110 protein-coding genes, 3 tRNA genes and 3 pseudogenes are annotated in these 112,589 nt (G+C 69.5%); 70 read left to right on the forward strand and 46 right to left on the reverse strand.

Annotation, left to right across the window (positions count from 1 at the left end; translation table 11 throughout):
• Positions 1-1,068, reverse strand: a pseudogene (locus tag QE412_RS00005) (RNA degradosome polyphosphate kinase); the annotation flags it as partial.
• A 55-nt stretch (positions 1,069-1,123) separates the two neighbouring features.
• The gene (locus QE412_RS00010; protein WP_307478558.1) at positions 1,124-1,816 is read right to left on the reverse strand and encodes a winged helix-turn-helix domain-containing protein; all 693 of its coding nucleotides are present in this window, start codon (positions 1,814-1,816) and stop codon (positions 1,124-1,126) included.
• Positions 1,817-1,931: 115 nt separating this feature from the next.
• Here QE412_RS00010 and QE412_RS00015 point away from each other — a divergent pair, with 115 nt between their 5' ends.
• The 4 genes from QE412_RS00015 to QE412_RS00030 all read left to right on the forward strand — a co-directional run bounded on the left by QE412_RS00015 (position 1,932) and on the right by QE412_RS00030 (position 5,187).
• Complete coding sequence (locus QE412_RS00015) at positions 1,932-2,222, forward strand: hypothetical protein (RefSeq protein ID WP_307478561.1); 291 nt, start codon at positions 1,932-1,934, stop codon at positions 2,220-2,222.
• Between the two features lie 168 nt (positions 2,223-2,390).
• Positions 2,391-2,990, forward strand: a complete 600-nt coding sequence (locus tag QE412_RS00020; RefSeq protein ID WP_307478564.1) for an FABP family protein — start codon at positions 2,391-2,393, stop codon at positions 2,988-2,990.
• 2 nt (positions 2,991-2,992) lie between these two features.
• Entirely contained in the window at positions 2,993-4,081 is a 1,089-nt protein-coding gene (gene ygfZ / locus QE412_RS00025) for a CAF17-like 4Fe-4S cluster assembly/insertion protein YgfZ (protein WP_307478566.1), read from the forward strand.
• Positions 4,078-5,187, forward strand: coding sequence for an FUSC family protein (locus QE412_RS00030; protein WP_307478570.1), 1,110 nt, complete (start codon positions 4,078-4,080; stop codon positions 5,185-5,187). The genes ygfZ and QE412_RS00030 overlap by 4 nt, the downstream gene beginning before the upstream one ends.
• A gap of 2 nt (positions 5,188-5,189) precedes the next feature.
• Here the strand turns inward: QE412_RS00030 and QE412_RS00035 are convergent, their stop codons facing one another.
• Positions 5,190-6,020 carry a class I SAM-dependent methyltransferase gene (locus tag QE412_RS00035; protein ID WP_307478573.1) on the reverse strand — a complete coding sequence of 277 codons (831 nt, stop codon included), beginning with the start codon at positions 6,018-6,020 and terminating at the stop codon, positions 5,190-5,192.
• On the opposite strand from QE412_RS00035, the gene QE412_RS00040 reads away from it, so the two are divergent.
• Complete coding sequence (locus QE412_RS00040) at positions 6,019-6,771, forward strand: phosphoglyceromutase (RefSeq protein ID WP_307478576.1); 753 nt, start codon at positions 6,019-6,021, stop codon at positions 6,769-6,771. The genes QE412_RS00035 and QE412_RS00040 overlap by 2 nt on opposite strands.
• 60 nt (positions 6,772-6,831) lie before the next feature.
• On the opposite strand, the gene phoU is transcribed toward QE412_RS00040, so the two are convergent.
• Positions 6,832-7,515, reverse strand: coding sequence for a phosphate signaling complex protein PhoU (gene phoU / locus QE412_RS00045; protein WP_307478579.1), 684 nt, complete (start codon positions 7,513-7,515; stop codon positions 6,832-6,834).
• A gap of 171 nt (positions 7,516-7,686) precedes the next feature.
• On the opposite strand from phoU, the gene QE412_RS00050 reads away from it, so the two are divergent.
• Both QE412_RS00050 and QE412_RS00055 read left to right on the forward strand, forming a co-directional pair.
• The gene (locus QE412_RS00050; protein ID WP_307478581.1) at positions 7,687-8,901 is read left to right on the forward strand and encodes a sensor histidine kinase; all 1,215 of its coding nucleotides are present in this window, start codon (positions 7,687-7,689) and stop codon (positions 8,899-8,901) included.
• Positions 8,898-9,581 carry a response regulator transcription factor gene (locus tag QE412_RS00055; protein ID WP_307478585.1) on the forward strand — a complete coding sequence of 228 codons (684 nt, stop codon included), beginning with the start codon at positions 8,898-8,900 and terminating at the stop codon, positions 9,579-9,581. Before QE412_RS00050 ends, QE412_RS00055 begins: the two co-directional genes overlap by 4 nt.
• A 58-nt stretch (positions 9,582-9,639) precedes the next feature.
• Here QE412_RS00055 and QE412_RS00060 read toward each other — a convergent pair whose 3' ends face one another.
• Positions 9,640-10,200 (reverse strand): DNA modification methylase, encoded by a 561-nt coding sequence (locus QE412_RS00060; protein ID WP_307478587.1) that lies wholly within the window; start codon positions 10,198-10,200, stop codon positions 9,640-9,642.
• Positions 10,201-10,358: 158 nt separating this feature from the next.
• Between QE412_RS00060 and QE412_RS00065 the strand changes: the two genes are divergently transcribed.
• Positions 10,359-10,841 carry a CarD family transcriptional regulator gene (locus QE412_RS00065; protein ID WP_013585821.1) on the forward strand — a complete coding sequence of 161 codons (483 nt, stop codon included), beginning with the start codon at positions 10,359-10,361 and terminating at the stop codon, positions 10,839-10,841.
• A 36-nt stretch (positions 10,842-10,877) separates the two neighbouring features.
• Complete coding sequence (gene ispD, locus QE412_RS00070; RefSeq protein ID WP_307478589.1) at positions 10,878-12,077, forward strand: 2-C-methyl-D-erythritol 4-phosphate cytidylyltransferase; 1,200 nt, start codon at positions 10,878-10,880, stop codon at positions 12,075-12,077.
• On the opposite strand, the gene QE412_RS00075 is transcribed toward ispD, so the two are convergent.
• The gene (locus QE412_RS00075; protein WP_307478591.1) at positions 12,074-12,535 is read right to left on the reverse strand and encodes a GNAT family N-acetyltransferase; all 462 of its coding nucleotides are present in this window, start codon (positions 12,533-12,535) and stop codon (positions 12,074-12,076) included. The two genes, ispD and QE412_RS00075, sit on opposite strands and share 4 nt — an antisense overlap.
• 68 nt (positions 12,536-12,603) lie before the next feature.
• Here QE412_RS00075 and cysS point away from each other — a divergent pair, with 68 nt between their 5' ends.
• The 3 genes from cysS to QE412_RS00090 are packed head-to-tail and all read left to right on the forward strand — an operon-like array spanning position 12,604 to position 15,649.
• The gene (cysS, locus tag QE412_RS00080; RefSeq protein WP_307478594.1) at positions 12,604-13,998 is read left to right on the forward strand and encodes a cysteine--tRNA ligase; all 1,395 of its coding nucleotides are present in this window, start codon (positions 12,604-12,606) and stop codon (positions 13,996-13,998) included.
• Positions 13,991-14,989 (forward strand): 23S rRNA (guanosine(2251)-2'-O)-methyltransferase RlmB, encoded by a 999-nt coding sequence (rlmB, locus tag QE412_RS00085; RefSeq protein ID WP_307478597.1) that lies wholly within the window; start codon positions 13,991-13,993, stop codon positions 14,987-14,989. Before cysS ends, rlmB begins: the two co-directional genes overlap by 8 nt.
• A gap of 18 nt (positions 14,990-15,007) precedes the next feature.
• On the forward strand, positions 15,008-15,649 hold the full coding sequence (locus QE412_RS00090; protein ID WP_307478599.1) for an NAD(P)-dependent oxidoreductase: 642 nt from the start codon (positions 15,008-15,010) through the stop codon (positions 15,647-15,649).
• 82 nt (positions 15,650-15,731) lie between these two features.
• Here QE412_RS00090 and QE412_RS00095 read toward each other — a convergent pair.
• Positions 15,732-17,055, reverse strand: a pseudogene (locus QE412_RS00095) (DUF4032 domain-containing protein).
• 81 nt (positions 17,056-17,136) lie between these two features.
• A complete protein-coding gene (locus QE412_RS00100; protein WP_307478602.1) occupies positions 17,137-18,240 on the reverse strand; it encodes an ABC transporter ATP-binding protein in 1,104 nt (367 codons plus the stop codon).
• Between the two features lie 209 nt (positions 18,241-18,449).
• Here QE412_RS00100 and QE412_RS00105 point away from each other — a divergent pair, with 209 nt between their 5' ends.
• The 5 genes from QE412_RS00105 to QE412_RS00125 all read left to right on the forward strand — a co-directional run bounded on the left by QE412_RS00105 (position 18,450) and on the right by QE412_RS00125 (position 22,589).
• Positions 18,450-19,403, forward strand: a complete 954-nt coding sequence (locus QE412_RS00105; protein ID WP_307478603.1) for a DsbA family protein — start codon at positions 18,450-18,452, stop codon at positions 19,401-19,403.
• A gap of 45 nt (positions 19,404-19,448) precedes the next feature.
• Positions 19,449-19,823: a hypothetical protein gene (locus QE412_RS00110; RefSeq protein ID WP_307478605.1), complete on the forward strand. Its 375-nt coding sequence runs from the start codon at positions 19,449-19,451 to the stop codon at positions 19,821-19,823.
• Between the two features lie 56 nt (positions 19,824-19,879).
• A tRNA-Thr gene (locus tag QE412_RS00115) sits at positions 19,880-19,952 on the forward strand.
• Between the two features lie 171 nt (positions 19,953-20,123).
• Positions 20,124-21,203, forward strand: coding sequence for an acyltransferase family protein (locus QE412_RS00120; protein ID WP_307478606.1), 1,080 nt, complete (start codon positions 20,124-20,126; stop codon positions 21,201-21,203).
• 144 nt (positions 21,204-21,347) lie between these two features.
• Positions 21,348-22,589, forward strand: a complete 1,242-nt coding sequence (locus QE412_RS00125; protein ID WP_307478609.1) for a hypothetical protein — start codon at positions 21,348-21,350, stop codon at positions 22,587-22,589.
• An 8-nt stretch (positions 22,590-22,597) separates the two neighbouring features.
• Here QE412_RS00125 and QE412_RS00130 read toward each other — a convergent pair whose 3' ends face one another.
• A complete protein-coding gene (locus tag QE412_RS00130; protein WP_373426511.1) occupies positions 22,598-24,487 on the reverse strand; it encodes an amylosucrase in 1,890 nt (629 codons plus the stop codon).
• A gap of 122 nt (positions 24,488-24,609) precedes the next feature.
• On the opposite strand from QE412_RS00130, the gene QE412_RS00135 reads away from it, so the two are divergent.
• The 3 genes from QE412_RS00135 (at position 24,610) to QE412_RS00145 (ending at position 27,114) form a co-directional block, all read left to right on the forward strand.
• Positions 24,610-25,623 carry a hypothetical protein gene (locus tag QE412_RS00135; RefSeq protein WP_307478611.1) on the forward strand — a complete coding sequence of 338 codons (1,014 nt, stop codon included), beginning with the start codon at positions 24,610-24,612 and terminating at the stop codon, positions 25,621-25,623.
• The gene (locus QE412_RS00140) at positions 25,620-25,991 is read left to right on the forward strand and encodes a GntR family transcriptional regulator (protein ID WP_307478614.1); all 372 of its coding nucleotides are present in this window, start codon (positions 25,620-25,622) and stop codon (positions 25,989-25,991) included. The genes QE412_RS00135 and QE412_RS00140 overlap by 4 nt, the downstream gene beginning before the upstream one ends.
• A 79-nt stretch (positions 25,992-26,070) precedes the next feature.
• Positions 26,071-27,114: a DMT family transporter gene (locus tag QE412_RS00145; RefSeq protein WP_307478616.1), complete on the forward strand. Its 1,044-nt coding sequence runs from the start codon at positions 26,071-26,073 to the stop codon at positions 27,112-27,114.
• Here QE412_RS00145 and QE412_RS00150 read toward each other — a convergent pair.
• Both QE412_RS00150 and msrB read right to left on the reverse strand, forming a co-directional pair.
• Positions 27,096-27,647 (reverse strand): nitroreductase family protein, encoded by a 552-nt coding sequence (locus tag QE412_RS00150; RefSeq protein ID WP_307486934.1) that lies wholly within the window; start codon positions 27,645-27,647, stop codon positions 27,096-27,098. The genes QE412_RS00145 and QE412_RS00150 overlap by 19 nt on opposite strands.
• Positions 27,648-27,661: 14 nt before the next feature.
• A complete protein-coding gene (gene msrB, locus QE412_RS00155) occupies positions 27,662-28,069 on the reverse strand; it encodes a peptide-methionine (R)-S-oxide reductase MsrB (RefSeq protein ID WP_307478619.1) in 408 nt (135 codons plus the stop codon).
• Positions 28,070-28,143: 74 nt separating this feature from the next.
• Between msrB and QE412_RS00160 the strand changes: the two genes are divergently transcribed.
• The 5 genes from QE412_RS00160 to groL all read left to right on the forward strand — a co-directional run bounded on the left by QE412_RS00160 (position 28,144) and on the right by groL (position 32,158).
• A complete protein-coding gene (locus tag QE412_RS00160) occupies positions 28,144-29,121 on the forward strand; it encodes a DUF2332 domain-containing protein (protein ID WP_307478621.1) in 978 nt (325 codons plus the stop codon).
• Between the two features lie 21 nt (positions 29,122-29,142).
• Complete coding sequence (locus QE412_RS00165; protein ID WP_307478623.1) at positions 29,143-29,397, forward strand: DUF3263 domain-containing protein; 255 nt, start codon at positions 29,143-29,145, stop codon at positions 29,395-29,397.
• Positions 29,398-29,432: 35 nt separating this feature from the next.
• Positions 29,433-30,035, forward strand: coding sequence for a LytR C-terminal domain-containing protein (locus QE412_RS00170; RefSeq protein ID WP_307478625.1), 603 nt, complete (start codon positions 29,433-29,435; stop codon positions 30,033-30,035).
• A gap of 131 nt (positions 30,036-30,166) precedes the next feature.
• On the forward strand, positions 30,167-30,367 hold the full coding sequence (locus QE412_RS00175; protein ID WP_307328759.1) for a cold-shock protein: 201 nt from the start codon (positions 30,167-30,169) through the stop codon (positions 30,365-30,367).
• 171 nt (positions 30,368-30,538) lie between these two features.
• A complete protein-coding gene (groL, locus tag QE412_RS00180; RefSeq protein ID WP_307478628.1) occupies positions 30,539-32,158 on the forward strand; it encodes a chaperonin GroEL in 1,620 nt (539 codons plus the stop codon).
• 235 nt (positions 32,159-32,393) lie between these two features.
• On the opposite strand, the gene QE412_RS17645 is transcribed toward groL, so the two are convergent.
• From QE412_RS17645 to QE412_RS00205, 6 genes are all read right to left on the reverse strand, one after another.
• Positions 32,394-32,846 (reverse strand): sensor histidine kinase, encoded by a 453-nt coding sequence (locus QE412_RS17645; protein WP_373426512.1) that lies wholly within the window; start codon positions 32,844-32,846, stop codon positions 32,394-32,396.
• The gene (locus tag QE412_RS00185; protein ID WP_373426513.1) at positions 32,833-34,137 is read right to left on the reverse strand and encodes a histidine kinase dimerization/phospho-acceptor domain-containing protein; all 1,305 of its coding nucleotides are present in this window, start codon (positions 34,135-34,137) and stop codon (positions 32,833-32,835) included. The genes QE412_RS17645 and QE412_RS00185 overlap by 14 nt, the downstream gene beginning before the upstream one ends.
• Positions 34,138-34,219: 82 nt before the next feature.
• Positions 34,220-34,912 (reverse strand): response regulator transcription factor, encoded by a 693-nt coding sequence (locus QE412_RS00190; RefSeq protein WP_307478632.1) that lies wholly within the window; start codon positions 34,910-34,912, stop codon positions 34,220-34,222.
• A 69-nt stretch (positions 34,913-34,981) separates the two neighbouring features.
• Entirely contained in the window at positions 34,982-36,631 is a 1,650-nt protein-coding gene (locus QE412_RS00195) for a DNA repair helicase XPB (protein ID WP_307478635.1), read from the reverse strand.
• Between the two features lie 46 nt (positions 36,632-36,677).
• Positions 36,678-38,402: a helicase-associated domain-containing protein gene (locus QE412_RS00200; RefSeq protein ID WP_307478637.1), complete on the reverse strand. Its 1,725-nt coding sequence runs from the start codon at positions 38,400-38,402 to the stop codon at positions 36,678-36,680.
• Between the two features lies 1 nt (position 38,403).
• Positions 38,404-38,685, reverse strand: coding sequence for a multidrug ABC transporter ATPase (locus QE412_RS00205; RefSeq protein ID WP_307478640.1), 282 nt, complete (start codon positions 38,683-38,685; stop codon positions 38,404-38,406).
• A 105-nt stretch (positions 38,686-38,790) separates the two neighbouring features.
• Here QE412_RS00205 and QE412_RS00210 point away from each other — a divergent pair, with 105 nt between their 5' ends.
• A complete protein-coding gene (locus tag QE412_RS00210; protein ID WP_307478643.1) occupies positions 38,791-39,174 on the forward strand; it encodes a cold-shock protein in 384 nt (127 codons plus the stop codon).
• A complete protein-coding gene (locus QE412_RS00215; protein WP_307478646.1) occupies positions 39,158-39,736 on the forward strand; it encodes a DUF3027 domain-containing protein in 579 nt (192 codons plus the stop codon). Before QE412_RS00210 ends, QE412_RS00215 begins: the two co-directional genes overlap by 17 nt.
• Before the next feature lie 75 nt (positions 39,737-39,811).
• On the opposite strand, the gene serC is transcribed toward QE412_RS00215, so the two are convergent.
• Positions 39,812-40,933, reverse strand: a complete 1,122-nt coding sequence (gene serC / locus QE412_RS00220; RefSeq protein WP_307478649.1) for a phosphoserine transaminase — start codon at positions 40,931-40,933, stop codon at positions 39,812-39,814.
• A gap of 98 nt (positions 40,934-41,031) precedes the next feature.
• Here serC and QE412_RS00225 point away from each other — a divergent pair, with 98 nt between their 5' ends.
• The 4 genes from QE412_RS00225 to QE412_RS00240 all read left to right on the forward strand — a co-directional run bounded on the left by QE412_RS00225 (position 41,032) and on the right by QE412_RS00240 (position 45,030).
• Positions 41,032-41,730, forward strand: a complete 699-nt coding sequence (locus tag QE412_RS00225; RefSeq protein WP_307478652.1) for a metal-dependent transcriptional regulator — start codon at positions 41,032-41,034, stop codon at positions 41,728-41,730.
• Positions 41,731-42,172: 442 nt separating this feature from the next.
• Entirely contained in the window at positions 42,173-42,868 is a 696-nt protein-coding gene (locus QE412_RS00230; protein WP_307478655.1) for a M23 family metallopeptidase, read from the forward strand.
• A gap of 340 nt (positions 42,869-43,208) precedes the next feature.
• A complete protein-coding gene (locus QE412_RS00235) occupies positions 43,209-43,706 on the forward strand; it encodes an HNH endonuclease (protein ID WP_307478658.1) in 498 nt (165 codons plus the stop codon).
• A 166-nt stretch (positions 43,707-43,872) separates the two neighbouring features.
• Positions 43,873-45,030 (forward strand): SpoIIE family protein phosphatase, encoded by a 1,158-nt coding sequence (locus QE412_RS00240; protein ID WP_307478660.1) that lies wholly within the window; start codon positions 43,873-43,875, stop codon positions 45,028-45,030.
• Positions 45,031-45,084: 54 nt separating this feature from the next.
• On the opposite strand, the gene opgC is transcribed toward QE412_RS00240, so the two are convergent.
• The 4 genes from opgC to QE412_RS00260 are packed head-to-tail and all read right to left on the reverse strand — an operon-like array spanning position 45,085 to position 50,317.
• Complete coding sequence (gene opgC / locus QE412_RS00245) at positions 45,085-47,571, reverse strand: OpgC domain-containing protein (protein ID WP_307478663.1); 2,487 nt, start codon at positions 47,569-47,571, stop codon at positions 45,085-45,087.
• Positions 47,568-47,984, reverse strand: a complete 417-nt coding sequence (locus tag QE412_RS00250) for an ATP-binding protein (RefSeq protein ID WP_307478666.1) — start codon at positions 47,982-47,984, stop codon at positions 47,568-47,570. The genes opgC and QE412_RS00250 overlap by 4 nt, the downstream gene beginning before the upstream one ends.
• The gene (locus QE412_RS00255) at positions 47,977-48,312 is read right to left on the reverse strand and encodes an STAS domain-containing protein (RefSeq protein ID WP_307478669.1); all 336 of its coding nucleotides are present in this window, start codon (positions 48,310-48,312) and stop codon (positions 47,977-47,979) included. The genes QE412_RS00250 and QE412_RS00255 overlap by 8 nt, the downstream gene beginning before the upstream one ends.
• 1 nt (position 48,313) lies before the next feature.
• A complete protein-coding gene (locus QE412_RS00260; protein ID WP_307478672.1) occupies positions 48,314-50,317 on the reverse strand; it encodes a glycosyltransferase family 2 protein in 2,004 nt (667 codons plus the stop codon).
• Positions 50,318-50,544: 227 nt separating this feature from the next.
• Here QE412_RS00260 and QE412_RS00265 point away from each other — a divergent pair, with 227 nt between their 5' ends.
• From QE412_RS00265 to QE412_RS00285, 5 genes are all read left to right on the forward strand, one after another.
• Positions 50,545-51,273, forward strand: coding sequence for a hypothetical protein (locus QE412_RS00265; protein WP_373426514.1), 729 nt, complete (start codon positions 50,545-50,547; stop codon positions 51,271-51,273).
• Positions 51,273-52,817 (forward strand): DNA polymerase Y family protein, encoded by a 1,545-nt coding sequence (locus QE412_RS00270; protein ID WP_307478675.1) that lies wholly within the window; start codon positions 51,273-51,275, stop codon positions 52,815-52,817. Before QE412_RS00265 ends, QE412_RS00270 begins: the two co-directional genes overlap by 1 nt.
• A gap of 87 nt (positions 52,818-52,904) precedes the next feature.
• Positions 52,905-56,363: an error-prone DNA polymerase gene (locus QE412_RS00275; protein WP_307478678.1), complete on the forward strand. Its 3,459-nt coding sequence runs from the start codon at positions 52,905-52,907 to the stop codon at positions 56,361-56,363.
• A gap of 69 nt (positions 56,364-56,432) precedes the next feature.
• Positions 56,433-57,440, forward strand: a complete 1,008-nt coding sequence (locus tag QE412_RS00280) for a DUF2510 domain-containing protein (RefSeq protein WP_307478682.1) — start codon at positions 56,433-56,435, stop codon at positions 57,438-57,440.
• Positions 57,441-57,581: 141 nt separating this feature from the next.
• Positions 57,582-58,247, forward strand: a complete 666-nt coding sequence (locus tag QE412_RS00285; RefSeq protein WP_307478687.1) for a peroxiredoxin-like family protein — start codon at positions 57,582-57,584, stop codon at positions 58,245-58,247.
• Between the two features lie 54 nt (positions 58,248-58,301).
• Here the strand turns inward: QE412_RS00285 and coaBC are convergent, their stop codons facing one another.
• Positions 58,302-59,510 carry a bifunctional phosphopantothenoylcysteine decarboxylase/phosphopantothenate--cysteine ligase CoaBC gene (coaBC, locus tag QE412_RS00290; RefSeq protein WP_307478689.1) on the reverse strand — a complete coding sequence of 403 codons (1,209 nt, stop codon included), beginning with the start codon at positions 59,508-59,510 and terminating at the stop codon, positions 58,302-58,304.
• Here coaBC and QE412_RS00295 point away from each other — a divergent pair.
• Positions 59,479-60,396, forward strand: a complete 918-nt coding sequence (locus tag QE412_RS00295) for an NRDE family protein (protein WP_307478692.1) — start codon at positions 59,479-59,481, stop codon at positions 60,394-60,396. The two genes, coaBC and QE412_RS00295, sit on opposite strands and share 32 nt — an antisense overlap.
• A gap of 14 nt (positions 60,397-60,410) precedes the next feature.
• Positions 60,411-60,483 (forward strand) — tRNA-Arg (locus tag QE412_RS00300).
• 128 nt (positions 60,484-60,611) lie between these two features.
• Here QE412_RS00300 and QE412_RS00305 read toward each other — a convergent pair.
• Positions 60,612-61,265 (reverse strand): DUF998 domain-containing protein, encoded by a 654-nt coding sequence (locus tag QE412_RS00305; protein ID WP_307478695.1) that lies wholly within the window; start codon positions 61,263-61,265, stop codon positions 60,612-60,614.
• 421 nt (positions 61,266-61,686) lie between these two features.
• Here QE412_RS00305 and QE412_RS00310 point away from each other — a divergent pair, with 421 nt between their 5' ends.
• From QE412_RS00310 to QE412_RS00355, 10 genes are all read left to right on the forward strand, one after another.
• The gene (locus QE412_RS00310) at positions 61,687-62,430 is read left to right on the forward strand and encodes a hypothetical protein (RefSeq protein WP_307478699.1); all 744 of its coding nucleotides are present in this window, start codon (positions 61,687-61,689) and stop codon (positions 62,428-62,430) included.
• A gap of 102 nt (positions 62,431-62,532) precedes the next feature.
• Entirely contained in the window at positions 62,533-62,952 is a 420-nt protein-coding gene (locus QE412_RS00315; RefSeq protein WP_307478702.1) for a hypothetical protein, read from the forward strand.
• A 172-nt stretch (positions 62,953-63,124) separates the two neighbouring features.
• Positions 63,125-63,943: an ABC transporter ATP-binding protein gene (locus tag QE412_RS00320; protein WP_307478705.1), complete on the forward strand. Its 819-nt coding sequence runs from the start codon at positions 63,125-63,127 to the stop codon at positions 63,941-63,943.
• Positions 63,944-63,951: 8 nt separating this feature from the next.
• Positions 63,952-64,818, forward strand: coding sequence for an ABC transporter permease (locus QE412_RS00325; protein ID WP_307478707.1), 867 nt, complete (start codon positions 63,952-63,954; stop codon positions 64,816-64,818).
• A gap of 100 nt (positions 64,819-64,918) precedes the next feature.
• Positions 64,919-66,037 carry an ABC transporter substrate-binding protein gene (locus QE412_RS00330; RefSeq protein ID WP_307478709.1) on the forward strand — a complete coding sequence of 373 codons (1,119 nt, stop codon included), beginning with the start codon at positions 64,919-64,921 and terminating at the stop codon, positions 66,035-66,037.
• A 67-nt stretch (positions 66,038-66,104) separates the two neighbouring features.
• On the forward strand, positions 66,105-67,166 hold the full coding sequence (locus tag QE412_RS00335; protein WP_307478711.1) for an LLM class flavin-dependent oxidoreductase: 1,062 nt from the start codon (positions 66,105-66,107) through the stop codon (positions 67,164-67,166).
• Positions 67,163-67,819, forward strand: coding sequence for a cysteine hydrolase family protein (locus QE412_RS00340; RefSeq protein WP_307478713.1), 657 nt, complete (start codon positions 67,163-67,165; stop codon positions 67,817-67,819). The genes QE412_RS00335 and QE412_RS00340 overlap by 4 nt, the downstream gene beginning before the upstream one ends.
• A 5-nt stretch (positions 67,820-67,824) precedes the next feature.
• On the forward strand, positions 67,825-69,150 hold the full coding sequence (locus QE412_RS00345) for an NtaA/DmoA family FMN-dependent monooxygenase (RefSeq protein ID WP_307486939.1): 1,326 nt from the start codon (positions 67,825-67,827) through the stop codon (positions 69,148-69,150).
• A gap of 1 nt (position 69,151) precedes the next feature.
• Positions 69,152-70,921, forward strand: a complete 1,770-nt coding sequence (locus tag QE412_RS00350; RefSeq protein WP_307478715.1) for an MDR family MFS transporter — start codon at positions 69,152-69,154, stop codon at positions 70,919-70,921.
• Positions 70,922-70,955: 34 nt separating this feature from the next.
• The gene (locus QE412_RS00355) at positions 70,956-71,471 is read left to right on the forward strand and encodes a flavin reductase family protein (protein ID WP_307478717.1); all 516 of its coding nucleotides are present in this window, start codon (positions 70,956-70,958) and stop codon (positions 71,469-71,471) included.
• Between the two features lie 63 nt (positions 71,472-71,534).
• Here the strand turns inward: QE412_RS00355 and QE412_RS00360 are convergent, their stop codons facing one another.
• On the reverse strand, positions 71,535-71,819 hold the full coding sequence (locus tag QE412_RS00360) for a Fe-S cluster assembly protein HesB (RefSeq protein ID WP_307478719.1): 285 nt from the start codon (positions 71,817-71,819) through the stop codon (positions 71,535-71,537).
• Positions 71,820-71,942: 123 nt separating this feature from the next.
• Positions 71,943-72,794, reverse strand: coding sequence for a helix-turn-helix transcriptional regulator (locus QE412_RS00365; protein ID WP_307478722.1), 852 nt, complete (start codon positions 72,792-72,794; stop codon positions 71,943-71,945).
• Between the two features lie 138 nt (positions 72,795-72,932).
• Between QE412_RS00365 and QE412_RS00370 the strand changes: the two genes are divergently transcribed.
• Complete coding sequence (locus tag QE412_RS00370) at positions 72,933-73,286, forward strand: DUF485 domain-containing protein (protein WP_307478725.1); 354 nt, start codon at positions 72,933-72,935, stop codon at positions 73,284-73,286.
• Positions 73,283-74,899: a solute symporter family protein gene (locus QE412_RS00375; RefSeq protein WP_307478728.1), complete on the forward strand. Its 1,617-nt coding sequence runs from the start codon at positions 73,283-73,285 to the stop codon at positions 74,897-74,899. Before QE412_RS00370 ends, QE412_RS00375 begins: the two co-directional genes overlap by 4 nt.
• 62 nt (positions 74,900-74,961) lie before the next feature.
• Here the strand turns inward: QE412_RS00375 and QE412_RS00380 are convergent, their stop codons facing one another.
• The gene (locus tag QE412_RS00380; RefSeq protein WP_307478730.1) at positions 74,962-75,495 is read right to left on the reverse strand and encodes a methylated-DNA--[protein]-cysteine S-methyltransferase; all 534 of its coding nucleotides are present in this window, start codon (positions 75,493-75,495) and stop codon (positions 74,962-74,964) included.
• A gap of 199 nt (positions 75,496-75,694) precedes the next feature.
• On the opposite strand from QE412_RS00380, the gene QE412_RS00385 reads away from it, so the two are divergent.
• Both QE412_RS00385 and QE412_RS00390 read left to right on the forward strand, forming a co-directional pair.
• Positions 75,695-79,399 (forward strand): AAA family ATPase, encoded by a 3,705-nt coding sequence (locus tag QE412_RS00385; protein WP_307478732.1) that lies wholly within the window; start codon positions 75,695-75,697, stop codon positions 79,397-79,399.
• A gap of 6 nt (positions 79,400-79,405) precedes the next feature.
• Positions 79,406-79,672: a hypothetical protein gene (locus QE412_RS00390; protein ID WP_307478735.1), complete on the forward strand. Its 267-nt coding sequence runs from the start codon at positions 79,406-79,408 to the stop codon at positions 79,670-79,672.
• Between the two features lie 69 nt (positions 79,673-79,741).
• Here the strand turns inward: QE412_RS00390 and mscL are convergent, their stop codons facing one another.
• The 3 genes and pseudogenes from mscL to QE412_RS00405 form a co-directional block, all read right to left on the reverse strand.
• Positions 79,742-80,164 carry a large conductance mechanosensitive channel protein MscL gene (gene mscL / locus QE412_RS00395; protein WP_307478738.1) on the reverse strand — a complete coding sequence of 141 codons (423 nt, stop codon included), beginning with the start codon at positions 80,162-80,164 and terminating at the stop codon, positions 79,742-79,744.
• A 34-nt stretch (positions 80,165-80,198) separates the two neighbouring features.
• Positions 80,199-80,480: an FmdB family zinc ribbon protein gene (locus QE412_RS00400; RefSeq protein ID WP_307478741.1), complete on the reverse strand. Its 282-nt coding sequence runs from the start codon at positions 80,478-80,480 to the stop codon at positions 80,199-80,201.
• A 19-nt stretch (positions 80,481-80,499) separates the two neighbouring features.
• Positions 80,500-81,097, reverse strand: a pseudogene (locus QE412_RS00405) (5-formyltetrahydrofolate cyclo-ligase).
• 59 nt (positions 81,098-81,156) lie between these two features.
• On the opposite strand from QE412_RS00405, the gene galU reads away from it, so the two are divergent.
• The 4 genes from galU to QE412_RS00425 all read left to right on the forward strand — a co-directional run bounded on the left by galU (position 81,157) and on the right by QE412_RS00425 (position 83,999).
• The gene (gene galU, locus QE412_RS00410) at positions 81,157-82,047 is read left to right on the forward strand and encodes a UTP--glucose-1-phosphate uridylyltransferase GalU (protein ID WP_307478744.1); all 891 of its coding nucleotides are present in this window, start codon (positions 81,157-81,159) and stop codon (positions 82,045-82,047) included.
• A 14-nt stretch (positions 82,048-82,061) separates the two neighbouring features.
• Complete coding sequence (locus QE412_RS00415) at positions 82,062-82,685, forward strand: GNAT family N-acetyltransferase (RefSeq protein WP_307486941.1); 624 nt, start codon at positions 82,062-82,064, stop codon at positions 82,683-82,685.
• A gap of 77 nt (positions 82,686-82,762) precedes the next feature.
• Positions 82,763-83,833 carry a large exoprotein gene (locus QE412_RS00420; protein ID WP_307478746.1) on the forward strand — a complete coding sequence of 357 codons (1,071 nt, stop codon included), beginning with the start codon at positions 82,763-82,765 and terminating at the stop codon, positions 83,831-83,833.
• A gap of 93 nt (positions 83,834-83,926) precedes the next feature.
• Positions 83,927-83,999 (forward strand) — tRNA-Ala (locus QE412_RS00425).
• A 193-nt stretch (positions 84,000-84,192) separates the two neighbouring features.
• Here the strand turns inward: QE412_RS00425 and QE412_RS00430 are convergent.
• The gene (locus tag QE412_RS00430) at positions 84,193-84,522 is read right to left on the reverse strand and encodes a hypothetical protein (protein ID WP_307478748.1); all 330 of its coding nucleotides are present in this window, start codon (positions 84,520-84,522) and stop codon (positions 84,193-84,195) included.
• 433 nt (positions 84,523-84,955) lie between these two features.
• Between QE412_RS00430 and QE412_RS00435 the strand changes: the two genes are divergently transcribed.
• The 8 genes from QE412_RS00435 (at position 84,956) to QE412_RS00470 (ending at position 93,360) form a co-directional block, all read left to right on the forward strand.
• Entirely contained in the window at positions 84,956-86,518 is a 1,563-nt protein-coding gene (locus QE412_RS00435; RefSeq protein ID WP_307478750.1) for an ABC transporter substrate-binding protein, read from the forward strand.
• A 26-nt stretch (positions 86,519-86,544) separates the two neighbouring features.
• The gene (locus QE412_RS00440) at positions 86,545-87,450 is read left to right on the forward strand and encodes an ABC transporter permease (protein ID WP_307478753.1); all 906 of its coding nucleotides are present in this window, start codon (positions 86,545-86,547) and stop codon (positions 87,448-87,450) included.
• Positions 87,450-88,337, forward strand: coding sequence for an ABC transporter permease (locus QE412_RS00445; RefSeq protein ID WP_307486943.1), 888 nt, complete (start codon positions 87,450-87,452; stop codon positions 88,335-88,337). Before QE412_RS00440 ends, QE412_RS00445 begins: the two co-directional genes overlap by 1 nt.
• A complete protein-coding gene (locus QE412_RS00450) occupies positions 88,334-89,194 on the forward strand; it encodes an ABC transporter ATP-binding protein (RefSeq protein WP_307478755.1) in 861 nt (286 codons plus the stop codon). The genes QE412_RS00445 and QE412_RS00450 overlap by 4 nt, the downstream gene beginning before the upstream one ends.
• Positions 89,191-89,982 carry an ABC transporter ATP-binding protein gene (locus QE412_RS00455; RefSeq protein WP_307478758.1) on the forward strand — a complete coding sequence of 264 codons (792 nt, stop codon included), beginning with the start codon at positions 89,191-89,193 and terminating at the stop codon, positions 89,980-89,982. Before QE412_RS00450 ends, QE412_RS00455 begins: the two co-directional genes overlap by 4 nt.
• Positions 89,979-91,787, forward strand: a complete 1,809-nt coding sequence (locus tag QE412_RS00460; RefSeq protein WP_307478761.1) for a CocE/NonD family hydrolase — start codon at positions 89,979-89,981, stop codon at positions 91,785-91,787. The genes QE412_RS00455 and QE412_RS00460 overlap by 4 nt, the downstream gene beginning before the upstream one ends.
• 1 nt (position 91,788) lies before the next feature.
• Complete coding sequence (locus QE412_RS00465) at positions 91,789-92,499, forward strand: TetR/AcrR family transcriptional regulator C-terminal domain-containing protein (RefSeq protein ID WP_307478764.1); 711 nt, start codon at positions 91,789-91,791, stop codon at positions 92,497-92,499.
• A gap of 105 nt (positions 92,500-92,604) precedes the next feature.
• The gene (locus tag QE412_RS00470; RefSeq protein WP_307478769.1) at positions 92,605-93,360 is read left to right on the forward strand and encodes an alpha/beta fold hydrolase; all 756 of its coding nucleotides are present in this window, start codon (positions 92,605-92,607) and stop codon (positions 93,358-93,360) included.
• A 77-nt stretch (positions 93,361-93,437) separates the two neighbouring features.
• Here the strand turns inward: QE412_RS00470 and QE412_RS00475 are convergent, their stop codons facing one another.
• From QE412_RS00475 to QE412_RS00490, 4 genes are all read right to left on the reverse strand, one after another.
• Positions 93,438-93,641 (reverse strand): hypothetical protein, encoded by a 204-nt coding sequence (locus QE412_RS00475; protein WP_307478773.1) that lies wholly within the window; start codon positions 93,639-93,641, stop codon positions 93,438-93,440.
• Positions 93,642-93,694: 53 nt separating this feature from the next.
• Positions 93,695-94,300 (reverse strand): nucleoside deaminase, encoded by a 606-nt coding sequence (locus tag QE412_RS00480; RefSeq protein WP_307478775.1) that lies wholly within the window; start codon positions 94,298-94,300, stop codon positions 93,695-93,697.
• A gap of 135 nt (positions 94,301-94,435) precedes the next feature.
• A complete protein-coding gene (locus tag QE412_RS00485; protein WP_307478777.1) occupies positions 94,436-94,972 on the reverse strand; it encodes a helix-turn-helix domain-containing protein in 537 nt (178 codons plus the stop codon).
• Complete coding sequence (locus QE412_RS00490) at positions 94,969-95,529, reverse strand: XRE family transcriptional regulator (RefSeq protein ID WP_307478779.1); 561 nt, start codon at positions 95,527-95,529, stop codon at positions 94,969-94,971. Before QE412_RS00490 ends, QE412_RS00485 begins: the two co-directional genes overlap by 4 nt.
• Positions 95,530-95,635: 106 nt before the next feature.
• Here QE412_RS00490 and QE412_RS00495 point away from each other — a divergent pair, with 106 nt between their 5' ends.
• On the forward strand, positions 95,636-97,006 hold the full coding sequence (locus QE412_RS00495; protein ID WP_307478781.1) for an NtaA/DmoA family FMN-dependent monooxygenase: 1,371 nt from the start codon (positions 95,636-95,638) through the stop codon (positions 97,004-97,006).
• A 16-nt stretch (positions 97,007-97,022) separates the two neighbouring features.
• Here QE412_RS00495 and QE412_RS00500 read toward each other — a convergent pair whose 3' ends face one another.
• From QE412_RS00500 to QE412_RS00525, 6 genes are all read right to left on the reverse strand, one after another.
• Positions 97,023-98,609: a hypothetical protein gene (locus tag QE412_RS00500; RefSeq protein ID WP_307478784.1), complete on the reverse strand. Its 1,587-nt coding sequence runs from the start codon at positions 98,607-98,609 to the stop codon at positions 97,023-97,025.
• Positions 98,591-99,334, reverse strand: a complete 744-nt coding sequence (locus tag QE412_RS00505; RefSeq protein ID WP_307486946.1) for an ABC transporter ATP-binding protein — start codon at positions 99,332-99,334, stop codon at positions 98,591-98,593. Before QE412_RS00505 ends, QE412_RS00500 begins: the two co-directional genes overlap by 19 nt.
• Positions 99,335-99,544: 210 nt before the next feature.
• The gene (locus QE412_RS00510) at positions 99,545-100,837 is read right to left on the reverse strand and encodes an ABC transporter permease (RefSeq protein WP_307478786.1); all 1,293 of its coding nucleotides are present in this window, start codon (positions 100,835-100,837) and stop codon (positions 99,545-99,547) included.
• Complete coding sequence (locus QE412_RS00515) at positions 100,837-101,625, reverse strand: ABC transporter ATP-binding protein (protein ID WP_307478790.1); 789 nt, start codon at positions 101,623-101,625, stop codon at positions 100,837-100,839. The genes QE412_RS00510 and QE412_RS00515 overlap by 1 nt, the downstream gene beginning before the upstream one ends.
• Positions 101,622-102,524, reverse strand: coding sequence for a hypothetical protein (locus tag QE412_RS00520; protein ID WP_307478792.1), 903 nt, complete (start codon positions 102,522-102,524; stop codon positions 101,622-101,624). The genes QE412_RS00515 and QE412_RS00520 overlap by 4 nt, the downstream gene beginning before the upstream one ends.
• A gap of 313 nt (positions 102,525-102,837) precedes the next feature.
• Positions 102,838-104,322, reverse strand: coding sequence for an amino acid permease (locus QE412_RS00525; protein WP_307478795.1), 1,485 nt, complete (start codon positions 104,320-104,322; stop codon positions 102,838-102,840).
• A 202-nt stretch (positions 104,323-104,524) separates the two neighbouring features.
• Here QE412_RS00525 and QE412_RS00530 point away from each other — a divergent pair, with 202 nt between their 5' ends.
• The 3 genes from QE412_RS00530 to QE412_RS00540 all read left to right on the forward strand — a co-directional run bounded on the left by QE412_RS00530 (position 104,525) and on the right by QE412_RS00540 (position 106,051).
• Positions 104,525-104,872, forward strand: coding sequence for a histone-like nucleoid-structuring protein Lsr2 (locus QE412_RS00530; protein ID WP_307478798.1), 348 nt, complete (start codon positions 104,525-104,527; stop codon positions 104,870-104,872).
• Between the two features lie 25 nt (positions 104,873-104,897).
• The gene (locus tag QE412_RS00535) at positions 104,898-105,638 is read left to right on the forward strand and encodes an acetolactate decarboxylase (RefSeq protein WP_307478801.1); all 741 of its coding nucleotides are present in this window, start codon (positions 104,898-104,900) and stop codon (positions 105,636-105,638) included.
• 74 nt (positions 105,639-105,712) lie between these two features.
• The gene (locus tag QE412_RS00540) at positions 105,713-106,051 is read left to right on the forward strand and encodes a histone-like nucleoid-structuring protein Lsr2 (RefSeq protein WP_307478803.1); all 339 of its coding nucleotides are present in this window, start codon (positions 105,713-105,715) and stop codon (positions 106,049-106,051) included.
• 57 nt (positions 106,052-106,108) lie between these two features.
• Here the strand turns inward: QE412_RS00540 and QE412_RS00545 are convergent, their stop codons facing one another.
• On the reverse strand, positions 106,109-107,182 hold the full coding sequence (locus tag QE412_RS00545) for a Glu/Leu/Phe/Val dehydrogenase family protein (RefSeq protein ID WP_307478805.1): 1,074 nt from the start codon (positions 107,180-107,182) through the stop codon (positions 106,109-106,111).
• 258 nt (positions 107,183-107,440) lie between these two features.
• Here QE412_RS00545 and QE412_RS00550 point away from each other — a divergent pair, with 258 nt between their 5' ends.
• A complete protein-coding gene (locus QE412_RS00550) occupies positions 107,441-107,917 on the forward strand; it encodes a YbaK/EbsC family protein (RefSeq protein WP_307478808.1) in 477 nt (158 codons plus the stop codon).
• 134 nt (positions 107,918-108,051) lie between these two features.
• On the opposite strand, the gene QE412_RS00555 is transcribed toward QE412_RS00550, so the two are convergent.
• Positions 108,052-109,158 (reverse strand): baeRF11 domain-containing protein, encoded by a 1,107-nt coding sequence (locus QE412_RS00555; RefSeq protein ID WP_307478810.1) that lies wholly within the window; start codon positions 109,156-109,158, stop codon positions 108,052-108,054.
• 112 nt (positions 109,159-109,270) lie between these two features.
• Positions 109,271-110,047: an IclR family transcriptional regulator gene (locus QE412_RS00560; protein WP_307478813.1), complete on the reverse strand. Its 777-nt coding sequence runs from the start codon at positions 110,045-110,047 to the stop codon at positions 109,271-109,273.
• Between the two features lie 61 nt (positions 110,048-110,108).
• On the opposite strand from QE412_RS00560, the gene hutH reads away from it, so the two are divergent.
• Positions 110,109-111,641: a histidine ammonia-lyase gene (hutH, locus tag QE412_RS00565; protein ID WP_307478816.1), complete on the forward strand. Its 1,533-nt coding sequence runs from the start codon at positions 110,109-110,111 to the stop codon at positions 111,639-111,641.
• A 24-nt stretch (positions 111,642-111,665) separates the two neighbouring features.
• Here hutH and QE412_RS00570 read toward each other — a convergent pair whose 3' ends face one another.
• Both QE412_RS00570 and QE412_RS00575 read right to left on the reverse strand, forming a co-directional pair.
• Positions 111,666-112,130 (reverse strand): SixA phosphatase family protein, encoded by a 465-nt coding sequence (locus tag QE412_RS00570; RefSeq protein ID WP_307478818.1) that lies wholly within the window; start codon positions 112,128-112,130, stop codon positions 111,666-111,668.
• 76 nt (positions 112,131-112,206) lie between these two features.
• Entirely contained in the window at positions 112,207-112,557 is a 351-nt protein-coding gene (locus tag QE412_RS00575; RefSeq protein WP_307478820.1) for a gamma-glutamylcyclotransferase family protein, read from the reverse strand.
• Positions 112,558-112,589 lie beyond the last annotated feature (32 nt).

Consider the following 112,589-nt stretch of genomic DNA (forward strand, 5'->3'; position numbering starts at 1 on the left):
CCCGTTCTGCTCCGCCGGCTGGAACGCCACCGCGGTCTTGGGCACGTGCGGGGGGTAGTGCAGGTCGGGGCGGTCGATGCGCGAGAGGTCGAACAGGCCGCGCAGGTCGAGGGCGCCCGGCAGGCGGTAGACCTCTTGCTCGGTGATGTCGAGCTCGCTCAGCAGCAGCGACCGCGTGAGGTCGTCCATGTCCTCGGTGATCTCGAGGCGGATGGGCGGGCCGAAACGGCGACGCAGCAGCTCGGCCTCGAGCGCCTGGATGAGGTTCTCGGTCTCATCCTCTTCGATCGTCATGTCTTCGTTGCGGGTCAGCCGGAACGCGTGGTGGTCGAGCACCTCCATCCCCGGGAAGAGGTCGTCGAGGTGGTTGGAGATGAGCTCCTCGAGGGGCAGGTATCGCACGCCGGGCGCCTCGCCGGGCACCTCGACGAAGCGCGGCAGCATCGGGGGCACCTTGAGACGGGCGAACTCCTGCCGACCGGTGCGGGCGTTGCGGATGCGGATCGCCAGGTTGAGCGAAAGGCCGGAGATGTAGGGGAACGGGTGCGCCGGATCGACGGCGAGGGGCATCAGCACGGGGAAGACGTTGCGCTGGAAGTACTCGGTGAGGCGAGCTGCGGTGTCGTCGTCGAGCGAATCCCACGTGACGACCTCGATGCCTGCGTCGGCTAGGGCCGGACGCACCTTGTCGGTCCACGCCGCGGCATGACGGAGCTGCAGGCGGTGGGCTTCGGCCGAGATATCGGCGAGCACGTCGAGCGGTGCGCGTCCGACGTTGGTGGGAACGGCGAGGCCGGTGACGATGCGGCGCTTGAGACCCGCCACGCGCACCATGAAGAACTCGTCGAGGTTGCTCGCGAAGATCGCGAGGAAGTTGGCGCGCTCCAGCACCGGGACCGTCGGGTCTTCGGCGAGCTCGAGCACCCGCTGGTTGAACGCGAGCCAGCTGAGCTCGCGATCGAGGTACCGGTGGTCGGGAAGCTGATCGTCGATCGCTTCGACGGCTTCGTCGAAGTCGTCGTCGTCGGCGTCGCCGAGGCCCGCATCCAGCGCGTCGTGTTCCATCATTCCCTCATCATTGCAGGGGACGGTGACGCGCACGTGAACACGCCCTTCGTGCGATTCAGGATCCGGTTGCCGCTACGGACGCCTGGTCGTCTTCGTAGACGTTGAATCGATAGCCGACGTTGCGCACGGTACCGATCAGCTGCTCGAGATCGCCCAGCTTGGCCCGGAGTCGGCGCACGTGCACGTCGACGGTGCGCGTGCCGCCGAAGTAGTCGTAACCCCACACCTCGCTGAGCAACTGCTCGCGGGTGAAGACCCGCGAGGGGTGCGTGGCGAAGAAGTGCAGGAGCTGGAACTCCTTGTACGTGAGGTCGAGCGGTTTGCCGTGGACCTTCGCCGAGTACGACGACTCGTCGATCGAGATGCCGGATGTCTGGATGCGCGTCGTCACCTGATCCGCGGCGCGCCGGCCCATCGCCAGGCGGATGCGCGCGTCGATCTCGGCGGGACCGGCGCCGACGAGCACGACGTCGTCGATGCCCCAGTCGGTCGAGACGGCCGTGAGGCCTCCCTCGGTCACGATCAGCACGAGGGGGGCCTCGCTGCCGGTGGTGGAGAGGATCTTGCACAGCGACTTGGCGCCGACGAGATCGAGACGTGCGTCGATGAAGACCACGTCGGCGCTGGGGGCGTTCACCAGTTGCGCGGGCTCGGCCGGGATCTGACGAACGCGGTGGCTGAGCAGTTCGAGCGCAGGCAGAGCAGCGCCGCCGCCGGGTGCGGAGCTGAGAACCAAGAGCTGTGCCAAACGGACCTCCCGCGCGGCCTGCCGCGCACCCGCCCATCTTAGGGTCAGGCAGGGCCGACCGACGTCATCGGCATCGTGCTCGCGTCGGAGGCCGGTCCTGCGCGATGATGGGCACATGTCCACACCCGACCTCGCACCGCGCCGAACCTTCGGCGGTGTCGTCGCGGTCTGGGCGCTCGCGGTGGTCGCGGGAGTGCTCATCGGCGTGTTCGCGCCGGCGGGCTGGCGGGCGGAGTGGATCACGGTCTCCCTCGGCGTCTGCGTGATCGTCGCGTTCGCCATTCAGCTCTGGTACGGCCGCTCGCAGGCATTCATCCAGCGCATGGCCCTCAGCTCATTGGGCGCGCTTCTCGTGCTGGGACTCATCACCGGGGGCTTCGCCCTGGCAGCTCTCGTCGGCGCGTGAGCGTGCGATCCGACCTGGTCGCCGTCGTCGCCCGGTAGAGTTGGCCCATGGACCTCCTCGCGCTCGAACTGTTCTTCGTGGGACTGCTCGGTCTCGCCTCCCTCGCCATCGCGTTCGTCTCCGGAACGGTCATCTGGAACCTCTACCGCGGCCAGCGCTGAGCGCGTCGTGATCGAGATTCCGACCGACCTCCCCGCCGACCTCGTCCCGCTGTCGTGGCTCATCGGCGTGTGGGAGGGGACCGGCGTCATCGACTACGACGCAGACGGCCGTACGTTCTCGGGCGAGTTCAGCCATCGCGTCAGCTTCAGTCATGACGGGGGCGCATTCCTGAACTACTCGGCCGAGGCATGGCTCCTCGACGCAGACGAGCGGCGTCCGCTCGTCTCCGAGATCGGGTACTGGCGGCTGGCGCGCCCGGTCGGCGACGCGGATGCCGGTCCGGCGCTCCTGCCGGCGACGGCCCCGCCCGTGGTGCGCACGGCCGACGACGTCGAGGCTCTGCGCAACGCCGACGGTGGGTTCGACGTCGAGGTGAGCCTCGCCCACGCCGACGGCATCCTCGAGCTGTACATCGGGCAGGTGAAGGGTCCCCGCATCGACCTCGCGACGGATGCCGTGGTGCGCACCGCCGGCGCCAAGCCCTATGCCGCTGCGACGCGCCTGTACGGCCTCGTCGACAATCACCTTCTGTGGGCGTGGGATATCGCCGCGTTCGGCCGTGAGCTCGGTTCGCACGCGTCGGCGCGTCTCGCCCGGGCGGAGTGACCGTGGCTGCGCTGTCGGACGTCCCCGGTGCCGTCGTCGACGACGCGGGCCTGCGTCACGTCGGGTCGCCGGTGGCGGAGCAGCGCCGGCTGGCGTCGGGCTCGGCCCTGGCTCCGCTGGGCGAGCGGCGGGTCATCACGGTGTCGGGCGAAGATCGCCGCAGCTGGCTCGACTCCCTGTCATCGCAGGCGCTGACGCATCTGGCGCCGGGGGTATCGACCGAGCTGCTGATCCTCGACCCGCAGGGGCGCGTCGAGCACGCCGCGTCGGTCGTCGACGACGGTGAGACCACCTGGCTGATCGTGGATGCCACCGATGCCGAGGCCCTCGCGTCGTGGCTGACTCGCATGCGCTTTCGTTTGCGGGTCGAGGTCCGCGACCGTTCGGATGAGGTCTCGGTGGTCGGCGGCACGCGCGCTGCGGTCGCTGCTCTGCGCACCGTCGCGCCGGTGTGGGTCGACCCGTGGCCCGATGTCGCTCCGGGAGGGTGGGCGTACGCCCGCGTCGAACCCCACCCCGGTGTGGACCGTGACTGGGCGGAGGCGATCGTGGATGCCGTCGAGCTCGACCGTCTGATCGCGGCGGCCGTCGCGGGAGAGGTCGCCTTCGCCGGTCGCGAGGCGGTCGAAGCCCTCCGCGTGGCTGCGTGGCGCCCTCGTGTGGGCGTCGATGCCGACGAGCGCCTGCTCCCGCACGAGATGGACTGGCTGCGCACGGCCGTGCACCTGTCGAAGGGCTGCTACCGCGGCCAGGAGACGGTCGCGAAGGTGCACAACCTGGGCCATCCGCCGCGGCGCGTCGTAGCGCTGCAGCTCGATGGCAGCGACAGCGTTCTTCCGGTGCGCGGCGATGTCGTGCGCGCCGGCGACACGGTCATCGGTGCGGTCACCTCGGTGGCCGTGCACCACGAAGAAGGCCCCATCGCCCTCGCGCTCGTGAAGCGCACCGCGCCCGAGGGGGTTCCCCTCGTCGTCGACACCGCCGACGGGGCGATCGCTGCAGCCGCCGAGACGATCGTGCCGGCCGATGCCGGGGCGACCGCCGCGGTCCCGCGGCTGCCGCGTCTGGGTCGCCGCCGCGCCGCGGAATGAGCACCGAGGAGTCCTCGACGACGGTCGGGGTGGTCATCCCGCAATCGCGGTTGCGCACCACCCTCGGGCGCCGTGTCGTCCGCGTGCGCGAGTCGCTGCCGGCGATCCTGCAGATCGTCGTGGCGGCCACGGCGGCGTACTCGTTCGCCCACTTCGTGCTCGGGCACTCGGTGCCGTTGTTGGCGGCGACCGTGACGGTCTCCAGCCTCGGACTCGTGCGCGATGCGCGCCCCTGGCGGGTTGCCGAGACCGTCATAGGCATGCTCGTGGGCATCCTGATCGCCGAGGTCGTGCTGGTCGTGGCGGGCAGTGGATGGTGGCAGATCGCGGTGGCGATGTCGGCCACGCTCGTGGTGGCCCGCTTTCTCTCGCCGCAGCCGGGGTTCGCCCTGGCGGCCGTGGTGCAGTCGCTGATCGCCCTGGTGCTGATCTCGGGCGTGCCGTTCCTGCGCCTGATCGACGGTGCGATCGGCGGTGTCGCAGCCCTGATCGTGACGGCTCTCATCCCGCGCACCCTGCGGCGCACCGAGCTGCGCGACGCCGACGAGTTGTTCGATGCGATGGACACGGCGATGGAGACGATCGTGCGGGCCCTGCGCAGGGGTGATCGCGCCCGAGCCGAACGCGGCCTCGAGCGCGCACGCTCACTGCAGACCTACGTCGACGCGTGGAGCGGCTCGCTGGAGTCCGGACGCGAAGTGGCGCGGATCTCGCCCTTCCTCAGGCGTCAGCGTGCCGAACTGCTCCGGCACGCCCGCGTGCGGGAAGCGCTCGACCTCGCCACCCGCAATCTGCGCGTGGTGGCCCGCCGTGCCGCCTATCTGTGCGCCGACGGCGAGGCGCGCCCGGTGCCGGCCGACCTGCTCGCCGAGCTCGCTCGCGCGGCGGGGCTGCTCCGCGACAGCCTCGACGACGTCTCGCTCGAGCCCGCCGCCCGCGCCGCGGTCGTGGCCATCACGGTGCGGCTGGACCCGGTCGCTCTCCTTCCGGGCGGCGGCGTCGGCGAGCTGAACCTCCTCGCCGCGATGCGGCCGCTCGCGGTCGACCTGCTCGTGGCGACGGGAATGTCCTCGGCCGAGGCGCGGGCTCTGCTGCCGCGCATCTGAGCTCAGCCCGGGGCGACGGCCTCCCACGCGACACCCACTTCGCCCAATCGCCACCGCTCGCGGCGCAGCAGTGGCCAGCCGGCGTCGGTGAGGGCGAGCAGGGCCGTGCGCCACCGATGAACGGGGCCGAACGGGGCCACGGCGGCGGCGCGCGTCCACTCGCGATCGAGGGATGCCACGAACTCGTGCACGCGTTCCCCCGCGACGTTGCGATGGATCAGGGCCTTCGGCAGACGCTCGGCCGCGACGGCGGGGGAGTCCAGCCCCGCCAGGCGCAGCGAGATCGTGAGGCTTCGAGGCACGGCATCCGCCCCGATCTCTGCCCACGTGACGATGCGCCCGATCTCGTCGCACGTGCCTTCGACCAGGATGCCGTCCGGCTGCAGTCGTGCACACATGAGCGCCCATGCATCGGCGACATCGCTCTCGTCGTACTGGCGCAGCACGTTCATCGCCCGGATGACGGCCGGTCGCCTGCCTCCGGGCAGCGGAACCTCGAAACCGCCGCGGGCGAAGCTGACGCCCGCGACGCCCTCGGCCTGCGCCCGGGCCCGGGCGACCCGGTCGGGATCGATCTCGAGGCCCACGACGACGCTGTCCGGTCGCTGCGAGGTCAGGCGCGCGTGCAGTTCGAGGGGCGTCACGGCGCTCGCGCCGAAGCCGAGGTCGACGACGAGGGGATCATCGGTGCGGCGCAGCACCGGGTGTCGGGCGATCCACCGGTCCACCCGCCGAAGGCGGTTCACGCCGGTCGTCCCGCGCGTGGGGCGGCCGACGGGGGAGGGGGTCACCGGAACATGATCCCACCGCGCGCCTCGATAACATGGAGGCATGACCGCGCCTCACACGCTGATCCTCCTCCGCCACGGGCAGAGCGAGTGGAACAAGACCAACCAGTTCACCGGCTGGGTCGACGTCCGACTCACCGACCAGGGCAAGGCCGAGGCCCAGCGCGGCGGCGAGCTGCTCAAGGAGTCCGGGGTCCTGCCCGACGTGCTGCACACCTCGGTGCTCAGCCGCGCCATCCAGACGGCCAACATCGCACTCGATGCGGCCGACCGCCTGTGGATCCCCGTCAAGCGGTCGTGGCGTCTGAACGAGCGTCACTACGGCGCCCTGCAGGGCAAAGACAAGGCGCAGACGCTCGAGGAGTTCGGCAACGAGCAGTTCATGCTGTGGCGCCGCTCGTTCGATGTGCCGCCGCCGCCGCTGCCCGCCGACGACCAGTACAGCCAGGTCGGCGACCCCCGCTACGTCGGCATCGACGGCGAGGTGCCCGACACCGAGTCGCTGAAGATCGTCATCGACCGCATGCTGCCCTATTGGCACAGCGACATCGTCCCCGACCTGCAGGCGGGCAAGACCGTGCTCGTCACCGCGCACGGCAACTCGCTGCGCGGTCTGGTCAAGCACCTCGAGGGCATCAGCGACGCGGACATCGCCGAGCTGAACATCCCCACCGGTATTCCGCTGGTCTACCGCCTCGACGCCGACCTGAAGCCTCTGGGCCCGGGCGAGTACCTCGACCCCGAGGCTGCGGCCGCCGGTGCCGCCGCCGTCGCCGCGCAGGGCAACAAGCACTGACCTCACGCACGAGAAGAGGGTGGATGCCGATCGGCAGCCACCCTCTTTCGCGTCTCGCGCTCAGATCGTCGGGACGTGCTCGTGCTCGGTCTCGTCGTCGGCTCCGGCCCAGTCGCCGGTGGCGAGGTAGACGACCTTCTTCGCCACCGAGACCGCGTGGTCGGCGAAGCGCTCGTGGTAACGGCTGGCGAGCGTGGCGTCGACGGTCGCGGTGGCCTCGCCCTTCCAGGTGTCGCCCAGGACCTTCTCGAAGACGCTGACGTGCAGCTCGTCGATGTCGTCGTCGGCGTTGCGGATCTGGTCGGCGATACGCAGGTCCTGCGTGCGCAGAAGCTCGGCGAGGCGACGCGACACTTCGACGTCGAGCTCGCCCATGCGGGTGAACGTGGTCTTGAGCCCGCGCGGGACGGCGCGCTCGGGGAAGCGCGAGCGCGCGAGCTGAGCGATGTGCTCCGCCATGTCGCCCATGCGCTCGAGCGAGGCGCTCACGCGCAGCGCCGTGACGACGATGCGCAGATCGCGGGCGACCGGCTGCTGGCGGGCGAGGATCTCGATCGCCAGCTCGTCGAGCTCGAACGCCTTCTCGTCGATGATCGCGTCGGCCTCGATGACCTCTTCGGCCAGGGCGACATCGCTCGTTCCGAACGCGCGTGTCGCGCGGTCGATCGCGATCGTGACGAGGTCGGCGATCTCGACCAAGCGGCTTTGGACGTCCTCGAGGGACTGATGGAATACTTCGCGCATCGCGGTACCTTCCTCGTCGGCGGCACGGCACACATACGTCCCGCGACCTTCGGGAATTCTTCCGAGCGAAGGTTAACGAGTGGTGCAGTGACAGTGAATAGTAGCCGTTGACGGGAGTCCGCCGGGGGTGAACGGCGGGTGACGTCACATCGGCGGCTTTACGCTGGAGCCATGCAACACACGCAGCTCTCGCTGCTCGCGCTCCTCGTCGGGCTCGTCGTCGGAGCCTCTGTGGTCGGTCTGCTCGTGCTTGCTCTCCGGGCTCGCAACCGCTCGATGTCGCAGACGTCGGTCGACGTCCCCGAGGGCATCGCGTCGATGCTGGGGGCCATGGACGATCCGGCGATCGTCTGCGACATGTCGTCGACGGTGCTGGCCCTTTCGCCCCCGGCCGAGGTGTTCGGTCTGCAGGCCGGCGAGGTCATCAAGAGCGACGACCTCCGCCGCGTGGCCCGGGTCGCACGCGACACCGGGGCCGGTATCAGCGAGAACCTGAGGCTGCGTCGAGGCGCCGCACCCGCCGAACCTCGACTCGTCGCCGTGCGCGCGACGCCGATCTCGGGCCGGCTGGCCCTGCTGGTGCTGCGCGACATCACCGAGCGCGAGCGCGTCGAAGAGATGCGTCGGGACTTCGTCGCCAACACCAGTCATGAGCTCAAGACCCCTGTGGGGGCGGTGAGCCTGCTGGCCGAGGCCATCGAGTCGGCGGCCGACGACCCGGCGCAGGTGCGGCACTTCGCCAGCCGCCTGCAGGCCGAGGTGACGCGTCTCGGCGGCCTCGTCAACCGCATCCTCAACCTGTCGCGTCTGCAAGCGTCCGACGAGTTGCGAGACGTCCGCGACGTGTCGATCGACGAGGTCGTCACCTCGGCCGTCGAAGCGCATACCGTCCAGGCAGATCAGGCTCAGGTGACCGTGGTGCGCGGGGGCACCAAGGGGCTGTGGGTGCGGGGAGAGCCCCAGATCCTCACCGAGGCGGTCGGCAACCTCGTCGCCAACGCCATCGCGTACTCCCCGCAGGGGTCGAAGGTGGGCATCGGCGTGAAGCTCGACGACGCCGTCGTCGAGATCGCGGTGACGGATCGGGGGATCGGCATTCCCGAGGCCGATCAGGCGCGGGTGTTCGAGCGTTTCTACCGCGCCGATCAGGCCCGGTCGCGGCGCACGGGCGGCACCGGACTGGGACTCTCCATCGTCAAGCACGCCGTGCAGCGTCACGGGGGCGAGGTGCGGCTGTGGTCGCGGCCCGACCGCGGATCGACCTTCACGATCCGCCTGCCGTTGTCGGAGGCGCCCGACGTCGACACCACTCGTACGAAGCCGCGTCGCAAGGGCCGCAAGGCCGCCGGCGCGCAGAACCCACCCGTGAAGGGAGACACCGCATGACCCGCGTTCTGATCGTCGAGGACGAGCCCGACCTCGCCGACCCTCTGGCCTATCTGCTGCGCCGAGAGGGCTACGAGGTCGAGATCGCCGAGGATGGATCCCTCGCCCTGGCCGCCTTCCGCGAACGCGGCGCCGACCTCCTGCTGCTCGACCTGATGCTGCCGGGGATGCCGGGCACCGAGGTGTGCCGGCAGCTGCGGCTGACCTCGCAGGTGCCGATCATCATGCTGACCGCCAAGGACTCGGAGGTCGACATCGTCGTGGGGCTCGAGCTGGGGGCCGACGACTACGTCACCAAGCCGTACTCGACTCGCGAGCTGCTGGCGAGGATGCGGGCGGTCCTGCGTCGCCGTACGCCCGATGAGGACGACCTCGACGACCGGGTCCTCAGTGGCGGGCGGGTCGTGCTCGACATCGATCGGCACACCGTCGCCGTCGACGGCGGCGAGATCAACATCCCGCTCAAGGAGTTCGAGCTGCTCGAGGTGCTCATGCGCAACGCCGGTCGCGTGCTCACCCGCGGTCAGCTGATCGACCGGGTGTGGGGCACCGACTACTTCGGCGACACCAAGACCCTCGACGTGCACATCAAGCGCATCCGTTCGCGGATCGAGCAGAATCCGAGCGAGCCCACCATGCTCGTGACCGTGCGAGGACTGGGGTACCGCTTCGAGGCCTGATCCGCCCGCGAACGACGAAGGCGCCGACGATGTGATCGTCGGCGCCTTCGTCGTTCGTTCAGGACGAGGGGGTCGCGCTGGGTGTCGGCGTGGGCGTCGCCGTCGGTACGGTCGTCAGTGACGGCGACGGCGTGGCCGTCGGCGCGAGCGGCGACAGGTACGCGAGGGCGCCGTCGAGGACGGGTACTTGCATGAGCGCGCCCTCGCCGTCACCGGACTGGAAGTACACCGGCACGGTGGAGCCGGGGACCGCCTCGATGCCGTCCAGGCGCAGCGGCTCGACACCGTCGGTGTAGTCGCCGAGGCTGAGGGTGCGTCCGGCCGCGACGTTCACCGACGAACGGACCGCCGACGAACCCTGGCCGACCTCGATGCGCAGCGTCTGCGCGTCGGTGGTGTCGTTGACGATGGCGGCGACGAAGTTGCCCACGGTGCCGTCTTCGTTGGCCACGATCAGCGCGTTGCGCACGGCGAGCGGCCCGGACTGCGCGGGGACGTTGATCCCGTCGGACGCGGAGTAGTCGATGGTGGTCGCCTGCGGGGCGAGGATGTTGCATCCAGTCGTGCCCAGCACGACGGCGGCACCCACGGCGATGGACGCGATCAGGCGCGTTTTCACGGATCCTCCAGAATCGACAGACGACATCGTCTTCATCCTACGGGTTCGGCGGTGGAGCCTCGCCCTCGCACGCGCGGAGGGAGCAGTGCCGGGGTGGGCGGAACCTTAGCGCATCCTGGCCTGTGGTATCCTGGATGTTGCCGAAAGGACATAACTCCATGCTTTTTGAGGTTGGCGAGACCGTCGTTTACCCGCACCATGGCGCGGCCACGATCATCGAGGTCAAAGAACGCGTCATCAAGGGCGAGACGAAGAAGTACTTGAAGCTCAACGTCACGCAGGGAGACCTCGTCATCGAGGTCCCGGCCGACAATGTCGACCTGGTCGGCGTTCGCGACGTGATCGGCAAGGAAGGTCTCGACCGCGTCTTCGACGTGCTGCGTGCGCCCTTCACCGAGGAACCCACCAACTGGTCGCGTCGTTACAAGGCGAACCTCGAGAAGCTCGCATCGGGCGACGTCATCAAGGTCAGCGAGGTCGTGCGCGACCTGTGGCGCCGCGATCAGGACCGCGGCCTGTCCGCCGGCGAGAAGCGCATGCTCGCCAAGGCGCGTCAGATCCTCGTGTCGGAGCTCGCTCTCGCCGAGAAGACCGACGAAGACCGCGCGAGTGTCGTGCTCGACGAGGTCCTCGCTTCCTGACGTCGTGGTCGCCGTCGACCGCGCTAGCGTGAACGGGTGATTCCCACCCCTGCATCGCGTCTCGCTGTCGTCGTCGTCGCCGCCGGCTCGGGCACTCGTCTGAACGGCGGCGCGCCGAAAGCCTTCGTTCCGCTCGGCGAGCACAGCATTCTGCACCACGCCCTTCGGGGTGTCTTCGCCGGTCCGTCGGCGCAGGTCGTCATCGTCGTCCCCGCCGGGTACGAGAACGCGGCGCGCGCCGCGGTGGCGACGGCGGGTGGTCATGATGTCACGGTGTCCGTGGTGACCGGAGGCGCGTCGCGCCAGGGGTCGGTCGCCGCCGGTCTCGCCGCCCTCGACGACGGTGTCGACATCGTGCTCGTGCATGACGCGGCTCGCGCTCTCACCCCTCCCGTCGTCTTCGAGCGAGTCTTCGATGCCGTCGCCGCCGGTGCCGCTGCGGCCATCCCCACCGTGCCCGTCGTCGACACCATCAAGCGCGTCGACGTTGCGGGGCACGTCGTCGGGGGCGTCGACCGTTCCGAGCTCGCCGCCGCCCAGACGCCCCAGGGTTTTCGTCGGAGCGTGCTCGCGGCCGCGGTGGCCGCCGCGACCGCCGATCACACCGACGACGCGTCGGTGGTCGCGTCCGCGGGACACACCGTCGTCACGGTCGAGGGCGATGCCCTCTCGTTCAAGATCACGACGGCGCCCGACCTCGAACGGGCGCGGGCGCTCGTCGCACCGCACGCCGCGGCGACCGACGATCCGACGGCGCCCCCCGCTCTGCCGCGCGTGGGGCTCGGGACCGACGTGCACGCGTTCGGGGGAGAGGGCGCTCTGTGGCTGGCCGGCCTCGAGTGGCCGGGCGAGACCGCGTTGTCGGGTCACTCCGACGGTGACGCCGTCGCGCACGCCATCGTCGATGCGCTGCTCTCGGCGGCGGGCCTCGGCGACATCGGCACGCACTTCGGCACCGATCGCCCGCAGTTCGCCGGCGCTCACGCCGACGCATTCCTGAACCACACCGTCGCGCTGCTGCGCGATGCGGGCTGGCGTGTCGGCAATGTCGCGGTGCAGGTGCAGGCGAACCGCCCGCGCTTCGCCGCCCGCCGGGTCGAGGCCGAGCAGGTGCTCTCGACGGCGTTGAGCGGTGCTCCCGTGGCGGTGAGCGCGACGACGACAGACGGCCTCGGCTTCACCGGTCGCAGCGAGGGCGTCGCCGCTTTCGCGACCGCGCTGATCGTGCCCCTCTAGAGGTCCCGGGTCATGAAGGTGGACAGGGGGTCGGGCTCGTACGGCGGAAAGGCCGGGCATTCGCGGAAGCCCTCGCTGGCATAGAGGCGGCGCGCGGCGAGGAAGTCGTCGGTGCTGCCCGTCTCGAGCCAGAGGCTGCGGATGCCGCGCTCCTCGGCATCCTCGACGATGTGGCGCAGAATGGCGCGGCCGATGCCCTGACCGAGGAACGACGACACGACGCGCATCGACTTCAGCTCGGCGCGGTGGTCGCCGAGGTCTTTGCACGCGCCGATGCCCGCGAGCTCGTCGTCGACCCACGCCGACCACACGGTGATGCCGTCGGCCATGAGCCGGTCGGCGTCGAGGGCGTGCATGCTCTCGACGGGGGTGTTCTCGAGCATGCCCGCCAGGTGAGCGGCCACGAGGGCGCGCGTGGCTTCGCCGGTGAGGTCGTCGGGGCGGATGAGAAGGGGCACGTGCGAACACTACCCACCCCATGTTTCGCGCACGGGTCGTCGTCGGGGCCGGCCGGTAGGCTGGGAAGGTGACTGTTCGGCTGTACGACACGAAGGCGCAGGCCCTGCGCGACTTCACCCCTCTCGACCCCTCGAACGTCACCATGTACGTCTGCGGCCCCACCGTGCAGTCGGGCCCGCACATCGGGCACGTGCGCGCGGCCCTCGCCTTCGACCTGCTGCGTCGCTGGCTCACGCACCGTTTCGGTCGCGTCACGTTCGTGCGAAACGTCACCGACATCGACGACAAGGTGCTCGCGAATGCCACCGCGGCCGAACCCTGGTGGGCGCTCGCCTACCGCATGGAGCTGGCGTTCTCTCGGGCGTACGCGACCGTCGGCATCCTCCCGCCCACCTACGAGCCGCGAGCCACCGCCTCCGTCACCCAGATGCAGGAACTCATCGCCGAGCTCATCGACCGCGGGCATGCCTACGCCGCGGCGGGAGACGTGTACTTCGACGTGCGGTCCTGGCCCGCCTACGGCGAGCTGACCCGGCAGAGCCTGGATGCCATGGAGCCCGCCGCCGACGCCGACCCGCGCGGCAAGCGCGACCCCCGCGACTTCGCCCTGTGGAAGGGCGCGAAAGAGGGCGAGCCGGCGTCGGCGACCTGGGCGTCGCCGTGGGGCGACGGCCGACCCGGTTGGCACATCGAGTGCTCGGCGATGTCGCGCCGCTACCTGGGGCCGGAGTTCGACATCCACGGCGGGGGGCTCGACCTGCGCTTCCCCCACCACGAGAACGAGATCGCCCAGTCGACCGCTGCGGGAGACGCCTTCGCGCGCTACTGGGTGCACAACGGCCTGGTCACCGTCGACGGGCAGAAGATGTCGAAGTCGCTCGGCAACTTCACCCTTGCCGACGAGGTGCTCGCCCAGCACGACCCCCGGGTGGTGCGGTACGCGCTCGCCGCGGCGCACTACCGCTCGAACCTCGACATCTCCGATCGTGCGTTCGCCGAGGCCGCCAGCGCGCTCGAGCGCATCGCCACGTTCCGGCAGCGCGTGCTGCGGGCCGCCGATGCCGACCCGCTCGTGATCGTGGCGGGTGAAGTGCCCTCGGCTTTCGAGGCCGCGATGGACGACGACCTCGGTGTGCCCCAGGCGCTCGCCGTGCTGCACGAGACGGTGCGCTCGGGCAACGTGGCTCTCGACGCCGGCGACCTCGACGCCGCGATCGCGGCTCATCGCTCGGTCGCCGCCATGCTCGGCATCCTCGGACTGGATGCCGACGAGCCCGCCACCGCGACCGGATCCAGCGAGGCCGCTCTCGACGCGCTCGTGCAGACGATGATCGCCCAGCGTGCGCAGGCGCGGGCCGACAAGGACTGGGCAGGGGCCGATCGCATCCGCGATGCCATCGCTGCCGCAGGAATCACGCTGGAGGACACTCCGGCCGGAACCCATTGGAGTATCAATGCCTAAGCCAGGACGCCCGGGCGCACGCAACCCCGGCAAGAAGAAGGGCCCGCTCAAGGGCACCGGCGGGCACTCCCGCAAGGCGCTCGAGGGGCGCGGACCCACCCCCAAGGCCGAGGACCGCGCGTGGCACCCCGCAGGCAAGCGCAAAGCGGCTGAAGAGCGTTATGCCGCCGCGGGAGGCAGGGGGCGTCCCGGCGTCCGCGCGGTCGGCGGCAACTCGAACCGGAAGAGCCCCAAGGCCGCCGACGACACCGAGACGGTCACGGGCCGCAACTCGGTGCTCGAGGCGCTGCGGGCGAAGATCCCCGCGACGGCTTTCTACATCGCGCAGCGCGTCGAGATGGACGACCGCGTGAAAGAGATGCTCTCGATCGCGACGAACCGTGGCATCCCGGTGCTCGAAGTCACGCGTCCCGAGCTCGACCGCATGGCCGGGTTCGACGGCGTGCACCAGGGCGTCGCGCTCAAGGTTCCGCCGTACGCCTACGCGCACCCGCAAGACCTGCTCGAGAAGATCATCGACCGTGGCGAGCTGCCGTTGCTGGTCGCCCTCGACGGCGTCACCGACCCGCGCAACCTCGGTGCGATCATCCGCTCGACGGGGGCCTTCGGTGGACAGGGTCTCATCATTCCGCAGCGCCGTTCGGCGAGTGTCAACTCCGCCGCCTGGAAGACCAGCGCGGGAGCCGCCGCCCGCATCCCGGTGGCGCTCGCGGCCAACCTCACCGCCACGCTGAAGGAGTTCAAGAAGCAGGGCGTGTTCGTGCTCGGCCTCGACGGCGACGGCGACGTGTCGCTTCCCGCGCTCGAGCTCGCCGACCGCCCCGTCGTGATCGTCGTCGGCTCCGAAGGCAAAGGCCTGTCGCGCCTGGTCACCGAGACCTGCGACCAGGTCGTGTCGATCCCCATCTCCACCGCCACCGAATCGCTCAACGCCGGTATCGCGGCATCCGTCGCCCTGTACCAGGTCGCGACGTTGCGCGCCGCGGACTGACCATCGAGAGGCAGAGCCATGTCACGCATCGCCGTCATCGGAGGCACCGGATACGCCGGTAGCCACATCGTCGCCGAAGCGGTCCAGCGCGGTCACACGGTCGTGTCGGTCGCCCGTTCCGTTCCGGCCGAGCGCATCGAAGGCGCCACCTACCTCGAGGGCACCGTCCTCGACGTCCCCGGCCTCGTCGCCCAGCTCGAGGGCGTCGACGTCGTCGTGTCGGCCGCCGCCCCGCGCGGCGACATGGAGGGCAAGCTGCGTCCCGCCATCGCCGAGCTGGTCGCGGCTCTGCCCGAGAACGTGCGCCTTGGTGTCGTCGGGGGTGCCGGCGGGTCGCTCGTGGCCGAGGGCGGACCGCGCCTCATCGACACCGAGGGCTTCGCCGAGGAGTACAAGCCCGAGGCGCGCGAGGCCATCGGCATCCTCGAAGACCTGCAGGCCGACGACACCGGCCGCGACTGGTTCTACGTGCACCCCGCCGGCGGTTTCGGCTCGTGGGCGCCGGGGGAGCGCACCGGCTCGTACCGCGACGGCGGCGACGTGCTCGTCGTCGACGACAACGGCGACTCGTTCATCGGCGGAGCCGACTTCGCCGTCGCGATCCTCGACGAGATCGAGAACCCGAAGCACACGCGGGAGCGTTTCACCGTCGGCTACTGAGCCTTCTTCATGGCCTGAGGCCGTGGCATCCCGGAGTCGGTTCCCGGATGCCACGGCCTCCGTCGTCGGTGAGGGGAGCGCCTCAGACCAGGTCGCGCCAATCCACCACGTCGGTGTCGGTCGTGGGCACCTCACCGGTCTCGGGGGCATCGGCATCGGAGATCGTGCTGAGCGACACCGTGTCGGTGGGAGGCCCCATGACCGTCGCCTCGTCGCGGCGGTGGCGCAGCACGTCGTCGATGTACGACGTCACGACCTCGGCCAGCGGCACGGAACGTCCGCGGGCCTGCGACATGTACCACCGGTGTTCGAGCACCTGGTGGAACACCTCGGCGGGCTCGAGCTTCGCCCGCAGATCCCACGGGATGGCCATCACGATCGGCTCGAACACGCGGGTGAGCCACTCGTGCGCGACCATCTCTTCGTCGGAGCCCAGTCGCGACACCCGCGCGCGGAACTCGTCGAGGTCGTTCAGCAGACGGCGCGCCTGGTTCTCTTCCACGTCGAGACCGGTCAGACGCAGCAGGCGGCGCTGGTGGTGGCCGGCATCGACGACCTTGGGCTGGATGGACACCCGGGTGCCGTCGCTCGCCGTACGGATCGACATCTCGCCGATGTCGAAGCCCAGCGCGTTCAGGCGGTGCACGCGCTCGGTGATGCGCCACGACTCGTCGACGGCGAACGTCTCTTTGTCGGTGAGGGCGCCCCAGAGCGAGTGATACGACGCGACGAGACCGTCGGCGATGGCGACCGCGTCGACCCCGCCCTCCAGACGCCCCCCGGCCTCGAGGTCCATGATCTCGCCGGCGATGTTGGTCCGCGCGATGTCGAGATCGTGGGCCCGCTGGCCGGGGCTCAAACGGTTGCCGTGCAGCTCGCCCGTCTCGGCGTCGACGAGGTAGGCGGCGAACTCGCCCGCGTCGCGACGGAACAGGGTGTTCGACAGCGAGACGTCGCCCCAGTAGAAGCCGACGTTGTGCAGGCGCACGAGCAGGACCGCCAGAGCATCGACCAGGCGGGTGGCCGTGTGCGGTCGCAGCACCTGGGTGAACAGCGCGCGGTACGGCAGCGAGAAGCGCAGGTGCGAGGTGACCAGCGCCGCGGGCAGGGGTCGTCCGGACGCGTCGGTGCGACCGGCGATCACGGCGACGCGCTCGACGCACGGGGCGGCGAGACGGTCCAGGTTGCCGAGCATGTCGTACTCGCGGCGCGCCATCTCCTCGGTGGTCTCTTTGATCGCCACCACGCGACCCGAGAGGGTGGCGAAGCGCACGAGGTGGCGGGAGATGCCCTTGGGGAGGGCGACGATATGGGTGCTCGGCCAGTCGGCGAGACTCGTCGACCACGGGCAGCTGCAACAGCCCCGGGTCGACGGTGCTGGCGGTGATGCTGAGCGAATCGGACACGGAACCTCCGGGAAAAGCGGTGCGGCGCGCCCCCGCCCCGAGATGCTCGGGAGCGGGGACGCGCCGCGATGATGCGTCGGGTCAGGCCGAGGCGATGGCCCGGTTGGTCAGACGATCGCCCGACTCGAGGTCGAACACGTGCACGTGACCGGGGACCGGCGCGAGCACGACCGTCTCACCCGCGTTGGGGTGACGACGACCGTCGACGCGCGCGACGAGGTCGGTGCGCTTGCCGTTGATGTCGGTGTGGCCGTACAGGTAGCCGTCGGCGCCGAGCTCCTCGACCAGGTCGACGACCACCTTGAGGCCGCGACCGTCGGCCGGAGCCACCTGGATGTCTTCGGGACGCACACCGATGGTGACCTCGGAGCCGTGCGCCTTGCCGATGGTGTCGGCCTCGACGGGAACCACCAGGTCGCCGAAGCGGACGCCGCCCTCGGCGAGGTCGACCGTGAACAGGTTCATCGCGGGCGAGCCGATGAAGCCGGCGACGAAGACGTTCTTCGGGGTTTCGTACAGGTCGCGCGGGGTGCCGACCTGCTGGAGGATGCCGTCCTTGAGCACCGCGATGCGGTCGCCCATGGTGAGGGCCTCGGTCTGGTCGTGCGTGACGTAGACCGTGGTGACGCCGAGTCGGCGCTGCAGCGATGCGATCTGCGTACGCGTCTGCACGCGCAGCTTCGCGTCGAGGTTGGACAGCGGCTCGTCCATGAGGAACACCTGAGGCTGACGAACGATCGCGCGGCCCATGGCGACGCGCTGACGCTGACCACCCGAGAGCGCCTTCGGCTTGCGCGTGAGGTACTGCTCGAGGTCGAGCAGCTTGGCGGCCTCGAGCACGCGTGCTGCGCGCTCCTCCTTGCCGACACCGGCGATCTTGAGCGCGAAGCCCATGTTCTCGGCGACGGTCATGTGCGGGTACAGCGCGTAGTTCTGGAAGACCATCGCGATGTCGCGATCCTTCGGGGGGACATCGGTGACATCGCGGTCGCCGATGAGGATGCGGCCCGAGTTGACCTCTTCGAGGCCGGCCAGCATACGCAGCGAGGTGGACTTACCGCAGCCGGAGGGGCCGACGAGAACCAGGAATTCGCCATCGGCGACGTCGAGGTTCAGCTTGTCGACGGCGGCACGGGTACCACCGGGGTACAGACGGGTTGCGTTGTCGAATGTGACGGACGCCATTGTTTCTTCTCCTTCACCGGCAGGTACGTGCCGGACGATCCGTAGTGAATGGAAAACGGGGGCGACCCCGTGCGCCCGACGATGGACGCAGGCTCAGTATGACACGCGTCTGGTCATTTCTCAGCCAGCCTGGCTACCATCAATGCTCGTTCGCCTACCCGTGCGTCCCCCCGTTTTTCTGCGGCAGAAGTTCGTGCCCGAGAGGTTTCATGTCCCACGACCAGTCACCGAATGTGCCCGCCGAACGCGATCGGCGAGAGGCCGTGCGCGAGAAGGCGCAGCAGGTCAAGGCCAAGCAGACGCGCTGGCGCATCGTCCGGCGCTCGCTGATCGGCCTCGGTGCGGCAGCCGTGGTCGCGGTCGGTGCGGTGGGTGTGACCTCTGCTCTCAGCTCGCATGAATCCCGATCGCAGGCGCTGCCCGCCGCGGCGAGCGACGACGGCTTCACGATCACCACCGCGACCGGCGTCGCCGACCCGCTCACCGCCCCGGCGGTCGACGGAAATGCGGGCACCATGGCAGCCGGCGCCGCGCCCACCGCGGAACCCAGCCCCACCCCGACGGGCACGGCTGCTCCCGTCGACATCCGCGTCTACGTCGATTACATGTCGCTCGAGGCGCGGGAATTCCAGACGGCGAACGCCCAGCAGCTCTCGAAATGGGTCGGCGACGACGCCGCCACGCTGACCTACTACCCGGTCGCCATGCTGACCTCCAAGTCCAACGGCACCAAGTACAGCCTCCGCGCCGCCGGCGCAGCGGCGTGCGTGGCCACCCACGCCGCCGACCGCTTCTTCGCGTTCAACCACGAGCTGCTCACCAACCAGCCGGCGGTCGACTCCGACGGTTACAGCGACGAGCAGCTCGCCGACATGGCCCAGGGTGCGGGCGTCGCCGACACCGACACCGTGCGTACCTGCATCGAGGACGAGACATACACCGGGTGGGCGAAGGCGGCGACCGACCGCGCCATCAAGGGACTTCCCGACACCAATGGTCAGGCGCTCACCGCCACCCCCACGGTGCTCGTCAACGGCACCCCGTATGTCGGCCGAATGGATGACGCGAAGGAGTTCGCGCAATTCGTGCTCACCGTCGACAGCAACGCCTATTACTCCACGGCCACGCCGACGCCCTCGGCATCCGCCACCCCCGCGGGCTGAGACGGCTCGGCGTCCATGAAGACGTCGATGTACGATGCAGGTGATATGGAGCAGCTCGAGGATTCCCCGCCGCGTCGATCCGGCCAGCAGTTGCGCGAGTGGGTGCAGGAGTTCCGCGACCAGGGGCACCTGTTCGCGGGAACGCTGAAGGTCATCGACCAGGAGGACGCCGACAGTCAGGACACCGGTCTCGTCGTGATGAGGCTGATGAACGCCAAAGCGTCCATCTACATGCAGCCGAAGGGCTACGACGAGCCGCTGTGGGAGGCCACGCTCACCGGGCGCCCCGAAGAGTTGACGCTCTCGCCCCATGACATGGCGAGCCTGGCGGCCGAGCTGGTCGTCGCGGGCAACCTGTGCTCTTTCTTGCAGTGGAAGTCATTGGAGTGGGACCGCGAGAGCGGTACTCACAAGGAGTGAGGCCCGAGACGTTCGCCGGAACGTCTTAGACTCGTCGCCGAGGGATTCGCCCTCACGCCGGCTTGGCGCAATTGGTAGCGCACCGTACTTGTAATACGGGGGTTGCAGGTTCAAGTCCTGTAGCCGGCACGCATTCGCGCGCTTCCCGTGCCGCGGGCGCACGCGGGAACGGACGTCGGCGGCAACGGCGGCTCAGATGGTCTCTCGGTTTCCGCAGAAAAGGCCCGAAAACGATCCGTGCTGTCCGCGAACCGCAAACGATCCGTCCTCGGCACCTCGCCGCTCCTAGGCTCCAGCGTCGTGACAGCGTCTGCAGGCAACACCCAGGTTCGTGACGCGCGGGGGCGCATCGAGTACATCGACGCATTGCGGGGCGTCGCAGCGCTCATGGTCGTGGTGCACCACGCTCTCGTCCGTGTCGCGCCAGCGTACGAGGAGTGGACGCTGGAATGGTTCGATCCGGGCCGCGTCGGTGTCGTGGCCTTCTTCCTGGTGAGCGGATACGTCGTCGGCATGACGCTCAGCTCCCAGACACCGCGCGTCTTCGTCGTCCGCCGCTTCTGGCGGCTCTTCCCGGTGTACTGGCTGACCACGCTGCTCTACATCGCGGTCGCGCTGATCACCGGCTACGCCCCGATCGAGGCCTCGGTCGTGGTGCTCCTGGTGAACATCTCGATGCTGCAAGGTTTCCTGGGACTGGCCTCGGTGCTCCCCGTGGCGTGGACGCTCGGGATCGAGATCGCCTTTTATGCCCAGTCGGTAGTCACGAGATTCGCTCGTCTGCTGGATCGAGGCGTGTGGCTCGGCCTGCTGTGGCTGGCGGTCCTCGCCGTGTACGCCGCGGCCAACGTCACCGGCGTGTGGGACCGCGAAGGCAGCATGCCGCTGATGATGTTCACCGCGAGTGTCGGGCTCGCTCTCTACCTCTGGGAGCGTGGGCGCTCACGCGCCCTCATCGCCTTGCTGCCGTCAGCGGTCATCGTCGCTCCGATGCTGGGCGTCCTTCTCAAGATGAACAGCGGCGACGATCGCGGCCACGTGAGCTTCAGCCTGTCGTACCTGGCCGGGCTTGCCCTGTTCGGCGTGTTCTACGCGGCCCGGTCGCGAGCATTCCCCGCCTGGATGCTGAAGATGGGTGCCGCCAGCTATGCGCTCTACCTCATCCACCCCGTCGTGATCCTGGCGTCATTCGGATCGATCGGGATGCCGGCGGTGTTCCTGCTCGTGACGGTCGGGTTGTCCCTGGTCGGGGCCGAAGTGCTGCATCGGTACGTCGAAAAGCCGACCATCGAGATCGGGCGACGGGCGACCCGCGGGTCGAGTCCTGGGCGCATGCCCGTGCCCGCATCCCGTGAGGAGAGCGCCGCGCGCCGGGAATGAGGCCGATGCGCCGCACTTTCTCTGTTGCGAAAGGCGGCCGGTGGGTACGGGAATGCTCGTCGCGGAATGCCGGCCGCGCATTGTTCGCCATACCCGTTTGATAGATTGAAGACGGGCAGCCAGTGTCCGGTTAGGGTGTTGGCCGTGGGTGCGAGCAAATCGACGGGCGTCGTCAGAGATCGTGACGTGGTTCCTCGGCCGATCCGGTTTCTGCTCATCGCTCTTCTCGGCGTCGGCGGCCTGATCAGCGCCCCCTTCCTCGGTCGTGGCGGACCGCTGCCGATGACGACCCTGCTCGACGTCTGGATTCTCCTGCTCGCGGTGTGGATGTTCTGCGCCACCCGTATTCGTACCAGCGGGGTTCTCCTCCTGATTTTCGCGTACGCGATCACGCGCATCTTTCCAGCGGTGGTGGACGGTTCTCCGCTCGAGGATTTTCTCCAGGCCTACCGGTGGGTCTGGTACCTCGCTGTCGTCGCGCTCGCCGTTGGCAAGAAGTGGCCGCGGATCGTGTCCCTGGTCAACGTCACGTGGTTCCTGATCGGACTCGCGATCCTCAAAGGCATCGCCACTCGCGTGCTGCTGGGGGCGACCGTGCGACCCGGCCTGCTGCTCGAGAACAATTTCGAGATTCCGCTGTTCGCCGGTCTCGTCGCCGTGCTGTATCGCCACCTGGGGCGTTATCGAGTCTTCTCGGTCCTCGCGGTCGGACTGCTCACCGTCGTGTCCGGCTCGCGAAGCGGCATCATCGCCTTCGTCATCCTCGCCGTCTACGCCGTCACGCAGAACAAGCGCGCCAACCTCTTCGTCCGCTATCTCGCTTACATGAGCATTCCGGCGGCTGGTGGCGCCGCGTACTTCCTGTTCGCCGAGCGTTTCGAGAGCGAAGGCCAGATCGACCGCCTGAACTTCTTCGCCGTCTTCCTCAGAGAAGTCGACGACTGGAGTCCGCTTCAGTGGATCTTCGGCACTACGCCGATCACCCCCTTGTCGTCCTCGGCGTGTAACCGCCTGTCCTACTTCGTGAATCTCTTCTCGAGCGAAGGCGACGGGTCTTGTTACTCGGTGATTCTGCACTCGTTCCTGATGCGCGTGGTCTTCGACGCCGGCATCGTGGGGCTCGTGCTCTCGTTCGGGTTGCTCTGGTATCTGATGCGTCGCGCACAGGTGCAGACGGCTCTCACGCTCACCCTCATCGCCGTCGCCGTCGCGAACAGCGCGTCGGTGAGCGGTCCGAACAACCCGTACGTGCTTCTTCCCATCGTCTTCGCCATTCTTCTGTCTCACCTGCCGCAGGCGCCGTGGTTGACGGAGCTCACGGCGGACGAGCAACGGCGAGACCGGCGCCGCTTGGCCACGCAGCGCCCGCTCACACCGACGCCCTGACCGTCGGCTCAGCGCACCCGCACCCGCAACCACCGCACCCCGTGGGCGGGGAGGGCGATGCCACCGCCCAGCCAGACGGGCGTGCTCGCGACGAGATCGAGAGCCTCGGGGTGCAGCCCTGACAGCGTGACGGCGTCGATGGACGCGGGGGAGTCGGCGACGTTCGCTGCGACGAGCACCGCGAAACCGGTGTCGCCGGGGCGCAGGAACGCCACGATCGACGCCACGTGGGCATTGAATGCGATGAGCTCGTTGCCGGCGAACTCGGGCGTCGAGCGGCGGACGGCGAGCAGTCGCGACAGCCGCGAGTACACGCGACCCGCCGGGGTCTCGGCATCCGTCCGGTCGTCATAGTTCCGCCCCGGCCGGAACGGACGGTGCACCCACCTGCTGTCACCGGCCTCCGCGGGGCGGTCGGCGTAGCCGTAGTCGTTGAGCTGGGCGACCTCGTCGCCGAGGTACAGCAACGGGATGCCGCCGGTCGAGAGCGCCAGGGCGTGGGCCAGCACGACCCGGTCTTCGCCACCCGCGTCGCCCGCCTCGATGCCGGCGAGGGATGCCGTCGTGCCGGTGACGCGGGCGTCGCCCGTGCGGGGGTTCTCCTGGAACGCAACACCCCGGGCGAACGAGCCCTCGGCGCGGCCCACGTAGAAGTCGTTGAGGAAACGCCGGTGCGGGTAGCCGTCGATGCCGAGCTCGGCGGCATCCTCGTCGGCGAACGTCCAGCCGATGTCGTCGTGGCTGCGCACGTAGTTGACCCACGCCGTGCCCTCCGGGAGGGTGTGGCGGCGCTCCAGCGCCTGCTGCAACAGACGGCCGTCGCGGGTGGCCAGCGCCTCCCACGTGAGGGCCATCTGCAGCGGGTTGTACGAGACCTGGCATTCGTCGGGCGAGATGTACGAGACGACCTCGTCGGGGTGCACGATCGCCTCCGACTTGAACAGGAGCCCGGGCGCGGCCATCCGCAGCACCGCGTTGAACGCCTGCAGCAGCAGGTGCGCCTCGGGCAGGGACTCGCAGGTCGTGCCGAGCCGCTTCCAGATGAAGGCCACGGCATCCATCCGCAGGATCTCCACGCCCTGGTTCGCGAGGAACAGCATCTCGCCGGCCATGGCCTCGAAGACGGAGGGGTTGGCGTAGTTGAGGTCCCACTGGAAGTGGTAGAACGTCGCCCAGATCCAGCGACCGTCGTCGAGCTGGACGAACGAGCCCGGGTGGTCGTCGGGGAAGATCTCGCGCGTGGTCCGCTCGTACGCGTCGGGCATCTCGCGGTCGGGGAAGATGAGGTAGAAGTCCTCGAAACCGCTGACGCCGGCGACCGCTTTCCGCGCCCACTCGTGCTCGTTGCTCGTGTGGTTGAAGATGAAGTCGACCACGAGCGAGATCCCGGCGCGGCGGAGGTCGGCCGCCAGCTCGGCGAGCTCCTCCATCGTGCCGAGCGCCGGGTTCACGCGGCGGTAGCTCGACACCGCATAGCCGCCGTCGCTGTTGCCCTCGGGGCTCTCGAACAGCGGCATGAGGTGCAGGTACGTCAGCCCCAGCTCGCGGAAGTACGGGATGGCGTCCCGGATGCCGCTGAGTCCGCCCGCGTACCGGTCGACGTAGCAGACACCGCCGAGCATGCGTTCGCTCTCGAACCAGTCGGGGGTGCTCTCGCGTTCGCGGTCGAGCGCCTTCAATGCGCGGGGACGCTCGGTCCAGGATCGGCGGGCGAGATCGACGACGGATGCCAAGCGCTCGAGGCCGTCGGGACGATCGCCGTACAGCCGCACGAACAGCTCGTGCAGGCGGGGGAGGTGAAGTTCGGCGTTCGCGAGGAACTCGCGATCCGCTCCGGACGTGGTCAGGTCGGAGAGGATTCGCGCGACGTCGCGGGAACCGGGGCTGAGCGGGGTCACGGGTCACAGCTTGTCGCATGCGAGGAGGTGTGGCCAGGACCGACGTGCGGAAAGCCCGCCTTTCGATTGTGCCGCGTTCGTGATACGAATTGTGTTAGGAAAGTGACACGAAAGGTCGCCGTATGAGCACCCTCCATCCCCGCGGTCTTGCGAGCGCCCTCGCGCGGATCCTCCCCTTCGACCTGGTCGGGGCCCTCCTGTCGTCGTCCGTGGTCTCCGCCGCACTGGCCGTCTTCGCCGCGGTCGCGATCGCCGTGATCACGCGTCGTGCAGGGGGGATCGCGGTCGCCGGCCCGCGCGGCGAGCGGGTGGCCCTCGCCGGTGTCGCGTGCACGGTTGGGGTCGTCTGGCTCCTCGACGTCGTCCTGCGCGGCTACGTCTTCGACATGTCGGCCACGGTGTCGTGGTGGCGTTTCGCCGTCGCCCCGACAGCGGCGGCCGTCGGTCTCGCGCTCCTCGCGATCGCGATGAGGACGAGGCGGCCCCGCCGCAGCCTCGACGCGGCGATGGCGGTCCGGCGGACGTGGACGAGCTTCGGGCCTCGCCGCGGCATCCTCTCGTTCACGATCCTCGGCGCGGTGGCGGTCGCCCTGGCCCTCGTCTTCGGGGGGATGTCCACGGCGTTCGAGCCGGGCCTCGCCGCGCACGTGGCCCTGGAGCTGCCGAACACCGACGAGGCGCCCGTCATCCTCCCGTTTCCCGGCTGGGCGTACGGCATCCCCCTGATCCTCTCGATCGTCGCGCTCGCCGCCGCGCTGCTCCTCGCCCTGCACCGAAACGCCGTCCGTCCCTTTCCCGACGATGTGCCCCTCGACGTCGAACGCACCCGGCGCGCGTCCGTCGCGCGAGACGCCGTCATCCTCGCCGTCGGCGCGACGCTCATCGCGCTGGCGGGGATGCTGCGCCTCGCCCGTTCCGCGGTGACGACGTCGCTGACGATCATGACCGATTCAGGTACCGGGCCGGCTCTGAGCGTGAACCTTCCGCACGCCGATCTGATCCTGGTGGGAGGCATCGTCGCCCCCGTTCTCGAGATCGGCGGCTGCCTGCTGCTGGCCCTGCTCGCCCTGGGCGGCATCCGGGTCGCGGCGGCGCCTCGTCGACGCACGGTCGCCGTGAGGGAGCTGCGGTCATGACGGGTGCCACGCCCCCCGCCGTGGAGGAGACGGGCTCCACCGCCGACGTCCACCGGTTCTTCCGCGGGCTGATCGTGTCGGGACGACTCGGCGCCGGAGAACGACTCCCGACCGTGCGCCAGGCGGCCGCCGACTTCGGCGTCGCCCCGGGAACCGTGCAGAAGGCGTACCGGTCGCTGGAGAACGACGGTCTCATCGTCACGCGCGTGGGATCGGGCACTCGGGTCGCCCCCGGCGTCGCCGCCCTGCCGGCGGAGCTGACGAGACAGCTTCGCGCCCTGGTCGACGCGGCCGTCGCGGAGGGCGTCGCGGTCGAGACGCTCGCCGACGTGCTCCGGGTGATGTGGGGGGACGCCCGCACGCCGTGACCGTTCGGGTGCGGGCGCGGCGATCGGCGCACCGTACGATCGACGATGGTCCTCGAGCCGGGGGCACGGAGGGAGAACGGTGTCGGAGCGCGGTGCCATCGGTGTGGCTGTCGGGGGAGCGGTGCTCATCGGTGCCCTCACCGCCCTGCAGGCGCGCATCAACGGCACCCTCGGAGCGGAACTGGGCGACGGGATCGTGGCCGCGGCCGTGTCGTTCAGCTCGGGCCTGCTGATCCTCATCGTCCTCTCTGCCCTGATCCCCGAGGGGCGACGCGGGTTCGTGCGCCTGGTCAGCGGCATCCGGAGTCGCTCGATCCCGCCGTGGATGCTCCTCGGCGGACTCGCCGGTGCCCTCACGGTCGCGAGTCAGGGGCTGACGGTCGCGACGATCGGGGTCGCCCTCTTCACGGTCGGTTTCGTCGCGGGGCAGACCTCCGGGGGTCTCGTCCTCGACCGCGTGGGGTACGGGCCGGCCGGAGTCGTGCCCGTCACCGTGCGCCGACTCATCGGTGCGGCCCTGGCGATCGCCGGGGTGGTGGTGTGCCTGTCGGGCGACGCGCTCGGAGGCGTTCCCCTGTGGATGCTCATCGTCCCCGTCGTCGCGGGCGCCGGTGTGGCGTGGCAGCAGGGAACGAATGGGCGCCTGCGCGTCCGGGTCGAGAGCCCTTTGACCGCCACGCTGGTCAACTTCATCGGCGGCACGCTCGTCCTGCTCGTCGCCGCGATCGTGCACGTGGTCGCGGTGGGGGCCCCGCGGGTCGTGCCGACGGAGCCGTGGCTCTACATCGGCGGTGCCGTCGGGGTCGTCTACATCTTCCTCTCGGCGGTGGTGGTCCGCCGGACCGGCGTCCTGCTGCTCGGCCTCGGGTCCGTCGTGGGGCTGCTCAGCACCTCGGTGCTCCTCGATGCCCTGTGGCCCGCTCCCGCCGCGCCCTCCACGCCGGTCGCGCTCCTGGCGGCTGCCGTCGCGATCGCCGGCGTCGTCATCGCGGCGGTGCCGTGGCGGCGGCCGACGCTCCTGAGCGATCGACCCCCTCTCCACGACGCAGCCGCCCGAGGAAGGTGTCCTCGGGCGGCTGCGGAGAAGGGGTCTCGGGCGACGGGTCAGAGGCGCGCGTCGTGAGCCTTGCGCGTCTTCTTGCCTCCGGGCAGGCGGGAGATGTGCTTCGCGGCATCCACGGTCTTGCGCCGGATCGGGCGCGAACGCTGCGGCTTGCCGCCCACGTACAGCCAGCCGAGCAGCACCTCGTGCTTGCTCAGACCGTGGGCCTTGGCGAGCGACTTGCTGCGGGTCTTGTCGTCGGTGCGCCAAAACACCCCGAAGCCGGCCTCGTCGAGGGCCAGGCTCAGCATGTGCGCGACACCGGATGCCACGGCCTCCTGCTCCCACGCGGGGATCTTCTTCGACGACAGGTCGGCCACCACCGCGAGGATCAGCGGAGCGCGACGGGGCTTGGACGAGTACCCCTTCTTACCGTCGGCCTTGTTGAGAGCCCGCGCGAGGATGTCGCGGTCGCTCCCGCGGATCTCGATGATCCGCCAGGGACGGAGCGATTTGTGATCGGCGACGCGACCGGCCGCGGCCACGAAGGCCTCGAGCTCGACGCTCGTGGGGGCGAGATCGGTGACCTTCGACCACGAGCGGCGGTCCCGCATCGCCTCCAGTGCGCTCACGCGTCGCTCTCGGGCGTGAAGGACAACGACAGCGAGTTCATGCAGTAGCGGTCGCCGGTCGGCGTGCCGAAACCGTCGGGGAACACGTGCCCGAGGTGCGAGCCGCAGTTGGCGCAGCGCACCTCGGTGCGCTGCATGCCGTGGCTGTTGTCGTCGATGAGCTCGACGGCCTCGGGGCGCACCGACTCGTAGAAGCTCGGCCATCCGCAGTGCGAGTCGAACTTCGTTCCGCTCTGGAACAACTCGGCACCGCACGCGGCGCAGGTGTAGAGACCGGCGCGGCTCTCGTCGAGCAGTTCACCGGTCCAGGCGCGCTCGGTGCCTGCCTGGCGCAGGACCGCGTACTGCTCGGGCGTGAGCTCGGCCCGCCACTGGTCGTCGGACTTGTCGACGGCGTAAGTCATGCGATCTTCCCTTCGTTCGTCCCCCATTCTCTCGTGTCGCGGGCCGGTCAGGTCGGCGCGGCATAATCTGCGGAATGCAAGAGGATGCCGTGAGGGCCGTCATCGACCGGTACGGGCGTTTCGCCCGCGAGGAGGCACCCGGTCGCTCACCGCTGTACGAGGCCTGGGCGCGCCGCGTGGGCGACGATCCGGCCGTGGCCGCCGTGCTCGCCCGCATCGACGAGACCCGGCGTCAACCCCCGCTGGTCTTCGCCGTGATGCGCCTGCTCGGCGCTCCGGACGACGACCTCGCGGCGTGGGCGGGCTGGATCGTGGGCCACGCCGACGCTCTGGTCGCCGAGTGCGCACGGCGCAGCCTTCAGACCAACGAGCCGCTGCGGTGCGCGGCACTGCTGCCCGCCCTCTCGCTCATCGAGGGTCCGATCGCTCTGCTCGAAGTGGGCGCCAGCGCGGGACTGTGCCTGTATCCCGATCGCTATTCGTACCGCTATCGCCGGGGCGACGAGGTCGTCGCGCTCGACCCCGCGACGGGCGCGAGCCCCGTCGTGCTCGACAGCGTCCTCGAAGGACGTCCCGAGCTGAGGATGCCGCACATCGTCTGGCGTGCCGGGGTCGATCTGTCGCCTCTCGACGCGAGGGTCGACGCAGACCGCGCGTGGCTGACGGGTCTCGTCTGGCCGGGGGAGGAGGGGCGGAAGGAGCGCGTCACCGCGGCCCTCGACATCGCCGCCGCCGATCCGCCCCTGCTCGTGGCCGGCGACGGCGCCGACGCCCTCGCGGGCCTCGCGGCCCGGGCCCCGCGAGATGCGACCCTCGTGGTGACGACGCCGGGGGTGCTCGCCCACGTCCCGCGCGTTCGCCGCGGCGCCGTCATCGACGCCGCTCGCCGAGCGGGACGGTGGATCACCCTCGACGCACCGGGACTGCACGACGGATGGACGCGGCGGCCGCAGCTCTCGCGAGGCGGCTTCGCCGTGGCGCTCGACGGCGAGGTCGTCGCCGAGGCCGATCCGCTCGGGGCGTGGGTGGCGTGGCATCCGGGATCGGCGTGAGGTCGCCGTTACCGTGAGAGGGTGACCCTCTCGGACCGTGATCGCGCCTTCCTCGCCTTCGAGGGTGAATGGCGGCGCCATGGGGGTGCGAAAGAAGAAGCGATCCGCGCCGAGTTCGCGCTGACGCCCGCGCGGTACTACCAACTCCTCGGCCGTCTCATCGATACGCCCGCGGCCCTCGCGCACGACCCGATGCTGGTGCGACGCCTGCGGCGTCTTCGCGACGATGCGGCGGAGCAGCGACAGGAACGTCTCGGCCGTACCGCAACCCGTTGACAAAGCCGCACGGGTGGGACCGATAGCATCGTCCAATGGCCAGATCGACCTTCCCGCGGGATCGCTTCGATGACCTGTCGGTCGAGTCGGGTCGCGTCGGGGCCCATCGTGCCGAGAACCCGCGGCTGCGCGGATGGATCGTCTTCCTGTGGGCCGCCATCGCCACCCTCGTCCTGATCATCGTCGGCATCTTCGGGTCGCTGGTGGTGTCGGGGCGCATCTCGTTCGGCACCGAGCCGGCGCCTGCGCCGACCGCTTCGGCGGAGCCGACCACCCCGGCCGCCATCGACACGTCGTACTCGGTCGTGGTCCTGAACGGAACAGGCCAAGAAGGTCTCGCCGCGGCGGTGCGCGATCAGATCATCGGTGCCGGCTGGGCGGCCGACACGGTCGAGACCGGCGACTCGGACACCACCGACTTCGCCACCACGACGATCTATTACTTGCGCGAGAGCGACCAGGCTGCGGCCGCGGGCTTGGCGGCAGCCCTGGGTGGCGCCCAGACCGCGCAGAGCACGTTCCTGCAGCCCACCGACGACCCGAGCACGCCCGACGACGAGAGCGATGTCAAGCGTCTCGTGGTGGTCGTCGGACTCGACCGCTCGGCCGCGCAGGCGTCGCCCTCGCCGACCTCCTGACCTCGCCAGGGCCGCGTGTTTCCGCGGCGTAACAAGTTCGCGGCCTACGCGTCAACAATGCGCCGAGCGGCCGGTCCTGCGGTATGCGGCGTGCTTACGATGACCTCGTCATTCAGCAACGGGAGATTCGCATGACGCAGGGCACTGTCAAATGGTTCAACGCCGAGAAGGGCTTCGGGTTCATCACCGTCGCCGACGGGCAGGACGTCTTCGTCCACTACTCGAGCATCGAGATGTCGGGCTTCCGTGTTCTCGAAGAGGGCCAGACCGTCGAGTTCACCGTCGGCACGGGCCAGAAGGGCCCCCAGGCAGAGTCGGTGCGACTGGCCTGACCCACCGTCTTCCGACGCCGTGGCATCCCACCGTGGATGCCACGGCGTCGTCGTCTACGCCCGGGATGGTGGCTTGCACTCCCCAGGGGCGAGTGCCAGAATGAGTTAGCACTCGCTTTCGTCGAGTGCCAAAAATCTGGAAGTCACCCGTCCGGGAGGGACGACACACTTATGGCAAAGATCATCGCTTTCGACGAAGAGGCACGCCGTGGCCTCGAGCGTGGCCTCAACACGCTGGCTGACGCCGTCAAGGTGACCCTGGGCCCCCGCGGTCGCAACGTCGTGCTCGAGAAGAAGTGGGGCGCCCCCACGATCACGAACGACGGTGTCTCGATCGCCAAGGAGATCGAGCTCGACGACCCGTACGAGAAGATCGGCGCCGAGCTGGTCAAGGAGGTCGCCAAGAAGACCGACGACGTCGCGGGTGACGGCACCACCACCGCCACCGTTCTCGCCCAGGCGCTCGTGCGCGAGGGCCTGCGCAACGTCGCCGCCGGCGCCGACCCCATCTCGCTCAAGAAGGGCATCGAGAAGGCCGTCAAGGCTGTCACCGACGAGCTGCTCGCCTCGGCCAAAGAGGTCGAGTCGAAGGAGCAGATCGCTGCAACCGCGTCGATCTCCGCCGCCGACCCCGCCATCGGCGAGCTCATCGCCGAGGCCATCGACAAGGTGGGCAAGGAAGGCGTCGTCACGGTCGAAGAGAGCAACACCTTCGGCACCGAGCTCGAGCTCACCGAGGGCATGCGCTTCGACAAGGGCTACATCAACCCCTACTTCGTCACCGACCCCGAGCGTCAGGAAGCGGTCTTCGAAGACCCCTACATCCTGATCGCCAACCAGAAGATCTCCAACATCAAGGATCTTCTGCCGATCGTCGACAAGGTGATCCAGGAGGGCAAGGAGCTCCTCATCATCGCCGAGGACGTCGAGGGCGAAGCGCTCGCGACCCTGGTGCTGAACAAGATCCGCGGCATCTTCAAGTCGGCGGCCGTCAAGGCTCCCGGCTTCGGCGACCGTCGCAAGGCGCAGCTGCAGGACATCGCGATCCTCACCGGCGGCCAGGTCATCACCGAAGAGGTGGGCCTCAAGCTCGAGAACGCCACCGTCGACCTGCTCGGCCGTGCGCGCAAGGTCATCATCACCAAGGACGAGACCACGATCGTCGAGGGCGCCGGCGAGTCCGAGCTGATCGAGGGTCGCGTGACCCAGATCCGCCGCGAGATCGAGAACACCGACAGCGACTACGACCGCGAGAAGCTCCAGGAGCGCCTCGCCAAGCTCGCCGGTGGCGTCGCCGTCATCAAGGCGGGCGCTGCCACCGAGGTCGAGCTCAAGGAGCGCAAGCACCGCATCGAAGACGCCGTTCGCAACGCGAAGGCCGCCGTCGAAGAGGGTGTCGTCGCCGGTGGTGGTGTCGCGCTGATCCAGGCGGGCAAGACCGCGTTCGCCAACCTCGAGCTCGTCGGTGACGAGGCCACGGGCGCGAACATCGTCAAGGTCGCCATCGAGGCCCCGCTCAAGCAGATCGCGCTCAACGCCGGTCTCGAGCCCGGCGTCGTCGCCAACAAGGTCGCCGAGCTCGAGGTCGGTCACGGCCTCAACGCCGCGACCGGCGAGTACGGTGACCTGTTCGCACAGGGCATCATCGACCCCGCCAAGGTGACCCGATCGGCGCTGCAGAACGCCGCGTCGATCGCCGGTCTCTTCCTCACCACCGAGGCCGTCGTCGCCGACAAGCCCGAGAAGGCTGCGGCGGCTCCCGCCGACCCGACGGGTGGCATGGACTTCTGATCCACGCCTGACGCATCGGAACGCCCCCTCCCTCGGGAGGGGGCGTTCTGCCGTTCGCAGACCTCGTCGCGGACCCGAGCGCCGCGCGACCCGGAACGTTCTCGAAGAGTGAGGCCAGAGCCCGGGATCCAGGCTCTCCGAGATCCGCTCAGCTGGACGTGGCGCTGATGCTCGACCGGAGACGGCGAGGCCGTGCGTCGCGCCCGCCTGACATGCGCGACCGCCGCCTCTTCCGTCACGGAGCGGGCTGTGAGGAATCTTCTCCGATGAGGTCGCTGCGGGGGAGTCGCTCAAGCGGCTGCGTCTCGATGAGCGCGTGCTCCTGGACGTCTCGACGGTCGGCCAAGGGGAGCGAGACGCGGAACGTCGCGCCACCGCCGGGGGTGTCGTGCACCTCGACGGTGCCGTGCAGCAGGTCGACGATGGATGCCACGATCGACAGGCCGAGACCGGAGCCGCCCGTCTCGCGGGTGCGCGAGGTGTCGGCACGCCAGAAACGTTGGAAGATCTGCTCCCGGATCTGCTCGGGAACGCCTTCGCCGTGGTCGATGATCTCGATCCACCCCATGTCGGCGTCGGCGTCGACACCGACGCGCAAGCCGATGGGGGAGTCCGCGGCCGTGAAGCGCCGGGCGTTGCCCAGCAGGTTCGCGACGACCTGGCGGACCTTGTTCTCATCGCCGAGCACGACCGGAGCCAGTCGCGTCGGCGTGCGCACGGCACCGGGCGGCGCCGGCTGCGGTACCACGGACTCGTCGCCCGTGACCGCCGGCGTCTCGCCCGTATCCCTCGTGCGACGGCGCAGCCGCGACAACGTGGCTCCCGCGATCGCCATCGCCGAGGGTCGTCGGCGCCGTCCTACGGCGCGCCGACGATGACGCGGGTTGCCCTCCGGCATCCAGGAGCGGGTCGAGGGTGATCACGGGCAGGACGTGTTCGGTGCGGGAGGTGGTGTCGTCGACGGTCACCTCGCGCTGGGGCGAGGTGACGCGCAGATCCATGGCGGCGTCGCGGGCGATCGGTCGCAGATCCAGCGACGTGATCGTCACGTCGCGGCGCTCGTCGAGACGCGCGAGCGCGAGCAGGTCTTCGACCAGCGCACCCATGCGGATCGCCTCCTTCTCGATGCGCTCCATCGACTGCGCCACGTCTTCGTCGGAGCGGATGGCGCCCATGCGGTACAGCTCGGCGTAGCCCCGCATCGTCACCAGGGGGGTGCGCAGCTCGTGGCTCGCGTCGCCGATGAAGCGGCGCATCTGCCGCACGGTCGCATCTCGCTGTCCGAGCGCACCGTCGATGCGCGCGAGCATCGCGTTGATCGCGGTCTTCAACCGCCCCACCTCGGTGTCGGGCACGATGTCGGTGAGGCGCTGGCTGAAGTCTCCCGCGGCGATGTCCATGGCGGTCGTCTCGACCTGGCGCAGGTTGCGGAAGGTGAGTGTCACGAGCCAGCGCGTCAGCAGAGCGCTGGCGATGAGGATGAGCAGTGCCACGAAGGCGTAGATGCCCACGTACGCCGCCACGATGCGATCGGTGGGAGCGAGCGGTTGGATCACCATCTGGGTGTAGACGCCGGGGTTGCCCTGGGGTTGTACGACGCCCACCCGGGCGAGGAAATGCTGGCCCGTCTCCGGGTCTTCCAACTCGATGCGGCGATCGATCTGCAGGTAGGTCTGCTCGAGGGTGAAGGTCGCCGGCAGCTGGGGCAGCGTTCGCGACGAGGTGCCGTTGTAGACCGCCTTGCGCTCGCCGTCGGGGCCGTACACCACCACCATCGACCCGATCTGCGGGGCGTTCTCGACCTGCGAGAACACGACCTGCCCGTCGCTGGTGTTCGTCGTGAAGACGCTGTTGGCGATGCTGCTGGCCGCCTGCTGCGCGAGCTGCTCGTCGAGGTTGTTGACGAGTGTCGTCCGCAGGAACACCATCGTGCCGATGCCCGCCGTGAACAAGCCGATGGCGAGCAGCGCGACTGTCACGCCGGTGACCTTCGCCCGCAGGCTCAGACCGCGCCACCAGCGCGTGAGGACGTCGTCGGAGTGCGACAGGGCGTGGCCTTCCTCAGGCCGTCTTGCCCGACTTCAGCATGTAGCCGAAGCCGCGCTTGGTCTGGATGAGCGGCTCGGAGGAGTGCGGATCCATCTTGCGGCGGAGGTAAGAGATGTAGCTCTCGACGATGCCGGCGTCGCCGTTGAAGTCGTACTCCCACACGTGGTCGAGGATCTGTGCCTTCGACAGCACGCGATTGGGGTTGAGCATGAGATAGCGCAGGAGCTTGAACTCGGTCGGGCTGAGATCGATCGAGACGTCGCCGACGCTGACGTCGTGGGTGTCCTGGTCCATCGTGAGCTCACCCGTGCGGATGATCGACTCCTCGTCGGCCTGCATGGTGCGGCGCAGAATCGCCTGGATGCGCGCGACGATCTCGTCGAGGCTGAACGGCTTGGTGACGTAGTCGTCACCGCCCGCGTTCAGGCCTTCGATCTTGTCTTCGGTCTCGTCTTTCGCGGTGAGAAAGAGGATCGGGGCCGTGTAGCCCGCGCCGCGCAGACGCTTGGTGACGCTGAAGCCGTTCATGTCGGGCAGCATCACGTCGAGCACGATGAGGTCGGGTTCTTCTTCGAGCACGGCCGAGATCGTCTGCGCGCCGTTGGCCACGGCTCGCACCTGGAAACCGGCGAAGCGCAGGCTCGTGATGAGCAGGTCGCGGATGTTCGGTTCGTCGTCCACGACGAGGATGCGAGGAGCTGTCATGTCCTCATTATCGTGACTGCACCCAGCAATGGGCTGGATATGGAACGGAAAGCCGCGCGCTGGTATGACTCACGCGGCTGCGGCGTCGATCCCCTCGGCATCGAGGATCGTGTAGGCGTAGCCCTGTTCGGCGAGGAAGCGCTGGCGGTTCTGCGCGAAATCCTGGTCGACCGTGTCGCGCGCGATGAGGGTGTAGAAGCTCGCCGTGTGGTTCGACTGCTTGGGGCGCAGCAGGCGCCCGAGACGCTGCGCCTCTTCTTGGCGAGAACCGAACGAGCCCGACACCTGGATGGCGACGGAAGCCTCGGGCAGGTCGACCGAGAAGTTGGCGACCTTCGAGACCACCAGCAGCGGGATTCTGCCGTCGCGGAAACCCTGGAAGAGTTCCTCGCGCTCGGGGATGGGCGTCGCCCCGGTGATCTGCGGGGCGTCGAGTGCCTGGGCGAGCTCGTCGATCTGATCGAGGTACTGCCCGATGACGAGAACGCGTTCACCCGGATGCCGCTGCACCAGGCGGCGGGTGACGTCGATCTTCGCGGGGGCCGTGGCGGCGAGGCGGTAGCGATCCTCGTCGGCAGCTGCGGCGTACTCGAGGCGCTCGTCGGCCGGGAGGTCGATGCGCACCTCGTAGCAGGCCGCGGGTGAGATGAAGCCCTGGGCCTCGATCTCTTTCCAGGGCGCGTCGAAGCGCTTCGGGCCGATGAGGCTGAAGACATCGCCCTCGCGGCCGTCCTCGCGCACCAGTGTCGCGGTCAGCCCGAGTCGACGCCGCGCCTGCAGGTCGGCGGTGAGCTTGAACACCGGAGCCGGCAGCAGGTGCACCTCGTCGTAGAGCACCAGGCCCCAGTCGAGCGCGTCGAGCAGGGCGAGGTGGGCGTACTGGCCTTTCCGCTTGGCGGTGAGGATCTGGTACGTCGCGATGGTGACGGGCTTGATCTCTTTGACCTGCCCGGAGTACTCGCCGATCTCCTCGGGCGTGAGCGTGGTGCGGCGCAGGAGCTCGTCGCGCCACTGACGCGCGCTGACGGTGTTGGTGACGAGGATCAGGGTGGTCGTGCGGGTATCGGCCATGGCGCCGGCGCCGACGAGCGTCTTGCCCGCACCGCAGGGGAGCACCACGACGCCCGAGCCGCCCTCGGAGAAGGAGTCCACCGCCTGGCGCTGATACGGGCGCAGGCTCCAGCCGTCTTCGGCGAGGTCGATCGGGTGGGGGGTGCCGGGGGTGTAGCCGGCGAGGTCTTCGGCGGGCCAGCCGATCTTCAGCAGCTCCTGCTTGATGTGCCCGCGGGCCCACGCGTCGATCAGGTAGCTGTCGGGACTGGGGTGACCGATCAGCAGCGGGGCGATGCGCTTGTTGCGCGACACCTCACCGAGGACCGCCGCATCGGTCGAGCGCAGCACGAGTTCTTTGTCGTCGTTGCGTTCGATCACGAGGCGGCCGTACCGGTTGACCGTCTCGCGGATGTCGGTGCTCACCGACGCGGGTACCGGGAAGCGCGACCACTTGTCGAGCGTGTCGAGCATCTGGTCGGCGTCGTGCCCGGCCGCGCGGGCGTTCCACAGGCCGAGGCGGGTGATGCGGTACGTGTGGATGTGCTCGGGTGCGCGCTCGAGCTCGGCGAAGACCGCGAGCTCGTGCCGCGCCGTCTCCGCTTGCGGGTGCGCGACCTCGAGGAGTACGGTGCGGTCGCTCTGCACGATGAGGGGGCCGTCAGCCATAGCGTTCGATTCTACCGGGGCCGCGGTGGCGCGGGCGCACTCGGCGTCATTCGACGAGCGCGACCCCGTCGATGTGCGACAGCGGCAGGGTGCGTTCGACGTCGGCCCCGCGGTCGCGCCCCCGCAAGCGCCCGCCGCCGAGCCCCGTCGCTTCGAGACGGAACACCCGGGCCGAGCCGTCGGGGAGTCGCACCGTCACGTCGATCACGGCGCGGGCGCGCACCGCCTGGTCGAGCTCGCGTTCGAGCCACGCGGCATCCGAATCCTCGGCGCCGGCGCGCAGCCTCGCGAGGAGCGGGCCGTACGTGGCCGCCGGATCGGCGCCGGACGAGGGGGCGGGGGCCAGCTTGGCGCGCTCGAGGGCGCGCGGGCGGCCGTCGCCGTCGACCGCGACGGCCGGGTAGTGCGCGTCGGTGAGCGCCCAGAACACGACGTCGGCCGATACGTGCGAGATCAGCTCGTCGTCGGAACGGCTGAGGGCGATGGATCGCAGCGACTGATCGACCTCCATCGAGCGCAACAGGGTGGCGTCGTCGGTCAGGACGCGGGTGAGACGGGATGCCGGGTCGGCAGCGACCCGCACGCGCCCGTGCTCGGCCGCGGTGCGCTCGATCACGTAGGCGAGCGGCTGCGGGAGCCCGGTGAGCGACAGAGCGGTGAGGAAGTCGCGCAGGGAGTCGGCGGTCTCACCCGCCGTGATCGCGGCACCGATGCTCGCCGCGCTGAAGCGGTAGCTCGAAGCCTGCGCCCGGGACTCGCGCGCCGCCATCGAGCGCAGGCGCACGTCGAGGTGCGGTGCGAGCGGGCCCGGCGCAATGGCGGTGAGGTCGTTCTGCAGGTACACCCGATCGACCTCGGGCGGCAGCAGATCCCGCAGGGCCGACACATCGACGTCGCCGCCCGCGGCGAGACGGCGGGCCCAGGGCGGTACACCGCCTGCGGCGTCGATCACCCCCCATCGCTGCAGACGCCGGGCCCACGAGGCCGCACGCTCGGGGCCCTCGGGATCGAACGGCGTGGCACCGGGCCACTGCGCGGGCGCAATCCATCCGCCCGCGTCGTCGCGGAAGGCGGCGGGCAGCGCGTCGCGCAGGGCCCGCGCGGTGCGTTCCCAGCGCTCGAGCGTCGGGAGCCGGAGCCACTCGCGCCCGGCCGACGAGACCAACCAGGCGCGATCGTTCGTGCCGAGCAGCCCGACGGCCGCCGCGAGTCCCACCAGAAGGTCCGCCTCGGCGGGGCTGGAGACGGCTCCCGACTCGACCAGGCGGCGGCGCTCGCCGGCTCCCAGGGAGCCCGAACCGATGCGTCCGAGCGGGGCCTCGAGGGTGAGCAGTAGGACGTCGGCCACCGAGGCGGCACCGGTGAAGGCGGCCTCGGCAGCGGTTTCGACATCGACGTCGGTATCGGCGAGCGGCGGGGTCGCGGCATCCGGGATGCCGGAGGGCGCCATCTGCCGCATGGTCTCGACCACGTGGGGGAAGGGGATGCCGTCGGCATCGACGAGGGCGAGGGATGCCAGGCGCTCGCGCATCGGTGGGGGAACCGGCGCGCCGTGGGAGGCGTCGGCGAGTGCCCGGGCGGCGGGGCGGGGAAGGGCGACGAGCCCGCGGGTCACCGACGCGCCGTCGAGGAGCGCCTCTGCGGCGTCGAACATGTCACGCCACGTGCTCGAAGGTGACACCCGGCGCTCGGCGAACAGGGCGGCGAGGTCGTCGTCGGAGCGCGCGCTCAACGAGACCGCCAGTGCGCGTTGTGCGGAGGTCTCGGGCACGTCAGCGGGCCTTGTTCGCCCGGGCCCTTCGGACGAAGCTCATGATGAGCACGGCCAGGAGGCAGGCGAAGGCCACCGGGGGAGCGAAATAGGTCAGCACTCCGACCGTGGGCCAGACGCCGGTTCGCATGTCGGCGCCGGAGCTGGAGCCGATGATGACCGCGAAGAAGCACACGATCGCGAGCGCCAGCAGTCCCATCGACATGAATGCGAGGATGCGGTCGAGCCGACGGACGGGGACGTCGTCGCTCGGCGTGTGGTCGCGGGGGGTGCGGGTGCTCATCGCGCTCAGCCTACTGCCTGGCGGCGGTGGCGTAGGCTGGGAGGCCGGCATCCGATCGGGTTCCGTGTTCCGCCGCGCGTCGCGCACTCATTCAGCGAGGTTCCCATGCCCACCGGCAAGGTCAGGTTCTACGACGACGAGAAGGGCTTCGGCTTCATCACGACCGATGACGGCCAGGACGTGTTCCTGCACGCCACAGCCCTGCCCGCCGGGACCCCCGCGCCCAAGGCCGGCACCCGCCTGGAGTTCGGCGTCGCCGACGGCAAGCGCGGCCTGCAGGCACTGTCCGTGCGGGTGCTCGATGCCCCGGTGAGCCTGTCGAAGCGGTCGCGTAAGCCCGCCGACGACATGGCGATCATCGTGGAAGACCTCGTGAAGCTGCTCGACGGCATCGGTGGCGATCTGCGCCGCGGCCGCTACCCCAGCGGCGCCCACGCACAGAAGATCGCCGCGGTGCTGCGCAAGGTCGCCGATGACTTCGAAGCCTGAGCGGGCCGTCGACGAGCGGTTGATCGGCGCCCACGACCTCGCCCTCGCGGCGCTGCACGAGATCACTCCCGCCGACGGGATCGGTCCCGCGGCGGGATACGTCGCAGAAGACGACGGTGTCGTCTCGCTGCGTTTCCACACGCGCTTGGCCGGGTATCCCGGATGGTTCTGGACGGTGAGCGTCGCCGTGGTCGACGACGCCGAGCCCACCGTGCTCGAGGTCGAGTTGCTGCCGGGCGACGGCGCGCTGCTCGCGCCCGACTGGGTGCCGTGGGCCACACGTCTGGCCGAGTACCAGGCGGCACAGGCCGCCGCCGCCCACGCCGACGACGAGTCCGACGACGACTTCGACGATGACGGTCTCGACGAGGACGACCTCGACGACGACGGCGAGACCGATGACGACCTCGACGACGACGACGAGGCGGAGCAGCCGAAGGCGCGCTTCCACGCCGGCGACCTCGACGGTGTGGACATCGACGAGCTCGACGGCGACTCGGACGAGGACGACTCGGACGATGACGACGAAGACGTGCACGGCGGCGACGACCGCAGCTACTGATCGCGCTGAACGACGAAGGCCGTCCCGCATCCGCGGGACGGCCTTCGTCGTTCAGCGCTCGGCGCTGCGGCCTGATCAGGCCGTCGGCAAATGCTCGATCGTGTAGTCGATCGCGCCGATGAGACGACGGACGTCGTCGGGCTCGATCGAGACGAACGTCGCGATACGCAGCTGGTTGCGGCCGAGCTTGCGGTACGGCTCGGTATCGACGATGCCGTTGGCGCGCAGGTTCTTGGCGATGGCTGCGGCATCGATGCTGTCGTCGAAGTCGATCGTCGCGACGACGGGCGAGCGGTCGGCGACCGACGACACGAAGGGCGTCGCCACGGAACTGGCCTCGGCCCACTCGTACAGGGCGCCGGAGGACTCCGCCGTGCGCGCTGCCGCCCAGCCGAGCCCTCCGTTGTCGAGGATCCATCCGAGTTGCTCGTCGAGCAGGAGGAGCGTCGACAGGGCGGGGGTGTTCAACGTCTGCTGCAGGCGCGAGTTGTCGACGGCGTTCTTCAGGCTCAGGAACTCGGGGATGTACCGGCCCGACGCGGCGATGCGTTCGATCCGTTCGATCGCCGCGGGCGAGACGGCGGCGTACCAGAGGCCGCCGTCGGAGCCGAGGTTCTTCTGCGGGGCGAAGTAGTAGACGTCGGCCTGCGTCACATCGAAGTCGATGCCGCCGGCGGCACTCGTGGCGTCGATGACCGTGAGAGCCCCCTCGTCGCCTCGGACCCGGGTGACCGAGGTGGACACGCCGGTGGAGGTCTCGTTGTGCGGCCACGCGTACACGTCGACCCCTTCGACGGCCTCGGCGACGGTGCTCGTGCCGGGCTCTGCGCGGCGCACGTCAGGGCTCTGCAGCCACGGAGCGGCCGCAGCGGCGGCGAACTTGCCGCCGAACTCGCCGAAGACGAGGTTCTGGCTGCGCTTGTCGATGAGGCCGAAGGATGCGGCATCCCAGAACGCGGTCGAGCCGCCGTTGCCGAGGATGATCTCGTAACCCTCGGGCAGGCGGAACAGCTCGGCGAGGCGCTCGCGCGTGCTCGCGACGAGGTTCTTCACCGGCGTCTGGCGGTGCGAGGTGCCGAGGATCGAGGCCCCCCGGGTGACGAGGGCCTCCAGCTGCGCACCGCGCACTTTCGAGGGGCCGCACCCGAAGCGGCCGTCGACGGGGAGGAGATCGGTGGGCAGTTCCACGTGTGACATGCGTCGATTCTAGGATCTCGGCCGGTCCCCGCCGGTGCTCATGTCGGAGGGGGTCGATAGGCTGGAGATCCCTGCCGCGCGACGCCGAGGACACCTGAATGACCGATCTCATCGACACCACCGAGATGTACCTGCGCACGATCCTCGAACTCGAGGAAGAGAAGATCGTGCCGCTGCGTGCACGGATCTCGGAGCGCCTGGGGCACTCCGGGCCCACCGTCTCGCAGACCGTGGGACGCATGGAGCGCGACGGTCTCGTCGTCGTGTCAGAAGACCGCCGCCTCGAACTGACCGATGCCGGACGGCAGAAGGCCGTCGACGTCATGCGCAAGCACCGTCTCGCGGAGCGGCTGCTCAGCGATGTCATCGGGCTCGATTGGGCCTACGTGCACGACGAGGCCTGCCGCTGGGAGCACGTCATGAGCGAGCAGGTCGAGCGGCGGCTGGTGGAACTGCTGGGGCACCCGACCGAGTCGCCCTACGGCAACCCGATCCCGGGCCTCGATCAGCTGGGCGACACGGCGAGCTCGACCTTCGAAGACGGCGTGATCGGACTCGTCCGCAAGCTCACCGACGCCGGCCGCCCCATCTCGGGAACCGTACGCCGCCTGGCCGAGCCCGCACAGGTCGATCCCGAGCTGCTGCAGCAGCTCAAAGCGGCCGGTGTCCTCCCCGGTGCGCGCGGCGATTACCGCTTCAACGAGGGTTACGTGCTCGTGCAGATGGAGGGTGTCGACGACGGTCTCGAGCTGCCCGTCGAGGTGGCGTCGCACATTTTCCTGGTCGCCGAGGACTGAGTCACGCCTGCCGCCCAGCGCTAACCGAGTATCGGCTGAGCGCCACCGTCTATGCGTGACTTATTCGTTACCTTCGGGTAGCCTCGGAAAGTCCACAGGCGAGAAGCCCGCCGTCGGACCCCTCGCGGTTTGCCTCATCGGCTCGTCGTCTGCAGAGGGTGAAGCCCGCACATCGTGCCCCATCGAGTGCTGACGAGCCAGCGTCGGAAGATGCAGAGGCGCCGGAGGACCTTTGGCTGAAAACACCGATCCCGTCGCGGACCTACCCGAGGTCCCCGCGACGGGTCTCACACGTAGGAGCGCCCGGGCGGCCGCCCCCCGCCCCCCGCAGCGACCTGAACCCGTCACCGCGTCCGCGACCCCGTCGGCCGCCTCCGCATCGCACGGTTCCACCGCGCCGCGACAGTACGGCAAGCCGCTGCGCAGTGCCGTCATCCTGTCGATGGTCGCCGGTCTCGTCGCGACCGTGGCGATTCCGGCGTATGCCGCGACCATGCCCGCGCCCGAGACGATGACCCTGCAAGAGGTCTCGGCCCCTGACAACCAGTCGCTGGTCGTCGCCTCCGACGCCGCGGCCGAGACGCTCGACCGCAGCAGCTACTCGGCGACGACGGCCGAAGAGATCCAGCAGAAGAAGGATCGCGAGGCCGCCGCTGCCGCCGCGGCCGAGCGTGCGCGCCAGTTGGCCTCGAGCGCCGGCGCCTCGGTGTCGTCGATCAATCTCAACATGACCGCACCGGGCTCCGGCGAGGTCCGGTGGCCGCTCACGAGCTACGTGCTCGGCCGTGGCCTCTGGGACTCGGGCTACCACCAGGGCGTCGACCTGCTCGCGCCGGGCGGGCAGCCCATCTTCGCCGCCGCCGCCGGCGTCGTCAGCACCTCGTCCGAGAGCTTCGGCGGATATGGCGTGGGCATCGTCATCGAGCACGTGATCAACGGCCAGAAGGTGTCGACCACGTACGGCCACATGACCTACGGCAGCCGTCAGGTGCAGGCCGGGCAGACCGTGGCCGCGGGGCAGTTGATCGGCCTCGTCGGCTCGACCGGGAGCTCGACCGCGAACCACCTGCACTTCGAGGTGCACATCAACGGCTCCGTCGTCGATCCGTACGCCTGGTTGCAGCAGAACGCCGGCTGACCTCCAGATCTCGAGACGGCGTGCCGGAGGACGATGTTCTCCGACACGCCGTCTTCCGTTTGCCCATATCGATGACCCCGGGCGTGTCGGCGTGGGTTAGCCTGTCAGCGACGTCGGAACAACCGGAGGGAAGACCGATGAACATCAGGCCACGCATCCGCACCATGGATGCGCTCGGCCTGCTCGTTCTTCGGCATCGTGTGTTCGGATGCCGCGGGATCACCGCGACTTCCGAGGCGCTGTCTGTCTAGACAGCGCCTTTTTTCATGCCCTGCGGGCGATCCGTCGTCGCGAGTCGAACATCCGAGAAGCCGTCTCGGCCATTCGAGAGGAGACGCGAATGCGCACACTGGTGTTGAACGCGGGATACGAGCCCCTGGCGGTCGTGTCGTTCAAACGAGCCCTCGTGCTCGTGATGAACGACAAGGCCACGGTCGTCGAACGCATCGAGGAAGACCCGGTCTGGGCTGCGGCGGGGACGTATGATCGGCCCGCCGTCATCATCTTGACCCGCTACGTGCGGGTTCCGGGCGCTCGTCATGTTCCGGTCACGCGCCGCGGTGTCCTGCGCCGCGACGCGCACCGGTGCGCATACTGCGGCAAGGCGGCCTCGACCATCGACCACGTGCTGCCGCGCTCACGCGGGGGCAAGGACACGTGGGAGAACCTCGTCGCCTGCTGCCTGACCTGCAACAACGTCAAGGGCGACCGCACCCCGCAGGAGATGCGGTGGGAGCTTCGGCTGATACCCGCGCCACCGAGGGGGTCGTCGTGGACGGTGCGCGGCGTCGACAAGAGCGACCCGCGGTGGGAGCCTTACCTGGCGCTGGCCGCGTAAGTCCACGGGCAGATCCGTCGCTCCGTCGCTCGGTACGCTCGAGGGGTCGGCACCACTGCTCACGGGCGGTGCCCGGCGGCATCCCGCGATGTCGCCCGGATACGTGTCGGCCCGCTCGGGCGCGTGCGTTCGCGGCGGACGGCAGCATGCGAGAAGGCAGACCCCGATGACGTCCCACCCCGTCGACGCCCCGTCCACCGCCGTGCGCTCGGGTCTGCTCGATTCACCGCCCGAGGAACGCTTCGATCGCATCACGCGTCTCGCGCGGGAACTGTTCGACGTCGATTACGCGCTCGTGAACGTCATCGACGGCGACGAGGCGTACACCAAGTCGCAGCCGGACGGCCCGCGCATCGGACGAACGCCGCTGCGCGACGTGTTCTGCGGCGAGACGGTGAAGCAAGACGGTGTCTTCGAGATCACCGATGCGGCATCCGACCCACGCTTCCGCGACTCCGCGTCGGTGGTGGATTACGGCATCCGGTTCTATGCGGGGATTCCGTTGCGCACCGGCGAGGGGGATGCCATCGCCACCCTGTGCCTGCTCGACACCGACGAGCGCGAGCTCGACGACCATCAGCGACGGGCCCTCGAACGTCTCGGACGGTGGGCTCAAGCCGAGGTCCGCGCCAGCGGCGGCCTCACCACCACGGAGCCGGCGACCACGGCGGGAGTGCGCGAGGACAGCCTCACCACGGAGGGTATGCGCCTGGCATCACTGGCCATTCCGCACGGTCTCGTCAGCGGCGACCGCAGCGGGTGGCAGCACGTCGGCGGGCGCGTGGTGGTGACGCTCGCGGACGCCATGGGCAAAGGCGAAACAGCGGGAGAGGTCGCCGAGACCCTGCTGCAGGCGCTGCAGTCCCGTCGCGACGATGAGCCCGCCGAGGCGATGCTCGCGGCAGAGAAGGTGGTGTTCGGTGACGAGCGTAACCCGGACACCTTCGCGACGGTGTTCCATGCCGTGGTCGACGCCGGTTCCGGGCTGATCGACTACGTGGATGCCGGGCACGGGCTGACGCTCGTGCTGCGCGCCGACGGTACCGACGAACGCTTGAGCTCGCACAATCTCCCGCTCGGCCTGCGTCCCGCCGACGTGGGATGGGAGGCCGGCCGCACCCGGGTCGGGCGGGGCGACCTGATCGTGAGCGTCTCGGACGGTGCGCTCGACGCCTACGACTCCACGTTGGCGAGCCTGCGAATGATCGGTGACGACCTGCGCGCCGCTGCCGGCACCGATGACTTCTTCGACGAGCTCGCGTTGAAGGTCTCGACGCATCAGGTCGACGACGACGTCACCGCCGTCGTGCTCGCGGTCAGCTGAGCGCAGGCGCCGAGGCCTCGGCATCCCCCGTCCATCGTCCTCGGGCGAGAGCCGTCAGCGGGGGATGACCGAGAAGAGGAATCGCTTTCGCACCATGAACAGGATGAGCCCGATGACCACGCTGTGAATCAGCGTGCCCTGCCAGAGGCTGCCCCGATCGAGGCCGGGGATGTTGGCGACGGCGAGCACGAAGAACACGTGGACGATGAACACGTAGAGACTCGCCTGGCCCAGGGGGATCCACAGCCACCCCATGCTCTTGTTCAGGGGTTTCCAGGCCACCGTGAGCACCGTGTAGCTGCACACGAGCACCAGGGGCAGATCGAGCAGTCGCCCCCACCGCAGGAAGATCCGCTGGTAGCCGGTGTCGTAGAGGCTGGCGTACAGGTCGGCGGGGAACGGCACGGGGGTGAAGCCGTAGGCGTTGCCGGCCCAGAGATAGACGAGAAAGCCGGCGTAGCCGACGACGAACACGCCGAGGCCGACCTTGCCCGGAAGGGTCGTCAGCGCACGAACGATCTGCCGACGGTAGTAGCCGATCACCAGGCCGTGCGTGAACAGCACCTGCCACACCGCCAGCGGGAAGAGCGCATCGAACTGCGACGTCAGCCGCACCGCACCGGGGACCAGGGTATGCACCGCGTACAAGCCCCAGCTGATCACGAGCACGAGCCACCACAGTCGCCGCTTGATGAGCCACATCAACGCCGGATACGCCAGGCTCAGCACGACGAACAGACCCATGATGCTGATCGGCCAGGGGCCCATCTCCAGGAGCAGGAGCTGCCGCACGGCGTACCACGGCGGCGGATAGTCGAGCAGTCGCTCGGCATTCGGGTACAGGTCGTAGACGCGGCCCGAGTCGCCGCTGCCTCCTTCGCCGGTCCCGCGGTCGGTGAACGTGGTCACCGCCGAGGTGTCGACGAAGGGGAGGAACCCGATCGCGAAGATCAGCAGCGTGACCGCGAGAGCCACGAGATACTGCTTGCGCGCGCGACCCCACGCCGCGACCGCACTCGCCCATTCGCCCCCGCGGGCGGCCGCCAACGGGAACACCATCCCGAGCACGATGCCGCTGAGCAGCACGAACATCTCGGCGCCGGTGATCGCGCCGACCACCTTGAGCGATGCGAACGCGAACGGGCTGGTCACCTCGATGTGGGTGACGACCACGACGACGATGACGAAGCCACGGATCATGTCGATGCGCAGATCGCGAGTGGCCGAGGTGTCGTCGTAGCGCCACTTCGGAAGCGCCCTGCCGACGATCCCGGATGCCAGGAACGCGACGGCCAGGACGGCGGCGCTGCCGGTGATCCAGTTCATCTCCTCGTTCGCACTCGCGCCGCCCTGTCGCACCTGGACGGTCGCGGCGGAGCCCTGCTCGGCGGTGACGACCGTCGTCACCGGTCCCCAGCGGATCAGCCCCGATGACTCCAGGTCGGCGCGCAGGGCGGCAGCCAGCTCGCCGTTGGCCGTGGCGCGCCAGTCGACCTCTTGACCGCCCGCCTCGGCCTCTTCGCGCACGACCTCGAGCCAGGTCACCCCCGTCACCAGGGGGTGGGCGGGCAGTTCGGCGAGCACCTGTCGCCACCAGCCCTGCTTGACCGCGAGTTCGGTGTCGCCGCCGCGGTCGAGGTCGTAGAGCGCCCCCGTGTCGAGCACCAGGGGCTTGCGTTCCCCGACGGCGAAGCGGTCGTAGAAGGATTCGCGCTGACCGCCCGTATAGCCCCAGCGTTCGGCGAGCCGAGCGGCCACTTCCCCGTCCTCGGGGGCGGTGTTGGTCTCGAGCGGCACGTCACGACCCGCTGCCGCCGCCGCCTCGCCCTTGCCGAAGTAGTACATCGTCAGACCCACGCGGTCCACCGTGTCGGCGGAGGGGAAGTACGGGCCGTACGGGTCATCGGCCTCGGTGATGAGACCGTCGCCGTCGGTGTCGAGAGCCACCTGATCACGAACGGTCAGATCGTCGAGACGGCCATCCGCCCGCTCGAAGGGATAACCGGCGCCGTACGACGGGCTCCAGACCGTCTCGGCACCCGAGGCGCCGGCGTGCACGGCATCCGCCACTCGTTCGAAGGCACGAACATATGCCGTCGGCTGTTGGCCCCACGACACCCATGACCCATTCATCTCGGGGGCGAAACGCACGAGCTGGATCGCGTCGCTCTGCGTGCGGTATCGCTCGAGACGCGTGTTCAGTTCTGCGGCGTCGTTGTCGGTCAACGCGTCGAGGTCGGTCGACGGCTCGAGTGTGATCTCGAGCGCGGCGCCCTGAGCGGCGACCTGGGTCGCCGCTCGGTCCCACTCCGCGATGGATCGGGCATCGAGCGGATACGACACGCGCACCGCGTACACGGCGGGCGTCTCGCCCAGGCGGTCGCGGTAGCCGTCGGGGCCGTCGTCGGCCCAGTCCAGCTCGGGCCCGAACCAGACGCCGTCGTCGGTGAGGGAGGCGGCCCCCGCGGGCGCGGCCATGCCCAGAAGGAGCGCTGCGGCCAGGCCCACGGCCGCCCCGATCCGTTGGTGCGCGCGCGTCACGTTCTTCTCGACTCCAAGGTCCACACGTTCCGGTCGCCGACACGGCGCAGGCTCAACTCGTCGACACCCGCGCTCGCCAGCGCGAGGCCGCGTCCGCTCTCTTCGTCCTCGCCGGCCATGTTCACCGATGACAGATCGACGACCGGCGGGTCGCCGTCGTCGCGGAAGGTCGCCGACAGCACGGAGGCGTCGGCGAACAGCTCCAGGGTGAAGCGCCGATCCGCCCCCGCGCCCTCGGAATGCTCGACGATGTTGCCGGCGATCTCGATCACGGCCGTCTCGAAGCCGAAGCGCTTGGCCACGTCGACCTCGCCGACCTCGTCCCACCAGGCGGACATGGCCTCGAAGATCGTCTCCAGGCTCTCGGGCGCGACGGCGACATCGATGGAGCGGCGCGCGGCGTTCTCAGTCACGGAGGGCCTCGTCGACGCTCGGGCGCGGACGCAGCACGCGGTCGAGGTTGGTCAGGCCCAGCACCATCGTCACCTGCTCCGACGGTGCCGCCAGTCGCAGGTCGCCGCCCGACTGACGGGCGGTCTTCAGACAGGCGACGAGCGCCCCGAGGCCGGAGGAGTCGACGAACTCGGTCTGCGAGAGGTCGACGACGACGATCTCGCCGTCGCCGCGGGCGATCTCGGCCGTGACGGTCTCGCGGAACGTCTTCGCCGAAACCATCGTCAGGCGGCCGCGCGGGGTGACGACGGTGCCGCCGTCTCGGGCGTCGATGTCGACCTGGAGCATGTCAGTAACCTTTCGGTTGGTGATCGGACGCGGAGTACAGCACCGCGCGGATGATGATGCTGAACACCGCGAGGTCGTACAGCACCCAGACGATGTTCACCAGCGGGGCGATGCCCTCGGCCTGGCCTACGGCGTATCGGATCGCGACCACGACGAGCGAGGCGACCAGGGCGCCCATGACCCACAGCTGCGGCTTGACGAGATCCCAGCGGGGACGGTTCTCGACCGAGCGCGTCTTCGGAGTGACCGAGAAGGTGAGCGACCGACCGCGGTAGACGTTGTCGAAGGCGCTGGTCACCGAGCGGATCCATACGGGGAAGAGGGCCAGCGAGTACTGCGCGCCGCGCCAGGTGGGTCTGCCGTTGGCCACGACGAGGAACAGCACCTGATTGATCACGAAGAAGGGGATGAAACGGGCGAAGAAGTCCACGCTCCACGCCTGCACCGGCATGACCCCGGACGTCAGGTACAGCACGGGGGCGGCGACGTAGATGACGGCGGCGAAGCCCGACAGGTAGCTCCACATGGTGCCGAAGTACATCAGGCGTTGGCCGAGGCTGAGCCCCTTCTGCACGAGGGGGTTCTCGCGGAACATCACCTGCATGGTGCCCTGAGCCCAGCGCAGGCGCTGCGTAAGCATCGTGGACAGGTCGTCGGGGGCCAGGCCCTTGGCGAGCACCTCGTCGTGATAGACCGACCTCCACCCGAGACCGTGCAGGCGCATGGAGGTCGCCATGTCCTCGGTGACCGAGATGGTCGCCAGCGGCATGATCGCCTGCGCCTCCTCGTCACGGCCCACGTCGAAGGAGTCCACGAGCATGCTCACCGACTCCACCGCCGCCAGCGGCGACAGGCTCCGTTCGCCGAGAGCCTCGAGGGTGATCTCGTCGAGGGCGGCCAGGGCTGCCGGGTCGCCCGTGACGGCCGCGAGCTCCTGCAGTTCCGCGCGGACGCCCGCGATGTCCTGGTCGCTGAGCTCGCGACGCACAGCGAGGATGCGGCGCTGGAACGCATACGTGAGATCGGCCAGGGAGTCGCCGCGCGCGATCCCCGCCTTGAGGTCGTCGAGTGCCCGGGAGACGGCATCCAGGGAGGCGGCGATGCGCGGGTCGGAACCGTACTCGCGCCGCGCCCGCGCCAGTACGCGGCGGGAGGAGCGCATGCCCCGGTTCACCGCGAGGGTGACCTCTCCGACGTAGCGCGAGACACCGAGCTGCATGAGGGCCTCACGGCGCAGGAGCGCGTTGGACCCGCAGAAGAACGCGGCGTTCCAGCCGTCTTTCGACTGCTGGATGGGGCCGTAGAACAGCGGCGCCTGACTGCCGAGGGGATCGCTCGCCGGCACGTTGGTGAACCACTGCGGCGTCTGTACGAGCGCGACCTTGTCGTCTTCGAACCAGCCGAGCGTGCGATCGAGGATGTCGGGGGACGGGATCTGGTCGGCATCGAGGATGAGCAGGAACTCGCCCTCGGTGACCATGAGGGCGTTGTTGAGGTTGCCGGCCTTGGCATGACGGGGACGATCGCGCCACGCCTCGGAGCGGGTGACGACGCCGATGCCCTCGGCCTCGGCGAGGGCGCGGAGCTCAGCCCGGTCGCCGTCGTCGAGGATCCACGTCTCGTGCGGGTAGCGGATGGCCTTCGCCGCGCGCGCGGTCTCCATGACCAGGTCGAGGGGCTCGTTGTACGTCGTCACGAGGACGTCGACGGTGACGGCGCGTTTCAGCGGTGGGGCGTCGTGCCGCTCGCGCAGGCGCCACGCGCCGAGTCCGAACAGCAGGGAGTCGATGAGGCTGTAGGTCTCGGCGAGCACGAGGGGGACGGCGATCCACCACGACTCCCAGTTCACCGAGGCCAGCCACCGCCACACGATGTAGTTGAGGCCGGTGGCGGCCGACAGGACGACGACGATGCGCACTACGGCCAGTCGGCGGGCGCGTGAAATCTCGCGGCGTCGTGCTTCGCGTCGGAGGTCGTCGCGGGGGACCGTGGTTTCGACGATCATCTGGGTGGGAGACCTTTCCATCTGCTTCTCATCTTCTGTGATGAGAAATTCACCAGGCGCAGTCCTTGACTCGCGCGTCGGGAAAAGACAAAGTTCGCACCTCTCGCGGAGACGTGCGCGTGAGTCGATGGACCGTATGCGCAACGTCGTTCGCCGATGTCGGAAGTCGATCGTATCTTCGACTCACCGAGATTGAGGTGTTAGAACATATCTTCTAACCTGTGGGAATGAGGGCGATCATGCGAGACCAGGGACAGGCCGTACCCGACATCCATGCGCTGCGCGATCGCCTCGAACGCCTCCAGGGACGTCGCATGGATGCGCCGGTGCTGCCCACGCATCCGGCCTTCTCGGCGCTTCTGCCCGGAGGGGGTCTGCGACCGGGGTCGGCGTACGCCCTGGCGCGGTCCGCGTCGCTGTTGCTCGCCCTTCTCGCCAGGCCTTCGCAAGACGGTTCGTGGTGCGGGGTGATCGGCATGCCCGAGTTGGGGGCCGAGGCCGCGGAGAAGTACGGTCTCGATCTCGATCGCCTCGTCTTCATCCCTGACCCGGGACCGCGGTGGCTGGCGGTGACGGCCACGATCGCCGAGGTGCTGCCGGTCGTGGCGGTGCGTCCACCGATGAACTCCTCGGCTGCACGTGGGGGAGCCGAGGCCACCCGTCTGGCGGCTCGGCTGCGCGACCGTGGGACGGTGCTGCTCGTCCAGGGCGGGTGGCCGCAGGCCGAGGCGGTGATCGATGTGGCCGACCCGCGGTGGTCGGGGCTGGGTCAGGGGCACGGCTATCTGGCCGGGCGCGAACTGACGGTGTCGGTCAGCAGTCGTCGATCCCCGAACGTCCGACGGGCGCGCATGCTGCTGCCCGCAGCCGACGGCAGCATCGAGCTGCTGGGAGCCCCCGCCGAGCGGCTCGTCCCGCGTCAGCGCGACGGACACCGCGTCCGGGCGGTTGGATGATGCACGCGCCCACGCGCAGTCTGGTGCTCTGGCTCCCCGACTGGCCCATCACGGCCTTCGCGAACGAGGCTGTCACGCCGCCGCGTGCGGATGCCGCGGTGGCGGTGTTCGCGAACAATATCGTCGTGGCCTGCTCGTGGGCGGCCCGCGCCCAGGGAGTGCGCCGCGGTCAGAAGCGCCGCGATGCCCAGGCGCTGTGCCCGACCCTGCACGTCGTCGCCGCCGACCCCGTGCGTGACGCGCGGGCGTTCGCTCCCGTCGTGGCACGAATCGAGGAGCACGCCCCCGGGGTGCAGATCGTGCGGCCCGGACTGTGCGCGCTGCGCGCACGTGGGCCTTCGCGGTACTACGGAGGCGAGGCCGAGGCCGCGCGCGTGCTGATCCGTCTGCTCGGCGACGGCGGTGTCGACGGGGTGCGGGCGAGCGTCGCCGACGGCGTCTTCACCGCCGAGCAGGCGGCGCGGGCGACCACCGTCGACGTCCCCGTGCGCATCGTGCCACCCGGAGAGGCGGGGGCGTTCCTCGCGCCGCTGTCGGTCGCCGCGCTCGACGACGACGAGTTCGGCAGCCTCCTGGCTCGGCTGGGCGTGCATACCCTCGGCGATCTCGTCGCCCTCTCCGCCGAGCGGGTCCGCGAGCGTTTCGGCGAGCGGGGCGTGCGGCTGCACGCGCTGGCAGGCGGTCTCGACTCCCGTCCCGTCCACCCTCGCACGCCCCCGCCGGAACTGCACCGCGACGTCGCTTTCGAGCCACCCCTCGAACTCGCCGACCAGATCGCCTTCGGCATGCGCGTGGCGGCGGAAGACTTCATCGCCCGCCTGGGAGCCCTCGATCTGGTGTGCACAGAGCTGCGCGTCGTGCTCACCGGCGAACGGAACGAGCGCAGCGAACGTGTCTGGTTGCATCCGGGGTCGTTCGACGCGGCGGCCGTCGTCGACCGCGTGCGATGGCAGCTCGCCGAAGACGCCCAGGGCATCTTCGGTAGCGGTGTGGCGGGGGTGCGCATCGAGCCCGAGGCCGTCGACGCCGCCGCCCATCACACCAAAGGCCTCTTCGGCGCCGGACCCGATGAGCGCGTGCACCATGCCCTGTCACGCGTGCAGGCCATGCTGGGGCATCGTGAGGTGGTCACCCCGGTGATCGGCGGCGGACGCTGGCTGGCCGAGCGTCAGGTGCTCGTGCCGTGGGGCGACCGTGCCGTCACGACGAAGGAACGCGCTCGGCCCTGGCCCGGCAGCCTGCCCGACCCTCTGCCGGCGGTCGTCTACCCCGAGCCCCGCATGGTCGGGGTCACCGACATCGCCGGCGCTCCGGTGACCGTGGGTGAGCGCGATGTGCTGAGCGCTCCGCCGGCGGTGCTCGAGACCGCGGGGCAACGTCGGCGCATCCGGGAATGGGCCGGACCCTGGCCGATCAGCGAGCGCGGATGGGACCCGCTGCGCGCACGGCGCGCGCACCGGTTCCAGGTGGTCGACGCCGACGGGGGCGCCTGGCTGTTGGTGGTCGAAGAGGGGGAGTGGCGGGCGGAGGGGCGCTATGACTGAGAACGCGTCGAGCCGGCGCGGGCGGGCGGCCTCCGGGCGGGCTCGACGAGTCCACGGCGCGCCGGCCGACGGAGTGGGGGCGCGCTGATGGGCTGGACCAACCCACCGGTGAGATGGTCGGAGCTCGAGCGCCTGCTCAGCGACGCCCGGCGCCCCACCGGTGCCCCGACGAACGGCGACGGCGGTGACAGCCCCGCGTGGTCGCACAAACGCGGTGCCTACGTACCGCCGTCGATCGAGCGTCCGACCGACACCGTTCCCTACGCCGAGTTGCACGCGCACTCGTCGTATTCGTTCCTCGACGGGGCGTCCTCGCCCGAAGAACTCGTCGAAGAGGCGGAGCGTCTGGGACTGCACGCGCTGGCTCTCACCGACCACGACGGCTTCTACGGCATCGTGCGTTTCGCCGAGGCCGCCGAGGCGCGAGCGGTGCGCACCGTCTTCGGGGCAGAACTGTCGCTGGGGCTCACCGCGCCGCAGAACGGCGAGGCCGATCCCGAGGGCTCCCATCTGCTCGTGCTCGCCCGCCGAGAAGAGGGGTACCACCGTCTCGCCGCCGCGATCACCCACGCACAGCTCACGGGCGCCGAGAAGGGACGTCCGGTCTATGACATCGATGATCTCGCCGCCCGAGCCGGAGGACCGCGCGACCCGCACTGGGCGGTGCTCACCGGATGCCGCAAGGGTGCGGTGCGCCAGGCCCTGGCATCCGAGGGGCCGGCCGGTGCCGCCCGCGAACTCGACCGGCTCGTCGACCTGTTCGGCGTCGAGTCCGTCTACGTCGAACTGATGGACCAGGGTGACCCGCTCGACTCGCGACGCAACGACGTGCTGGCCGCGCTCGCCGCCGAGCGGGGGCTGCCGACCCTCGCGACGAACAACGTGCACTACGCCGCCCCGAAGAAGGAGCTGCTCGCCGCTGCCGTCGCGGCGGTGCGGGCCAACCGCGGCCTCGACGAGCTCGACGGGTGGCTCCCCGCGCACGCCGGGGCGCACCTGCGCTCCGGCGCCGAGATGGCGGCGCGGTTCGCGCGGTATCCCGGCGCCGTGGCGCGCACCGTGACACTCGCCGACGAGCTGGCCTTCCCGCTGCGCCGCGCCAAGCCGGCACTGCCGAAGCAGAAGGTACCCGAGGGGCACACGCCCATGTCGTACCTGCGTCAGCTGGTGTGGGAGGCAGTTCCGCGCAAGTACCCGAACCTCTCCGCCGAGGATCGCGATCGGATCGAGCGCGAGCTGGGTGTCATCGAAATGAAGGATTTTCCGGGATATTTCCTCATCGTCTACGGGATCGTCAAAGAAGCGCGGAATCGCGGCATCCTGTGCCAGGGGCGCGGCTCGGCCGCGAACAGCGCCGTCTGCTACCTGCTCGACATCACCGCGGTCGATTCGATCTTCTACAAGCTCCCCTTCGAGCGGTTCCTGTCGAGCCTGCGCGACGAGGAGCCCGACATCGACGTCGACTTCGACTCCGACCGCCGCGAAGAGATCATCCAGTGGGTCTACCAGGAGTACGGGCGCGAGCGCGCGGCACAGGTGGCGAACGTCATCCAGTACCGCCCCAAGAACGCCGTGCGTGACATGGCCCGCGCGCTCGGGCACTCGCCCGGCCAGCAGGACGCGTGGTCGAAGCAGGTCGAGCGCTGGGGCGCGACGCTCGAGACGGGGGCCGACCACGACATCCCCGATCAGGTCATCGAGTTCGCGTCCGAGTTGCTGAAGGCGCCGCGGCATCTCGGCATCCACTCCGGCGGCATGGTGCTCACCGATCGGCCGGTGGGTGAGGTCGTGCCGATCGAGCACGCGCGCATGGAAGATCGCACGGTCATCCAGTGGGACAAAGACGACGCCGCGTGGATGGGGCTGGTGAAGTTCGACCTGCTGGGCCTCGGCATGCTCGCGGCGCTGCAGTACTGCTTCGACCTGATCCGGGATGCCACGGGCGAGACGTGGGAGCTGTCGACGCTGCCGAGAGAAGAGAAGGCGGTGTACGACATGCTGTGTCGCGCCGACTCGATCGGGGTGTTCCAGGTGGAGTCGCGCGCGCAGATGGGATTGCTGCCCCGCCTGCAGCCGCGGAAGTTCTACGACCTCGTCGTGCAGATCGCGCTCATCCGGCCCGGGCCGATCCAGGGCGGCGCCGTGCACCCGTTCGTGCGGCGCAAGCTGCGGCAGGAGCCCATCACCTACGTGCACCCCGCGCTCGAGCCGGTGCTCGAACGTACGCTGGGGGTGCCGGTGTTCCAGGAGCAGCTCATGCAGATGGCCGTCGCCGTCGGCAACTGCACCGCCGAAGATGCCGATCTGCTGCGCCGGGCGATGGGGTCCAAGCGCGGGCTCGAGCGCATCGACTCCCTGCGCGAGAAGCTCTACGCGGGCATGGCTGCGAACAATCTCGTCGGGAGGGTCGCCGACGAGCTGTACGCGAAGATCCAGGCGTTCGCGAACTTCGGGTTCGCCGAATCGCACTCGCTCTCGTTCGCACTGCTGGTCTATGCCAGTTCGTGGATCAAGCTGCACTACCCAGCGGTGTTCCTCGCGGGCCTGTTGCGCGCGCAGCCGATGGGCTTCTACTCGCCGGCGACCCTCACCGCCGATGCTCGACGACACGGCGTGGTGGTGCGACGGCCCGACCTGTTGCGCTCGGGGGTACAGGCGGGTCTCGAACTCGTCGACGACGGGGAAGCAGCGCGGGAGGAGGAGGGAGCCGACGTTGCGAACCGGGGCGGCCGGGGTGCGCCGACGGGAATCGACTCCTGCGCCCACGCGCAGCAGCCGCCCACCGGCGAGTTCGACCCGTCGGCACCCGACGAGACCCTCGCTCATCGTCGCGACGGCGGGTTCGCCGTGCGTCTCGGGCTCGCTGGCGTTACCGGCATCGGCGTGAAGGTCGCCGAGCGCATCGTCGCCGAGCGCGAGCGGGGCGGTCCATACCGGGACCAGCGCGACCTGGTGCGCCGCACGGGGCTCGTCACGGCACAGCTCGAGGCGCTCGCGACGGCGGGAGCGTTCGAGTGCCTCGGCCACACCCGGCGCGAGGCCATCTGGCTCGCGGGATCAGCGGCACAGGACCGCCCCGAGTTCCTGCCGGACTCCCTCGTCGCGGTGCAGCCACCCCTGTTCACCGATCCCTCCAGCTACGAGGTGCTGGCGGCCGACCTGTGGGCGACCGGACTCTCCACCGACGACCACCCGCTCACCCATTTCCGCGCGGCTCTCGATGCGCGCGGAGTGCTCACCTCCCGCGAACTCCGAACCTTCGAGACCGATCGCCGCATCGAGGTGGCGGGGCTCGTCACCCACCGCCAGCGTCCGGCCACGGCATCCGGGATCACCTTCCTCAACCTCGAGGACGAGCACGGTCTGATGAACATCATCTGCTCGGTGGGGGTATGGAACAGATATCGCCGCGTCGCACGGGAATCGCCCGCCCTCATCGTGCGGGGCATGCTCGAGCGCTCGGTCGAGGGAGTGACCAACGTCGTCGCCGACGGCTTCGTCGACCTGCGCGTGGGGGTCGCGCATGCCTCACGGGACTTCCGGTGACGTCGGACGCCCTCACTAGACTCGGGGCAATCTCGCCCGGTTCCGCACCACTCACGACAGGGGAACGACATGACCGACACGCACACTCCGCCCGACGGCTGGTACCCCGACCCCGCGGGTAGCGGTGGCCTCCGCCGCTGGGACGGCACGGCCTGGACCGACGAGGTGCGTCCGGCGCACGACGAGTCGACCGCCACCGTCACCGCCGATGAGTCCCACCCGCCGGTCGAGACTCCGACCCACGTCGAGCCGGCGGGGGAGAACACGGCCGCCCCCGAGCATGCCCCGGTCGCTCCCGCCGTCGCCGCGGCGTACGCCGACACCGACTCGTCCACACCCGCGTCCGAAGAGGGATCGGCGATCACGCCGCCGACCCCGGGTGAGCCCGCGGCGCCGGCCGCCCCCGCGGCACCCGTCGAGTCACCCGCCGCCGCGCCCGCGGCGCCCGCCGCGCCGCCCCTCCCACCTGCCCCGTCGGTCGCCCCCGCGGCCTCGACACCTCCGGCGTATCCCGGAACGCACACCGCCGCCGGATACGCGGCCGCCCCCGCGGCGCCGCCCGTCGGAGCGACTCCCGCACCACGTCGCGACATTCCCACCAACACCGTGTGGATCTGGCTGGTCGTCTTCCTTCCTCTGGTTGGGGCGCTGTCACTGGTGCTCTTCGACTGGTCCTCGTACATCGAGGAGTCGTTCTACGCCGGCGTGTACGGCACCCCGGGCGTCACCACCACCGAGACGGTGGTGTCGACGACCGCCACCCTCACCAGCGTCGTGCTGGGCGCCCTCATCGTGCTGTTCGCCTTCCTCGACTGGCGGGAGTTGCGAGCGCGCGGGGTCGACCGCCCCTTCCACTGGGCGTGGAGCTTCCTGGTGCTGCTCATCGGCACCGGCCTGGTCTACGTGATCGGTCGCGGGGTCGTGTTGCGCCGCCTCACCGGCTCGGGACTCGCTCCCGTCTGGGCGTCCATCGCCGTGACGGTCGTCTCGTTCCTCATCGGGCTGATCTGGTTGGCGGTCATCCTCACCAAGGTCTTCACCCTGGTCGACCAGGCGCGCTACAGCTTCGGCTACTGACGCGGTGCCCGGTCTCGTGGGCGTCCGCGACGTTTCATGACGTCATATCTCGCCGGATGACGAGACCGGGCCCGGCCTCTCCCCACGCACATACGCTCCTTGAGCCGGCGCCCGACGCCGATTCCGCCGGGGAGGCGACGCATGTCCACACCGTCCATCGCACAGCAGGTCGACGACTTCAACACCGGGTTCGAGGCACAGATCGGTGATCGTCTGGCTGCGGTGTTCTCGGGCGAGCAGGCCGACCTTCGCCGCTTCGGAGCACCGGCCGGAGCCCTCGGCGAGGGCGACACCGCCCCCGACGCATCCCTCCTCGACGCCGAGGGGACGCCGACGTCGTTCTCCGCAGCCCTGGACGGCACCGCGTCGGTCGTCGTCTTCTACCGCGGTGCCTGGTGCCCGTACTGCAACATCACCCTGCGCTCGTACCAGGAGGGCCTCGTTCCCGCCCTGCGCGAGCGCGGCGCGCAGCTCATCGCCGTCTCGCCGCAGACGCCCGACGGCTCCGCGCAGGCCGTCACGAACGGATCGCTCGAGTTCGCCGTGCTCTCCGACCCTGCGAACGCGCTCGCCGAGCAGTTCGGCATCGTGACCGAGCCGAGCGTCGAGGCGCGCGCCGCGCACACCGAGCTGGGCTTCGACGTCGCCGACAGCAATGCCGACGAGACGGCACGCATCCCGTTCCCCTCCGTGTACGTCATCGACCAGGCGGGTGTCATCCGCTTCGCCGATGTGCACGTCGACTACACGACGCGCACCGAGATCGACGACATCATCGCGGCGCTCGATCGCCTCGACGCCGAGTGAGTGATCGGGGGCGCGGCCTACGGGTCGCGCCCCGTCTTCCCGATGTGTCCGGGACTAGACGCGGGCTGCCCGAGAGGCGACGACCGCGTCGAGCAGGGCGTGCGCGGTGTCGTCTTTCGACCCGGATGCCACCGCGGCCACGGTCCCGTCCCGTCCGACGACGGTGAGGGCGTTGTCGGCGGTTTCGAACCCTCGCGTCCACCCCACGGCGTTCGCGGCCAGGAGATCGACGCCCTTGCGCGCGGCCTTCGCGCGGGCACGTTCGAGCAGTTCCTCGTCGCCGGCGACCGTCTCGGCGGCGAAGGCGACGATGGTCTGGCCCGTGACGCGACGAGCGACCAGCCCCGCGACGATGTCGCGGTTCTCGACGAGTTCGAGGGTCAGCCCGCCGGGGGCATCCTGCTTGCGGAGCTTGTGCTCGGCGACGGTAGCCACCGAGTAGTCGGCGACCGCCGCGGCCATGACGATCACATCGGCATCGGGGGACACGGCATCCATCGCCCGCCCGAGCTCGTCGGCCGTGCCCGCCGCGATCACCTCGACCCGAGGGTCGGGGTGCACGTCGGCGTCGAGGTGCGCGGCCACGAGCGTGACCCGCGCTCCGCGGTCGGCGGCGGCGCGGGCGATGGCGACGCCCTGGCGTCCGCTCGAACGATTGCCGAGGAAGCGCACCGGGTCGATCGGCTCCCGCGTGCCGCCCGCGCTGACCACGACCGACAGTCCGTCGAGGTCGCGTGGACGCTCCACGAGGGCGAGCGCGACCGCGACGATCTCTTCGGGCTCCGACATGCGCCCGGGACCGGAGTCGCCGCCGGTGAGGGCCCCGTCGGCGGGGCCGACGACGTGCACGCCGCGAGAGCGCAGCACCTCGACGTTGTGCGTGGTGGCCGGATGCCGCCACATCTCGGTGTGCATCGCGGGGGCCACCACGACCGGGGCGGTCGTGGCCAGCAGCGTCGTACCGAGCAGATCGGAGGCGAGGCCCGCGGTCATCGCGGCCAGGGTGTTGGCCGTGGCGGGAGCGACGATCACGAGGTCGGCCGCCTGCCCGAGGGCGACGTGGCGCACTCGCGCGACATCGTCGTGCACCGACGTCGTGACGGGGTTGCGGCTGAGCGCTTCCCATGTGGGAAGGCCCACGAAGCGCAGCGCGTCGTCGGTCGGGATCACGTGCACCTCGTGCCCGGCCTTCACCAGCAGCCGGACGAGGCCGACGGTCTTGTAGGCGGCGATGCCCCCGGTCACTCCCACGACGACGAACATCGTCCCAGTCTTCCAGGTCGGTGTGCGCGGCGGGCTCGATGCCGGCTCACGTGTCGATCGCCGCTCCCTTCTCGTCGTCTCGCCCGCCGGTGCGGCGACCGCGGCCCCGCGCGCGGGTAGCGTGGACGCAATGTGCACGGTCGTGATCGACATCCCCGCGTCTGCCGCTGACCCCGTGCGGCTGCTCGCCGTTCGCGACGAGGACCGCGACCGACCGTGGCGCGGCCTCGGGCCGTGGTGGCCCGAGCGCGGCGGCATCCTGGGCGTGCGCGACGACCGCGCGGGCGGCGCGTGGTTGGCCGTCGACTCCGCGGCCGGGCGCCTCGCGGTGCTGCTGAATCGCGAAGACCTCTCCGGCCGCGGTGACGACGAGGTGATCAGCCGCGGCGGTATCCCGCTCGACGCCGTGGAACATGGCATCCCGGATCAGCCCCTCACCCGCGGCTTCAATCTCGTCGAGGTGGATGCCGCGGGCGCGCACCTCGTGGAGTGGGACGGTCTCATCGCCCGGCGCACGCGCCTGACCCCCGGCACGCACATGGTGGCGCACCACGCGGTCGACGACCCGGGTACGCCACGCATCTCGCGCTGGCTCGACGAGTTCCGACGCGCCGGACTCGCGCCCGGTGAAGAGTGGTGGATGCCATGGCTCGATGTCGTGAAGCGCTCCACCGTCGACCCGTCGGCGTCGGTGCTGCGCCGCGACGCCCACGATGATCTCGTGCTCGAGTCGCTCCTGGTCTGCGCGGCGAGCATCGGGCCCGACGGCGTCGACGTGCGCGAAGCCCGTCTCATCGAGCCCGGGCAGTGGGACGACGGCCTCGTCGCACGGCTGCGCGCCGCCATTCCGTCAGGGCGAGCCGCGGCTGCCGACACGCCGCGTTAGGCTGGGGACATCCCGCCTCCGTAGCTCAGGGGATAGAGCGCCGCACTCCTAACGCGGGCGTCGCAGGTTCGAATCCTGTCGGGGGCACCGTGCTTGTCGCGCCGATTCGACACCGTGCATTTCGCAGCGCGCCTCTGCTCTTGGTTCTGCCGCGCTGACGATGCTCGGCCCACGGGATGACAGTGCTGACTTCGACCCGTCACGGTCGTGTCCTCTCAGCGCGCTGGGGAAAGCGATCGTCTGTCTCGCGTGATGCTCGCGCTTCTCAGCACGACGATCCCGGTGGCGGCAGTCCATACCGTCAGGGTGTCGAAGGCCAACCGTTCCGCGACGCCGAAGGGGAGGAACGAAACCTCCGCCCCTTCGAGCGCAGACAGAAAGGCGCCGAAGGAGGCGATGGACAGGGCGATCGTTGCGAGGGTCAGAAGCCGGAACCACCCTGTCCCCGCCGCCGTGGCGAGCAAAAGCATGGCGCACCACTGCGTGATCGCCTGCGCCAGGGCGGCTGCGTCGTGGAGATCGGGAAGGACATCCCAGGGGGCGATGCCGACAGCCATCACGAACAGCCCGGACACACCGACGAGCAGCACGCCCACTCTGCCGGAGACTCCGTTCCACCAGCCGTAGAGCAGGGCTGCTCCCATCGCCGTCGATGCGCCGGTCGCAATCAGTCCCGCGTTGAAGACGGCGTGCCAGGGAGAGCAGACGTTTCGGATAAGAGCATCTCCGTCGGCGAAGAGACCGCAAACGGTGACACCGAGATCGCTCATGGCGTTGCGGGTCAGCGAGTACCCACCCGGCCACTGCAACGCGACCAGCATCTGCAGTGGCAACAGGGCGACGCCGAGCGTCCACAGGACGGCGCCCACGCGCCGACGAGTCATCATGGAGTGTCTTCGCCCTCTCTCCGAGGCACCCTGTCGCAGGCTCGGCCCAACACGATGGGCTGGCTCGACGGGGGCGAGTATAACGGGGGCGAGTATAGAGGGCATCTCGCGACGAAGATCATGGCCCTTTCGGGTGACTGATCGGCTCAGATGGCGGCATGTCGAGCGGTCTCTCCGAGGGACCCCTCGGCGGGAGCGGAAAGCGGGAAGTCGAATTCACCCGAAAGCTCGCAGCCGATACTGCCTCCCTCTCGCATACGCCGTTCTTCGTCGCCGCAGTGTCCCCGTGCTCGGTGGATCATGTATGTCTGTGCGTCGGGCATCGTCTGTTGGGTGCAAGGAACGGGCGGAGGCGTAGATCGCCGAGGCGGCGGGGTCGGCGGCGTCCTGGTTGAATCGGGGTATGCCGGCACCCGTCGACCCCGAACTCGAGGCGCTGCGACGTCGCGCGTACGCGCCCGCCGCCGATATCTACGCCGATCCGGCCGCGCTGCAGCGTCTGATCGATCTGGAGGAGCGGGCGGCCGGGGTCCGCGAGGGCGAAGCTCCGCCACCGCGTGCCGCGTCCGAGGCACCCATCGACCCCGAGGAGCAGCGTCCGCCGGCACCGCCCGCCGCGCGCGCCCGACGGCCCTTCCCGCGCCCTCGACGTTCGAGCGTCATCCTCGTGGCCGGCGCGGCGCTCCTCGTGATGCTCGCCCTCGTCGCGCTCGTGCTCGTACAGCGCGTACAGGTCGATCCGCTGCAGGTCGGTGCGACCCAGGTCGCGCGTCTGGCGCCGGATCCGGCGTTCGTGGTGCCCCCGGCGGTGGCCGGGGATGCCGTCTCCGGGGCGACGGGTTATACGTCGTTCGAGGGATTTCGCGCCGTCACTTTCCCGAACAGACGGCAGGGCGGCGACGGCGCGGTCTGCCTGAGCGTCTACCAGCCCTCCCTGCTCACCGTCGACGCGCGCAACAACTCGATGTCGTATTCGGGCCAGCTCTTCGACACCCCGTCCTGTTCGGCGGGCGTCTTCCCGCCCACCCTCACTTTCCAGCTGGCCGCCGGAATCCCCGAGCTCGCCCATACCGAACTCCCCGCCGGAACCGCGTTGCAGTTCGTTTACGACCGCTCATCCGGCGAGGTCGTCGTGTTCCGCGGGTGACGCCCGCTGCGGTGCACCGGTTCCCGCGCCCGCATCGCGACACAGCGTCCCGCCGCCCACCGCGACCACGTTCAGCGACATGGTCGTCTCTACACTGGCCGCATGAGCGACCTCTCCGACACCGGATACTGGGGCCGTTTCGGTCCCGACTCCATCGAGCGCCGAATGCTCCGCGCGGTCGAGCGCGACGTCGGACTGCGGCTGCGTCCTCGTGCGCTCGTGCTCGGCGGCGGTAGTCGGGTGGAGGTCGAGGGTATCTCCGACGACGAGACGGTCATCGCGCAGCTCATCGCCAACCAGGGGGCGTACAAGCCGGCTTTCCGCAACAAGGCGCTCGCCGACATGTTCAAGCTGCTCTGGGTGCGATCGCAGCTGCCCGCCGCCGAGCGCGCTGTGCTGATCGTCACCGCCGAGGTCACCCCCGCGCTCGGCGGATGGGTGGCGGTGGCCGCCCATGACCTCGGCGTCGAGATCCTCGTCTTCGCGGATGACACGGTGCGGCCGCTGACGGCGTCGCTCTGACGAGCGCGTTTACCCCGCCGAAACACGCGGTGGCGGTTTGCGGCAACATGACGTCGCTATCGTCGGTCGTGCAATCAGCGGACTCCGCGTAGCAGGTCGAGAACTCGCTACGCACGCTCTCCGCCATACCAGTCGCCGGTTTCCCGAGCCGTGCACGATATGGAGGGCATTCATGACGTCAGCAGTGGAATTGCGTTCGGTCGTCAAGCAGTACGGCTCCGCCGCCACTCGCATGACCGCGTTGTCGGGGGTCGACCTCTCGATCCGTCCCGGAACGTTCGTCAGCCTGATCGGCCCCAGCGGATGCGGGAAGTCGACGCTGCTGCGCATCGTCGCGGGTCTCGAAGAGCCCGACTCCGGCGATGTCGGTGTACATGGCGTCTCGCCGAGCGAGGCGTGCGCGGCGAAGCTGCTGGGCCTCGTTCCGCAGACCCCCGCGCTTCTGCCGTGGCTCGACGTGCGCGCCAACGTGGTGCTGCCCTCACGGCTGAACCGGGCGGCGGCACGACGCCGCCGACGCATCCTCGAAGAGCGAGAAGATGTCGCTCCGGTCGACGTCGACCTGCTGCTCGCCAAGGCCGGGCTGGGGGACGCCGCCCACAAACTGCCCGCCCAGCTGTCCGGGGGCATGCAGCAACGGGCCGCGATCGTGCGGGCGTTCGCGCTTCGACCGGACGTGCTGCTGATGGACGAGCCGTTCTCGGCCCTCGACGAGTTCACGCGCGAGAGCCTGCAGGACCAGCTGCTCGATCTCTGGGACGACCTCGACACGACGGTGCTGTTCGTCACACACTCCATCGCCGAGGCCGTCCGCCTCTCCGACACGGTGGTCGTGATGGCGCCGCGACCGGGGCGCATCGTCGACGTGATCGACATCGACCTGCCGCGGCCGCGTAACGCCCGCCTCTTCGAGGAGGGCCGATTCCACGCGTACGAGGATCTCATCCGAGAACGCCTGCATCGCGCGTGGCACATGACGGACGCGGCGTGAGGATCGTGATGCAGACTTCATCGACGACGATCGCTCCCCCTCAGCCGGGTGCCGACGCCCCCGATCTCCGCCCGAGCCCGCCGTCCGCGGCCGTCACCCGGATGCGCCGCATCTTCGCGCCGCTGCACCCCTTCGTGTGGTTGCCGCTCGCCGTCACCCTGGTCGTGCTCGCCATCGTCTGGGACCGCGTCGCCGAGAACATGCCCTACCTCCTCCCGCCGCTGGGAGCCGTCGGCGAGACCCTGGTGGCCGAGGCCGGCTATTACATCGCCAATGCCGCGATCACCCTCGGCGAGGCGCTCGCCGGTCTCGTGGTCGGCTTCGTCTCGGCGTTCGTCGTCGCGGTCCTCGTCAGCGAGCTTCCCGTGGTCCGCCGAGCCGTGCTGCCGCTGGCCGTGGTGTTGAACGTGACACCGATCGTCGCCATCGCCCCGGCCCTCGTCGTGGCGTTCGGGTTCGGGCCCCTGCCCAAGATCGTGATCGCCTCGTTGATCTGCTTCTTCCCGATCCTCATCAACACCGCGACGGGTCTGCGGTCGGTCCCCGCGCCGGTGATGCAGGTGTACCGCACGATCAACGCCTCACGCGCCGAGATCCTCGTGCATCTGCGCATCCCGAACGCGCTGCCCTTCGTCTTCGCGGCGCTGCGGATCGTCTTTCCGCTCTCGATCATCGGTGCCGTCGTCGCCGAACTGTCGGCATCCGGTGCGATGGGCGGTCTCGGGACCGTCATCTCGGTCGCCTCGTCGATGAATCAGCTTGCCGTGGTCTACGCCTCGATCTTCGTGCTCGCCCTGCTCGGCATCCTGCTGCTCGGCGCGGTCGTCCTGCTCGAACGCCGGCTGCTGCGCTGGCACGCGGCCGCCACGACCTGAGTCGGTCCCCACCGACCCACCGTCTCCCCGCGCACGCGCGTCGGGGTGCTCCACCCACCCTGCCCGAAACCCTGCACCGATCCTCAACAGGAGTGTCCGTATGCGTTCCTCGTCCTCTCGCACCCTTGTCCGCACCGCGGCCCTTCTGGTGGCCGTCGTCGCCTCCGCATCGCTGGCCGCGTGTTCCTCCGGGCCGTCCGCCTCGACGACCGAGGGCTCGGCGATCTCGTCCGAACGCTGTGCGCAGAACAAGGATGCCGGCACGATCACGTACCTGTCCGGCTACCAGTTCCAGTCCTCGGCGTCGATCCTCGAGTACATCGCTGCCGACCGTCTGGGCTACTTCCACGATCTCTGCCTCGACGTCACGCTGCAGCCGGGCAGCGGGGACACCGCACAGAACACCAAGCTCCTCGCCAGCGGGCAGGCCACCGTCTCGGCGGTATCGCAGCAAGACGTCATCCAGGCGCGCGCGAACGGGATCGACATCGTCGGCATCTCGTCGTATTCCGACGCGGGCCTCGACATCCTGATGACCAACCCCGACATCACCGCGCTGTCGCAGCTCAACGGCACGGTCGTCGGTCACAAGGGATACGTGCCCGCGACCGTGCGCGCGATGATGGAGTCCCAGGGCGTCGACTGGAGCTCGCTCACGCTCGTCAAGGAAGGGTACGACCCGTCGGTGCTTCCCCGGCGGCAGGACGGTCTCGCCGCCCTGACGGGGTTCATCTCCAACGAGCCGAATCAGCTGGCGGCTGCCGGTGACGAGGTGACCGTGTGGCAGCCGGTGACGTACGGCATCCCGGGCTCCATCGGCGCAATGGCCGTGAACCCCGCTTTCGCGGCGGCGCACCCGACAGCCGTGCAGGACGTGCTGCGCGCTGCCCTGCACGCCTACGCCTACTGCAGCGAGAGCGAGGAGCACACGAAGGAGTGCGTCGGCTACGCCAAGGACCTCAGCGGTGCCACGTACGACGCCGACCTGAACGCGAAGATCTGGTCGACCGAGACCTCGGTGATCGCCGCCAATCCGCTGCCCGGCGGGCTGCCGCTCGGCAGCATCGACGACGCCAACGTCTCGGCCCTGCTGGCGATGCTCCAGAAGTACGACATCGTCCCGGCCGACCTCACGCAGGGGCAAGCGGCCGAGGGCTTCGACGGCTCCTTCGTCTCGGCCATCTACGACGGCGGCACGCTCGTCTGGCCCGCTCCCTGATCCGAGCCCCGGGGGCTCCGGCCCCCGGGGGCCTCGATCTTCTTCCCGCGTAGAAAGGTTCCGCGTCATGGTCGCGAAAGAGTACGGCGTCTTCCTCCCGATCGGCAACGGAGGCTGGATGCTCTCCGAGACCGCCCCGCATCCGCAAGCCACGTACGCGTGGAACCGACGCGCTGCCGTGCACGCCGATCGCATCGGTCTGGACTTCATCATGTCGATGGCGAAGTGGCGCGGGTTCGGCGGGTCCACCGATCACTGGGGGCGTTCGCTGGAGTCGATGACCATGATGTCGGCTCTCGCCGAGGCCACCGAGAACGTCAAGATCTGGGCGACGATGCACGCCAACGTGCACAACCCGGCGGTTGCGGCGAAGATGTACGCCACCCTGCAGGACATCTCTGGAGGCCGCGCCGGCATGAACGTCGTGAACGGCTCGTACGCCGCGGAGTTCGAGCAGTTCGGCGAGTGGGACGCATCCCTCAGCCACGACGACCGCTACGAGCTCGCCGAGAAGTGGACCGAGGCGGTGACGCGCCTGTGGAGCGAGGACCGCGTGACGCTCCGAACCCCCTACTTCGACCTCGTGGAGTGCGAGTCCCGGCCCCACCCGGCAACGCGTCCCACCATCATCAGCGCGGGACGCAGCGACGCGGCGCGCGCCTTCCAAGCGCGGTTCGCCGACGGCGCCTTCCTCGCCAGCGACAGCCTCGACGAGATGCGCGAGCTGTCCGACGACGTGCACGCCCGGGCCGCCGCCCTCGGACGCCAGTGCCGCACGTACTCGATGCTCATGGTGGTGCAAGGCGACACCGACGAGGCGGCGGCGGCCAAGGTGGCGCAGTGGGGTGCGGGCCTCGACCGCGAGGCCCTCGCGCTCATGCGGGCCTCGTGGGGGATCGCCGAGGAACAGGCACGGGCGTGGGCCGCCGACGCCGTGGGGGAGGCGGCCTTCCAGACTCCCTACGTCGCAGGTTCCGCGCAGACCGTGACCGAGCACATCCGCTACATCGTGGCCGAAGCGCACCTCGACGGCCTCATGCTCATCTTCCCCGAGTACGACCAGGACATGGTGCTCTTCGGCGAGACGGTGCTTCCCGCCCTCCGTGCGATCGACGGGGCGGCGTCATGACGACGGCGCTCGAGACGGCCCAGACACAGTGGCTGCGGGCGGAAGGGGGTCGACCTGCCCTCGTCGTGGTCGACGTGCAACGCGACTTCGCCGACCCGGAACGCCTCGGCGACTACGGCCTGACCCCCGAGGCGAGCACCGCGCTCGCCGCGGCGGTCGCGCGCATCGCGGAGCTGGTCGATGCCGCTCGCCGGTCGAAGATCCCCGTGGTGTGGGTCGAGCTGGGAAGCGACCCCGCCGAGCCCTGGCGGGCGAGCCGCTGGCTTCGCTCGGGGAACACCGCCCCGCTCGACGATGAACCGTGCGTCGTCGGCACCGATGGCGCCGAGTGGTTCGGTGCGGTGCCGGTGGCGGGGGAGCGCCGCATCGTGAAGCGGGGCTACAGCGGTTTCGTCGGAACGGATCTCGCCGCGCACTTGCGCGCCGAGAACGTCGGGTGGGTCACCGTCTGCGGCCTCACCACGGAATGCTGCGTCGCCGCCACGGCGCAGGATGCCATGCAGGAGGACTGGCCCGTGGTCGTCCCCTCCGACGCGACCGCGGCGTACGAGATCGCCCTGCACGAGGCGGCGCTCACCACCATCGCGTTGAACGTCGCGGTCGTGATGCCGAGCGAGCAGGTCACGCACCTGTGGACGGAGCCTCGGCCGTGAGCGGAATGCACCTCGCCTACGACCTGTCGTTCACCCACACCGAGGGACGCTGGAATCAACCGGGCTCGTGGGTGGGGGCGCGTTTCCCCGACCTGCGGATCTTCGTCGAGATCGCACGTACGGCCGAGCGGGCGGGCGTGGACATGCTGTTCTTCGGCGACGGTTCGGGAATCCCCAGCACCTGGCGCGGGTCGATCGACACGGCGGTGGAGCTCGGCATCCAATGGCCCCGCCACGACATGGCTCCCGTCATCGCGGCGTTGTCGACCGCGACGGAGCGTATCGGGTTCGGACTCACCTACTCGTCGACGTTCCTGCATCCGTTCTATGTGGCGCGACTGCTCAACTCGCTCGATCACGTCACGGGCGGCCGAATCGCGTTCAACGTCGTCGCCTCGACGCGCGGCGCGGATGCGTCGAACTACGGGTATGCGAACCTCGTCGATCACGGGGAGCGCTACGAGCGGATGGAGGAATTCGTCGCCGTCTGCCAGGCGCTGTGGGACTCGGTGGAAGAGGACGCGATCGTCGCCGACCCCCTGAGCGGACGATTCGCCGACCCCGCCAAGGTGCACCCGATCGATCATTCCGGTGCCCATTTCACGGTGCGTGGTCCCCTGTCGGCGGCGCCGAGTCCGCAGGGGCACCCCGTGCTGGTCCAAGCCGGCAACAGCGCGCGGGGGATCGCCGCCTCCGCGCGATTCGCCGACGTGGTCTTCGGTTTCGGCGCAGACGTGGCGGGCCAGCTTCGTCATCGCACGGCTCTCGATGCCGCCCTGCAGGCCCGGGGCCGCGATCCCCGGAGCGTCGGGATCCTCTGGGCGATGCAGGCCATCGTCGGCCGCACGGCCGAGGAGGCCCGGGCCCGTCGCGACGCCGCGCTGTCGTTCTGGACCCCCGAGGCGGTCGGTGTGATGCTCTCGCACAACGCCGGGTACGACTTCTCGACCCTGCCCCTGTCTTTCCGCCTCGGCGACCTGCACGACGAGATCGTGCGCGCGAACGCCAGTCCGGCGGGGTTCGTCGGGGCACTCGTGGCCGCTCTCGGCCCCGACGTCGAGATGTCGCGCGCGGAGTTCTTCGAACGAGCATTCCTCGCGGCCTCGGGGATGGATCACACGGTCGTCGGGGATGCCGCGAGCGTGGCGGACCACCTGGAGGAGAACTTCGCGGCGACGGGCGCGCGCGGGGGGTACATGCTCTCGAGTCCGTCGGCCGCGCCCGCCGGGTTCCAGGACTTCAGCGAGCTCCTCGTTCCGGAGCTGCGTCGGCGCGGCGCGCTCGCCCCGATGTACGCGGGACGCACGCTTCGCGAGAACCTGGCGGTGTGAGGTGGGAGCGCGCCTCGACGGCCGCCGCGAGTGGCTCGTGCTGGCGAGTCTGTGCGCGGGGTTCTTCATGCTGCTGTTGGACAGCACCATCGTCTCGGTGGCGTTGCCCGACATCGCTCGCGACCTGGATGTGACTACCTCGGTCGCGCTCTGGGTCAACAGCAGCTACCTCCTGGCGTATTCGGTTCCCCTGCTGGTGGCGGGACGCCTGGGGGATCGATTCGGTCATCGGCGGCTCTACCTGGGGGGCCTCGGCCTCTTCGTCATCGGCTCGTTGCTGTGCGCGCTGGCTCCCACCGCGGCATGGCTGGTGTTGTGGCGTGCCCTCCAAGGGCTGGGAGCGGCGATCATGACACCGCAGTGCCTGGCGGTTATCCGCACGCACTTCCGTCCACCGCGCCTGGCGATGGCTCTCGGCGTATGGGGGTCGATCGGCGGAGTCGCGGCGGCGGCGGGCCCGTTGATCGGCGGTCTTCTCGTGCAGGTGTGGGACTGGCGCGCGATCTTCGCCGTCAACATCCCGATCGGCGTGCTCACTCTGATCGCGGCGTTCGTCTTCATTCCGCGCTCGACGCGGGTCGCGGTCCCGGTGGCCGCGTGGGCGGTCGTCGCCAACGCGGCGGGTGCGACGGCCTTCGTGATCGGCGTGCAGGGCATCGACGAGACGGCCGCCGAGGTGATGGGCGTCCCGCGCGCGGTGTGGATCGCCGTCGGCCTCGGTGCGGTGGCGGGTGTCGTGTTCGCGCAACGTCGTCGCGGCGACGCCGCGCTGCTGCCCGTCGGGTTGCTGCGCGAGCGCTCGTTCGTCGTGGCGTCGGCGGGAGCGGCGGCGGCGGCGTTCGCGGTGGGCTCCGCGGCGGTGCCGGTCATGTGGGCGGTCCAGGCCGATCGCGGGTTGAGCGCGGGAGCTGCCGCTGTGCTGCTCGTGCCGATGGGGGCGGTGTGCATCGTGGGTGCGCCGATCGCGGCCCGGTGGAACAATCGGCGCGGGCTGCGTTTCGTCGGTGTCATCGGGGCGACGTCGTTGGTGCTGTCGCTCGTGCTCACCGCCTGGCTGCTCGCGGCGGACGCCCCGGTGTGGACGGTATCGCTGTCGTTCGCGGTCTTCGGCATCGCGAACTCCTTCGTGTGGGCGCCCTTCTCGATCAGCGCGGTGGCGCACGTTCCCGCCTCGTTGCTCGGTGCGGCCTCGGGCGCCTTCAACGCCGTCAAGCAGGGTGGGGCCGTCGTCGGCTCGGCCGTCGTCGCCGTCGTGATGGGGTTCGCCTCCGACGCAGTTGCTCTCTTGGTGCTCGCGGGCGTCGCGCTGTTCGCGATCGTGGCAGCGGTGGCGCTGTCGTCCGCGCGCGTCGACTCCGGTCGCCGCTGGGAGGGGATCGTCGTGCACGGTGCCGGGCGCGGACGGGTGTTGTCGTATCCGACGGCGAACCTGCGTCTCGATGCCGCGGCGTCGTTGCCTGACGACGGCGTCTACGCGGGGTGGTTTCGCGCGCGTTCCTGGCACACGGAGCGCCCGGCGTTGGTGTCGGTCGGCACGAACGAGACCTTCGACGACGTCGGGCGTTCCGTCGAGGTGCACGTGCTCGACTTCGACGGCGACCTCTATGGATGCCGAGCCACGGTGCGCGTGGAACGGCGCGTGCGCGCGCAACGCAGATACCCCGATGCGGCGGCGCTGGTCGCCGCCATGCGGGTCGACGAACGGGTCGCGCGGAAGTGGCTGGAAGAACGGACGGTCGGTTCCGACCGCGGGGAGGGAACGGGTCCATGACGAACCACGTGGTTTCGCGCGCCGGGGACGCGTCGTGACGGCCGCCCCGATCCGATGGGAGCCGCTGTGCGCCGCATCCGACATCGCCGCCGCGTTCGCGCATGTACCGGCGGGGGTGGCTTCGGTGGCCGCGATGGTCGAGGGGGTGGCCACCGCGATGGTCGTCTCGTCGTTCGCGGCCGGTGTGTCTTACGAGCCGCCGATGGTCTCGTTCGCGGTCCAGCTCTCGTCGACGACATGGCCCGAGCTCGTCGGTGCGCCCCGACTGGGGGTGTCGGTGCTCGGCGAGGCGCACGCCGAGAAGACACGGCAACTGGCGTCGCGCGACCGGGCACGACGCCTCGACGACGTCGCGTGGGCGACGACGCCGACCGGTGCGGTGCTGCTGGAGGGCTCGCCCGTGTGGTTGGAGTGCGCGGTCGAGCACCGCTATCCCGCGGGCGACCACGAGCTCGTCGTGCTGCGCGTGGAGCATCTCGTGCGCCACGCCGATCGGGTGCCGATCGTCTGGCATCGCCGTCGGGCGCACACGCTGCGCGACGGATGGTGACCGGCGTCGCCTCGACGTGACGATGCCCCGGCGCGCGGCCGGGGCATCGTCTCGCAGCGGCGATCAGGCCGCCGTTGTCACCGCGAACTGCACGGAGCCCTGCGGGTCGACCTGTGCGTCGAGCACGCGGTCGTCGAGAACGGCTGCGGCCGCCTCGTCGAGGAAGACGCGGGCGCCGGCGTTCTCGACGACGGCGTCGTTGGGTTCGGGCGCGTCGACCACCGACAGCGAGAACTGCGACTCGGGCGAGCCCGCACCCTCGATCCGCACACCGCTCTGCGGGGCGTCCGGGTACTGGGCGGTGATGGTCTTGACGGCGGTCGTGGCCTCATCGGTGAGTGTCAGCATGCGCGACTCTCCTTCTTTGGTCGACGACAGGAGCCAGCCACGATGCCGAGAATCGGCGGCATCCTCAACCTGTGGCATCCATTGCCAGGGTTTTCCCACCGGTCGCTCAAAGACTCTCCGCGGTCAGGGCAGCAGCCCCGCGCGCCTCGCCCGCGTCACGGCGGCGTGCCTCGTCGAGGCATCGAGCTTCGACATCGCCGAGGCGAGATAGGACTTCACCGTCGTCTCGCGCAGACCGAGGGATGCCGCGATCTCCCCGTTCGTCGAGCCCACGGCTGCGCAGGCGAGCACATCGATCTCGCGTCGCGACAGGTGTACTTCGGCGTCGGCGGGGCGGGCGGGGGCGTCACCGGTGAGGGCGGCGAGGCGAGCTTCGAGATCCTCCAGTCGGCGGCGCACGTCGTCGTCGCCCACGCTCGCGGCGATACTGCGCAGTTGGGCGTAGCTCTCGCGGATCTCCTCCCGCGCAACGGGGCTCATGCCACTGTCAGGGGCGGGAACGCTGGCCAGCCGGCGCTCCACCTCGGCGCGGACGCGCAGTTCGGTGCCGAGTTCGCCGGCCACGTCGAACGCCGGACGCGCCTCGACCTCGCCGACCTGCGACTGTGCCCACGAGCCGCAGTAGAGCACGCCGCGCGCCGCGCCCGCGACGAGCACGGGGACCGCGAACAGGGTCGCGATGCCTTCGCCGAGGATGGCGCGGTCGTAGTCGTGCGTGATCGAGCGGGCGGTGCGGTAGTCGAGCGTCATGCGGGGCCGACGCTCCACGAGGGCGCGTCCTCCGAGGCCGCGCGTCGGGTGCACGACGAGTCCTTCGATGCTGCGGGTGCGGGCGCCGACGATGGTCGAGACGTGCACGGCGCCGTCGTGCTCGAGACCGCCGAAGGCGACGGGGAAGTGGGTGCGCCGAGCGAGCTCGGCCACGGCGTGCGACACGAGGGTCGCATCGTCTCGAAGAGCGGACGGTGCTGCCACGCACTACCTACTTCCGGGGGTGACGGCTTCGTCGCCGCGTTTCGTAGCGTCGACCCTACCACCGGGACCGTTCCCACGACCCCGGTCATCCCCCTACCGGCGCAGCGTTGCGCCGGTCGCATGAGGCAAGGAGGCCACATGACGGACAGCAGGATCGACCCCGCCCCCACCGGCGGCGTCGACTACATCGCAGTGGAGGAGTCCGCCCCGTTCCGGGAGCTGAAGAGACGGCAGCGCCGCTTCGTCTTCCCGCTCGCCGCGGCGTTCCTCGTCTGGTACTTCGTCTACGTGCTGCTGTCGTCGTTCGCCCCGGCGTTCATGGCGCAGCCGGTGTCGGGCGCCATCACCGTCGGGCTGCTGTTCGGGCTCGGCCAGTTCGTGACGACGTTCGCGATCACGATGGGCTACGTCGCCTACGCCAACCGACGCCTCGACCCCGTCGCCGAGCAGCTGCGCGACGAACTCGAAGCCGCGGAACGGGGCGCGGCATGAACGACGTCTTCGCCGGCGTGGCCGCGGCGGTCGAGACCGTCGAGAACAACCCCGTGCTGAACATCTCGATCTTCGGCGCCTTCGTCGCCGTGACGCTGTTCATCGTCATCCGCGCCAGCCGCAACAGCAAGACCGCCGCCGACTACTACGCCGCCGGACGCTCGTTCACCGGGCCGCAGAACGGTTTCGCCATCGCCGGCGACTACCTGTCGGCGGCGTCGTTCCTCGGCATCGTCGGCGCCATCGCCATCAACGGTTACGACGGCTTCCTGTACTCGATCGGCTTCCTCGTGGCGTGGCTCGTCGCTCTGCTGCTGGTCGCCGAGCTGATGCGCAACACGGGCAAGTTCACGATGGCCGACGTGCTGTCGTTCCGCCTGAAGGAGCGTCCGGTGCGCATGGCGGCAGCCATCACGACGCTCGCCGTGTGCTTCTTCTACCTGCTCGCGCAGATGGCCGGCGCTGGCGGCCTGGTGTCGCTGCTGCTGGGCATCACCGAGCGCGTGGGCCAGTCGATCGTCGTCGCCGTGGTCGGCATCCTGATGATCGTCTACGTGCTCATCGGTGGGATGAAGGGCACGACCTGGGTGCAGATCGTCAAGGCGTTCCTGCTCATCGGCGGGGCGGTCGTGATGACGGTGTGGGTGCTCGCCATCAACGGTTTCAACCTGAACACCCTGCTCGAAAGCGCCGTCGCGGCGTCGCCGAAGGGCGACGCGGTGCTCGCGCCGGGGCTGCAGTACGGAAAGAGCCCGTGGGACTTCATCTCGCTCGCCCTGGCCCTCGTGCTCGGCACGGCCGGTCTGCCCCACGTGCTCATGCGCTTCTACACGGTGCCGACCGCGAAGGAGGCGCGTCGGTCGGTGGTCTGGGCGATCTGGCTGATCGGCCTGTTCTACATCCTCACTCTCGTGCTCGGGTACGGTGCGGGTGCGCTCGTGGGTTCCGAGACGATCCTCGCCGCCCCGGGTGGCGTCAACGCCGCGGCTCCACTGCTCGCCCTGGCGTTGGGCGGGCCGTTGCTGCTCGGCTTCATCTCGGCGGTCGCGTTCGCCACGATCCTCGCGGTCGTCGCCGGACTCACCATCACCGCGGCGGCGTCGTTCGCGCACGACATCTACGCCAACGTCGTCAAGAAGGGCGATGTGCCGCCCGACGGCGAGGTCAAGGTGGCGCATCGCACGGTCATCGTCATCGGTGTGCTGGCGATCGTCGGCGGTATCGGCGTACAGGGTCAGAACGTGGCGTTCCTCGTCGCGCTCGCGTTCGCCGTCGCGGCGTCCGCGAACCTGCCCACCATTTTGTTCTCGTTGTTCTGGCGCCGCTTCACCACGCGGGGCGCCGTGTGGAGCATGTACGGCGGGCTCGGCTCGGCGTTGGTGCTGATTCTGATGTCGCCGGTGTTCTGGGGCACGCCCACGAGCGTCTTCGCGAACACCGGGGTGGCGATCTGGCCGCTGAACAATCCCGGGGTGGTCTCGATCCCGCTGGGATTCTTCCTCGGCTGGCTCGGCTCGGTCACCTCGCGCACCGCGGAGGACCGCCGTAAGGCCGCCGAGATGGACGTGCGCTCGCTCACGGGTTTCGGCGCCGAGAAGGCATCGAACCACTGAGACGCGGTACACCTGTCGGCGCCCGGTTCCGTTTCGGCGGACCGGGCGCCGTGGCGCGCGTGCTAGGCAGGCTCTCTCAAGGCTTCTGCGGCGACGGCGCGGTTCTCGAGCGAGAGCAGGTAGTGCTTCACCTCGGGGTGGCCGCCGTACTCGCCGATCGACCCGTCGGCGCGGACCACCCGGTGCACGGGGACCACGAGCGAGAACGGGCTGGTCGCGCATGCCGTGCCGACGGCGCGGGCGGCCCGGGGCGAGCCGGCCATGATCGCCACCTCGCCGTACGATGCCACCTCCCCGTAGGGGATCTCGAGCGTCGCCTCGAGAGCGGCGCGCGTGAATCCGTGCACGAACCGCCAGTCGAGGGCGACGTCGAACGTGCGCAGACGGCCGTCGAAGTAGTCGTCGAGCTGTGCCACGACATCGGCGCCGACCGCGGGATCGGGCTCGGGCAGCACCCCCAGCCGGTGGGTGATGTCGGCGCGGGCCTGTTCGAGTCCGTCGTGTGCGACGTCGAGACGCACGAGCGCATCGTCGACGAAGGTCAGGAGGACCGGCCCGACGGGGCCGTCGTACTCGGTGCTGGTGACTCTGTTCATGTGCCCATCTTCACGAGGGCGGTGCCCGCCCGCGGTGTCGTTCAAGCGATCGGTGGAGGATGCCGGACATCGGCCGCCTGGGGAGGAAGAGCCGGTGGCACGGCGTGTCGCCGATTACGGCGAAACTCGCCCCCACTACCCGCGATCCTTCGATGCCCGGCTTAGTCTGGCAGGTGTGTGGCGAGCTGAGGAGAGTACCGTGATCGGTGCCGACGGAGACGGTGCGGCATCCGTCGACCCGGCCGATCTGCGACTGTCCGAACCCGGCATCGTGGTGCGGCACGTCGCCGATCCCGAGCGCGACCGGATCCGCTCCGAGGCTGCGGCCCTGGGCGGGCGCTCGACGCTGCTGCGCTTCGACGACGCCCGCGACGCCGGCATCGACATCACCAAGGCCCACCCCGGATCCCTGCCGCAGTTCATCACCGGCCGCGCGACCATGCTGTCCAACCTCTTCCGCGACGAGGTGGCGCTGCGCACGGCCCGTATGGCGGCCGAGCGCATCACCGCCAAGAACGTCGAACTTCGCACCGCCCGTGGCCTTGAGCCCGTGCATCTGGCCGTGGGGCTCGCGGGCTGGAAGATCGGGGGAGTGGAGTGGTCGGCACCCGTGCTGCTGCGTCCGCTGGCGATCCGCCGCCATCACGGCGACTTCGAGTTGAAGCTGCACGGCGCGTTCGTGATGAACCCCGAGCTCGCCCGCGCATTCCGCACGCATCTCGGCATCCAGATCGACAGTGCCGCCCTCGCCGGCCTCGCCTACGACCAGGGCGTCTTCAAGCCGCAGCCGGTGATCGATCACATCCGGCGCCTCACCATGCACGTGCCCACGTTCGTGGTGCACCCCCGGCTGATCATCTCGTCGTTCGCCGACGTCAGCTCCGGCATGGTGCGCGACACCCACGATCTCGACGACACGCTGCTCAACGCCCTCGCCGGTCACCCCGACGATCGCGCGCGGGTCACGGTCCGCCCCGCCGACCCGGTGGTCGTCAGCCCCGACGAGCGTGCCCCGGCCGCCGACACGCTCCTGCTCGACGCCGACGCCGAGCAGGAGCGCGTGCTCGCGCGCATCTCGGCCGGGCACTCACTGGCGGTGCACACGCTGCCGGGCACCGGTGGCACCCAGACCGTCATCAACGCGATCGGCCAGCTCGTGCGCGACAACAAGCGCGTGCTCGTCGTCAGTGCGCGACGCTCGACGCTCGACGGCATCCGCCACCGTCTCGCCGGGGTGGGCCTGACCGGGCTCGCCGTCTCGCCGCACCACGTGCGCCGCGACCTCTTCCGCGCGATCGGCCGCAACGAGAAGGCCGAGCAGCCCAAGGTGGCCGAGATCGACGATGCCCTCGTGCGCCTTCGCACCGTGCTGCGCGACTACCGCACGGCCGTGACCGAGCCGCACCTGGCGCTGGGGGTCTCGGCGCTCGACGTGCTGCGCGCGCTCACCGCCCTGGCATCCCAGTCGCCGGCTCCCTCCACCGCGGCGCGCTTCGATCTGGCCACGCTCGAGCGTCTCTCGGGCCGCCGCGACGCCGCCGCCCGCGCCCTGGCGATGGCCGCGCGACTGGGGGAGTTCCGTTTCGGTCCCGACGACTCGCCCTGGTACGGCGTGAGCTTCACCCGCACCGAAGACGCGCGCGCCGCCCACGACCTCGCCGGCAAGCTGCACGCGCAAGACGTTCCGCGGCTTCTCGAACGCGGGTACGAGCTGATCGCGCAGACGCGCATGCGGCCGTTCCAGACCGTTTCCGAGCTCGGGGCGTATCTGAAGCTGCTGCAGGGGATCCGCGAGTCGCTCGACCGCTTCAGCCCCAGCGTGTTCGAGCGCCCCCTGGGCGAACTCATCGACGCGCACTCGCCGCGCCGTGACGCCTCGGCGATGAGCGGCCCCAACCGCCGCCGTCTCAAGCGCCTGTCGAAGGAGTACGTGCGCCCGGGCGTGCACGTGCCCGACATGTACGAGGCTCTCGTGCGCATCCAGCAACAGCGCACGGAGTGGCAGCGCGTGGTCGAGGCCGGCGTCACGCCCGAGGTACCACTGGGCCTCGCCGACGTGCACGTCGCCTGGCAGCGCACCGATGCTCTGCTCGGCGAGCTCGATCAGATCCTCGGCCGCCAGGGCTCCGACCGTCTCGTCACCCTGCCGGTGCAGCGCCTGGTGCGCACGCTGGCGGGCCTCGCGGCCGAGTCGACCTTCTTCGACAACCTCGTCGAGCGCGCGCAACTGCGCTCCGAGCTCGCGCGCCTGGGCCTGGAGCAGTTGCTGGTCGAACTCTCGGTGCGTCACGTTCCCGAGGAGCGCGTAGGCGCCGAGCTCGAGTTCGCCTGGTGGCAATCGGCTCTCGAGCACCTGCTGCGCACCGACCGTGCGCTGCTGGGGGCGAACACGAGCGTGGTCGACCGCCTCGAACGCGACTTCCGCCTCGTCGACGAGGCGCACGCCGCGGCGGCGGGGCCTCTCCTCGCCGCGCAACTGGCGACCCAGTGGCGCATCGGCATCGTCGACCACGCCGACGAGGCCGCGGCCCTCAAGCGCGCGTTGAAAGACGGTCTGCACACGGCGCAAGAGATCTCGGATGCCGCGCCCACCCTGCTGCGCACGCTCGCTCCGGTGTGGCTGGCGTCGCCGTACGAGGTGCCCGACGTGCCGTGGGACCTCGCGTTCGATGTCGTCATCATCGCGGATGCGGCAGCGCTCTGCCTCGCCGAGGCGACCCCGGCGCTGCGCCGTGCGCGCCAGGTCGTGCTCTTCGGCGACCCTGTCGTGCAGAAGCCCACCCCCTTCCGCGTGAGCGCGTCGATCGCCCCCGCGGCCGATGACGCCGATGAGGTGCCCTTCGATCACGTCTCGGTCTTCGAGCGCGTCGCGGAGCTCTTCCCCGTCGAGACCCTCACCCGCAGCTACCGCGCCGGAGGCGAAGACCTCTCGCAGCTGGTGAACGACGCGTTCTACGGCGGCGAGATCGTGTCGCTGCCGTGGGCGGGGTCGTACCTGGGACGCGGCAGCCTCAGCGTCGACTACGTCGAGGGCGGTGTGGGTGCGCCCGATCCCGTCAGCGGTGCGGTCGAGAGCCCCGACGCCGAGGTGGCCCGCGTGGTCACGCTCGTCGTCGAGCACGCGGTCAACCGGGCGTCGGAGTCGCTCATGGTCGTCACGGCCAGTCGTCGCCACGCCGAACGCGTGCGGGCGTCGGTGGTGAGCGCGCTGGCGGGCCGGTCCGACGTGGCCGAGTTCGTCTCGCGCGACGCGGCGGAGCCGTTCTCGGTGCTCACCCTCGAGGAGTCCGTGGCCGAGAGCCGCGATCGCGTGATCTTCTCGCTCGGGTTCGGGCTCACCCGTCACGGGCGCGTGCTCAGTGATTTCGGCGACCTGTCGACCCCCGACGGCGAGCGTCTGCTGACGGTGGGCATGACCCGCGCGCGCCGCTCGATGGTCATCGTGTCGTCGATCCGCCCGTCGGCCTTCGACGACGGTCGTCTCGAGCACGGTGCGGCCACCCTGATGGGGATCCTGGGCAGCATCGCCGCCCGCGGCCGTGAGAGCCGCCTCGAAGACCTCGCCGATCCTCTCACCCGTGCCCTCGCGCGCGAACTCCGTCGGCTCGGGGTCGAGGTCGACGTCGACTACCGCGGATTGCTGCCGCTGGTCGCGCGCTACCAGGGCAGGGCCGTGGTCGCCGAGAGCGATCCCGAGACGATCGGGGAGTCCCTGCGCGAGACGCTGCGCCTACGCCCGCAGATCCTGCGCCGCCTCGGCTGGCATTACGTGCGTGTGCACGCGTTCGACCTGTACAGCGACCCCGCCGGCGTGGCCGCGCGCATCGCGGAGTTGCTGGGGGCGGCACCCGATGAGGGCGGGTCGCCCGACACCACGACCGAGCCCCTCGATCTGTCGGGCTGAGCGGCGATGAGCGAGATCCCGGATGCCGGGGGAGCCGCCGTCCCGTCCGAGGCCCCGCCCGCACCGGTCGAGGTGGGCGGTTACGGCGTCCACGCCGCGCGGCAGCCGGTCGTACGGGTGCGCGGTGCGCGGCGCGCGAGGTTGATGCCGGCGCCGGGGACGACCGCCGAGCCGGCACCCTCTGACGACCCCGAGCGTGGCGCGGCGACCGCGCCCGTGGCATCCGGACCCAACGACGACCGCATGCGGCGCGACGTCCCCCCGCACTACTGACGCACGACAGACGACGATCCGCGGCGAGGAGGTCGTCCCCGGCGCGGATCGTCGTCTGTCGATGGCCCGTCAGGCCTTGTCGTTCTGCCGCTCCAGCAGGTCGCGGATCTGCACGAGCAGCTCCTGCTCGGTCGGCAGCTTCGGCTCCTCGGTGGCGGCGGCGCCGACACCGGCGCGGGCGGCGGCGATCGCCTTCCAGCGGTTCATCGGGTACACGAACACGAGGTACACCACGATGGCGACGGCGAAGAAGCTGATGATCGCGGTGAGCAGGTTCCCGAGGGGGAACACGACCTGCTGGCCGTAGATGCCCGTGATGGTGGGGCCGACCTCGCCGTTGTCGGCGGGCTTGTAGAAGACCTCGATGAGCGGGTTGATGACCGCGCTGACGATCGCGTTGACGACGGCCGTGAACGCCGCGCCGATGACCACGGCGACGGCGAGGTCGATGACGTTTCCGCGGAGGATGAACTCCTTGAATCCCTTGATCATGTCTTGGCTCCCCTCTGGCCGCCCCGATCCGGGCTCAGGATGCCGGGGAGGGGGCGGACGTCTTCGTTTCCGACTTCGATGATGTCGAAGAAGACGAGGAGCTGCCACCGCTTGCGCTCGACGAGCCGTTCGACGACGAGGTGCGCGAATCGGTGCGGTAGAACCCCGATCCGTTGAAGGTGACGCCGATGGATCCGTACTGCTTGCGCACCTCGCCGGCGCATTCGGGGCACTCGGTCAGAGCGGCGTCCGAGAACGACTGCACCGCGTCGAAGCGGTGGCCGCACTGCTTGCAGGCATAGGAGTACGTGGGCATGAGGGTTCCTTCGGGTGGTTCAGGCGGAGGGCGCGGACAGGGGCACCGTGCGCGTCGGGGTGACCACGCCCGTGACGGGTTGGTCGTGCACGTCACGCGGGACGTCGTCGAGCAGCTCGGAGTCGAAGATCACCGCGTACACCGGCGGGCACTTCTCCATCGAGCCGAGGGTCTTGTCGAAGTATCCGCGGCCCCAGCCGAGGCGCATGCCCCGCTGGTCGACGGCGGCGGCGGGGATGATGAGCAGATCGACGTCGTTGACGGCGATGGGCCCCAGAACCTCTCCGACGGGCTCGGGGAGGCCGAACAGGCCCTCGCCGATCTCGGCGTCGGGGGTGGCCACGCTCCAGTCGAGCAGACCGTCTTCGCGAGAGATGGGGAGCAGGACCCGGATGCCACGGGCCACCGCCTCGGCGACGAACGCGTGCGTGCCGGGCTCGGTGGGCGTCGACAGGAAGCACGAGACGCTGCGGGCCCCCAGCCGGGCCACGAGCTCGTCGAGTTGGCGCTTCACACCGACCCTCGGCCTCGTCGCGAGCGTGAGCGGACATGGTCTGGCGACGTTCGCGCAGATCTGCGCGCAGTGCGCGCTTGGCCTGCTCGATGCGATCCGGCATGCGGTCATTGTACGTGCGTCGCCGCGCCGGGTGTCGTCGGACCCCGCTAGGGTATGCCCATGCCTCATAAGCCCTTCAAGGCCGTCATTCCGGCCGCTGGACTCGGTACGCGCTTCCTTCCGGCCACCAAGGCCATGCCCAAAGAGATGCTGCCGGTCGTGGACAAACCGGCCATCCAGTACGTCGTCGAAGAAGCGACGGGTGCCGGTATCGCCGACGTGCTGATCATCATCGGCCGCAACAAGAACAACATCGCCAACCACTTCGACTCGATGCCCGAGCTCGAGGCCAAGCTCCGCGAGAAGGGCGACAGCGACAAGCTCGCCAAGGTCGAGCACTCGTCCGACCTCGCCGACGTGCACATGGTGCGTCAAGGAGAGCCCAAGGGCCTCGGCCACGCCGTTCTGCGCGCCCGCAGCCACGTGGGCGACCACCCCTTCGCCGTCCTGCTCGGCGACGACCTCATCGACGAGCGCGACCCGCTGCTCACCAAGATGTTGGAGGAGTACGACAAGCGGGGCGCCACCGTCATCGCGCTGATGGAGGTCGACCCCGAGCACATCCACCTGTACGGTGTCGCCGCCGTCGAGCCGACGGACGACGACGGCGTGGTGAAGGTCACGAAGCTCGTCGAGAAGCCGAAGGCCGAAGACGCCCCCTCCAATCTCGCGATCATCGGCCGCTACGTGCTCGGCCCCGACGTGTTCGACATCCTCGAGCGCACCGAGCCGGGCAAGGGTGGCGAGATCCAGCTGACCGACGCGCTCGAAGAGCTCGCGACCGGTGGCGGCGAGGGCGGCGGAGTCTACGGCGTCGTCTTCCGTGGCCGTCGTTACGACACCGGTGACCGCGTCGACTACATCAAGGCCATCGTGCAGCTTGCGTCCGACCGTGACGATCTCGGTCCGGCGCTGCGCCCGTGGTTCAAGGAGTTCGCGGCGGGTCTGTGACCCGAGTGGATGCCATGGACCTGTCGGTTCCCCGGCGGCATGGAGAGATCTCGATCCGCCTCATCCGCAACCGCGACGCGCGCGTCCTTCAGCAGCAGCTGATCGACAACCGCTCGTGGTTGCGGCGGTGGGAGGCGACGAGTCCCGACGGACCGGTGTCGTTCGACATGCGCCTCGGCATCCGTCGTCTTCTGCAGCAGTACCGTGACGGCCTCGGCGTCCCCTTCGTGATGGCGTGGGACGACGAGGTCGCCGGGCAGTTGAACGTGTGGGGCGTCGCCCGCGGCTCGCTCGCCTCGGCGACGATCGGGTACTGGGTGGCCGAGGAGTTCGCCGGGCGCAACATCACCACCGTGAGCGTGGCCATGGCCACCGACGTGTGCTTCACCGATCTCAACCTGCACCGTGTCGAGATCTGCATCCGTCCCGAGAACAACGCCAGCCTGCGCGTGGTCGAGAAGCTCGGCTTCCGATACGAGGGTCTGCGCCGGCGGTACATCCACATCGACGGTGACTGGCGCGATCACTACGCCTTCGCCCTCGTGCGCGAAGAGGTTCCCCACGGAGTGCTGGATCGGTGGACGCGGGGTCAGGTGCCGCCGGATGCGGCGCGCGTTCCGTCCGCTGACCGTCTTTGAGTGAAACCGGCGCGAGTCTCGGCACGACACGCGGGCGGATGCCGAGGTGTGATCTCTCGGTGACCTACCTTTGACGCATGGGTGGCCAGGTGCTGAGCGGTGGGGTGATCGTCTTCGTCGCGGTCGCCCTCTGGTTGGTCTATCTCTTGCCCTCGTGGCAGAGCAAACACCGCTTCACCTCGGCCGAGCGAAATGCCGTGCGCCTCAACCAGGCGTTGCGTGTTCTCGCCGAGACGGCCGAGACGCCCCGCGAGGTCCGTCTCGAGCTGACGACTCGCACCGCCCACCAGCAGCAGAAGCTCGCCCGCCAGATACGGGCGCAGAAGGCTCAGACCGAGCTCGCGGCCGCCAAGGCCCGTCTCGAGGTCGCGCGGCTCGAGAACGCCCGTGACCGCGACGTCGTGAAGGAGCAGCGCGCCGCCGCGCTCGAGCTCGCCCGCGCCGAGCGTGCCGCCGCCGTCGAGGTTGCTCGCGCCGAACGTGCGGCCGCCCTGCAGACGGCCCGTGCCGAACGAGCAGCCGCGCTCGAGCGTGCGCACGCGCAACGCGCCGCTGCCGTCGCTCGGCCCGAACTGCGGCGCGCGCGTGCTCGTCGTCGTTTCCGTCTGTCGGTGACCGCGCTCGGTTCCGCCGGACTCATCGCCTCGAGCATCGGCACCGCGCAGGTCGTTGCGGGAGCGGCGCCGGTTCTGCTCGTCGCCGGTTCCGCGGTGGTGCTGGCTTCGCTCGTCCTTCTGCGCCGCGTGTCGGTCGTCGCGCGGCGCGCCGCCGTACCTGCCACGGTGACCGCTGCCGCGCGCGTTGCGGCCGAGGTGCAGGATGTCGTTCTCACTCCCAAACCGCGCCCCACGTGGACGCCGCGTGAACTGCCGCGCCCGCTCGTGGCCTCGACGGGCTCTCGCGCGGCCGCGGTCGTCGACGAGCAGCTCGCCCGCGAGGCGCTGCGCGCCGCCGCCCGCGAAGAGGCCGCGCGCGAGATCGCCGCGCAGCAGGCGCCCACCCCCATCGAGACGGCGCGGCCCGCGGCCGCTCCCGCTCCCGCTGCCGCCGCCCCCGCGTCGCCGTACGCGACCATGGGGTACGTCGACGACAGTGAGATTCAAGAGCACGTGCAGCGGTTGCTGGATCGCCGCGTCGTCGGCGCTTGATTCGGCGGTATGCCCAGAGCGGCATGCGGTCGTGCGACCGCCCGTGCCGGTTCGGAGCAGCGCGATCAGCGTGATAGTGTTGACGAGGTTTCCGGGCCTGTGGCGCAGTTGGTAGCGCGCCTCGTTCGCATCGAGGAGGTCAGGGGTTCGAATCCCCTCAGGTCCACCGACTGAAAGCCCGACCAGACACACGAAAGTGCGTCTGGTCGGGCTTTCCTCATTCCCTATCGGGACATGCCTGGGCACGTTCCAGCCCTCTCGGGTCAACGCGATCTCCGCCGAGCGGGGAGTCGCTCGCAGACCGGGCTTTCGCTGATACCCCCGTTTCAGGCCACTCCCTTTCCGGCTCCTTGCAGTCGTCAGGGTGCTGCCTCGGCGCGGCTACGACGCGCTCTGACGAGAGCAACGGCGAGAAGCGTGAACGCGGTCGTCGTCAGTGTCAGGACGCCGAGGGTGATCGCGTTCTCAAGAGTGATCGATTGCGTCGATGTCCATCCCTCTGCGATGAGGGGGCCGCTGGTTGATGCGGCGACGACCAAGCCGACGATCGCGATGCCGATTCCGGCGGCGAGCTCTTGTGCGGTGTCGTTGAGGGCGGCACCGATAGATGTGCGGTCGGAGGGGAGGCCGCGCATGACGTTGATCGTGGCGGTGATCATGGTCATGCGCATGCCTGCGGCGACGAGCATGATCGCAATGGCAATGAGGACATAGCTCAAGCGCCCGAGGAAGGCGTAGAGCAGGAGCCCGATGATGTCCGCGCAGGAGCCAATGAGTGGACCTGCTGCACGCTTACTCCAAACATTGCGCCGGCCACCCTCCTACCGAGCTCGTACTGAAAGCTGCGCAGTCCCGGAGACCGAGGTAGGCAGCGCCACGAGCCCGATCTGCCCGTCAGCTCCGCCCTTCTGGCCCCTCGGCTCACCTGTCGGGACGGTGACGATCTTCTGGTGGGCGGGCTTGATGCCGACCTCTAACCCGCGTGCAACATGCGCGAAATGTCTCCGGGGCTAGCATCGGATCGTCTCTTGTACGACGTACAAGACGATCACCTTCGGACGCACCCAAGGTCGCGTGTGGTCAAACCATCCCGCATGAACACGAGACTCTTTGGAGCATCGCATGAGATCAACCTCTGCCCGTATTGCCGTGGCCGCCCTCACCACCATCGCGCTCGGACTCGGCGGGTGCTCGGCAACCGGCTCGACGAATCCTCAGGACTCAGCCACGCCTGTCGCGGGAGGAGACCTGGTCATCGCCCGCAGCCAGGATGCCTCCACCCTGGACGTGAACGGAAACGTGAACAACTGGTCGATCTGGGCGGACGAGAGCGTGCTCGATACCCTCCTCGTTCCCAGCCCTGACGGCAAGGGCGTCGAGCCATCGCTCGCGACCTCGTGGGAGGTCTCCGATGACAAGAAGACATGGACGTTCCATCTGCGTCCGGGCGTCACCTTCTCGAATGGTCAGGCGCTGACATCTGCTGACGTCAAATTCTCGATCGACTACGCGCGCGACCCCAAGGCATCGTTCGGGTTCCTCGACGCCGCGATCGCCGACGTCACCGCGACCGACCCCGAGACGGTGACGATCACGACGTCGACGCCCTGGGCACCACTGCTGGCCGACCTCGCCGGCTTCAACAACTCGATCTTCCCGGCGAACTTCGCGGGTCAATCCAAGGACGCCTTCTGGGAGAAGCCCATCGGGTCGGGACCCTTCATGTTCGATTCGTGGGTCAAGGGCTCCTCGCTGAAGCTGGTGCGAAACCCGCACTACTGGAAATCAGGACTGCCCTACCTCGACAGCGTGACGTTCTTGAACGTGCCCGAGGACCAGACACGTGCCACCATGCTGCAGTCCGGACAGGCGCAGATCGACGAGTTCCCCGCGTACTCCAGTTTGGCGACGCTGAAGGCGACGACCGGCGTCACCGTCGACGAGTTCCCCTCCAGCAATACCGAGTACCTCGTCATGAACAACGAGCGGCCGGAGTTCTCCGACCCGCATGTGCGTCGCGCGATCTCTTACGCCCTCGATCGTGACGCGATGATCAAGGCGGTGCTGTTCGGTCATGGCGAGGCGGCGAAGTCGTTCCTCAACCCGAGCTTGATGGAATTTGCCGACGTCGACGCCCCGACCTACGACGTGGACAAGGCGAAGCAGGAGCTGGCTCAATCCGCATATCCGCAGGGCTTCACAACGACTCTGCTCGTTGCATCCGGCAAGTCGATGTACGCGACCGCCGCGCAGATCATCCAGGCGTCGTTGAAAGAACTGGGCATCGAAGTCGAAATCCAAACGATCGACGCAGACGCCTCGGGCGAGATGCAGAACAACGCCAACTACGACATGTGCTTGACCTACTTCACGACCGACATCGTCGACCCGGACGAATGGGTGACCTTCGGGGCGGTGAGCCCGAAGAACGGCTTCGGCAACGCCATGAACACGTTCTACAGCAACCCTGAACTGGATGCCCTCGCGCAGCGAGGCCGCGAGGAATTCGACCCCGACACGCGCACTGAGATCTACCAGCAGATCCAGCAGATCATCGCGGACGATCAACCCCACGCCAGCCTGTACTACACGCCCTTCGAGTACGCGCGCAGCACCAAGGTGCATGGCTTCCAGGTCTACCCGACCGGCAACTACACGCTCGCCGAGACGTGGGTCGAGCAGTGAGATTCGTCGTCACGCGCGTGGTGCTCATGATTCCCGTGCTGATCGGGGTGGTCACCGTGACGTTCCTCCTGATGCATTTGACCCCCGGAGACCCAGCCCTCGCCTATTTGGGTCAGAAGGCCGGCCCGGAGGCCCTTGCAGCGCTGCGACACGCGTGGGGCTTGGATCGTCCTCTGTGGGTGCAGTACCTGCAGTTCGCCGGTGGGCTGTTGCGAGGCGACTTCGGCACGTCGATGTACTTCAAGCAACCGACGGCCGAGCTCATCTCCGCCCGTCTGCCCGTCACTCTGGAGCTGACAGCGATGACCGCGGTGTTGATCGTCGTGATCGCCGTCCCGGCTGCGACACTGGCTGCCGCTCGACAGGGCAGGGCCGCCGACTCGCTCCTGCAGCTCGGGGCGTCCGCCGGGTTGGGGATGCCGCAGTTCTGGGTCGCGAGCATGCTGGTTCTCGTACTCTCTCTGCAGCTGGGTCTCTTTCCAGCGGCTGGATACGGAGACACGCCGCTGTCGCAGTTCGTGTCGCTGATCCTGCCGGCGCTCACTCTCGCGATATCGGCCGCGCCTCTGGTCTTCCGGAGCCTGCGATCCTCCATGATCGACGCGCTCGACAGCGAGTACGTCGCGTTCGCCGAGGCCAAGGGACTCAGGCGATTCCGTGTGCTCTCGGGGTATGCGCTGCGCAATGGCGCCATCTCCGCCGTCACGATACTCGGTGTCAATGTCGGGGCGATCATCGGCGGCACGCTCGTGGTCGAAAGCGTCTTCAGCCTGCCCGGGCTCGGGAGCTTGATGATGCAAGGCATTCTCAACCGGGATTTCCCGGTCGTCCAATGCACCACCCTCGTATTCGCCGTGCTCGTGGTGTTGATCTACCTCGGCACGGACATTCTCCACCGACTGCTGGATCCGAGAGTGAGGAATGCAGCGTGATGACTCTTCAGGAACGACCACTGGTGCAGGCCGGCCCCGACCGTAAGAGCACAGGGCGTGCGGCGGACCGGCGGCCGAGATTCCGGGGCACCCCACGGTTCTGGGCGGGTGTGGGCATCGTTTTCACAATCGTCGCCCTCGCGACGGCCGCGCCTCTGTTGACGCCTTACGATCCGATCACTCAGGATTTGCTCAATACCCTGACGCCGCCGAGCATGATGCACCCGATGGGCACTGATGAGCTCGGCAGAGACGTCTGGAGCAGGTTGCTGTACGGGGCCCGGATCGATCTGAGTATCGCGTCGGCGGCAGTCGTCGCGCCGTTCGTGATCGGTGTCGTGATCGGCGCGCTGAGCGGATACTTCGGCGGTGTCGTCGACGGGCTGTCCATGCGTCTCGCCGACGTCGTTGTGGCGTTCCCGTTCTACGTGCTGATCATCGCGCTCGTCTTCGCGCTCGGAGGCGGAGTGGGCAGCATCTTCGTTGCGATCACACTCGTCGGCTGGGTGCCGTACGCGCGCATCGTCCGTGCGGAAGTGCAATCGCTGCGAGAGCGGGACTTCATCAGCGCATGCCGTGTGAGTGGACTCGGCTCTGCCCGCATCATTTTCCGTCACCTCGTGCCGAACACCGTCAGTCAAGCGATCGTGTTCGCGATGAGCGACATCGTCATGACGATTCTCGTCATCGTCACGCTCAGCTACTTCGGTCTTGGAATCACTCCGCCACAGCCCGATTGGGGTCAGATGCTGTCGGACGGGCAGAAGTTCCTCCTCTCCGGCCAGTACTGGCTCATCATGTTCCCGGGCCTGGCCGTCATCATCACGGGTTTGGGTCTGTCCCTCGTCGGGGATGGACTGGTCGACGCGATGAGGGTGAAGCGATGAGCGCGGTGACGTCGGCCTCGCTGCTCTCGGTGCAGGGGCTCAGCGTCGATATCGCCGGGCCGCGGGGCGTGCGCCGCGTCGTGGATGACATCGCGCTGCAGATCGAGCCGGGCGAGTCGATGGGACTCGTCGGCGAATCGGGATCGGGCAAGAGTATGACTCTGCGCGCGATCATGGATCTTCTCCCGAGCAATGCCTCAGTGTCGGCGGGGAGTATTGCATTCGACGGCGCCGAGATCGTCACGGCCGAGGGCGCCCCCGGACGGGCGTCTGCCGCTTCCGTGCGCGGTGCCGGGATCACGATGGTCTTCCAGGAACCGGCGATCGCCCTCAACCCCGTGATGAAGATCGGGCGGCAAATAGTCGATGGTGTGCAGTACCGACACGGCCTTCGCCGCCGCCAGGCTCGAGACCTCGCCATCGATCTTCTCGAACGCGTCGGGATCGATCATCCCCGAGCGCGAGCGGATCAGTACCCCTTCGAGCTCTCGGGTGGGATGCGCCAGAGGGTGATGATCGCTTCAGCCATCGCCAGCAGACCCCGCCTCATCCTGTGCGACGAGCCCACCACCGCGCTCGATGTCACGGTGCAGGCGCAAATCCTGTCGTTGTTCTCCGAGCTTCGTGCGGACTTCGGTCTGAGCCTGCTCTATGTGACGCATGATCTCGCCGTCGTCAGCCAGGTGTGCGAGCGAATCGCCGTCATGCGGGCCGGACGGATCATCGAGACGGGCTCGGTTGGAGACATCTTCCGCAAACCGCAGAACGACTACACCCGCGCGCTCCTCGACGCCATGCCGCGGGTCCGCCCGGAAAGTCGTATCCGCGTCACCGAAAAGACAGGGCTGACCTCATGAACGACGCGCGACACGACTGGGCGGACATGCTCGAACTCACCGACGTACAGGTGCAGTTCACTGTCGGACACGGACGCCGGAAGAGGATCGTGGCGGCCGTCGACCGCACCTCATTCACCGTGGCGTCCGGGGAGGTCCTCGGGATCGTCGGCGAGTCGGGGTCGGGGAAGTCGACCCTCGCGCGCGCGATCGCGGGCCTGCAACGGTATGACGGAACGATCACCCTCCAAGGCCGTCCCCTGTCGCCGAAGCGCACGCGCCATCAGCGTCGAATGATCCAGATGGTCTTCCAGGACCCCTTCGCCTCGCTCGACCCGCGCATGACCGTTCGCCAGATCCTCGCCGAGATCGTCACGATCCATCGGGGTGGAGGCCGGTCCGCAGTCGAGGCGCGCTGTCGCGAGCTCATGAGCCTCACTCACCTTCCGGAAGAGCTTCTCGACGTGTACCCCGGCGACATGTCGGGAGGTCAACGTCAGCGCGTCGCTATCGCCCGCGCCCTCGCCGCCGATCCGTCGGTACTCATCGCGGACGAAGCGACGAGCGCACTGGACGTGTCCGTTCAGGCGAAAGTGATCGCGCTGTTCGCGGAGTTGAGCGAGACTCTCGGGCTGACGATCATCCTCATCGCGCACGACTTGGCGATCGTCTACAGTCTGTGCGATCGCGTCGCCGTGATCTCGCAAGGCTCCATCGTCGAAATCGGGGAAACGGAAGCACTGTATGCCCATCCTCAGCACGCCTACACGCGGCGACTGCTCGCGTCGATACCCGCAGTGAACGCATGACGGGCACGGTGACGCGCAGGGGGCTCCCGTTCACGACGTTCGGGGCGACGCCCTTCGAACGCGAGATCGGTCGGCCCGCCGAGCGGTATCGGGGCGAGACCGTTGTGGAGGCGGGCATCCTTATGAGAGACGGTGTCGTGCTCGCCGCGGACGTGTACCTCCCGCCCGAAGAGACTCTTCCCGTGCCAGCGATCGTGACCATCACTCCCTACGGGAAAAGCTCACCGGGCCGCCTCGACGCGGATGCGCTTTCGCTCCGGGCGGCCGGTTACGCGGTCGTGGTCGTCGACTGCCGGGGGCGCGGCAAGTCCGAGGGAACGTGGATTCCGGCGCGCCACGACGCCCGCGACGGCCATGACGTGGTCGAGTGGGCGGCCGACGCCGCGTGGAGCACGGGAGCAGTGGGGATGACGGGGCATAGCTACTCCGCGTGGGTCGCCTGGGCCGCGGCATCCGAGAATCCTCGTGGACTCTCATGCATCGTGTCGAGTTCCGCGATCGGTGCGTGGCAAGAGGAGATCCCCTTTCACAGGGGCGTGCTCCAGCTCAACTGCGCGTGGTGGCTGTACGGCGTGCGCAGACGCATTCAGGAACGTCCGCCGGGGGATGCGTCCGTGGACTGGGACCGCGTGCTGCGACTCCTGCCCGTCGATCGCATCCGCGACGAACTGGATATCCCACGCGAATTGTGGGACTCCGTGATGATCGATGACACACTGGCTGGCTGGGATGACGTGAGGTTTCCCCAGGAGGTCTACGACGCGATCGACGTGCCTGCTCTGCACGTGACGGGCTGGTTCGATCTCGAGGACATGCCCGGTGCGTTCCGCCACTACGAGCGGATGACGGCCCGTGGAGATCGGAGCACGCCCCAGCACCTCATCGTCGGTCCGTGGAATCATCCGATGGTGCGCTGGCCGCATTCGGACCACGGTGGAATCGAGTACGGACCCGAGGCCGCCGTCGACATGAGCGCCGTGCATCGGCAGTGGTTCGACCGTTGGCTCAAGCCGGGCGCCGACACCGGAACAGAGGACGTTCCCGTGTGGGTGTGGGAGACCGGCACCGAACGATGGCGTGCGGAGCGATCGTGGCCGCGCGCCAACGACGCGACCGTGCTCTATCTCGCGGCGGACCGGGCCGCGGGGGGCCTCGTCGGAACGCTGGCGCCCGCATTCACTGAGCGGACGCCCGAGATGACGTACTCCTACGATCCTCTCGACCCCGTCATGACCGGCACGCGCGTACACGAGTACGGTCAGGAAGACATCCCGGTCGACCAGACCGAGACCGAGGAGCGCGAAGACGTCCTGATCTACACCAGCACTCGGCTCACGTCGGCGATCACGCTGTCGGGGAGGGCGCAGGTGTATCTGGAGGCTGCGACAGACGGAGACGACACCGACTGGCACGTCAAGTTGACCGACGTCGACAGACACGGCCGTTCGACCAAGGTCGCGCAGGCGTGCATGCGTGCATCTCATCGCGAGGGCTCCGATTCGCCCGCACCCGTCCCGCCCGGGCGCTTCATGACCTATGCACTCGACCTCTGGCCCGCGCAGCACGTCTTTCTCCCCGGGCACCGCATCCGTGTGTCGGTCACGTCCAGCGACTTCCCCTGGAGCGCGCGCAACCTCAACAGATTCGGTCCGTTGCACTCGCAATCCGACCCACGCACGGCGGTCAACACCGTCCGACACGCCGGTGTCAGTAGAATTGTCCTGCCCATCGAGGTGTGCGGTCGCGCGCTCGACAGCGAGGGTCCGAACGGAGAAGGGCCGGAGACCGATGGTCAGTGTCAGTAGGGTGCCGCAACCCAAGCGCTACGACGAGAACTCTGATCTCAGCCGGCAGCAGGTCATAGATGCGGCCCTCGACTACGTCAATCAGTTCGGCCTCGCCGCGCTCACGATGCGTGGGCTGGCCAAGGCTCTCGGTACCTACCCCGCGACACTGTATTGGCATGCCGGCAACAAGTCGCAGCTGCTGGGCATGCTGTACCAGCATGTGCTCGAGCAGATCCAACTCCCGCACCCCCACATTCCGTGGGATGAATGGATCATCGGACTCGCGCGCAGTGCGCGAGCTGCGTTGCGACCTCACCCCGAGCTCGCAGCCGGTTTTCTGGCAGCGCTGCCGGTGACGGAAGGGTCTCTCGATCTGGCGGACGCGACTCTGCGCGTGCTGTCTCGCGCGGGGTTCGACGACCAGCAGCTCGTCCACGCGTACAACTGCGTGTTCGCCGCGATCTTCGGGTGGATCGCGGAGGAGTTCGCCGCCGATCCGGGCGAGTCGGACGACGCTTGGAGAGCGGAGTTCGACCGCCTCCTCGCGCAGGACGGGGGAACGCGTTTCGCGGCTATCTCGACGCGGAAAGCATCCCTCGCCAACAAGGCCTGGCTCCTGCGGTGGACGACCGGCCCCGGTGCGCCGCTCGATGCGGGGTTCGAATTCATGCTCGCCATGCTCATCGCAGGCCTCAAGGGTCTCCTGGGTGGCGACATCGCACGGAAGTGACGATCAGCTCACGCCTCGATCACCCGGAGCTCACGGTGAGCAGTGGCGTCCTGTCCCCGATATGCTGCGGCTCAGACACTGCATTCCTCTTCTCCGGGAGACGCCATGATCCTCGCCCACGACGTCTCGGGCTCCGGCCCGCTGCTGATTCTGCTGCATGGGATCACGGAGGACCGGCGCAGCTGGGATCCCGTAGATCTGAGCGACGGCTTCACCGTGGTGCGGGTCGACATCCGCGGTCACGGCGAGTCGGATGCCGCTGAGCCCTACGACATCCCGACGCTGGCCACCGATATCCATGACACCGTCGTGCACCTCGTCGCCGGGAACGCCATCCCGGACGAGCCACCGGTGGTCGTCGGACACTCGATGGGCGGTATCGTCGCGACGGCCTACGGGGCGCTTTTCCCCGCCCGGGCCGTGGTGAACGTCGACCAGCCCCTGCACCTCGCGGGTATGCAGCAGCAGGTCCAGCAGGCGGAGGGCATGCTGCGGGGCGAGGCGTTCCCGCTGTTCATCCAGGGCATGTTCGCCCAAATGGTGGGGGCGCTGGATGCCGACGAGGTGGCCCGCGTCGATGGCATCCGGTCTCCGAGGCAAGACGTGGTGCTGGGGATGTGGCGGCCACTGCTGGAGGATTCGCCCGAGCAGCTGTCCCGGCTCGTCTCCGAACTGTCAGCGGTCTCCGACGACGTGCCCTATCTCGTCGTCACCGGTCTCGACGCCGGGCCCGAGTACGCCGCCTGGCTGCAGCAGCAGATCCCGCACACCGTGTACGAGGTCTGGGAGACGCCGACCCACTACCCGCACCTCGTGGATCCCGAGCGTTTCGTCGCGCGGGTCAAGGAGTTCGTGCTCTGAGGCGCTTCTCCAGTGGCATCCCGGCCTCCGCACCGCGCTCGACGAAGCGGTCGGAGAAGCCGCGGACGCGATCGAACTCATCGCTCATGAAGGCGGCGTGCACGCGGTTCTTGCCCCACCCCTCGGCGGGTTCGCTGAAGGGAGTCGGCACCCATGACGGTGAAGCCGTCGGCGTGGAGCTCGGCGTGCATGACGCCGTCGGCGGGGGCGTCGGGCATGGTGAAGTCGCCGAACGTGCCGACGACGAGCTCACCGCCGGAAACCGACTGAGAGAAGGTCATCGCCTCGCGGGCGGCACGCGGTCGACGATGTCGCGAGGTCGACGGTCAGACGGTCACTCTGCGCCGCGCGCGTTGTAGACGGTCACGCCGCCGGCGTCGACGGCATCCCGATACGCCTGGAACACCTCGATCGCCTCCTCACGCAGGAGCGGATCGATGACACGGATGCCTCGCTGCTCGAACTGCTCGGCCCAGTCGTCGCGCATGGGGCCCTCGTCGAAGGTGGTGATCTGTTCCAGTTCGGGGCCCGATCCGGCGATGACCAGGGTGCGGATGCCGGACCACAGCGCCGCGCCGTAGCACTGCACGCAGGGGCGCCAGTTCACGACCAGCTCGTGCTCGGGTTGTCCGGCCGCGCCGAGGTCCCAGCCGCCGACGGTGCGCTGCGCCGTGCCGAGCGCGGTCACCTCGGCGTGTGCCGACGAGACGCCGGAGGCGAGCACCACGTTCACGCCGACCGAGACGATGCGTCCGGTCGCGGTCTCGGCGACGAGGGCGGCGAAGGGCCCTCCGTTCCCCTCGCGCCAGTTGCGATCGGCCAGAGCGTGCACGAGACGCATGCGGTCGGCGCGGTCGGGGATCACGTCGGGAACCTCGTCGACGGCTTCGCCGAGCCAGTCGGGGAGGGCGATGTCGTACGTGGTGGCCTGCAGTTTCATGGGTGCTCCTCGCATGTTCGCCAGGTCGGGTCGCGCGTCGACGAGGCATTCGCGACAGTGATGCTCGCAGAGCGCCATTACGGGGTGCAACCCACGATGTTTCTGATTCGTTTCAGTTATTGAAAGGCGGTGCGTTCAGGGGAGCCGCGCTGTGACCACCTGCACCGTCAACGACTCCTCGGCGGCCGCGGAGAGGCGGTGCGGGGCGGTGGCGTCGATCCACACCACGTCGCCCGCGCGGATCGGCATCCGGCTTTTTCCGAGCGTGAGCTCGCCTCGTCCGGAGACGATCAGGAGCACGTCCTCGCCGCCGTGCTGGAAACTGTGTTCCTCGGCTTCGCCCGCCGGGACGACGACCTCGTGCACCTCGAGCTTCGCGTCAGGTGCCGTCGGCAGTGCCCGCAGTCTCACGCCGCCGGACGAGACCTGGTCGTGGCCGCGTCGGGAGCCGTCGTCGTCGGTGAGCAACCGTGCCGGCGGAACGCTCAGTGCGTCGGCGAGCAGGTACAGCGTCGCCACGCCGGCGCGGATGCGACCGTTCTCGATGTTGGACAGCGTCGGTTGCGAGACGCCGGCCAGAGCAGCGAGCTGCCGGGTCGAGAGGTGGCGTTCCCGTCGTGCCGAGCGCACGGACTCTCCGATCCGGCGGTCGACGTCGTCGGTGTCGGTCATGAGTGTGCCTCCTCGCCGGCGCCGCTGGCAACGATCAGGACGAGCGCACCCTGCTCTCCTGCGCGGAGTCGATGCGGGGTGGTTCCGGTGATCCACAGCGACTCGCTCGCCGGGAGCGGACGGGGCGGCTCGGACTCTCGCAGAAGGGTGGCCGAGCCGCGCACGACGCGCACGACCTCCTCACCGGGATGGGTGTGGGGGCGCGGCTCGAGCTCGCCGGCGGCCAGTTCGAGCCGGCGGGTCTGCAGCACCCGACCCGGTGCCGCGAGCACACGCCGCGTCGCCGCCTCGCCCGGGGCGCGCGGGAAGGCGTCGACGTTGAGCGAGTCCACCCGTTCGGGTGCGGGCAATAGTCGATCCGACGAGACGTCCAGGGCCTCGGCGAGCAGGGTCAGGGTGCGCAGGCTCGGAAAGATGCGGCCGTTCTCGATGTTCGACACGAACGGCTGCGAGGTGCCGATCCGTGCGGCCAGGTCGCGCATCGACAGGCCGCGTTCGCGTCGGTGGGCACGCACGGCCGCGCCGATGGCGGCGGCTGCGCCCTGGTCTTCGCTCACCCGATGAGCTTATGGCGCGGCCTGGATCCGAGAGAACGTCGCACCCCTACGATTTGCCATAGTTATCATGTGAGAACGCTCCAGCCCGTTCGATCCAGGAGTCCCCATGCCCAAGCAACTCGTCCTCGGTGCTTTCGAGACGCTCACACCGAATTTCATCGGCAACGCGTGGCACCACCCGCGCGCCGACACGCGCGAATTCGCGACCCTCGGGTTCTGGCGCGACCTGGTCTCGACGCTCGAGCAGGGCGGATTCGACTTCGTCTTCCTCGCCGAGGCCATCGGCTATCCGATGAACGACGCCGGCGAGGTGCCCGAGGCGGTCATCCGCGAGGCGGTGCAGGTCCCCGTGCACGACCCGATGGCGATCATGTCGGCCCTCGCGGCCCTGGTCCCTCGCATCGGGCTCGTCGTCACGGCATCCACGACGGCGCAGTTGCCACTGCTGAACGCCCGAACGTTCACGACGCTCGATCACCTCTCCGAGGGGCGCATGGGGTGGAACATCGTCACGAGCGACAACCAGCAGGCCCTCGTCCGCTTGCTCGGGCTCGACGGGATCACCCCGCACGACGAGCGGTATGCCCGGGCCCGGGAGTTCGTCGAGTTGTCGCTGCGCCTGTGGGAGGCCGGGTGGGACGACGACGCCGTCCTCGCCGACAAGGCGAGCAAGACGTGGGCCGACCCCGCCAAGGTGCACCGCATCACGCACGACGGTCGCTACTTCCACTTCGACGGCTACTTTCCCGCGACGCCCTCGCCCCAACGCACCCCCACCCTCTTTCAGGCCGGCACGTCGTCGGCGGGCACGAGCTTCGCGGCCGACTTCGCGGAGTGCGTCTTCATCCAGGACCGCGAGACCGCGCGTGCGGCGGCGTCGGTGCGCACCCTGCGCGAGAAGGCTGTCGCCGCGGGCCGCCCGGCCGATGCGATCTCGATCATCAACGGCGCGAGCTTCGTCGTCGGTGAGACGGATGCCGAGGCTCGGCGCCTGCGCGACGAGCTGAACCGCACGCCCACGCGGGAAGCGGCCGCGGCGCTCTTCCTCGGATGGTCGGGAGTCGATCTGGCCGCTCTCGACCCGGACTCCACGCTCGACGACGTCTCGACCGAGGTCGGTCAGACCACCGTCGCGATGTGGCGCAACCCGAACGGGACGAGTCCCACCGTGGGGGAGGTGCTGGACTCGCTGCCCTCCACCATCGGCGGCGTGAAGTTCACGGGAACGGCCGAGGGCATCGCCGACCAGGTGGAGGCCTTCGTCGCCGAGACGGATGTCGACGGGTTCCTCGTCGAGAACTGGTACGGCGGTGCGGAGGGGTACGTCGATGTCATCCGCCACGTCCTGCCGCACCTCCGCGCGCGCGGGCTACTGCCCGAGACGCCGCGGCACGGAACGCTCCGCGAGATGCTCACCGGCGGCGGCGCGCGGCTGCCCGAATGGCACCCGGGGCGCCGGGTGTCGCCGTCGGCCTGAGTCCGCCCGGCGTCGGTCACGCCCCGCGGAACGTGCGCAACTGCGCGAGCAGCGACGGTGCGCCGGAATCGAAGCGGCGTCCTCCCACGACGACGCCGAGGGCGAAGGTCACCAGGCCCAGCACCGGGCCCACCCCGAGCGCGATCCAGCCGGCGAGGGCCGACCCAGTGACCGCCGAGATGACCGCCGGCACGAGCACGGGCACCGACAGCACGGCGACCACGCCCCAGCAGAGGAAGAACGCCAAGAACATCGCGAAGCTCGAGCCGGGCACCCGTTTGAACGGGGAGTCGCCGGGGGCCGGCGTGGGCACGACCAGGATGGCCGAGCTCACCGCGCTCACGCCGAGCCCGACGAGCGTGAGGCCGAGCGAGGCGCCGAGCACCGCGGGCAGCAGCTCCCACCGTCCGGCGATGGCGACGGTGACCACGTCGGCGACGATGACGAGCGGGATGCTCACGGTCGCCGCGCCCAGCATGCGTCCGAGGCGGTCGTCACGGCCCCGGATGCCGGTCTGCAGCACGGTCGCGAACGCGGTGCCGTCGTACGAGACGTCGGTGTAGGCCAGGATGCCGGCGAAGTACCCGACCAGCAGTCCCGACATCGCGAAGAATGGGCCCGAGACGTCTCCCTGTGAGTACAAGAGGATGAGGATCGGCGTGAAGGGAACCAACAGCAGCTGTTTGAGGTAGCGCATGTCGCGCGTCCACGACGTCAGCGACCGCGCCCAGGTCGCGCCCACCGGGTTCGACGGCATCACGCCGAACCAGCCGAGCGAGCCGGATCGTCGACGGGCGGCGGAGCGCGCCGGGGGAGCGATGGCCGATGCCGACAGGCTCCGCGACCACAGCACCCACAGCAGCGCGAGCGTGGCCACGGCGATGGCGAGCTTCAGCAGTGCGGTCAGCCAGGAGCCGACCGCGAGGTCGCCCGGCACCGCCCACGCCGCCCCGATCGGAGTCCACGACACACCCCCGACGATCGCCTGCGCAGGAATGCCCCGATCCGCCGCTGCGCGGACGCCGTTGAGAACGCCGACCAGGAGCGGGCTCGCGAAGATCAACAGCGTGAAACCGACGAGTCCGACGATCTCGCGCGTGCGCCGGCCGCCGCCCAGGCCTCCGGCCAGAGTCGTCACCGCCCGCGAGGCGACGACACAGATGACAACGCCCAGCGGGACGCACACGACCGCAGCGACCGCGGCGACGGGCTGCCGCGCCCACACGATGAAGGTCAGCAGCGCCCCCAGCGCTGTCGCGATCCCGGGGACACCGGTCAACCCGCCCGCGGCGATGGCGAGCATCATCTGCCGGGTCGTCATCGGGAAGGGAGCCAGCTTCGAGGGATCGAGCGTCGTGTCGACACCCGCGGCGAACACCGGGCCCACCACCCAGCCGAGCGTCAGCACCGCGCCGGCGGCAGTCACCGCCGCCCGCGCGATGTCGAACTCGAGGGTGCCGACGAAGAACAGCGCCACCCCGGCCAGCAGCAGCATCCACAGCGCGCCGAGGATGCCGAAGATGAACCCGACGAGCTGCAGGGGGCTGCGCGAGAGGGTGTTGCCCAGCACCCGGAAGCGGATCCTCAGGACTGTCGCAACCACTGGGGTCCTTCCGCGTGGTGGCGACCGCCGACGAGCTCGACGAAACGGTCCTGCAGGGTGTGTGCCCCGCGCACCTCGTCGACGGTCCCGGATGCCAGCAGTCGGCCCTGCGCGATGACGGCGACGTGGTCGCACATGCGTTGCACGAGATCCATCGAGTGGCTCGACACGATCACCGTGCCGCCCGAGGCGGTGTACCCGCGCAGGATGTCCTCGATGTTGGCGGCCGAAACCGGGTCGACCGACTCGAACGGCTCGTCGAGCACCAGCAGGCGCGGCGCATGCACGAGCGCGCACGCGAGGGCGACCTTCTTCGTCATACCCGCCGAGTAGTCGACCACGGGCGTGCCGGCCGCCTCGCCGAGGTCCATGATGCGCAGCAGGTCGGCGGTGCGGGTAGCGACATCGTCGCGGGGGAGGCCGAACATCATGCCGGTGTAGGTCACGAGCTGCTCGCCGGTGAGCCGATCGAACAGGCGCACGCCGTCGGCGAGGTTGCCGATGAGTCGCTTGGCCTCGACCGGTTGCGCCCAGACATCGACGCCATGGATGCGCGCGGAGCCCGCATCGGGGCGCAGCAACCCCGTCGCCATCGACAGCGTGGTCGTCTTCCCCGCCCCATTGGGGCCGACCAGCCCGTAGAACGATCCGGACGGGACCGTGAGGTCCAGGCCCGCGACGGCCGTCTTCTGCCCGAACGTCTTCACCAGACCGGCGAGCTGCATCGCGGGCTGCGAATCGGTCGGCGCCGACGGGGCGACGGCATCGGGCAGGATGGACGGCGGCGGGGCGTCACGGGGGATGTCGGTCACCCCTCGAACCTATCGGCGGGCGCCCTCGCCATCACAGGGGCAGCCGCAACGCGCAGTGCGTTCGGCGGCCGGCGTCGCCCTCCCGCGACGACGAGCGCGCTCGTGCGCCGCGGCTCGTCCGCCTCAATAGCGGATCGCGTCGATCACCTTCACCCGCACGGCCACCAGGGCCGGCAGGAGGCCCGCCACCGCCCCCACGCCGGTCGCGGCGACGAGGCCGATGACCGCGGCGTCCACGGGGAAAGGTGGGAAGTCGCTCACCATGCCCTGCCCCACCAGGTCGCGCATCGCCGGCGATTGCACGGCGATGATCGACAGGGCGACACCGGTCGCGCCGGCGACGACGGTGGCCACGACGCTCTCCATCATCACGGCGAAGAACACCCGGCTCGCCGTGGCCCCGAAGCTGCGGCGAATACCGATCTCGCGCACGCGCTGCTTCACCGTCACCAGCGCGATGTTGACCAGACCGAGCGCCCCCAGCAGCAGCACCAGCACCGCGATGCCGATCACCACCAGCTTCGTCACCAGGAAGGGGTCGTCGCCGTACTGCGCCCAGTCCTGGCGGTTGACGCTCACTTCCACGCCGTCGCCGAGAGCGCCGACGAGGTCGCGCTGCACGAGCGAGGTCAGCTGGTCGGCGAGCTCGGGCGGCACCCACATCTCGTACTGCGTCTGCGGGGCGCCGCCACCGTAGGGGTCGACGACGGCGGCCGCCGATCCGCGCTCGCCGGTCGCGGCATCCTGGATCGCCTGCAACTGTCCCGCGAGCATGAACATCGTCGGCGCGGTCTCGTACGCCGCCGCCGGGGTGACGCCCACGACGACGGCCGTCACGCCCCCGGCGGCAATGCCCGACGCCGCGTGCGGCACGCCCTGCCCGCCCAGCGCCACCACCGGGTGGCTCGCCAGCGGTGGACGGCCCATGCGGTCCCAGAACACCTCGTTGACGATGAGCTGCGGAGCCAGCTGCTGCGCATCAGGCACGGTGAACCACTCGCCCTCGAGCATGCGCACACGGTGCATCTCGCCGTACGGCTGGTCGACCGCTTGCGCGGCGACCTGCACGGCGCCGGTCGAGAACGGCACGAGCTGCAACGTGTTCTGCACGCGACTGGCGTACGACACCTGGTAGCGCGCGACGACCTCCGCCCACCCGGCATCCATCGTCTTCGTATCGAGGGCGCCGCCATCGGTGCGGTACGCCGAGACGTACAGGGTGGCGGGTCGGCCGCTGGAGCGCTCGCTGAGTTCTTGACTGGCTTGCTGCACGATGGCGCCCAGGGCGACGACCGTGGTGAGCGAGCAGACGGCGACGGCCACGCCGACGAGCGACAGCAGCACACGGGTGCGATGCACCCGCACCTCTTGCCAGGCCTCGAGCAGGGCGCCGACGAACGCGGTGAGCGCGCGCATCAGGCGTGCCCGTCCGCTCGCGCGTCGATCGGTGCGTCGTCGTCGGCGACCGCCACCGGCACCGTCTCGCGCCGGTGGCGGCGGGTGAGGGGTTCGAGCGTCGGGTCGTCGACCGGGGTGAGGACACCCCGGTCCAGGCGGAAGTGCCGCCGGGCCCGGCGGGCGATCATCGGGTCGTGGGTGATGACGACCTGGGCCGCGCCCGTGCGCGCGGCCACGTCGTCGATCAGCTCCATGACGCTCTGTCCGGTATCGAGGTCGAGAGCACCCGTAGGTTCGTCCGCAAGGATGAGGCGCGGACCGCGCACGAGGGAGCGCGCGATGGCCACGCGTTGCTGCTCGCCGCCCGACAGGCGGTCGGGCATGCTGTTCAGGCGGTGGCCGAGACCGACCAGCTCGAGCATCTCGGCCGCGATCTTCTTACGTCGCCAGAACGTGCGCCCCGTGGCGTACAGCAGCGGCATCGTGACGTTCTCGAGCGCCGTGCGGCCGGGCAGCAGGTTGAACTGCTGGAACACGAAGCCGATCGCCGCTCCGCGCAGGCGGTCACGCCGCGCCGACGACAGTGTCTTCACGGGGCGATCGTCGAAGGTGATCTCGCCGCTGGTGGGAAGGTCGAGCAGTCCGAGAAGGTTCAACAGCGTCGACTTGCCCGACCCCGAACGGCCCACGATCGACACGTGGTCACCGGGCTCGATGGTCAGCTCGACGCCCGACAGGATCGTCAGCGCCGGCTGGTCCTGCGGGATCACCGTGCGGGTGACCTCACGCAGCGCGAGCAGGCTCATCCGGCCGGGACCGCTTCGCAGAACATCGAACCGTCGGGGTATGTCGTACACCCGTCGTTCGCCGGAGCCATGGCACCGGGTGCGAACTCCAAGACCTCGTCGCCCTCGGTCAGACCCTGCGTGATCTGCACCTGCGTGCCGTCGGTGAGTCCCAGCGCGACCGGCCGCTCCTCGGTGGTGCCGTCGGCGTTCGTGATCCACACCGTGCCGCTCTGGGCGGCACCGCGCACGGCGGTGGTGGGGACCAGGAGCACGTTCTCGGCCTTGCCGCCGGCGATCGTCATCTCGGCCGCGAGCCCCGAGAAGACCGTGACGTCACCGGGCACCGCGCAGGTCGCGGCGGTGGCCGAGCCCCCTGCCGTTGCGCCGCCGGTGGTTGCGCCGGAGGACGCCGCGTCGCTCTCACCGGAGCTGCCCCCGGCGAGCGGGGTGGTGATGCGCAGGCTCCCGCACGTGAACGGCGCGGGACCGCCGGTGATCGTGACGATCGCGTCGGTCGGACGGTTCATGAGTCGGTACTGCTGCGCGGGCTCGAGCGTGCCCGACACCGAGAAGGTCGGCGGAGCGACGTTCCCGGCGACCGCGCCGACGGTGACCTGCTGCCCCGTGATCACGTTGAGGGAGCTGAGCGTGCCGCCGGCGGGGGCGGTGACGTTCTCCCACCGGTAGATGGTCTGCTTGGGTTTGCCCTCGGCATCCACGCTGTCGGCCGGATCGCGTTCGATGGGCACCTTCACGTCGAAGACGACGTCGCCGGCGTTCACCTGGGCCCCCTGGGCGATGAAGATCTTGTTGACCGTGCCGGCCGCGGTCGACTTCAGCGGGATGGCCGCGTCGGCCGACACCGTCGCCTTCACGATCACGTCGTTGGTGAATCGTGCCGAGCGTCGCAACCACACGGGGCTCCACGATGGCGGCGGTCGGCTCGGCGGGTGCCGCGTCGGCGGGGCGGTCGGGGAAGAACGCCAGCTTCACGAGCGCCGCCGCGACGATCGCGACGAGCAGGATGCGCAGGATCGGAAAGATCCACGTACGTACGATCCCCATGAAACCCCCCGGATAGGAAACCCTGCTCAGACCCCTTCACCATAGGGGAGGGGCCGCGGTTCCGATGTGCTGCTCGCGGGGGTGAAAGACGGATGCCGCGCCCCTCGCCGTCGGGGGGACGGGGGGCGCGGCATCCGTGATCGTCGTGCGCTACTGCTTCGGCGGCTACACCACCTTCGGGGTCGTCGGGTCGAGGAGCGCGCCCGTGGCGAGCCGAGCGTGGCCGCGCGAGTACGCGAAGTAGATCGCGAACCCGAGCGCGAGCCAGATGAGGAAGCGCAGCCACGTCTCGACCGAGAGGTTGAGCATCAGATAGGTGCAGATGAGGGCCGACAGAATCGGCAGCACCGGGCTGAACGGCACGCGGAAGCCGCGCGCGAGATCGGGGCGCTTGCGACGCAGCACGATCACGCCGATCGAGACCAGGACGAAGGCCGACAGGGTGCCGATGTTCACCATCTCTTCGAGCACGCCGATGGGGGTGAGGCCGGCGACGAGCGCGACGACCGCGGTCACCAGGATCGAGATCACCCACGGGGTCCGAAAGCGCGGGTGCACCTTGGCCAGGCCGCCGGGCAGCAGGCGGTCGCGCGACATCGCGAAGATGATGCGCGTGGCCCCGATCATGAGGGTGAGCACGACCGTGGTCAGACCCGCGACGGCACCCGCGGCGATGACCGTGGCCATCCACGTCTGACCGTGGAAGGCGAAGGCGTTGGCGAGTGCCGCCGACGGGTTGAGCTCGCTGTAGGGAACCATGCCCGTGACGACGATCGCCACGGCGCAGTAGAGGATCGTGCAGATCACCAGCGACGCGATGATGCCGATCGGCAGATCGCGCTGGGGACGCTTGGTCTCTTCGGCGGTGGTGGCGACCACGTCGAAGCCGATGTAGGCGAAGAACACCAGGGCCGCGCCGGCCAAGATGCCGCCCACGCCGAAGGTGGCCGGCTCCAAGCCGGAAAGGAACTGCAGCAGGGGCTGGGTGAGTCCCGATGCCGACTCGGTGGGCACGGCGTCGGGCACGAAGGGGCTGTAGTTCGCGGGGTTGATGAACAGGATGCCGGCGATGATCACGAACAGCACGATGAAGAGCTTCACGGCCACCAGCACGAGATTCACCCGCAGCGACTCTTTGATGCCCAGCGTCATGAGCCCGCCGAGCACGAGGACCAGCACGATGGCGGGCACGTCGACGACACCCCCGTACGAGATCGCCTCGGGCAGGACGATGCCGATCTGCTGCAGGAAGGTGCCGAGGTATGCGCTCCACCCCTGAGCGACGACGCTCGCGCCGAGGAACATCTCGAGGATCAGGTCCCAGCCGATGATCCAGGCGAACAGCTCGCCCAGCGAGGCGTACGAGAAGGTGTAGGCCGAGCCCGAGACGGGCACGGTCGACGCGAACTCGGCGTAGCACATGGCCGCGAGTCCGCAGGCGATGGCCGCGACGATGAAGCTGATCACCACGGCGGGGCCGGCCACGTCGTGCGCGGCACGGCCCGTGAGGGTGAAGATGCCGGCGCCGATGACGACGCCCACGCCGAAGACGGTGAGATCGACCGCGCTCAGGGACTTCTTGAGCCGGAATTCCGGCTCGTCGGTGTCGGCGATGGACTGTTCCACCGATTTGGTACGCAAAAGGCTCACGCGATGCTTCCTCTGTCTCGGGTCTCGCTGTGTCTCGGATGACGCCCCGGTAACGAACACCACCCGGGAGGATAGTCGTCATTGCCTCACGACGCCTCCCGTCGCGTGCGTCGTCGTGAAGAGTGTAGGCAGTGCGCAGGACGTCTAGGTCGCCACGTCGCTTATGCAATTCCAACAATGCAGGTGTAATGTTTTACGTATTATGGCGATCAAGCACATCACGCACCTCGTCGATGATCTCGACGGTTCCGTCCTCGAAGAGGGACAGGGAAAGCAGATCACTTTCTCTCTCGACGGACGTGCCTATGAAATAGACCTTTCCGACCGCAACGCCGACAAGTTCTATTCGGCGATCACGCCTTTCGTCGATGCCGCGCGTTCGGTGTCGCGCAGTGGTTCGACCGCTCGGCGCTCACGCCCGGCTCGTCGAGGAAGCGACGTCGATCTCGGGGCCGTGCGCGAATGGGCACGCGCCAACGGGCACACCGTGAGCGACCGCGGCCGCGTCCCGGCGACGGTTCTCGACGCGTACGCGGAAGCTCATTCCTGAGTTGCGGTCGGCGCGTTCCGCGTCGGTGAGGGCGGCGGTGTCGTCGAGTTCGGTAACGCAATTCGCCGTTGTCGATGCGTTGATGGGCGGCGTCTATTCCTCGGGCATTTCGGTGCCCGAGGTGCGCGGCCTCGGTGACACCGGCATCGGGTGCTGCGAGGGGCTCGGCGGCGAGGTCGTCATTCTCGACGGCGAGCTGTTCGAGTGCACGGTCGATGGTCCGCCGCGCCCGATGGACGAAGACGAGACCCTTCCGTTCGTTGACGTGTGCACCCTCGGAGAGGTGCCCGCCACCGACGTGCACGACGTCGATCTCGGTGGTCTGGATGCCGCACTGCGCGAGCGCCTCGTCAGCCGCAACCTGTTTCACGCGGTGCGAGTCGATGGGGTCGTGGCGAGTGTCCGCACGCGCGTGACCCGACGTCAGGATCCCCCGTTCCGGCCACTGGCGGAGGTCGCGGCGGAGCAGATCGAGACCGTGACCACCGATCGCGCGGGTTCGCTCGTGGGGTTTTGGATGCCCCGCATCTACCAAGGCATCTCGGTCGCGGGCCTGCATCTGCATTTCCTCAGCGATGACCGTCTCATCGGCGGTCATGTCCTGGATCTGCGGATACGGTCGGCCGTTCTGCGGGTCGAGGCCTTTGCGCGGTTCACGTTGCAGTTGCCCCAGGATGAGCAATTCCTGCGAACGGAACTGACGCACGACGACGACCATCGCATCGTCGCGGTCGAAGGCGGACCGTCTCTGTCCGCGACGCGGTGAAAGCGGATGATCTTGCGGGTGAATCTGCATTCTATGGCCGTCTCGGCCTCGGAATGCCGACTTATGATGACGGCATGGCGAAAAAGCAGATCACCCAGTTGATCGACGATCTCGACGGGTCAATCATCGACGACGGGACGACGGTCCATTTCTCCCTCGAAGGACGCGCTTACGAGATCGATCTCTCCGGTCGAAATGCCCAGAAACTGCGAGATGCATTCGCGCCGTACGTGTCTGCCGGCCGTTCTGTCGGCACGTCCGCCCCAACCGGTCGACGCGTCGGCCGTGGACGCCCGGCTTCTTCACGTGATCTCGTCGACGTTCGTTCCTGGGCGCAGCAGAACGGATTCGACATCAATGCCCGCGGGCGTATCTCGAGTTCGGTGCTCGACGCATACGACGCCGCTCACTGACCCCCGCAAAAGAACGTCCGGATGCCGTGATGAAACGGCATCCGGACGTTTTGCGTATCAGACCAGGGTGTCGGCGACAGTCGCAGCGGCGAGGCGTTCCGCGGCCAGACCCTCAGCAGCGGCCAGCGGTGTCACCCCGCGGGATTCCGCTTCGTCGAAGACCCGGCGCAGGGTGTCACCGATTCCGGCGACGCGTCCCATGACCTCGTCGAGCGTTCCGCGTCGCTTCGCTACCGAGTCGAGGTAGATCACCCCACCGGCGTTGACGACGAAGTCGGGGGCGTACACGATGCCGCGACGAGCCAGCCGCTGCGCGCCCGAACGTGCGGCGAGCGGGTTGTTGGCCGGGCCGCAGACGGCGCGTGCGTCCAGCGCGTCGATGACCTCGTCGGTCAGCACGCCGCCGATGCCGGCGGGGACGAACACATCGGCCGGGACGAGGTGCGCCTCGCCCGGATCGACCCATAGGGCGCCGAGCTGCGCGGCGAGTGCCCGCTTGGCGGGGTTCACGTCGGTGACGGCGAGGATCGCGTGCTCGGAGGCGAGACGCTCGGCGAGTCTTCCGCCGACCTGTCCCAGGCCCGCGATGGTGATGCGTCGGCCCGCTACGTCGCCCGTACCCAGCGAGCGCTCCAGCGTCGCCACGAGCGAGGCATACACGCCGAGGCTCGTGGGGCCGGCGGGCTCGCCCGAACCGCCGACCGAGTCGGGCAGGCCCACGACGTGCGAGGTGCGTTCGCTCACGACGAGCATGTCGTCGGTCGTCGAGCCGACGTCTTCGGCCGTGCGGTAGAGGCCGCCCATGCTCTCGACGGCGTCGCCCAAGTCGAGGAAGGCCGCGCGGCGACGGTCGTCGTCGAGAACGGTGCCGAGGGGAAGGCCGATCACCGACTTGCCGCCGCCGGCGTCGAGGCCCGCGGCGGCGTTCTTCAACGTCATCGCAGCCGAGAGGCGCAGCGCGTCACCGAGCGCATCGGTCCATGAGGGGTAGGTCCACAGGCGGGCACCGCCGAGGGCGGCGCCGAGAGCGGAGGAGTGCAGCGCCACGGCGATGAACAGTCCGCTGCGTCGACCCGTGATCACCTCCACGCGCTCGTGGGCGAAATCGGGCAGGGGCAGGGCGTCTGTCATCGCGTTCCTTGTCGTCGGCCACCTTGTGGGCGGCGCTTGCGCGGAGGCCGCGGTTGTGCGGCATCCGTCGTCCATTCTGACGCGGGTCTGACGCCGACGCGAGAGGGGGCGACGGTGAGTCCCGGCGCGTGTCGGGAGCGTCCTGCGGAGAGGAGGGGGCGATACGCAGTCGGGGGCGGCGCGTGCGCTCGTGTCGGCAGAAAACTCCGCGGGACGGCTCGCACGTTCGCCGCCGAGCGCGGCTCTAAGCTGACGGGCATGACCGATGCCCTCCCGAACCGCAGCCGTCTCGTCGCCGCCTCGCTCGAGGCAGCTGGAATCCCGGGACAGATCATCGTGCTCCCCGACGCCGCTTCCACAGCCGCCCTCGCCGCCGCCGCACTCGATGTCGAGGTGGGAGCGATCGCCAACAGCCTCGTGTTCTGGAGCGACGATGAGCCGCTCCTGGTCATGACCAGCGGTGCACACCGTGTCGACACGGCGGCTCTCGCCGAACGACTCGGGCGCGGCGGCATCCGTCGGGCGACGCCGGAGCAGGTACTCGCCGCGACGGGGCAGCCCATCGGCGGCGTCGCGCCGACCGGGCATCCGACTCAGCTCGTGACCGTCGTCGACGAGGATCTCGCCGCGTTCCCCGAGATCTGGGCGGCCGGAGGCACCCCGCACACGGTGTTCCCCCTCACCTTCGACGACCTGGTGCGCCTCACCGGCGGGACCGTCGCGAAGGTCGACTGAGCCGCGGGCAAGGTTTGGGGCGCCCTCTTCCGTTTGGGGCGCGGGATACCGCGCCCCAAACGGAACAACACGCCCCAAACCCGGGAGCAGGGGGGGAGAGGGAGAGGGGGGAGGGGGAGAGGGGGGGAGGGGGGTCAGTGTGGCGCGGGAACGGGGAAACGCAGCTGCGCCGCCACGGGAGAACCGTCGGTGAGTTCGTCCCGCGGTACCGCGATCACCCGGCCGCCCGCGCGCAGCACCGCTCCGGCCAGGTCGACGAGCAAGTCGGCGTCGTCGGCGGGGAGCACCCGGCCGTAGGTGTCGATCTCGCCCGAGCGCTCGGCATCCTGGTCGACGCGCAGCTCCTCGATGGCCGCCGCGGCGGCGGCCGCCGCGACATCGGCCAAGCGGGAGGTGGCCAGACCGTCGGCGCGCAGCGCGCCGAAACGTTCCTTCCAGGTCGACACCGTGGCGCGACGCTCGGTCGCGACGAACTCGGCGACCGCGTGCGCGAGTGCGCCGTCGTCGAGCGAACGCGGGTGCGCCGAGATGCCGTGGCCGCGGAACCCGGGGTGGGTGTTCTGCGCGCGGTAGGCGGGGGCGAGCTCCTCGGTGGCCGCGACGATCAGCGGCACGTCGTCGGCGGCCACGCGCGTCACCTCGTCGGCGACGATCTTCGCGTAGCGCTCGCGCTCGGGCCGATCGCCGTCGGATCCGCGGGCGCGTTCCCGATCGGCGCGACCGTCGTTGTCGGCGTGCACGAGCACTGTGTCGAGGTCGGCGGGCAGACGCAGGGGGACGTTCTGCACGCGGTCGCCGCTGACGTGCACGAGCCGCACGAAGTCCCGCGCCAGCTGCAGAACGTAGGCCTGACCGTGGTGCGCGCGTGCCCGCAGCAGCGGGGTCACGGCGAAGCGCTCGTTCACCCGCACCGACGGCACGGGGGTGTACGGGAGGCGGAACACACGGCGCTCGACGGGGGTCGCCAGTACCAGCATCCCCCGACCCTGGTGGGCCCACAGGTCGTCGTCGTCGATGAGTGAGCGGATGCCGTCGAAGACCCGAGCGGTCGTGGCGGCGTCGATGCCGCTGTCGTCGAGGCGCCGGGCGGCGTCGTCCGCGGCGGAGCGCAGCGCGGTGCGGGCCAGGTCGTGCTGGGCCGGGACGGGTGAGGAAGCAACGACGACGCTCACCGTCGCCGGGGCGCGGTGGTCGATGAGCGCGAGGAGCGTGGCGTCGTCGGGAAGGTCGGCGGGGATCATCCGGCGACCGTAGGAACCGCTCCTCGCTCTCGCGCAGGGGGTTGCCAGCTCGTGGTGGCACGGGTACGGCGCGCCCCGGCCCGAGCGCCGCCGGCCATTCGGGCGAGCGCGCTCAGCCGGACGCGCGGCCGATGCGGCGGGCGAGCGTCGCGGCGGTGCCGGCGGCCGCGGCGGCGAGGGCGACGGCATCCCTCTCGACGCCATCGGACGGCCACGTGACCGCCACCGCCGCTGCCGGCCATCCGGCGTGATCGAGCACGGCCGAGGCAACCGAGCGGAACCCGGGCGTGACCTCGCCGTCTTCGCTCGCGTGCCCGGCCGCGCGCACCGCACGCAGACGCTCGCGCAGTGCGCGCGGAGTCGCGGGACCGAGACCCGTCCGCTGCACGAGGGCCGTGGCATCCGGGAACAGCGCGCGCACCTGCTCGCGCGGAAGGGCGGCGAGCATGGCCTGCCCCGTCGCGGTGAGGTGCGCCGGCAGCCGCACGCCGACGTCGGTGACCAGGGCAGGACGACGCGGCGCTCGTTCTTCGACGATGTACAGCACGTCGCGCCCGGCCAGCACCGCGAGGTGCGCGCTCTCGCCGACGCGGTCCGACAGGGCGGCGATCGCCGGGCGTCCCAGCCGGGCGAGCGGCTCCTGCCGGGCGTACCCGCCGCCGAGTTCGAAGGCGGCCGTCCCCAACCCCCAGCGCCGGTCACCGGGCACGTGCACGACGTAGCCGTGCTGCTCGAGAGTGGCGAGCAGGTGGTACGTGCTGGATCGGGGGATGCCGAGCGTCGTCGCGATCGTCTGGGCGGCGACCGGCCCGGGCTGACGGGCGAGCAAAGAAAGGATCCGCAACGTCTGATCGGCGGCGGGGACCTGCGGCCGCGAAATGTCTGTCATATCAGACACAGGATGCCAGAACCCCGCCGTTCCGCGACCCGTTGCGCGATGGAATCGGCGTATGAACTCCACCGTCACCGTCGGATCGACCCCGCTCACACCGTCGGACGTCGTCGCCGTCGCGCGGCACGACGCTCGCGTCGTGGTCGCGGCCGAAGCGCTGCGCCGCGTCGCCGCCACCCGCTCGCTGATCGAAGGACTCGCCGACGACCCGCAGCCGCACTACGGCATCTCGACCGGTTTCGGTGCCCTCGCGACCACGTTCATCGCCGACGACCGTCGCGCGCAGCTGCAGGCGAGCCTCATCCGCTCGCACGCCGCCGGGACCGGTGCCGAGGTGGAGCGCGAGGTGGTGCGCGCGCTCATGCTGCTGCGGCTGCAGACCCTCGCGACCGGGCGGACCGGCGTGCGCCCCATCGTCGTCGAGACCTACGCGGCGCTCCTGAACGCCGGCATCACCCCGATCGTGCGCGAGTACGGCTCGCTCGGCTGCTCGGGAGATCTCGCGCCGCTGTCGCACGTCGCGCTCGCCGTCATGGGCGAGGGAGAGGTGCGCGACGCCGGTGGCAACACCATGGCCGCCGCCGACGCGCTCGCCGCCGCCGGGATCGCACCGGTCGCGTTCCGCGAGAAAGAGGGGCTCGCCCTCATCAACGGCACCGACGGCATGCTCGGGATGCTGTTGCTCGCCCTGCACGACATCGGCATGCTGCTGACGACGGCCGATGTCGCCGCCGCGATCTCGGTCGAGTCGCAGCTGGGCACCGACGCGGTGTTCGCCGCCGACCTCATGGCTCTGCGCCCGCAGCACGGGCAGGCCGCCTCGGCGGCCAACCTGCGGGCCTTCCTCGCCGGCTCGCCGATCGTCGCGAGCCACCGGGGGCCGGAGTGCACGCGCGTGCAGGACGCGTACTCGTTGCGCTGTGCGCCCCAGGTGCACGGAGCCGCCCGCGACACCGTCGCGCACGCGGCTCTCGTCGCCGAGCGCGAGCTCGCATCCGCGGTCGACAACCCCGTCGTCACCCTCGACGGCCGGGTCGAGTCGAACGGCAACTTCCACGGCGCCCCCGTGGCGTACGTCTTGGACTTCCTCGCCATCGCGGTCGCGGATGTGGCATCCATGTCGGAACGACGCACCGATCGTGCCCTCGATCCGGCGCGCAGTCAGGGGCTGTCGCCGTTCCTCGCCGACGAGGTGGGGGTCGACAGCGGCCTGATGATCGCGCAGTACGCCGCCGCGGGAATCGTGTCGGAGCTGAAGCGTCTCGCCGTGCCCGCCTCGGTCGACTCGATCCCTTCGAGCGCGATGCAGGAGGACCACGTCTCGATGGGGTGGGCCGGTGCCCGCAAGCTCCGTCGCGCGGTCGACGGACTCGCCCGTGTGCTGGCGATCGAGGTGCTGACCGGATGCCGTGCCCTCGACCTGCGCGCCCCGCTCCAGCCCGCGGCGGTCACCGGCGCCGTGCGCGACCTGGTGCGCACACGGGTCGCGGGACCGGGACACGACCGCTTCGTCTCACCCGAGATGGAGGCCGTCGCCGCCCTCGTCGCCTCGGGGGCCGTCGCGGACGTCGCGCTCGCGCGGGTGGGATAGCGCGGAGCCCGCACCCGCCTTCGGTCAGGGGGTGAGCAACTCGTACTCGTCGGCGGGGAGGGCGTCGACGTCGTCCCACGTGCCGTCGTGCCAGGTGAAGATCGCGACGGCGCACGTGATCATGCGTTCGTCGCGGTCCGCCAGGCGCGACACGAGGGCGCTCATCCCGGGATCGTGGGCGACGACCATCACCTCGTCGGCGCCCGCGGCGCGGGCCGCGGCGAGGATCGTCACCGGCGCGGCGAGGTACAGTTCGGGCCGTTCGACAACCTCCGTCCCGAAGGCTCGCCCGAACGCCTCGGCCGTCTGCCGGGCCCGCAGCGCCGTGCTCGAGAGCAGGACGGTGGGTCGTGTGCCTCGACGCAGGACGCGCCGGGCCATGAGCGGGGCCTCGCGTCGTCCCCGGTCATTCAACGGGCGATCATGGTCGTCGAGGTCGTCGTCGGCCCAGTCCGATTTCGCGTGTCGCGCCAAGATGAGTTGGATCATCGTGGTTCCGCCGTCTCCGTGATGAGGTCGAACTCGCGGGGAGGGCGAGTGGGGGGAAGAGGGTATGCCGCGGCGCTCACACCGCCACGTACACCCAGGCGCGGGAGCCGCTCGCCAGAACGACCGAGACGCGCCGGTACAGGGAGACCTCGTACTCGTCGGCCGCGTCGAGCTCGTCGGCGGTGAGCAGCAGCACACGACCGAAGACGCGATCGTGCGAGTCGCCCGTGAATCGCAGGATCGGGTGCTGGTCGAGACCGGAGAGCTGCGCGACGCGCTCGTCGCCGATATCGGTCCACTCGAGGCGGTAGCCGACGAGAGCATCCGGCATGCCGTCGAGACGCCGGCCGAACGTGTCCAGCTGCACCTCGGGTGCTTGCAGGGTCCCGTAGGTGAAGAGGGATTGCGCCGCCGAACTCTCGCTCACGCGCCCAGGCTACTCAGGGCCACGCCCGCACG

Origin of the sequence: Microbacterium trichothecenolyticum, assembly GCF_030818955.1 — a bacterium.
Classification (GTDB): Bacteria; Actinomycetota; Actinomycetes; order Actinomycetales; family Microbacteriaceae; genus Microbacterium; species Microbacterium trichothecenolyticum_B.

Bases quoted from the DNA above. Each gene is read 5' to 3' on its own strand.
- QE412_RS00015 (WP_307478561.1), top strand. From the start codon at position 1,932: ATGTCCACACCCGACCTCGCACCGCGCCGAACCTTCGGCGGTGTCGTC.
- QE412_RS00030 (WP_307478570.1), top strand. From the start codon at position 4,078: ATGAGCACCGAGGAGTCCTCGACGACGGTCGGGGTGGTCATCCCGCAA.
- QE412_RS00040 (WP_307478576.1), top strand. From the start codon at position 6,019: ATGACCGCGCCTCACACGCTGATCCTCCTCCGCCACGGGCAGAGCGAG.
- QE412_RS00035 (WP_307478573.1), bottom strand. From the start codon at position 6,020: ATGCCTCCATGTTATCGAGGCGCGCGGTGGGATCATGTTCCGGTGACC.
- phoU (WP_307478579.1), bottom strand. From the start codon at position 7,515: ATGCGCGAAGTATTCCATCAGTCCCTCGAGGACGTCCAAAGCCGCTTG.
- QE412_RS00050 (WP_307478581.1), top strand. From the start codon at position 7,687: ATGCAACACACGCAGCTCTCGCTGCTCGCGCTCCTCGTCGGGCTCGTC.
- QE412_RS00055 (WP_307478585.1), top strand. From the start codon at position 8,898: ATGACCCGCGTTCTGATCGTCGAGGACGAGCCCGACCTCGCCGACCCT.
- QE412_RS00065 (WP_013585821.1), top strand. From the start codon at position 10,359: ATGCTTTTTGAGGTTGGCGAGACCGTCGTTTACCCGCACCATGGCGCG.
- rlmB (WP_307478597.1), top strand. From the start codon at position 13,991: ATGCCTAAGCCAGGACGCCCGGGCGCACGCAACCCCGGCAAGAAGAAG.
- QE412_RS00090 (WP_307478599.1), top strand. From the start codon at position 15,008: ATGTCACGCATCGCCGTCATCGGAGGCACCGGATACGCCGGTAGCCAC.
- QE412_RS00100 (WP_307478602.1), bottom strand. From the start codon at position 18,240: ATGGCGTCCGTCACATTCGACAACGCAACCCGTCTGTACCCCGGTGGT.
- QE412_RS00105 (WP_307478603.1), top strand. From the start codon at position 18,450: ATGTCCCACGACCAGTCACCGAATGTGCCCGCCGAACGCGATCGGCGA.
- QE412_RS00110 (WP_307478605.1), top strand. From the start codon at position 19,449: ATGGAGCAGCTCGAGGATTCCCCGCCGCGTCGATCCGGCCAGCAGTTG.
- QE412_RS00135 (WP_307478611.1), top strand. From the start codon at position 24,610: ATGAGCACCCTCCATCCCCGCGGTCTTGCGAGCGCCCTCGCGCGGATC.
- QE412_RS00140 (WP_307478614.1), top strand. From the start codon at position 25,620: ATGACGGGTGCCACGCCCCCCGCCGTGGAGGAGACGGGCTCCACCGCC.
- QE412_RS00150 (WP_307486934.1), bottom strand. From the start codon at position 27,647: ATGCGGGACCGCCGCTCGTGGTCGAAGGTCACCGATCTCGCCCCCACG.
- msrB (WP_307478619.1), bottom strand. From the start codon at position 28,069: ATGACTTACGCCGTCGACAAGTCCGACGACCAGTGGCGGGCCGAGCTC.
- QE412_RS00160 (WP_307478621.1), top strand. From the start codon at position 28,144: ATGCAAGAGGATGCCGTGAGGGCCGTCATCGACCGGTACGGGCGTTTC.
- QE412_RS00170 (WP_307478625.1), top strand. From the start codon at position 29,433: ATGGCCAGATCGACCTTCCCGCGGGATCGCTTCGATGACCTGTCGGTC.
- QE412_RS00175 (WP_307328759.1), top strand. From the start codon at position 30,167: ATGACGCAGGGCACTGTCAAATGGTTCAACGCCGAGAAGGGCTTCGGG.
- groL (WP_307478628.1), top strand. From the start codon at position 30,539: ATGGCAAAGATCATCGCTTTCGACGAAGAGGCACGCCGTGGCCTCGAG.
- QE412_RS00190 (WP_307478632.1), bottom strand. From the start codon at position 34,912: ATGACAGCTCCTCGCATCCTCGTCGTGGACGACGAACCGAACATCCGC.
- QE412_RS00195 (WP_307478635.1), bottom strand. From the start codon at position 36,631: ATGGCTGACGGCCCCCTCATCGTGCAGAGCGACCGCACCGTACTCCTC.
- QE412_RS00205 (WP_307478640.1), bottom strand. From the start codon at position 38,685: ATGAGCACCCGCACCCCCCGCGACCACACGCCGAGCGACGACGTCCCC.
- QE412_RS00210 (WP_307478643.1), top strand. From the start codon at position 38,791: ATGCCCACCGGCAAGGTCAGGTTCTACGACGACGAGAAGGGCTTCGGC.
- QE412_RS00215 (WP_307478646.1), top strand. From the start codon at position 39,158: ATGACTTCGAAGCCTGAGCGGGCCGTCGACGAGCGGTTGATCGGCGCC.
- serC (WP_307478649.1), bottom strand. From the start codon at position 40,933: ATGTCACACGTGGAACTGCCCACCGATCTCCTCCCCGTCGACGGCCGC.
- QE412_RS00225 (WP_307478652.1), top strand. From the start codon at position 41,032: ATGACCGATCTCATCGACACCACCGAGATGTACCTGCGCACGATCCTC.
- QE412_RS00230 (WP_307478655.1), top strand. From the start codon at position 42,173: ATGGTCGCCGGTCTCGTCGCGACCGTGGCGATTCCGGCGTATGCCGCG.
- QE412_RS00235 (WP_307478658.1), top strand. From the start codon at position 43,209: ATGCGCACACTGGTGTTGAACGCGGGATACGAGCCCCTGGCGGTCGTG.
- QE412_RS00240 (WP_307478660.1), top strand. From the start codon at position 43,873: ATGACGTCCCACCCCGTCGACGCCCCGTCCACCGCCGTGCGCTCGGGT.
- QE412_RS00255 (WP_307478669.1), bottom strand. From the start codon at position 48,312: ATGCTCCAGGTCGACATCGACGCCCGAGACGGCGGCACCGTCGTCACC.
- QE412_RS00260 (WP_307478672.1), bottom strand. From the start codon at position 50,317: ATGATCGTCGAAACCACGGTCCCCCGCGACGACCTCCGACGCGAAGCA.
- QE412_RS00265 (WP_373426514.1), top strand. From the start codon at position 50,545: ATGAGGGCGATCATGCGAGACCAGGGACAGGCCGTACCCGACATCCAT.
- QE412_RS00270 (WP_307478675.1), top strand. From the start codon at position 51,273: ATGCACGCGCCCACGCGCAGTCTGGTGCTCTGGCTCCCCGACTGGCCC.
- QE412_RS00275 (WP_307478678.1), top strand. From the start codon at position 52,905: ATGGGCTGGACCAACCCACCGGTGAGATGGTCGGAGCTCGAGCGCCTG.
- QE412_RS00280 (WP_307478682.1), top strand. From the start codon at position 56,433: ATGACCGACACGCACACTCCGCCCGACGGCTGGTACCCCGACCCCGCG.
- QE412_RS00285 (WP_307478687.1), top strand. From the start codon at position 57,582: ATGTCCACACCGTCCATCGCACAGCAGGTCGACGACTTCAACACCGGG.
- QE412_RS00295 (WP_307478692.1), top strand. From the start codon at position 59,479: ATGCCCCCGGTCACTCCCACGACGACGAACATCGTCCCAGTCTTCCAG.
- coaBC (WP_307478689.1), bottom strand. From the start codon at position 59,510: ATGTTCGTCGTCGTGGGAGTGACCGGGGGCATCGCCGCCTACAAGACC.
- QE412_RS00310 (WP_307478699.1), top strand. From the start codon at position 61,687: ATGCCGGCACCCGTCGACCCCGAACTCGAGGCGCTGCGACGTCGCGCG.
- QE412_RS00315 (WP_307478702.1), top strand. From the start codon at position 62,533: ATGAGCGACCTCTCCGACACCGGATACTGGGGCCGTTTCGGTCCCGAC.
- QE412_RS00320 (WP_307478705.1), top strand. From the start codon at position 63,125: ATGACGTCAGCAGTGGAATTGCGTTCGGTCGTCAAGCAGTACGGCTCC.
- QE412_RS00325 (WP_307478707.1), top strand. From the start codon at position 63,952: ATGCAGACTTCATCGACGACGATCGCTCCCCCTCAGCCGGGTGCCGAC.
- QE412_RS00330 (WP_307478709.1), top strand. From the start codon at position 64,919: ATGCGTTCCTCGTCCTCTCGCACCCTTGTCCGCACCGCGGCCCTTCTG.
- QE412_RS00335 (WP_307478711.1), top strand. From the start codon at position 66,105: ATGGTCGCGAAAGAGTACGGCGTCTTCCTCCCGATCGGCAACGGAGGC.
- QE412_RS00340 (WP_307478713.1), top strand. From the start codon at position 67,163: ATGACGACGGCGCTCGAGACGGCCCAGACACAGTGGCTGCGGGCGGAA.
- QE412_RS00345 (WP_307486939.1), top strand. From the start codon at position 67,825: ATGCACCTCGCCTACGACCTGTCGTTCACCCACACCGAGGGACGCTGG.
- QE412_RS00360 (WP_307478719.1), bottom strand. From the start codon at position 71,819: ATGCTGACACTCACCGATGAGGCCACGACCGCCGTCAAGACCATCACC.
- QE412_RS00370 (WP_307478725.1), top strand. From the start codon at position 72,933: ATGACGGACAGCAGGATCGACCCCGCCCCCACCGGCGGCGTCGACTAC.
- QE412_RS00375 (WP_307478728.1), top strand. From the start codon at position 73,283: ATGAACGACGTCTTCGCCGGCGTGGCCGCGGCGGTCGAGACCGTCGAG.
- QE412_RS00380 (WP_307478730.1), bottom strand. From the start codon at position 75,495: ATGAACAGAGTCACCAGCACCGAGTACGACGGCCCCGTCGGGCCGGTC.
- QE412_RS00390 (WP_307478735.1), top strand. From the start codon at position 79,406: ATGAGCGAGATCCCGGATGCCGGGGGAGCCGCCGTCCCGTCCGAGGCC.
- mscL (WP_307478738.1), bottom strand. From the start codon at position 80,164: ATGATCAAGGGATTCAAGGAGTTCATCCTCCGCGGAAACGTCATCGAC.
- QE412_RS00400 (WP_307478741.1), bottom strand. From the start codon at position 80,480: ATGCCCACGTACTCCTATGCCTGCAAGCAGTGCGGCCACCGCTTCGAC.
- galU (WP_307478744.1), top strand. From the start codon at position 81,157: ATGCCTCATAAGCCCTTCAAGGCCGTCATTCCGGCCGCTGGACTCGGT.
- QE412_RS00415 (WP_307486941.1), top strand. From the start codon at position 82,062: ATGGACCTGTCGGTTCCCCGGCGGCATGGAGAGATCTCGATCCGCCTC.
- QE412_RS00420 (WP_307478746.1), top strand. From the start codon at position 82,763: ATGGGTGGCCAGGTGCTGAGCGGTGGGGTGATCGTCTTCGTCGCGGTC.
- QE412_RS00430 (WP_307478748.1), bottom strand. From the start codon at position 84,522: ATGCTCGTCGCCGCAGGCATGCGCATGACCATGATCACCGCCACGATC.
- QE412_RS00435 (WP_307478750.1), top strand. From the start codon at position 84,956: ATGAGATCAACCTCTGCCCGTATTGCCGTGGCCGCCCTCACCACCATC.
- QE412_RS00440 (WP_307478753.1), top strand. From the start codon at position 86,545: ATGATTCCCGTGCTGATCGGGGTGGTCACCGTGACGTTCCTCCTGATG.
- QE412_RS00445 (WP_307486943.1), top strand. From the start codon at position 87,450: ATGACTCTTCAGGAACGACCACTGGTGCAGGCCGGCCCCGACCGTAAG.
- QE412_RS00450 (WP_307478755.1), top strand. From the start codon at position 88,334: ATGAGCGCGGTGACGTCGGCCTCGCTGCTCTCGGTGCAGGGGCTCAGC.
- QE412_RS00455 (WP_307478758.1), top strand. From the start codon at position 89,191: ATGAACGACGCGCGACACGACTGGGCGGACATGCTCGAACTCACCGAC.
- QE412_RS00460 (WP_307478761.1), top strand. From the start codon at position 89,979: ATGACGGGCACGGTGACGCGCAGGGGGCTCCCGTTCACGACGTTCGGG.
- QE412_RS00470 (WP_307478769.1), top strand. From the start codon at position 92,605: ATGATCCTCGCCCACGACGTCTCGGGCTCCGGCCCGCTGCTGATTCTG.
- QE412_RS00475 (WP_307478773.1), bottom strand. From the start codon at position 93,641: ATGACCTTCTCTCAGTCGGTTTCCGGCGGTGAGCTCGTCGTCGGCACG.
- QE412_RS00480 (WP_307478775.1), bottom strand. From the start codon at position 94,300: ATGAAACTGCAGGCCACCACGTACGACATCGCCCTCCCCGACTGGCTC.
- QE412_RS00485 (WP_307478777.1), bottom strand. From the start codon at position 94,972: ATGACCGACACCGACGACGTCGACCGCCGGATCGGAGAGTCCGTGCGC.
- QE412_RS00495 (WP_307478781.1), top strand. From the start codon at position 95,636: ATGCCCAAGCAACTCGTCCTCGGTGCTTTCGAGACGCTCACACCGAAT.
- QE412_RS00505 (WP_307486946.1), bottom strand. From the start codon at position 99,334: ATGCAGCTCGCCGGTCTGGTGAAGACGTTCGGGCAGAAGACGGCCGTC.
- QE412_RS00510 (WP_307478786.1), bottom strand. From the start codon at position 100,837: ATGCGCGCGCTCACCGCGTTCGTCGGCGCCCTGCTCGAGGCCTGGCAA.
- QE412_RS00515 (WP_307478790.1), bottom strand. From the start codon at position 101,625: ATGAGCCTGCTCGCGCTGCGTGAGGTCACCCGCACGGTGATCCCGCAG.
- QE412_RS00530 (WP_307478798.1), top strand. From the start codon at position 104,525: ATGGCGATCAAGCACATCACGCACCTCGTCGATGATCTCGACGGTTCC.
- QE412_RS00540 (WP_307478803.1), top strand. From the start codon at position 105,713: ATGGCGAAAAAGCAGATCACCCAGTTGATCGACGATCTCGACGGGTCA.
- QE412_RS00545 (WP_307478805.1), bottom strand. From the start codon at position 107,182: ATGACAGACGCCCTGCCCCTGCCCGATTTCGCCCACGAGCGCGTGGAG.
- QE412_RS00550 (WP_307478808.1), top strand. From the start codon at position 107,441: ATGACCGATGCCCTCCCGAACCGCAGCCGTCTCGTCGCCGCCTCGCTC.
- QE412_RS00555 (WP_307478810.1), bottom strand. From the start codon at position 109,158: ATGATCCCCGCCGACCTTCCCGACGACGCCACGCTCCTCGCGCTCATC.
- QE412_RS00560 (WP_307478813.1), bottom strand. From the start codon at position 110,047: ATGACAGACATTTCGCGGCCGCAGGTCCCCGCCGCCGATCAGACGTTG.
- hutH (WP_307478816.1), top strand. From the start codon at position 110,109: ATGAACTCCACCGTCACCGTCGGATCGACCCCGCTCACACCGTCGGAC.
- QE412_RS00570 (WP_307478818.1), bottom strand. From the start codon at position 112,130: ATGATCCAACTCATCTTGGCGCGACACGCGAAATCGGACTGGGCCGAC.